At 60.8% G+C, this 102259-nt stretch carries 136 protein-coding genes, 3 tRNA genes and 2 pseudogenes (1 of these 141 only partly in view); 57 read left to right on the top strand and 84 right to left on the bottom strand.

Annotation, left to right across the window (positions count from 1 at the left end; translation table 11 throughout):
* From ACNFCH_RS06895 to ACNFCH_RS06910, 4 genes are all read right to left on the bottom strand, one after another.
* Nucleotides 1-682 carry the 5' portion of an OprD family porin gene (locus ACNFCH_RS06895; protein ID WP_416742496.1) on the bottom strand. It extends 572 nt beyond the left edge of the window, so only the first 682 of its 1254 coding nucleotides appear in the window; the start codon lies at nucleotides 680-682; its stop codon lies beyond the left edge, outside the window.
* 61 nt (nucleotides 683-743) lie between these two features.
* Complete coding sequence (locus ACNFCH_RS06900) at nucleotides 744-2048, bottom strand: CitMHS family transporter (RefSeq protein WP_416742497.1); 1305 nt, start codon at nucleotides 2046-2048, stop codon at nucleotides 744-746.
* A 123-nt stretch (nucleotides 2049-2171) separates the two neighbouring features.
* On the bottom strand, nucleotides 2172-3485 hold the full coding sequence (dctA, locus tag ACNFCH_RS06905) for a C4-dicarboxylate transporter DctA (protein WP_416742498.1): 1314 nt from the start codon (nucleotides 3483-3485) through the stop codon (nucleotides 2172-2174).
* A gap of 63 nt (nucleotides 3486-3548) precedes the next feature.
* A complete protein-coding gene (locus tag ACNFCH_RS06910; RefSeq protein WP_337158629.1) occupies nucleotides 3549-4628 on the bottom strand; it encodes a 4-oxalomesaconate tautomerase in 1080 nt (359 codons plus the stop codon).
* A 147-nt stretch (nucleotides 4629-4775) separates the two neighbouring features.
* On the opposite strand from ACNFCH_RS06910, the gene ACNFCH_RS06915 reads away from it, so the two are divergent.
* Nucleotides 4776-5669, top strand: a complete 894-nt coding sequence (locus tag ACNFCH_RS06915; RefSeq protein ID WP_043215830.1) for a LysR family transcriptional regulator — start codon at nucleotides 4776-4778, stop codon at nucleotides 5667-5669.
* A 48-nt stretch (nucleotides 5670-5717) separates the two neighbouring features.
* Here the strand turns inward: ACNFCH_RS06915 and tcuB are convergent, their stop codons facing one another.
* From tcuB to ACNFCH_RS06935, 4 genes are all read right to left on the bottom strand, one after another.
* Nucleotides 5718-6899, bottom strand: coding sequence for a tricarballylate utilization 4Fe-4S protein TcuB (gene tcuB / locus ACNFCH_RS06920; RefSeq protein WP_416742499.1), 1182 nt, complete (start codon nucleotides 6897-6899; stop codon nucleotides 5718-5720).
* A complete protein-coding gene (tcuA, locus tag ACNFCH_RS06925; RefSeq protein ID WP_337158627.1) occupies nucleotides 6880-8334 on the bottom strand; it encodes an FAD-dependent tricarballylate dehydrogenase TcuA in 1455 nt (484 codons plus the stop codon). Before tcuA ends, tcuB begins: the two co-directional genes overlap by 20 nt.
* A 148-nt stretch (nucleotides 8335-8482) precedes the next feature.
* Nucleotides 8483-9403: a LysR family transcriptional regulator gene (locus ACNFCH_RS06930; RefSeq protein ID WP_416742500.1), complete on the bottom strand. Its 921-nt coding sequence runs from the start codon at nucleotides 9401-9403 to the stop codon at nucleotides 8483-8485.
* A 133-nt stretch (nucleotides 9404-9536) separates the two neighbouring features.
* Nucleotides 9537-10433: a LysR family transcriptional regulator gene (locus tag ACNFCH_RS06935; RefSeq protein ID WP_337158625.1), complete on the bottom strand. Its 897-nt coding sequence runs from the start codon at nucleotides 10431-10433 to the stop codon at nucleotides 9537-9539.
* 192 nt (nucleotides 10434-10625) lie between these two features.
* Between ACNFCH_RS06935 and ACNFCH_RS06940 the strand changes: the two genes are divergently transcribed.
* Together ACNFCH_RS06940 and ACNFCH_RS06945 are read left to right on the top strand one after the other, a co-directional pair.
* On the top strand, nucleotides 10626-11168 hold the full coding sequence (locus ACNFCH_RS06940) for a hypothetical protein (RefSeq protein ID WP_337158624.1): 543 nt from the start codon (nucleotides 10626-10628) through the stop codon (nucleotides 11166-11168).
* Entirely contained in the window at nucleotides 11165-12583 is a 1419-nt protein-coding gene (locus tag ACNFCH_RS06945; RefSeq protein WP_337158623.1) for an MFS transporter, read from the top strand. Before ACNFCH_RS06940 ends, ACNFCH_RS06945 begins: the two co-directional genes overlap by 4 nt.
* A 210-nt stretch (nucleotides 12584-12793) precedes the next feature.
* Here ACNFCH_RS06945 and ACNFCH_RS06950 read toward each other — a convergent pair whose 3' ends face one another.
* Nucleotides 12794-13513 carry a TorF family putative porin gene (locus tag ACNFCH_RS06950; protein ID WP_337158622.1) on the bottom strand — a complete coding sequence of 240 codons (720 nt, stop codon included), beginning with the start codon at nucleotides 13511-13513 and terminating at the stop codon, nucleotides 12794-12796.
* 185 nt (nucleotides 13514-13698) lie between these two features.
* Here ACNFCH_RS06950 and ACNFCH_RS06955 point away from each other — a divergent pair.
* Nucleotides 13699-15153: pseudogene (locus ACNFCH_RS06955) on the top strand (TrkH family potassium uptake protein).
* A gap of 333 nt (nucleotides 15154-15486) precedes the next feature.
* Here the strand turns inward: ACNFCH_RS06955 and ACNFCH_RS06960 are convergent.
* Nucleotides 15487-15563 (bottom strand) — tRNA-Val (locus ACNFCH_RS06960).
* Nucleotides 15564-15764: 201 nt separating this feature from the next.
* Here ACNFCH_RS06960 and ACNFCH_RS06965 point away from each other — a divergent pair.
* Complete coding sequence (locus tag ACNFCH_RS06965) at nucleotides 15765-17048, top strand: NAD(P)/FAD-dependent oxidoreductase (protein ID WP_099593145.1); 1284 nt, start codon at nucleotides 15765-15767, stop codon at nucleotides 17046-17048.
* A gap of 100 nt (nucleotides 17049-17148) precedes the next feature.
* Here ACNFCH_RS06965 and ACNFCH_RS06970 read toward each other — a convergent pair whose 3' ends face one another.
* On the bottom strand, nucleotides 17149-17880 hold the full coding sequence (locus tag ACNFCH_RS06970) for a peptidase C39 family protein (protein WP_337158621.1): 732 nt from the start codon (nucleotides 17878-17880) through the stop codon (nucleotides 17149-17151).
* 157 nt (nucleotides 17881-18037) lie between these two features.
* On the opposite strand from ACNFCH_RS06970, the gene ACNFCH_RS06975 reads away from it, so the two are divergent.
* Nucleotides 18038-18214, top strand: a complete 177-nt coding sequence (locus tag ACNFCH_RS06975) for a hypothetical protein (protein WP_337158620.1) — start codon at nucleotides 18038-18040, stop codon at nucleotides 18212-18214.
* Between the two features lie 126 nt (nucleotides 18215-18340).
* Here the strand turns inward: ACNFCH_RS06975 and ACNFCH_RS06980 are convergent, their stop codons facing one another.
* Nucleotides 18341-19093, bottom strand: a complete 753-nt coding sequence (locus ACNFCH_RS06980; protein WP_196164115.1) for a TerC family protein — start codon at nucleotides 19091-19093, stop codon at nucleotides 18341-18343.
* A 25-nt stretch (nucleotides 19094-19118) separates the two neighbouring features.
* Complete coding sequence (locus tag ACNFCH_RS06985; protein ID WP_196164114.1) at nucleotides 19119-19358, bottom strand: hypothetical protein; 240 nt, start codon at nucleotides 19356-19358, stop codon at nucleotides 19119-19121.
* A gap of 136 nt (nucleotides 19359-19494) precedes the next feature.
* Here ACNFCH_RS06985 and nhaR point away from each other — a divergent pair, with 136 nt between their 5' ends.
* From nhaR to ACNFCH_RS07000, 3 genes are all read left to right on the top strand, one after another.
* Nucleotides 19495-20388, top strand: coding sequence for a transcriptional activator NhaR (gene nhaR, locus ACNFCH_RS06990; RefSeq protein WP_337158619.1), 894 nt, complete (start codon nucleotides 19495-19497; stop codon nucleotides 20386-20388).
* Nucleotides 20389-20516: 128 nt separating this feature from the next.
* Nucleotides 20517-21728 carry a serine/threonine transporter SstT gene (gene sstT / locus ACNFCH_RS06995; RefSeq protein WP_337158618.1) on the top strand — a complete coding sequence of 404 codons (1212 nt, stop codon included), beginning with the start codon at nucleotides 20517-20519 and terminating at the stop codon, nucleotides 21726-21728.
* Between the two features lie 145 nt (nucleotides 21729-21873).
* Nucleotides 21874-22521, top strand: coding sequence for a YceH family protein (locus tag ACNFCH_RS07000; RefSeq protein WP_337158617.1), 648 nt, complete (start codon nucleotides 21874-21876; stop codon nucleotides 22519-22521).
* A gap of 1 nt (nucleotide 22522) precedes the next feature.
* Here the strand turns inward: ACNFCH_RS07000 and ACNFCH_RS07005 are convergent, their stop codons facing one another.
* The 12 genes from ACNFCH_RS07005 to ACNFCH_RS07060 form a co-directional block, all read right to left on the bottom strand.
* The gene (locus ACNFCH_RS07005) at nucleotides 22523-22714 is read right to left on the bottom strand and encodes a hypothetical protein (protein WP_196164110.1); all 192 of its coding nucleotides are present in this window, start codon (nucleotides 22712-22714) and stop codon (nucleotides 22523-22525) included.
* 193 nt (nucleotides 22715-22907) lie between these two features.
* Nucleotides 22908-24470 carry an alkyl hydroperoxide reductase subunit F gene (ahpF, locus tag ACNFCH_RS07010; RefSeq protein ID WP_337158616.1) on the bottom strand — a complete coding sequence of 521 codons (1563 nt, stop codon included), beginning with the start codon at nucleotides 24468-24470 and terminating at the stop codon, nucleotides 22908-22910.
* 179 nt (nucleotides 24471-24649) lie between these two features.
* Nucleotides 24650-25213, bottom strand: a complete 564-nt coding sequence (gene ahpC / locus ACNFCH_RS07015) for an alkyl hydroperoxide reductase subunit C (protein ID WP_070091596.1) — start codon at nucleotides 25211-25213, stop codon at nucleotides 24650-24652.
* Nucleotides 25214-25351: 138 nt separating this feature from the next.
* Nucleotides 25352-27796, bottom strand: coding sequence for a fimbria/pilus outer membrane usher protein (locus tag ACNFCH_RS07020; RefSeq protein WP_416742501.1), 2445 nt, complete (start codon nucleotides 27794-27796; stop codon nucleotides 25352-25354).
* Between the two features lie 9 nt (nucleotides 27797-27805).
* The gene (locus tag ACNFCH_RS07025) at nucleotides 27806-28540 is read right to left on the bottom strand and encodes a molecular chaperone (protein WP_416742502.1); all 735 of its coding nucleotides are present in this window, start codon (nucleotides 28538-28540) and stop codon (nucleotides 27806-27808) included.
* A gap of 59 nt (nucleotides 28541-28599) precedes the next feature.
* The gene (locus ACNFCH_RS07030; protein ID WP_416742503.1) at nucleotides 28600-29130 is read right to left on the bottom strand and encodes a fimbrial protein; all 531 of its coding nucleotides are present in this window, start codon (nucleotides 29128-29130) and stop codon (nucleotides 28600-28602) included.
* Between the two features lie 199 nt (nucleotides 29131-29329).
* A complete protein-coding gene (gene gorA, locus ACNFCH_RS07035) occupies nucleotides 29330-30685 on the bottom strand; it encodes a glutathione-disulfide reductase (protein WP_416742504.1) in 1356 nt (451 codons plus the stop codon).
* A gap of 98 nt (nucleotides 30686-30783) precedes the next feature.
* Complete coding sequence (galU, locus tag ACNFCH_RS07040) at nucleotides 30784-31623, bottom strand: UTP--glucose-1-phosphate uridylyltransferase GalU (RefSeq protein ID WP_043211760.1); 840 nt, start codon at nucleotides 31621-31623, stop codon at nucleotides 30784-30786.
* A gap of 48 nt (nucleotides 31624-31671) precedes the next feature.
* The gene (locus ACNFCH_RS07045; RefSeq protein WP_337158897.1) at nucleotides 31672-33033 is read right to left on the bottom strand and encodes a UDP-glucose/GDP-mannose dehydrogenase family protein; all 1362 of its coding nucleotides are present in this window, start codon (nucleotides 33031-33033) and stop codon (nucleotides 31672-31674) included.
* A gap of 96 nt (nucleotides 33034-33129) precedes the next feature.
* Entirely contained in the window at nucleotides 33130-34044 is a 915-nt protein-coding gene (locus ACNFCH_RS07050) for a c-type cytochrome (RefSeq protein ID WP_337158898.1), read from the bottom strand.
* Complete coding sequence (locus ACNFCH_RS07055; protein WP_337158899.1) at nucleotides 34041-34694, bottom strand: c-type cytochrome; 654 nt, start codon at nucleotides 34692-34694, stop codon at nucleotides 34041-34043. Before ACNFCH_RS07055 ends, ACNFCH_RS07050 begins: the two co-directional genes overlap by 4 nt.
* 141 nt (nucleotides 34695-34835) lie before the next feature.
* Nucleotides 34836-35195, bottom strand: coding sequence for a hypothetical protein (locus tag ACNFCH_RS07060; protein ID WP_070091604.1), 360 nt, complete (start codon nucleotides 35193-35195; stop codon nucleotides 34836-34838).
* Between the two features lie 163 nt (nucleotides 35196-35358).
* On the opposite strand from ACNFCH_RS07060, the gene ACNFCH_RS07065 reads away from it, so the two are divergent.
* From ACNFCH_RS07065 to csrA, 8 genes are all read left to right on the top strand, one after another.
* A complete protein-coding gene (locus tag ACNFCH_RS07065) occupies nucleotides 35359-35661 on the top strand; it encodes a DUF1883 domain-containing protein (RefSeq protein WP_070091605.1) in 303 nt (100 codons plus the stop codon).
* A gap of 8 nt (nucleotides 35662-35669) precedes the next feature.
* Complete coding sequence (locus tag ACNFCH_RS07070) at nucleotides 35670-35840, top strand: hypothetical protein (protein ID WP_090344575.1); 171 nt, start codon at nucleotides 35670-35672, stop codon at nucleotides 35838-35840.
* A 28-nt stretch (nucleotides 35841-35868) separates the two neighbouring features.
* The gene (locus ACNFCH_RS07075; RefSeq protein ID WP_337158900.1) at nucleotides 35869-36942 is read left to right on the top strand and encodes a nitronate monooxygenase; all 1074 of its coding nucleotides are present in this window, start codon (nucleotides 35869-35871) and stop codon (nucleotides 36940-36942) included.
* Nucleotides 36943-37073: 131 nt separating this feature from the next.
* Nucleotides 37074-37832 carry a molybdate ABC transporter substrate-binding protein gene (modA, locus tag ACNFCH_RS07080; RefSeq protein WP_337158901.1) on the top strand — a complete coding sequence of 253 codons (759 nt, stop codon included), beginning with the start codon at nucleotides 37074-37076 and terminating at the stop codon, nucleotides 37830-37832.
* Nucleotides 37832-38512, top strand: a complete 681-nt coding sequence (modB, locus tag ACNFCH_RS07085; protein WP_416742505.1) for a molybdate ABC transporter permease subunit — start codon at nucleotides 37832-37834, stop codon at nucleotides 38510-38512. Before modA ends, modB begins: the two co-directional genes overlap by 1 nt.
* 2 nt (nucleotides 38513-38514) lie before the next feature.
* Nucleotides 38515-39606 carry a molybdenum ABC transporter ATP-binding protein gene (gene modC / locus ACNFCH_RS07090; protein ID WP_416742506.1) on the top strand — a complete coding sequence of 364 codons (1092 nt, stop codon included), beginning with the start codon at nucleotides 38515-38517 and terminating at the stop codon, nucleotides 39604-39606.
* 57 nt (nucleotides 39607-39663) lie between these two features.
* Nucleotides 39664-40674 (top strand): DNA topoisomerase IB, encoded by a 1011-nt coding sequence (locus ACNFCH_RS07095; protein ID WP_337158904.1) that lies wholly within the window; start codon nucleotides 39664-39666, stop codon nucleotides 40672-40674.
* 262 nt (nucleotides 40675-40936) lie between these two features.
* The gene (gene csrA, locus ACNFCH_RS07100) at nucleotides 40937-41134 is read left to right on the top strand and encodes a carbon storage regulator CsrA (RefSeq protein ID WP_043211735.1); all 198 of its coding nucleotides are present in this window, start codon (nucleotides 40937-40939) and stop codon (nucleotides 41132-41134) included.
* Nucleotides 41135-41200: 66 nt separating this feature from the next.
* Here the strand turns inward: csrA and ACNFCH_RS07105 are convergent, their stop codons facing one another.
* From ACNFCH_RS07105 to ACNFCH_RS07115, 3 genes are read right to left on the bottom strand one after another with little or no spacing between them, the layout of a single operon-like run.
* Complete coding sequence (locus ACNFCH_RS07105) at nucleotides 41201-41560, bottom strand: response regulator (protein WP_043211733.1); 360 nt, start codon at nucleotides 41558-41560, stop codon at nucleotides 41201-41203.
* A gap of 12 nt (nucleotides 41561-41572) precedes the next feature.
* Nucleotides 41573-43018: an ATPase domain-containing protein gene (locus tag ACNFCH_RS07110; protein ID WP_337158905.1), complete on the bottom strand. Its 1446-nt coding sequence runs from the start codon at nucleotides 43016-43018 to the stop codon at nucleotides 41573-41575.
* 9 nt (nucleotides 43019-43027) lie between these two features.
* A complete protein-coding gene (locus ACNFCH_RS07115) occupies nucleotides 43028-44185 on the bottom strand; it encodes a PAS domain S-box protein (RefSeq protein ID WP_337158906.1) in 1158 nt (385 codons plus the stop codon).
* 210 nt (nucleotides 44186-44395) lie between these two features.
* Here ACNFCH_RS07115 and ACNFCH_RS07120 point away from each other — a divergent pair, with 210 nt between their 5' ends.
* The 3 genes from ACNFCH_RS07120 to ACNFCH_RS07130 all read left to right on the top strand — a co-directional run bounded on the left by ACNFCH_RS07120 (nucleotide 44396) and on the right by ACNFCH_RS07130 (nucleotide 45316).
* Nucleotides 44396-44608, top strand: coding sequence for a hypothetical protein (locus ACNFCH_RS07120; RefSeq protein ID WP_416742507.1), 213 nt, complete (start codon nucleotides 44396-44398; stop codon nucleotides 44606-44608).
* A 107-nt stretch (nucleotides 44609-44715) separates the two neighbouring features.
* Nucleotides 44716-44800: transfer RNA gene (locus ACNFCH_RS07125), tRNA-Leu, on the top strand.
* 102 nt (nucleotides 44801-44902) lie between these two features.
* Entirely contained in the window at nucleotides 44903-45316 is a 414-nt protein-coding gene (locus ACNFCH_RS07130) for a DoxX family protein (RefSeq protein ID WP_196164091.1), read from the top strand.
* Nucleotides 45317-45340: 24 nt separating this feature from the next.
* On the opposite strand, the gene ACNFCH_RS07135 is transcribed toward ACNFCH_RS07130, so the two are convergent.
* Nucleotides 45341-45529: a hypothetical protein gene (locus tag ACNFCH_RS07135; RefSeq protein ID WP_337158910.1), complete on the bottom strand. Its 189-nt coding sequence runs from the start codon at nucleotides 45527-45529 to the stop codon at nucleotides 45341-45343.
* A gap of 255 nt (nucleotides 45530-45784) precedes the next feature.
* Between ACNFCH_RS07135 and ACNFCH_RS07140 the strand changes: the two genes are divergently transcribed.
* Entirely contained in the window at nucleotides 45785-46459 is a 675-nt protein-coding gene (locus ACNFCH_RS07140) for a polysaccharide lyase family 7 protein (RefSeq protein ID WP_416742508.1), read from the top strand.
* Nucleotides 46460-46770: 311 nt separating this feature from the next.
* Nucleotides 46771-47361, top strand: coding sequence for a hypothetical protein (locus ACNFCH_RS07145; protein WP_337158912.1), 591 nt, complete (start codon nucleotides 46771-46773; stop codon nucleotides 47359-47361).
* 89 nt (nucleotides 47362-47450) lie between these two features.
* On the opposite strand, the gene ACNFCH_RS07150 is transcribed toward ACNFCH_RS07145, so the two are convergent.
* Nucleotides 47451-48056 carry a hypothetical protein gene (locus ACNFCH_RS07150; protein ID WP_337158913.1) on the bottom strand — a complete coding sequence of 202 codons (606 nt, stop codon included), beginning with the start codon at nucleotides 48054-48056 and terminating at the stop codon, nucleotides 47451-47453.
* Nucleotides 48057-48221: 165 nt separating this feature from the next.
* Between ACNFCH_RS07150 and osmE the strand changes: the two genes are divergently transcribed.
* The gene (gene osmE, locus ACNFCH_RS07155; protein WP_337158914.1) at nucleotides 48222-48578 is read left to right on the top strand and encodes an osmotically-inducible lipoprotein OsmE; all 357 of its coding nucleotides are present in this window, start codon (nucleotides 48222-48224) and stop codon (nucleotides 48576-48578) included.
* A gap of 254 nt (nucleotides 48579-48832) precedes the next feature.
* Here osmE and ACNFCH_RS07160 read toward each other — a convergent pair whose 3' ends face one another.
* Together ACNFCH_RS07160 and ACNFCH_RS07165 are read right to left on the bottom strand one after the other, a co-directional pair.
* On the bottom strand, nucleotides 48833-49162 hold the full coding sequence (locus tag ACNFCH_RS07160; RefSeq protein WP_230392894.1) for a hypothetical protein: 330 nt from the start codon (nucleotides 49160-49162) through the stop codon (nucleotides 48833-48835).
* A 322-nt stretch (nucleotides 49163-49484) separates the two neighbouring features.
* On the bottom strand, nucleotides 49485-49742 hold the full coding sequence (locus ACNFCH_RS07165) for a hypothetical protein (RefSeq protein WP_337158915.1): 258 nt from the start codon (nucleotides 49740-49742) through the stop codon (nucleotides 49485-49487).
* A 561-nt stretch (nucleotides 49743-50303) separates the two neighbouring features.
* Here ACNFCH_RS07165 and ACNFCH_RS07170 point away from each other — a divergent pair.
* Nucleotides 50304-50452: pseudogene (locus ACNFCH_RS07170) on the top strand (IS5/IS1182 family transposase); the annotation flags it as partial.
* A gap of 40 nt (nucleotides 50453-50492) precedes the next feature.
* Nucleotides 50493-51146, top strand: a complete 654-nt coding sequence (locus ACNFCH_RS07175) for a hypothetical protein (RefSeq protein WP_337158916.1) — start codon at nucleotides 50493-50495, stop codon at nucleotides 51144-51146.
* 416 nt (nucleotides 51147-51562) lie between these two features.
* Here ACNFCH_RS07175 and ACNFCH_RS07180 read toward each other — a convergent pair whose 3' ends face one another.
* The 11 genes from ACNFCH_RS07180 to ACNFCH_RS07230 all read right to left on the bottom strand — a co-directional run bounded on the left by ACNFCH_RS07180 (nucleotide 51563) and on the right by ACNFCH_RS07230 (nucleotide 62844).
* Nucleotides 51563-52081 carry a DUF2514 family protein gene (locus ACNFCH_RS07180; RefSeq protein WP_416742509.1) on the bottom strand — a complete coding sequence of 173 codons (519 nt, stop codon included), beginning with the start codon at nucleotides 52079-52081 and terminating at the stop codon, nucleotides 51563-51565.
* Nucleotides 52078-52509, bottom strand: a complete 432-nt coding sequence (locus ACNFCH_RS07185; protein WP_416742510.1) for a lysozyme — start codon at nucleotides 52507-52509, stop codon at nucleotides 52078-52080. The genes ACNFCH_RS07180 and ACNFCH_RS07185 overlap by 4 nt, the downstream gene beginning before the upstream one ends.
* A 69-nt stretch (nucleotides 52510-52578) precedes the next feature.
* Nucleotides 52579-52947 carry a tail fiber assembly protein gene (locus ACNFCH_RS07190; RefSeq protein WP_416742511.1) on the bottom strand — a complete coding sequence of 123 codons (369 nt, stop codon included), beginning with the start codon at nucleotides 52945-52947 and terminating at the stop codon, nucleotides 52579-52581.
* Nucleotides 52944-54002, bottom strand: coding sequence for a hypothetical protein (locus ACNFCH_RS07195; protein WP_416742512.1), 1059 nt, complete (start codon nucleotides 54000-54002; stop codon nucleotides 52944-52946). Before ACNFCH_RS07195 ends, ACNFCH_RS07190 begins: the two co-directional genes overlap by 4 nt.
* A 9-nt stretch (nucleotides 54003-54011) precedes the next feature.
* A complete protein-coding gene (locus tag ACNFCH_RS07200) occupies nucleotides 54012-57245 on the bottom strand; it encodes a host specificity protein J (RefSeq protein ID WP_416742513.1) in 3234 nt (1077 codons plus the stop codon).
* Nucleotides 57245-57799, bottom strand: a complete 555-nt coding sequence (locus tag ACNFCH_RS07205) for a hypothetical protein (RefSeq protein ID WP_416742514.1) — start codon at nucleotides 57797-57799, stop codon at nucleotides 57245-57247. Before ACNFCH_RS07205 ends, ACNFCH_RS07200 begins: the two co-directional genes overlap by 1 nt.
* The gene (locus ACNFCH_RS07210) at nucleotides 57796-58515 is read right to left on the bottom strand and encodes a Mov34/MPN/PAD-1 family protein (RefSeq protein WP_416742515.1); all 720 of its coding nucleotides are present in this window, start codon (nucleotides 58513-58515) and stop codon (nucleotides 57796-57798) included. The genes ACNFCH_RS07205 and ACNFCH_RS07210 overlap by 4 nt, the downstream gene beginning before the upstream one ends.
* Entirely contained in the window at nucleotides 58515-59222 is a 708-nt protein-coding gene (locus ACNFCH_RS07215) for a phage minor tail protein L (protein ID WP_416742516.1), read from the bottom strand. Before ACNFCH_RS07215 ends, ACNFCH_RS07210 begins: the two co-directional genes overlap by 1 nt.
* Entirely contained in the window at nucleotides 59219-59566 is a 348-nt protein-coding gene (locus ACNFCH_RS07220; protein WP_416742517.1) for a phage tail protein, read from the bottom strand. Before ACNFCH_RS07220 ends, ACNFCH_RS07215 begins: the two co-directional genes overlap by 4 nt.
* 8 nt (nucleotides 59567-59574) lie before the next feature.
* Nucleotides 59575-62487, bottom strand: coding sequence for a tape measure protein (locus ACNFCH_RS07225; protein ID WP_416742518.1), 2913 nt, complete (start codon nucleotides 62485-62487; stop codon nucleotides 59575-59577).
* A 60-nt stretch (nucleotides 62488-62547) separates the two neighbouring features.
* A complete protein-coding gene (locus tag ACNFCH_RS07230) occupies nucleotides 62548-62844 on the bottom strand; it encodes a hypothetical protein (protein WP_377734850.1) in 297 nt (98 codons plus the stop codon).
* 86 nt (nucleotides 62845-62930) lie between these two features.
* Between ACNFCH_RS07230 and ACNFCH_RS07235 the strand changes: the two genes are divergently transcribed.
* Both ACNFCH_RS07235 and ACNFCH_RS07240 read left to right on the top strand, forming a co-directional pair.
* Entirely contained in the window at nucleotides 62931-63323 is a 393-nt protein-coding gene (locus tag ACNFCH_RS07235) for a hypothetical protein (protein ID WP_416742519.1), read from the top strand.
* A gap of 161 nt (nucleotides 63324-63484) precedes the next feature.
* The gene (locus tag ACNFCH_RS07240; RefSeq protein ID WP_416742520.1) at nucleotides 63485-64042 is read left to right on the top strand and encodes a hypothetical protein; all 558 of its coding nucleotides are present in this window, start codon (nucleotides 63485-63487) and stop codon (nucleotides 64040-64042) included.
* On the opposite strand, the gene ACNFCH_RS07245 is transcribed toward ACNFCH_RS07240, so the two are convergent.
* The 18 genes from ACNFCH_RS07245 to ACNFCH_RS07330 all read right to left on the bottom strand — a co-directional run bounded on the left by ACNFCH_RS07245 (nucleotide 64030) and on the right by ACNFCH_RS07330 (nucleotide 76310).
* Complete coding sequence (locus tag ACNFCH_RS07245) at nucleotides 64030-64278, bottom strand: hypothetical protein (RefSeq protein ID WP_416742521.1); 249 nt, start codon at nucleotides 64276-64278, stop codon at nucleotides 64030-64032. The two genes, ACNFCH_RS07240 and ACNFCH_RS07245, sit on opposite strands and share 13 nt — an antisense overlap.
* 25 nt (nucleotides 64279-64303) lie before the next feature.
* Entirely contained in the window at nucleotides 64304-64588 is a 285-nt protein-coding gene (locus ACNFCH_RS07250) for a hypothetical protein (protein ID WP_416742522.1), read from the bottom strand.
* Nucleotides 64589-64662: 74 nt separating this feature from the next.
* Nucleotides 64663-65103 carry a hypothetical protein gene (locus tag ACNFCH_RS07255; RefSeq protein ID WP_377734858.1) on the bottom strand — a complete coding sequence of 147 codons (441 nt, stop codon included), beginning with the start codon at nucleotides 65101-65103 and terminating at the stop codon, nucleotides 64663-64665.
* Nucleotides 65104-65160: 57 nt separating this feature from the next.
* Complete coding sequence (locus tag ACNFCH_RS07260; protein ID WP_416742523.1) at nucleotides 65161-66330, bottom strand: phage tail tube protein; 1170 nt, start codon at nucleotides 66328-66330, stop codon at nucleotides 65161-65163.
* Nucleotides 66331-66396: 66 nt separating this feature from the next.
* Nucleotides 66397-66900, bottom strand: a complete 504-nt coding sequence (locus ACNFCH_RS07265) for a KilA-N domain-containing protein (RefSeq protein WP_416742524.1) — start codon at nucleotides 66898-66900, stop codon at nucleotides 66397-66399.
* Nucleotides 66901-67026: 126 nt separating this feature from the next.
* Nucleotides 67027-67431, bottom strand: a complete 405-nt coding sequence (locus tag ACNFCH_RS07270; RefSeq protein WP_416742525.1) for a phage tail terminator-like protein — start codon at nucleotides 67429-67431, stop codon at nucleotides 67027-67029.
* Nucleotides 67428-67820 carry an HK97 gp10 family phage protein gene (locus ACNFCH_RS07275; protein WP_416742526.1) on the bottom strand — a complete coding sequence of 131 codons (393 nt, stop codon included), beginning with the start codon at nucleotides 67818-67820 and terminating at the stop codon, nucleotides 67428-67430. The genes ACNFCH_RS07270 and ACNFCH_RS07275 overlap by 4 nt, the downstream gene beginning before the upstream one ends.
* A gap of 2 nt (nucleotides 67821-67822) precedes the next feature.
* Nucleotides 67823-68203 carry a glutamate 5-kinase gene (locus ACNFCH_RS07280; protein WP_416742527.1) on the bottom strand — a complete coding sequence of 127 codons (381 nt, stop codon included), beginning with the start codon at nucleotides 68201-68203 and terminating at the stop codon, nucleotides 67823-67825.
* 2 nt (nucleotides 68204-68205) lie between these two features.
* A complete protein-coding gene (locus tag ACNFCH_RS07285) occupies nucleotides 68206-68598 on the bottom strand; it encodes a protein singed (RefSeq protein WP_416742528.1) in 393 nt (130 codons plus the stop codon).
* A 39-nt stretch (nucleotides 68599-68637) separates the two neighbouring features.
* Complete coding sequence (locus ACNFCH_RS07290) at nucleotides 68638-69240, bottom strand: hypothetical protein (RefSeq protein ID WP_416742529.1); 603 nt, start codon at nucleotides 69238-69240, stop codon at nucleotides 68638-68640.
* A gap of 49 nt (nucleotides 69241-69289) precedes the next feature.
* Nucleotides 69290-70258, bottom strand: coding sequence for a major capsid protein (locus ACNFCH_RS07295; RefSeq protein ID WP_416742530.1), 969 nt, complete (start codon nucleotides 70256-70258; stop codon nucleotides 69290-69292).
* Nucleotides 70259-70270: 12 nt separating this feature from the next.
* Nucleotides 70271-70981, bottom strand: a complete 711-nt coding sequence (locus ACNFCH_RS07300) for a hypothetical protein (protein WP_197853543.1) — start codon at nucleotides 70979-70981, stop codon at nucleotides 70271-70273.
* Between the two features lie 81 nt (nucleotides 70982-71062).
* Nucleotides 71063-71374, bottom strand: coding sequence for a hypothetical protein (locus ACNFCH_RS07305; protein ID WP_416742531.1), 312 nt, complete (start codon nucleotides 71372-71374; stop codon nucleotides 71063-71065).
* A 77-nt stretch (nucleotides 71375-71451) separates the two neighbouring features.
* Nucleotides 71452-72510 carry a minor capsid protein gene (locus ACNFCH_RS07310; protein WP_416742532.1) on the bottom strand — a complete coding sequence of 353 codons (1059 nt, stop codon included), beginning with the start codon at nucleotides 72508-72510 and terminating at the stop codon, nucleotides 71452-71454.
* A complete protein-coding gene (locus ACNFCH_RS07315; RefSeq protein WP_416742533.1) occupies nucleotides 72500-73924 on the bottom strand; it encodes a DUF4055 domain-containing protein in 1425 nt (474 codons plus the stop codon). The genes ACNFCH_RS07310 and ACNFCH_RS07315 overlap by 11 nt, the downstream gene beginning before the upstream one ends.
* 8 nt (nucleotides 73925-73932) lie before the next feature.
* Complete coding sequence (locus tag ACNFCH_RS07320) at nucleotides 73933-75234, bottom strand: terminase large subunit domain-containing protein (RefSeq protein ID WP_416742534.1); 1302 nt, start codon at nucleotides 75232-75234, stop codon at nucleotides 73933-73935.
* Nucleotides 75221-75682, bottom strand: coding sequence for a DUF2280 domain-containing protein (locus tag ACNFCH_RS07325; RefSeq protein ID WP_416742535.1), 462 nt, complete (start codon nucleotides 75680-75682; stop codon nucleotides 75221-75223). Before ACNFCH_RS07325 ends, ACNFCH_RS07320 begins: the two co-directional genes overlap by 14 nt.
* Nucleotides 75683-75713: 31 nt before the next feature.
* Nucleotides 75714-76310, bottom strand: a complete 597-nt coding sequence (locus ACNFCH_RS07330) for a putative metallopeptidase (RefSeq protein WP_416742536.1) — start codon at nucleotides 76308-76310, stop codon at nucleotides 75714-75716.
* An 87-nt stretch (nucleotides 76311-76397) separates the two neighbouring features.
* On the opposite strand from ACNFCH_RS07330, the gene ACNFCH_RS07335 reads away from it, so the two are divergent.
* Nucleotides 76398-76970 (top strand): hypothetical protein, encoded by a 573-nt coding sequence (locus ACNFCH_RS07335; protein WP_416742537.1) that lies wholly within the window; start codon nucleotides 76398-76400, stop codon nucleotides 76968-76970.
* On the opposite strand, the gene ACNFCH_RS07340 is transcribed toward ACNFCH_RS07335, so the two are convergent.
* The 19 genes from ACNFCH_RS07340 to ACNFCH_RS07430 all read right to left on the bottom strand — a co-directional run bounded on the left by ACNFCH_RS07340 (nucleotide 76967) and on the right by ACNFCH_RS07430 (nucleotide 84804).
* Nucleotides 76967-77155 carry a hypothetical protein gene (locus tag ACNFCH_RS07340; protein WP_416742538.1) on the bottom strand — a complete coding sequence of 63 codons (189 nt, stop codon included), beginning with the start codon at nucleotides 77153-77155 and terminating at the stop codon, nucleotides 76967-76969. The genes ACNFCH_RS07335 and ACNFCH_RS07340 overlap by 4 nt on opposite strands.
* A gap of 47 nt (nucleotides 77156-77202) precedes the next feature.
* A complete protein-coding gene (locus ACNFCH_RS07345) occupies nucleotides 77203-77472 on the bottom strand; it encodes a hypothetical protein (protein ID WP_416742539.1) in 270 nt (89 codons plus the stop codon).
* Nucleotides 77472-77783: a hypothetical protein gene (locus tag ACNFCH_RS07350; RefSeq protein ID WP_016711287.1), complete on the bottom strand. Its 312-nt coding sequence runs from the start codon at nucleotides 77781-77783 to the stop codon at nucleotides 77472-77474. The genes ACNFCH_RS07345 and ACNFCH_RS07350 overlap by 1 nt, the downstream gene beginning before the upstream one ends.
* Before the next feature lie 516 nt (nucleotides 77784-78299).
* Nucleotides 78300-78989: a hypothetical protein gene (locus ACNFCH_RS07355; RefSeq protein ID WP_416742540.1), complete on the bottom strand. Its 690-nt coding sequence runs from the start codon at nucleotides 78987-78989 to the stop codon at nucleotides 78300-78302.
* Nucleotides 78986-79132: a hypothetical protein gene (locus ACNFCH_RS07360; protein WP_416742541.1), complete on the bottom strand. Its 147-nt coding sequence runs from the start codon at nucleotides 79130-79132 to the stop codon at nucleotides 78986-78988. The genes ACNFCH_RS07355 and ACNFCH_RS07360 overlap by 4 nt, the downstream gene beginning before the upstream one ends.
* Entirely contained in the window at nucleotides 79129-79731 is a 603-nt protein-coding gene (locus ACNFCH_RS07365) for a recombination protein NinG (RefSeq protein ID WP_416742542.1), read from the bottom strand. Before ACNFCH_RS07365 ends, ACNFCH_RS07360 begins: the two co-directional genes overlap by 4 nt.
* Nucleotides 79731-79886 (bottom strand): hypothetical protein, encoded by a 156-nt coding sequence (locus ACNFCH_RS07370; RefSeq protein ID WP_232866562.1) that lies wholly within the window; start codon nucleotides 79884-79886, stop codon nucleotides 79731-79733. Before ACNFCH_RS07370 ends, ACNFCH_RS07365 begins: the two co-directional genes overlap by 1 nt.
* On the bottom strand, nucleotides 79883-80353 hold the full coding sequence (locus tag ACNFCH_RS07375; protein WP_416742543.1) for a hypothetical protein: 471 nt from the start codon (nucleotides 80351-80353) through the stop codon (nucleotides 79883-79885). The genes ACNFCH_RS07370 and ACNFCH_RS07375 overlap by 4 nt, the downstream gene beginning before the upstream one ends.
* On the bottom strand, nucleotides 80350-80634 hold the full coding sequence (locus tag ACNFCH_RS07380) for a hypothetical protein (RefSeq protein WP_416742544.1): 285 nt from the start codon (nucleotides 80632-80634) through the stop codon (nucleotides 80350-80352). Before ACNFCH_RS07380 ends, ACNFCH_RS07375 begins: the two co-directional genes overlap by 4 nt.
* Nucleotides 80631-80840 (bottom strand): hypothetical protein, encoded by a 210-nt coding sequence (locus ACNFCH_RS07385; RefSeq protein WP_416742545.1) that lies wholly within the window; start codon nucleotides 80838-80840, stop codon nucleotides 80631-80633. Before ACNFCH_RS07385 ends, ACNFCH_RS07380 begins: the two co-directional genes overlap by 4 nt.
* Nucleotides 80840-81601 carry a replication protein P gene (locus ACNFCH_RS07390; RefSeq protein WP_416742546.1) on the bottom strand — a complete coding sequence of 254 codons (762 nt, stop codon included), beginning with the start codon at nucleotides 81599-81601 and terminating at the stop codon, nucleotides 80840-80842. The genes ACNFCH_RS07385 and ACNFCH_RS07390 overlap by 1 nt, the downstream gene beginning before the upstream one ends.
* The gene (locus ACNFCH_RS07395; RefSeq protein WP_416742547.1) at nucleotides 81598-82341 is read right to left on the bottom strand and encodes a helix-turn-helix domain-containing protein; all 744 of its coding nucleotides are present in this window, start codon (nucleotides 82339-82341) and stop codon (nucleotides 81598-81600) included. Before ACNFCH_RS07395 ends, ACNFCH_RS07390 begins: the two co-directional genes overlap by 4 nt.
* On the bottom strand, nucleotides 82338-82733 hold the full coding sequence (locus ACNFCH_RS07400) for a hypothetical protein (protein WP_416742548.1): 396 nt from the start codon (nucleotides 82731-82733) through the stop codon (nucleotides 82338-82340). The genes ACNFCH_RS07395 and ACNFCH_RS07400 overlap by 4 nt, the downstream gene beginning before the upstream one ends.
* Nucleotides 82730-82903, bottom strand: a complete 174-nt coding sequence (locus ACNFCH_RS07405; protein ID WP_416742549.1) for a hypothetical protein — start codon at nucleotides 82901-82903, stop codon at nucleotides 82730-82732. The genes ACNFCH_RS07400 and ACNFCH_RS07405 overlap by 4 nt, the downstream gene beginning before the upstream one ends.
* Nucleotides 82900-83196: a hypothetical protein gene (locus tag ACNFCH_RS07410; RefSeq protein WP_416742550.1), complete on the bottom strand. Its 297-nt coding sequence runs from the start codon at nucleotides 83194-83196 to the stop codon at nucleotides 82900-82902. Before ACNFCH_RS07410 ends, ACNFCH_RS07405 begins: the two co-directional genes overlap by 4 nt.
* Nucleotides 83193-84041, bottom strand: coding sequence for a transporter (locus tag ACNFCH_RS07415; RefSeq protein ID WP_416742551.1), 849 nt, complete (start codon nucleotides 84039-84041; stop codon nucleotides 83193-83195). Before ACNFCH_RS07415 ends, ACNFCH_RS07410 begins: the two co-directional genes overlap by 4 nt.
* Nucleotides 84042-84132: 91 nt before the next feature.
* On the bottom strand, nucleotides 84133-84312 hold the full coding sequence (locus tag ACNFCH_RS07420) for a hypothetical protein (RefSeq protein ID WP_102084395.1): 180 nt from the start codon (nucleotides 84310-84312) through the stop codon (nucleotides 84133-84135).
* Between the two features lie 19 nt (nucleotides 84313-84331).
* The gene (locus ACNFCH_RS07425) at nucleotides 84332-84526 is read right to left on the bottom strand and encodes a hypothetical protein (protein WP_102084394.1); all 195 of its coding nucleotides are present in this window, start codon (nucleotides 84524-84526) and stop codon (nucleotides 84332-84334) included.
* A 29-nt stretch (nucleotides 84527-84555) separates the two neighbouring features.
* The gene (locus ACNFCH_RS07430; RefSeq protein ID WP_416742552.1) at nucleotides 84556-84804 is read right to left on the bottom strand and encodes a transcriptional regulator; all 249 of its coding nucleotides are present in this window, start codon (nucleotides 84802-84804) and stop codon (nucleotides 84556-84558) included.
* 96 nt (nucleotides 84805-84900) lie between these two features.
* Here ACNFCH_RS07430 and ACNFCH_RS07435 point away from each other — a divergent pair, with 96 nt between their 5' ends.
* The 4 genes from ACNFCH_RS07435 to ACNFCH_RS07450 all read left to right on the top strand — a co-directional run bounded on the left by ACNFCH_RS07435 (nucleotide 84901) and on the right by ACNFCH_RS07450 (nucleotide 87190).
* Nucleotides 84901-85743 (top strand): S24 family peptidase, encoded by an 843-nt coding sequence (locus ACNFCH_RS07435; protein ID WP_416742553.1) that lies wholly within the window; start codon nucleotides 84901-84903, stop codon nucleotides 85741-85743.
* Between the two features lie 149 nt (nucleotides 85744-85892).
* On the top strand, nucleotides 85893-86339 hold the full coding sequence (locus ACNFCH_RS07440; protein ID WP_232881884.1) for a hypothetical protein: 447 nt from the start codon (nucleotides 85893-85895) through the stop codon (nucleotides 86337-86339).
* Complete coding sequence (locus ACNFCH_RS07445) at nucleotides 86269-86748, top strand: helix-turn-helix domain-containing protein (RefSeq protein WP_416742554.1); 480 nt, start codon at nucleotides 86269-86271, stop codon at nucleotides 86746-86748. Before ACNFCH_RS07440 ends, ACNFCH_RS07445 begins: the two co-directional genes overlap by 71 nt.
* A 1-nt stretch (nucleotide 86749) precedes the next feature.
* The gene (locus ACNFCH_RS07450; protein WP_232881886.1) at nucleotides 86750-87190 is read left to right on the top strand and encodes a DUF6941 family protein; all 441 of its coding nucleotides are present in this window, start codon (nucleotides 86750-86752) and stop codon (nucleotides 87188-87190) included.
* A 35-nt stretch (nucleotides 87191-87225) separates the two neighbouring features.
* Here ACNFCH_RS07450 and ACNFCH_RS07455 read toward each other — a convergent pair whose 3' ends face one another.
* Nucleotides 87226-87552: a DUF1654 domain-containing protein gene (locus ACNFCH_RS07455; protein ID WP_416742555.1), complete on the bottom strand. Its 327-nt coding sequence runs from the start codon at nucleotides 87550-87552 to the stop codon at nucleotides 87226-87228.
* Nucleotides 87553-88080: 528 nt separating this feature from the next.
* On the opposite strand from ACNFCH_RS07455, the gene ACNFCH_RS07460 reads away from it, so the two are divergent.
* The 25 genes from ACNFCH_RS07460 (at nucleotide 88081) to ACNFCH_RS07580 (ending at nucleotide 99849) form a co-directional block, all read left to right on the top strand.
* Nucleotides 88081-88440, top strand: coding sequence for a hypothetical protein (locus ACNFCH_RS07460; protein ID WP_416742556.1), 360 nt, complete (start codon nucleotides 88081-88083; stop codon nucleotides 88438-88440).
* Nucleotides 88441-88503: 63 nt separating this feature from the next.
* Nucleotides 88504-88710: a hypothetical protein gene (locus ACNFCH_RS07465; RefSeq protein ID WP_416742557.1), complete on the top strand. Its 207-nt coding sequence runs from the start codon at nucleotides 88504-88506 to the stop codon at nucleotides 88708-88710.
* On the top strand, nucleotides 88707-88922 hold the full coding sequence (locus ACNFCH_RS07470; RefSeq protein ID WP_099774139.1) for a hypothetical protein: 216 nt from the start codon (nucleotides 88707-88709) through the stop codon (nucleotides 88920-88922). Before ACNFCH_RS07465 ends, ACNFCH_RS07470 begins: the two co-directional genes overlap by 4 nt.
* Nucleotides 88919-89203, top strand: coding sequence for a hypothetical protein (locus tag ACNFCH_RS07475; protein WP_416742558.1), 285 nt, complete (start codon nucleotides 88919-88921; stop codon nucleotides 89201-89203). The genes ACNFCH_RS07470 and ACNFCH_RS07475 overlap by 4 nt, the downstream gene beginning before the upstream one ends.
* 289 nt (nucleotides 89204-89492) lie before the next feature.
* The gene (locus tag ACNFCH_RS07480) at nucleotides 89493-89909 is read left to right on the top strand and encodes a hypothetical protein (RefSeq protein ID WP_416742559.1); all 417 of its coding nucleotides are present in this window, start codon (nucleotides 89493-89495) and stop codon (nucleotides 89907-89909) included.
* Entirely contained in the window at nucleotides 89906-90109 is a 204-nt protein-coding gene (locus ACNFCH_RS07485; protein WP_416742560.1) for a hypothetical protein, read from the top strand. The genes ACNFCH_RS07480 and ACNFCH_RS07485 overlap by 4 nt, the downstream gene beginning before the upstream one ends.
* Nucleotides 90106-90321 carry a hypothetical protein gene (locus tag ACNFCH_RS07490; RefSeq protein WP_416742561.1) on the top strand — a complete coding sequence of 72 codons (216 nt, stop codon included), beginning with the start codon at nucleotides 90106-90108 and terminating at the stop codon, nucleotides 90319-90321. The genes ACNFCH_RS07485 and ACNFCH_RS07490 overlap by 4 nt, the downstream gene beginning before the upstream one ends.
* Entirely contained in the window at nucleotides 90318-90773 is a 456-nt protein-coding gene (locus ACNFCH_RS07495; RefSeq protein WP_416742562.1) for a hypothetical protein, read from the top strand. Before ACNFCH_RS07490 ends, ACNFCH_RS07495 begins: the two co-directional genes overlap by 4 nt.
* A 290-nt stretch (nucleotides 90774-91063) precedes the next feature.
* Nucleotides 91064-91498, top strand: coding sequence for a hypothetical protein (locus tag ACNFCH_RS07500; protein ID WP_416742563.1), 435 nt, complete (start codon nucleotides 91064-91066; stop codon nucleotides 91496-91498).
* 10 nt (nucleotides 91499-91508) lie between these two features.
* A complete protein-coding gene (locus ACNFCH_RS07505; RefSeq protein ID WP_416742564.1) occupies nucleotides 91509-92321 on the top strand; it encodes a PD-(D/E)XK nuclease-like domain-containing protein in 813 nt (270 codons plus the stop codon).
* Nucleotides 92318-93145 carry a hypothetical protein gene (locus ACNFCH_RS07510; RefSeq protein WP_060489032.1) on the top strand — a complete coding sequence of 276 codons (828 nt, stop codon included), beginning with the start codon at nucleotides 92318-92320 and terminating at the stop codon, nucleotides 93143-93145. Before ACNFCH_RS07505 ends, ACNFCH_RS07510 begins: the two co-directional genes overlap by 4 nt.
* Nucleotides 93142-93660, top strand: a complete 519-nt coding sequence (locus ACNFCH_RS07515) for a hypothetical protein (RefSeq protein WP_416742565.1) — start codon at nucleotides 93142-93144, stop codon at nucleotides 93658-93660. Before ACNFCH_RS07510 ends, ACNFCH_RS07515 begins: the two co-directional genes overlap by 4 nt.
* A 66-nt stretch (nucleotides 93661-93726) precedes the next feature.
* On the top strand, nucleotides 93727-94092 hold the full coding sequence (locus tag ACNFCH_RS07520; RefSeq protein WP_416742566.1) for a hypothetical protein: 366 nt from the start codon (nucleotides 93727-93729) through the stop codon (nucleotides 94090-94092).
* Complete coding sequence (locus tag ACNFCH_RS07525) at nucleotides 94067-94579, top strand: hypothetical protein (RefSeq protein WP_416742567.1); 513 nt, start codon at nucleotides 94067-94069, stop codon at nucleotides 94577-94579. Before ACNFCH_RS07520 ends, ACNFCH_RS07525 begins: the two co-directional genes overlap by 26 nt.
* 80 nt (nucleotides 94580-94659) lie before the next feature.
* A complete protein-coding gene (locus ACNFCH_RS07530; protein WP_235767871.1) occupies nucleotides 94660-96348 on the top strand; it encodes a DUF4942 domain-containing protein in 1689 nt (562 codons plus the stop codon).
* A gap of 17 nt (nucleotides 96349-96365) precedes the next feature.
* Nucleotides 96366-97226 (top strand): hypothetical protein, encoded by an 861-nt coding sequence (locus ACNFCH_RS07535; protein WP_416742568.1) that lies wholly within the window; start codon nucleotides 96366-96368, stop codon nucleotides 97224-97226.
* A gap of 83 nt (nucleotides 97227-97309) precedes the next feature.
* Nucleotides 97310-97732, top strand: coding sequence for a hypothetical protein (locus ACNFCH_RS07540; RefSeq protein WP_256806932.1), 423 nt, complete (start codon nucleotides 97310-97312; stop codon nucleotides 97730-97732).
* The gene (locus ACNFCH_RS07545) at nucleotides 97732-98001 is read left to right on the top strand and encodes a hypothetical protein (protein WP_416742569.1); all 270 of its coding nucleotides are present in this window, start codon (nucleotides 97732-97734) and stop codon (nucleotides 97999-98001) included. Before ACNFCH_RS07540 ends, ACNFCH_RS07545 begins: the two co-directional genes overlap by 1 nt.
* Nucleotides 97998-98198, top strand: coding sequence for a hypothetical protein (locus ACNFCH_RS07550; protein ID WP_182816126.1), 201 nt, complete (start codon nucleotides 97998-98000; stop codon nucleotides 98196-98198). The genes ACNFCH_RS07545 and ACNFCH_RS07550 overlap by 4 nt, the downstream gene beginning before the upstream one ends.
* Nucleotides 98195-98500: a hypothetical protein gene (locus tag ACNFCH_RS07555; RefSeq protein ID WP_416742570.1), complete on the top strand. Its 306-nt coding sequence runs from the start codon at nucleotides 98195-98197 to the stop codon at nucleotides 98498-98500. The genes ACNFCH_RS07550 and ACNFCH_RS07555 overlap by 4 nt, the downstream gene beginning before the upstream one ends.
* Nucleotides 98501-98546: 46 nt before the next feature.
* On the top strand, nucleotides 98547-98738 hold the full coding sequence (locus ACNFCH_RS07560; RefSeq protein WP_028698342.1) for a hypothetical protein: 192 nt from the start codon (nucleotides 98547-98549) through the stop codon (nucleotides 98736-98738).
* Between the two features lie 54 nt (nucleotides 98739-98792).
* On the top strand, nucleotides 98793-99110 hold the full coding sequence (locus ACNFCH_RS07565) for a hypothetical protein (protein ID WP_416742571.1): 318 nt from the start codon (nucleotides 98793-98795) through the stop codon (nucleotides 99108-99110).
* A gap of 36 nt (nucleotides 99111-99146) precedes the next feature.
* Nucleotides 99147-99323, top strand: a complete 177-nt coding sequence (locus ACNFCH_RS07570; protein ID WP_180962760.1) for a hypothetical protein — start codon at nucleotides 99147-99149, stop codon at nucleotides 99321-99323.
* Between the two features lie 10 nt (nucleotides 99324-99333).
* On the top strand, nucleotides 99334-99576 hold the full coding sequence (locus tag ACNFCH_RS07575; protein WP_063912550.1) for a hypothetical protein: 243 nt from the start codon (nucleotides 99334-99336) through the stop codon (nucleotides 99574-99576).
* A gap of 27 nt (nucleotides 99577-99603) precedes the next feature.
* The gene (locus tag ACNFCH_RS07580; RefSeq protein ID WP_416742572.1) at nucleotides 99604-99849 is read left to right on the top strand and encodes a helix-turn-helix transcriptional regulator; all 246 of its coding nucleotides are present in this window, start codon (nucleotides 99604-99606) and stop codon (nucleotides 99847-99849) included.
* Here ACNFCH_RS07580 and ACNFCH_RS07585 read toward each other — a convergent pair.
* From ACNFCH_RS07585 to sohB, 3 genes are all read right to left on the bottom strand, one after another.
* Complete coding sequence (locus ACNFCH_RS07585; RefSeq protein ID WP_416742573.1) at nucleotides 99846-100823, bottom strand: tyrosine-type recombinase/integrase; 978 nt, start codon at nucleotides 100821-100823, stop codon at nucleotides 99846-99848. The two genes, ACNFCH_RS07580 and ACNFCH_RS07585, sit on opposite strands and share 4 nt — an antisense overlap.
* Nucleotides 100824-100962: 139 nt before the next feature.
* Nucleotides 100963-101036: transfer RNA gene (locus tag ACNFCH_RS07590), tRNA-Cys, on the bottom strand.
* Between the two features lie 158 nt (nucleotides 101037-101194).
* Entirely contained in the window at nucleotides 101195-102214 is a 1020-nt protein-coding gene (gene sohB / locus ACNFCH_RS07595; protein ID WP_416742574.1) for a protease SohB, read from the bottom strand.
* Nucleotides 102215-102259 lie beyond the last annotated feature (45 nt).

The raw sequence follows: 102259 nt of genomic DNA on the forward strand, positions 1-102259 counted from the left end.
CGTGAAAGTAGCTCACCCGCAGTTGCTTGTTGATAGCGTAGTCAGCGCCAGCAAAGCTGAAATCGCCAGACTCGTCGCCACCATAGCCATCCAGGTACAGGCCCGTGCTATCGGAAGAGTCCCGCTGCTTGAAGCGATCCAGATGGCCGGCAGTCAGGGTCAGCCCTTCGACATCGGTACTGGTCAGCTGCGTGCCCTGGTAGGTCTGAGGCAACAACCGCGCATCGTTGTAGACCAGCACCGGCGTCTTGGGCAGCAAGGTGCCATGCTTGACCACGGTCTGCCCCACGCGCGCCTTGGCCGTCACCCCGGCGCTGGCGAATTCGTCTGCGGCACGGCCATCGTCGTGGACCGGCAGCAAGCCGGTACCGCTACGGCCACGTCCCGAATCGAGCCGAACGCCTACGAGCCCCAAGGCATCTAGCCCCAAGCCCAGCGGCCCTTGGGTAAACCCTGATTGGTAATCGAGTAAAAAACCCTGCGCCCATTCCACCCGCTCACTTTTGGCGGTGGCGGCGGCACGTGGGCTCATGCCTTGTTCGTCGCGGAAGTTTTCGTTGAAGTAGACGTTGCGCAGCTGCAATTTGAGCTTGCCATCGTCGATAAATCCGGCAGCGCCGGCCACAGGCAGCCAGCCGCAGAGCAGGCCACAGGTGGCCCCACGGAAAACAGCTCGGGACATGTTCGGTACTCTAGTTGTTGTTCTTGGATAGAGGTGGGCGCCGCAAGCGCCCCGATGCAAGTCAGACGAAGAAGGACAAAGCGCCTGTGACCAAGGCCAGCGCGGTGATGACCAGCGATGTCAGTACCGCCCACTTGACGGTGGCCTTCTGAAAATCGCCGATATCGCGATCGACCATGCCCACCAGCAGCAGCGTCGAGGCCACCAAGGGGCTCATCAGGTGCACCGGCTGCCCCAACACCGAAGCGCGGGCGATTTCAACCGGGTCGATGCCATAGGCGGCAGCCGCGTTGGCCAGGATCGGCACCACGCCGAAGTAATAGGCGTCGTTGGACAGCACGAAGGTCAGCGGCATGCTGGTCAGCGCCACAACCAGCGGGAACCAGTGGCTCCAGGCCTCGGGAATCCAGTCGACCAGGGTCTGCGCCAGGGCATCGACCATCTTGGTGCCGGAGAAGATCCCCGCGAAGATACCCGCGGCGAACACCAGCAACACCACGGTCATGGCATTACCCGAATGGGCGAGGATGCGTTCCTTCTGCAGCTCCAACTGCGGGTAATTGATCATCAGCGCTGCGACGAAACCGATCATGAACAGTAGCGCGGAGTGCATCACGCCCATCACCAAGGCCGTCATGACGGCAATCACCAGCACCAGATTCACGTACGCCAGCCGTGGGCGCTTGTGCGGGTTGTCGCCGAGGATTTCCTTGATGTAGCAATTGCCGCCACCAGACTCCAGGGCGATGTTGCCGATGCGCCGACGCTCGGCGCGGCCCAGCAGGTAGGCGGTGAACACCACCCAGGCCGCTCCGCCGATCACGGTCGGCAACATCGGGATGAAGTATTCGGTTGCGTCCAGCCCGAGCGCGGCGATGGCCCGGGTTGCCGGTCCACCCCAGGGGCTCATGCCACTCATGATGCTCAGCGACAGCATGGACACCGTGGCCAGGATCATCGGGTTCATGCCGATACGCTTGTACAGCGGCAGCATGGCTGCACAGGTGATCATGTAAGTGGTGGTGCCGTCACCGTCGAGGGCTACCAGCAGCGACAACAGTGCCGTACCGATGGCGATCTTGATCGGGTCGCCATTGACACGCTTGAGGATCTTGCGGATCAGCGGATCGAACAGCCCGGCATCGATCATCAGGCCGAAGAACAGGATGGCGAACAGCAACAGTGCCGCCGAGGGCGCCACCATCTTCAAGCCATCGAGCATCATCTTGCCCAGCTCGGGGGCAAAACCACCGATCACCGCGAAGACAATGGGTACCACTGTGAGCGCAACGATCGGAGACAGGCGTTTACTCATGATCAGGTAGGTGAAGGTCACCACCATGATCAGGCCCAGGAGTGCGAGCATGGTCTTTTCTCTTGTTTTTATTGTGTTGCGGCCATCGACAAGGCAGACGGCCCCCTACCCCACTCGGCATCGCTGGGATGTCGAGTGGGATTTTACGTCAACGATGGGAGGTAGAAGAGGCTTTCAGCCGTGATGCCGAGGCTCGGCAGACCAGTCGGCCTGAGCAATCTGCGTCTCGGCCGGTGTAGCCGGGGTGCCGTCCAGGCGACGCAGCAAGGTTTCCCGTTCACAGGCGTTCTCCGACAGCGAGATGACCACGGTGGCCACGGCGTTGCTGGCCAGGCTGGTCAGGGCCCGCGCTTCGGACATGAAGCGATCGATACCGATCAGCAAGGCAAGCCCTGCCAACGGGATGTCATGGATGACAGTCAAGGTCGAGGCCAGCGCCACGAAACCACTGCCGGTCACACCCGCAGCACCTTTGGACGACAACAGCATGATCGCCAGCATCGTCAGCGTCTGGCCGAGGCTCAGATCGATGTTGCAGGCCTGGGCGATGAAAACCGCTGCCAGCGACAGGTAGATGGCGGTACCGTCGAGGTTGAAGGAATAGCCGGTTGGCAGCACCAGCCCCACCACACCTTTCTTGCAACCGAGCTTCTCGAGTTTTTCCAGCATGCGCGGCAACACCGGCTCGGTGGACGATGTGCCAAGCACCACCAGAAACTCCTCGCGGAAGTAACGCAGCAGCTTCCACAGGCTGAAGCCGTGCGCACGGCAGATACCCCCGAGCACCACCAGCACGAAGAACGCGCAGGCGATGTAGAGCGTGCCGACCAGCTTGGCCAATGCACCCAAGGACGTCACGCCGTACTGCCCGACAGTGAAGGCCAGCGCACCGAAAGCGCCGACAGGGGCGAAGCGCATCAGGTAGCCGAAGATGCGAAACACCATGGTTGAGGCCGACTCCAGCACATCGAGTACCGGCTTGCCCTTTTCGCCCATGGACGACAGGGCAAAACCGCTGAGCACTGCGATGAACAGCACCGGCAGCACTTCACCTTTGTTGAACGCCCCGATGAAGGTGTCCGGGATGATGTGCATGAAGAAATCGATCACGCTGAGCTTTGCCGCAGACGCGGCGTATTGGCCAAGGCCCTCGGTGCTGAGAGTGGCCGGGTCGATATTCATGCCCACCCCTGGGCGGAACAGGTAGACCGCTGCCAGGCCGATCACCAGACTGACTACGGTCAGTACCAGGAACAACAGCAAGGTCTTGCTCATCAACCGCCCCAGCGAGCGCTTGTCGGTCATACCGGCGATGCCGGTCACGATGGTGCAGAAGACGACCGGGGCGATCATCATCTTGATCAGTTTGATGAATGCATCACCCAGTGGCTTGAGCGCAACGGCCTGTTGCGCCCAGAAGTGCCCGACCACCACGCCCAGCAGGACGGCGCAGAGGATCTGGAAATACAGTGATTTCGCGAGTTTCATGAGGCATCACCCATTGTTGAAATTGTGCGGATGTGCGGATTGCGATGTGATGCAAGCAGTTGCCTACCCCGCCAGCCTGCGCAAGGTTGGGGCGTAGACGAAGCCAGAAAACAGTCGGCGGGCGGTTCTCACCACAGAGGCCTGGAGCGTTTTGCCATCGGGACCACTGCGCGAAAGCGCGACGTCGATGCCGCCGCTCGGATGCTCCAGTCGGACTTCCTCCAGGTGCTGCGCTTGCTCGCCAAGCATGTCCATGATCACGGTGCCAGGGCTGACGCAGGCAGTCGCCAGGCCGATCGCACCGGTGATGGCCAGGGCACGGTGACAGTTGTGGGGCATGAAGTACCGCACCTGCAGTGTGCCGTCATAGCGCGGCGGGGAAACCAGCACGGGCTTGGGAATCACCATGCCGCTGACGTCACCCAGCCCCATCGCCTTGCCGGCCTTCAGGCGCAAAGCCTCCAGACGTTGCAGCAGGCGGGTGTCGGCATCCAGCTGCGCCGGGGTCTCGGCGCCGGTCACGCCCAACTGGCTGGCCTCGACGATCATCATCGGCATGGCCATGTCGATGCAGGTCACCGGCACACCATCGATCACGTCTTGGGCCTGGCCTGTGGGGAACAACTTGCCAGTCTTGCTGCCTACCGCGTCGAGGAAGGTCAGGTGCACCGGAGCGGCGGTACCGGGTACGCCGTCGATCGCCGTGCGGCCTTCGTAACGCACAATGCCGCCCGGTGTTTCCACCAGCGAATTGACGAAGGTGTTGGTATTCAAATTACGGATGCGCACCAGGGTCTTGCCATCCTGGGCCTTGACCAGCCCCTGCTCGATAGCGAAGGGGCCAACGGCGCACAGCATGTTGCCGCAGTTGGGCGCTGTATCGACCCGGCGCTGGGCGACCATGACTTGGACGAAAAGGTAGTCGACGTCGGCGTCGGCATGCAACGAGGGGCTGACTATCGCCACCTTGCTGGTTTGTGGGCTACCACCACCGATACCGTCGATTTCCAGTTCATGCCCGGAACCCATCAGGTTGATCAGCAATTCGTCGCGTTCGACCACATTGGCAGGCAAATCCCATGCGTGGAAAAAAGGCCCCTTGGAGGTGCCGCCGCGCATGAGTACGCAAGGAATTCGTTGCATGATTTCGCACTCTTGTTGATCAATGGACATCATTGATGTTGTGGACACAAGATTGACAGGGATGGATAAATCAATCCAATGCAAATATCGTAGTTATTATTGCGATTGGTGAATTAATCCAGAGCCAAGGCCAAAGAGCGATCCGAGATGGAATACGAGCTGCAAGACATACGATCTTTCGTGAAAATCGCCGAACTGGGCAGTTTCCATGAAGCGGCTGAAGCGCTGCATCTGTCCCAACCCGCCCTGAGTCGGCGGATAAAAAAGCTCGAGGAAGGATTGGGCACCTCCCTGCTGGAGCGCACGACCCGCCGCGTCAGCCTGACCAGTGTCGGGCGGGACTTTCTGCCCAAAGCCAGGCGCTTGCTGGATGACTTCGAGGATTCGATCCTGAGCATTCGCGAACTCGCCGAACGACAGACCGGCCAGGTCACCCTCGCCTGCATCCCGACCGCGGCGTTTTATTTCCTGCCGTCAGTGATCCGCGACTACAACGAGCAGTACCCGAAGATCCGCATCCGCCTGCTGGACCTCAGCGCCAACGACGGGCTCGAGGCCGTGCTGCGGGGCGAGGCCGACTTCGGCATCAACATGATGAGCGGCCAGCACCCGGACATCGAGTTCGTCTCCCTGGTGCAGGAGCATTTCGTCTTGGCCTGCCGTCGGGACCACAAGCTGGCGAACCGCGACGCGGTGACCTGGACAGAACTGGCCGACTACCGACTGATCGGCGTAGGCCGCCTGAGCGGCAACCGGATGCTGTTGGACCACGCATTGTCCGGGCTCAACCTGCGGCCCAAGTGGTTCTATGAGGTCCAGCACCTGTCCACCTCGCTGGGCATGGTCGAAGCTGGGCTCGGCGTGTCGGCCATGCCCAGCCTGGCCATGCCCAGCGCGGACCATCCGACATTGGTCAGCGTGCCACTGATCGAGCCTCAGGTGACTCGCACCTTGGGGTTGGTCTATCGCCGAGGGGCGTCGCTGTCGCCGGCGGCGGAGAAGTTCGTGTCGATCCTGTTGGACAAATGGCCCAACCGATGAGCGATACGCGCAGAACGGTACAGGGGAGAAATCCGCTGCATTCATGGTTCACTCCCCTCCCAGCCCCAGGTCATTGGGCCGGCGCTTTTCGATCGCGAACTTGAGCAGTGCCGCGCTGCGGAACAGGCCATGGGCGAACTTGCCGTAGGGCAGCGTGATGAACAGCGCCATGACCGTGCCCAAATGGATCGCCAGCAGGATCGCCATCGCAGCGGTGTCGCGCAGACCCAGCAGTGCAAGACCCGTGGCGCTGACCAGCAAGAGCAGCAGGATGAACGCCCGGTCCATGGGCCGCTGGGCAACATCGCCCTGCTCCGGCGCCCTGCGCAAATTCAGCGCCAGCAGCCCAGTTGGCCCGACGATCAAGCCAAGTCCACCCAAGGTACCCAGCAACACCGGTGCGCTGAGCAGTGGGTACGGCGCCGGATACCCCAGCAGGTAGTGGTAGCCGGTGGCGATCACCGTAGCGGCAAAGCACAACATGAAGCCGTAGAAGGTGAAGTGATGGAAGCGCCGGCGCCAGAGGGTGTAGCGATCGTCGCCGTTGTTGCAGCCCTGGCCATGCCCACCGTCCAGGTACTTCAGGGTCAGCGCCGCGCTCGATGCCTCGAGCACCGCCCCCTTGTCCGGTTGCGCCTGCGCTTGAGCAGGCGAGACCGAGCGCCAGAAACGACGTACCGCCACCGCCAGCGCCACACTGGCAGCGGCAAAGACACTGCCGAACATCAGCGCCAAGGTGTTGTGCGGGAAGACCGCATAGAAATTCCCCGCCAACCGGCCGGGCTGCAGCGTGCCGTTGACCCACAATGCCAGCAGCAAAAACAGCGACAAGGCCACAGCCAAGGCACTGGCGACATAGATGCCGTTGTGCCGATACAGCCGCCCGAAGGGGGCCGGCCAGGCGTATTCGGCGTAGGTCTGCCCGCGCACCTTGGCCATGGCCTGGGGCACGTTGACGGCGAATTCGTGGGGTTGGGCATACTGGCAGGCGTGCAGGCAAGCGCCGCAGTTGTGACACAGGTTGGCCAAGTAATGGATATCGGCCTTGCCGAACTCCAGCCTGCGGGTCATGGCCGGGAACACGGCGCAGAAGCCCTCGCAGTATCGACAGGCGTTGCAGATCCGCATCTGCCGGTCCACTTCCTGTTCCTCAAGGTTCAACACGGGGATCAGAGCGAGGGCCGGCTGGGCGGCATCAGGTTGGCGGGGTTCAGGCAGTTGCGCAGTCATGGCGATTCTCTTGTTCTGGATATACATGGCCGGTGGCCGCCGCGGCGCTGGTCCCGGCGATCCGGCCGAAGGCGGTGCCAATGGACATGCCAACACCTGCGGTGTAGCCCTTGCCCAGCACATTGCCCGCCATCATCTCGCCGGCGACGAACAGGTTCGGGCTGGGTCGTCCACCGAAATGGACCGCGGCGGTTTCGTCGGTGCGCAGCCCCAGGTAGGTGAAGGTCACGCCAGGGCGCAGCGGATAGCCGTAGTAAGGCGGTGTATCGATCGGGCGCGCCCAGTGACTTTTCACAGGTTCCAGGCCCAGGGTGTGGCAGTTGTCCAGCCGGGTGTGGTCGAAGGTGCCCGCCTGACAGGCTCGGTTGTAGGCCTGCACAGTGTCGACGAAGGGTTGCACGGGTAAGCCGAGAAGGCCGGCCAGGGCTTCCAGACTATCGGCGGTGGCACCCGGGAAGACCGGTGGCATGAAGCGGCCAAGGGCTTTCTGGTCGATGATCGAGAAGCCCACCTGCCCGGGCTGTTGGGCCACCAGCCGTCCCCAAATGGCGTAACGCTTGGGCCAGAAATCCTCGCCTTCATCGTAGAAGCGCTTAGCGTCGCGGTTGACCACTACGCCCAGCGACACACAATCGATGCGCGTACAGATGCCGCCGTCGTACAGCGGTGCACGGGCATCGATCGCCACCATATGCGCCTGTGTCGGGTCGCCGATCGTGTCGGCGCCCTGTTCGATCATGCGACGCAACAAAACCCCATCATTGAAACGCGTACCGCGAATCAGAAAGTTGTCCGAAGGCCACTCCCCTCGCTCGTTCTGCCCCCAAGCCTCGCGCAACCACTGACGGTTGGACTCGAATCCACCAGCGGCGAGCACACAACTGCGCGCCTCGATGCGCTCGGCGGGCAAGTGCCGCCCTTGCACCTCACGCGCCGGCACGTGCGCGGCAACGAAGCGTCCGTTCTGCAGTTCGATGTCGGCCACGGGGGTGTCGTAGCGTATTTTTACGCCCAGGTTCTCGGCGCTGCGAAAGTAGGCATTGACCAGCGCCTTGCCGCCACCCATGAAGAACGCGTTGGTTCGAGCGGTATGCAGCGCGCCGGATAACGATGGCTGGAAGTGAACGCCATGGCGACGCATCCACCCGCGACAGTTGGAGGACGCGCGAATCACCAGTCGCGCGAGCTTCTCGTCGGTCTGGCCACCGGTGACCTTCAGCAGGTCCTGCCAGAACTCCTCTTCTGGGTACGCCTCGACCAGCACGTCTTGCGGGGCATCATGCATGCACCGCAGGTTACGGGTGTGTTGAGAGTTGCCACCCCGCCAGGCGCGGGGTGCAGCCTCGAGCAGCATCACGCTGGCTCCGGCCTCTCGCGCCATCAGCGCGGCACAGAGGGCGGCATTGCCCCCTCCGATGACTAGCACATCGATCATTTCGCCTCCAGATCACGAGGAGTCGAATGTTCGGGTGCTCCTCGTGACCACGGACTCTAATGAGTGGCTGGAGGGTGCGAAACGCGATCGCCGGGGGGAGGCATTCAGTTTTTCTAAAGGGGCTTGAGGCGAAGGCCCGCTCCCTGGTTCACAGCAACCGAGCGCCAGGCCATCGGCCTTGTTCCACCAATTCCCGAGCGACCTCCTGCAGAACGATGCGTGTTGCCAATGCGGCCGGCGAGAGTTCGTCATCGGCGAGGCTGACGATCACATTGCGACGCTGCGCCTGTGCTTCATCGATGGCAAACACGCGCAAGCCCGCCTGATGCGCTCGGGCCACGGTCGCGCCAGGCTGAATGGTGGCGGCATGAGCTGCACAGACACAATCCATCAACAGCGACAGACCGTCGACTTCCATGACGATGTTGGCCTCCAGCCCGGCCCGTTCGAAAATCGAGCGCAATGTGGTACGTAACCCGTGCTGTGTGCTGGGCATCACCAACGCAAGCGTTGCGATCTGTTGCAGCGTGAGGGAGTCACCCCAATCGGCTTTGACCAGCGGGGCAGGAACCAGGACGAACAGCCGCTCCGTCAAAAGCGGCCGGACATCGAGCCTGGGCCCAGTCTCTGCCTGGAACAGCACCGCCAGGTCAAGGTGCCTGGCATTGAGTTGATTCATCAGGTACCCCGACAGCATTTCCACCAGGTGCAGACGGATATCGGGATAGCGTTCGCGCATCCTGTCGATCAAGGCCAGGCCAAGAATCGATGCAGTAGTCGGCGCCAATCCCACGCTGGCATAACCACTCATACGACCACTTTGCGCCGCAAGGACCGCATGCTCCGCCTGACGAAGCGCCAGGCGTGCGTGGTATTCGAAGGCCAGGCCCGCCGCGGTCGGCGATACGCCGGTACTCGACCGCGTCAGCAACCGCGTGCTCACTTCGCTCTCCAGCTTCGACAGTTGCTGGCTCAATGCAGAAGCGCCGACCCCGAGTTCGAGCGCCGCTCTGCCAAGGCTGCCGTACTCCAATACACTCAGGAAATAGCGAAGCTGACGTAACTCCATACAAGTCTCTTTCAACGATGGGGGACCGGTCCTGCGCCATGTTAAAGGTATTTGCACGACGGGGTCGGTTGCGCTTTATCCGTCAGCGCACCTGACGCTAGCCAAGACACGATGAGATAGAACAGCGCTGCGCTCAACGGTTTTCAGCGCAGATCTCTCGCAACACGTTGCGCAACCACTGGTGGGCAGGGTCCGCTGCGAAGCGCGGATGCCAGAGCAGTGACACGGTAAACGTTGGTGTGGGTACCGGTAGGCCGAAGGTGTGCATGCCCTGACGCAGGTTGGCAGTATGGCGTTCGGGCACGCAGGCGATAAGGTCGGACACCCGGGCCAGCCCCACCGCCGTTGAAAAGCCTCCGACGATTGTCATCACCTTGCGTTCAAACCCAAGCGCGCGCAGCGCGTCGTCGACCTCCCCTCTCTCAGCTCCCGTGCGCGATACCAGAATATGCTGGCCTTGGGCGAAGCGGGCCGCGGTGACCTTGCCCCGAGTCAAGGGGTGCCCTGCGCGCACGACGCCCACATAATTGTCCCTGAACAGTGCCTGAGTGATTAGCTCAGGCGCTGTCGATGGTTCTATCACGCCGGTTTCCAGGTCTACCGCCCCTTCGCGCAGCGCCTTGCTGTCCTTGTCCGGCTTCTGCAGGAAGCACAAGCGCACAGCGGGGGCTTGCTCGCCAATTCGGGCAATGAGCGCAGGTCCGAAACACTCCACGAAGCCCTCGCTGGTCCGCAGGGTGAAGGTTCTAACCAGTCGCTTAAGATCAAGCGTCTGAGACGGGCGCAAGACCGCCTTGGCCTCGTTCACGAGTTGGCCGACCCGAGCACGCAGTTCGATCGCCCGGGGCGTAGGCACAAGCCCTCGCCCCGCCCTGACCAACAGCGGGTCCCCTGTCGTCTCCCTTAGGCGTGCAAGGGCGCGACTCATGGCCGAAGGGCTCAGATGCAGGCGTTTGGCGGCTCCGGCCACACTGCCCTCTGCAAGGACAGCATCGAGGGTAATGAGTAAGTTCAGGTCTGGTGTGGTCATGGATGATGTTAGGGCCCGCATGAATAGTCTTCAGACGAAGGTCAGACAAGGCGAAAACAGCCGAGGACCAATGTTAAGACATGGCGTCTGGTGCATCAATGAAGTGCAAATCGTGCGTCTTCCGCCAGCCCTCGGCACTCCCTAGAGTCGATCCATCGGTACATCCGTAACGAAATCGATCTGGAGAGCCCTATGAACACGTTGGAGAAATTCATTGATGGTGTGCGGTCCGTATGGGGACCGCTGAGTTCAGAGGTGGTTGCCGGCTGCCAGCAGCACCTGGAGACGCTGGTGAATTCACCTGCATCGGAGCAATGGCTGGCAACTTTGCACCTGGAAGCATCCGAACGGCGCGAGCTTCACCGGGACGCGGAGCATGGCTTTGTCCTGCTCGCACACACCGAGTCCACGGGACTGTACCGTCCACCTCATGACCATGGCAGGGCATGGGTCATCTATGCAGTCCAACAAGGTGCCATCGAAGTGACCACCTATGGCCGGATCGAAGACCCGGACGGCAATACGAAACTGGTGAGGCGCGCAGCCACAGTGATCTGGGCCGGACAGAGCCAGTTGTACCTGCCGGGAGATATCCACGACACACGCTGCATCGATGGCCCGGCACTGCTGTTTCGTTTTACCGAACGGGACCTGAAGAAAGAAGAAAAAGAGGCTGGTCGCCTGACCCGCTACGTCGACCAGGCGGGTAGTTGGATCCCCGGGACAGGGCTGTGAACACCCCCTGCGACGGGGACGCCCCCGCATCGGCCACGATGGCACATGGCAAGCATCCTGAGCCTTCCTCCGTCATCGCGATCGGGGCCGTGCTGACGGCCATGGTGCTGGTGGTACTGAACACGACCATGGCAACCGTCGCCTTGCCGACGATGGCCGACGCGCTACAGGTTACCCCGGCTACCGCCACCTGGATACTGACCGCCTACCAGGCAGCGCTGCTGATGGCCCTGCTGCCCTGTGCTGCCCTCGGGGAGCGTCTTGGTTACCGTCGGGTATTCGGTTGGGGCGTGTGGTTGTTCACCGGCGCCAGCGTGCTTTGTGCGCTCTCCCCTTCCCTACCATGCCTCATCGCTGGCCGTTTCTTGCAGGGTCTGGGCGGCGCTGCGGTGATGGCCTTGGGAATGGCGCTAATACGCCGAGTGGTCACGCATCGGCGATTTGGTGTCGCCATCGGCTGGAATGCCCTGGCCGTTGCCCTGTCATCGGCCGCCGGCCCGGTGATCGGAGCGGGACTTCTGACGATTGCGCAGTGGCCCTGGCTTTTTGCGGCGCCCCTTCCACTGGCGGCGGCCGTGTTGTTGGCCTCAAGGGCATTGCCAGACTCGTCCTGCACATCGCACGCGCTGGACTTCATCAGCATGCTGTTGAACGCAGGGGCTTTCGCGACACTGATCGCTGCCGCCGGGGTCGCCACCAGCAGCCCGGCTGCTGCAGGTGCGTTGCTGTCCGGCGTCTTCATTCAACTGTGGCTGTTGGTGCGAAGAGAAAAGACCAAGGCAGCACCACTGCTCCCGCTAGATCTACTGGCCTGCCGATCCTTGCGCCTGTCCGTGATCAGTTCGATCTTGTGCTTCGCGGGCCAAACGGCAGGCATGGTGGCCCTGTCGTTCTTCCTACAGCATACGCTTGGCCTGGGAGCCTGGATGGCGGGGCTACTCTTGGCGCCCTGGCCCCTGATGGTTGCCTTGACGGCGCCGTTCGCGGGTCGCCTTGCGGACCGAGCGCCCACCACAGGGCAGTGTTTGTTGGGCGGCCTATGCCTTGCCATCGGGCTCGGCGCCGCTTCACAGGTTCAGACAACAGGCTCAGCCCTGACGCTGGTACCACTGAGTCTGCTGTGTGGCTTCGGCTTTAGCCTCTTCAACGTGGCCAACAATCGCAACCTGTTTATGACGGCCCCTCTCCAGCGAAGCGGCGCCATGGGTGGCCTGCAAGGCACGGCGCGCTTGATCGGACAATCTATGGGCGGGGTGATCATCAGTGCACTGTTCACACTGTACAGCCATGAGTCAGCGCCTCAGATCGGCCTTGGCATTGGTGCGATGCTGGCCCTGGCCTCGGCGCTCTCGAGTTTGCAGCGAGGTGGGTCGCTCAGCACCGGGAAGCATGACCATCCGCAGAGCAACAGATGACGTGACTCTGAGTACGAGGTTGTTTCCAGGCGAGAGTGAAGAGCCGATTGACGACCGATCACCTCGAAAACAGCCTCGGAATGCTCATTTGCGACCCGTGAAGTCGAGCGCGGCTCCAACCGTTCCTCGGCTGTTTTCGCCTTGCCTGACCTTGGTCTCAAGGTTTTTTGTACTGCCGGCTAAGCGCTCTTTGCCAAGGATGGCTGAAATTCAGAAAAAGCTTCGCTGCGCTTTGAACATCACCATGCTCTCGCAATAACTATTAATTCCTGCATACACATCACAACCCGCGCCCTGCAAGTCGGAACTGCTGTAGACGAGGTTAAGATTGACGCCCGGCCATGGACGAGAGAGCGCCAATGACCAGTCATTGAAATGATCCACCTGGCTACCGTCGCCGATAGTAAAAGGGGTACCTAGGCGATGGTGCGCAACCTTCAACGCGAGGTCGACTTGAAAGAAAGGTAAACGGCCTAAATCGAAAAATAACGTGCCTGTGCGGTTATTTGGGTTGTTTCTCCAAGCACCTCCAAAGCGGCTGTCGAAAGTCGAAAAACCGCCATACAAGGCATAGCTGTCGCTGTTGGCAAGGTTCGGTTGGCTGTAATGGATAAGTCCAACCTCCACGCCCAGGCTTTCATCGAATTGGCGCTTGTAGCCGAAGTAACTATCCAGCTTGAGAGTCGAGTTGGGTGACAGGCCCAAACTCGGTGCGTATTGCCCCAGGTACAAACCGCTGGAATGACTGACATCCACACCACCATGGAAGGCGCCGACCGCACTGGGCGAGATCAACCCATGAGCCATCGAACGAGAGCCGTTGGTACTGAGCTTGAACTCAAGATCGCCCAATTGACGCTGGATCTGCTGGGCGCATAGCGGTGTACAGAACAGCAAGGCCGCCGTCAGCGTTAGCAGGTGTCTAGCCATCTTCACAATCCTGGTAAACCTGCTTTTGAACAAAGAGCATAACGGCATCGATTGCCGTGGAAAACCCTGTGTGATAGGCAACACGCATCCGATAGACAATTCCATCCCACGACTTTACGCCATTTTTACTCGACATTGCCGTATAGCAGGCAATACTGCCGGCAATATCCAAACGAGTTCACTCAATGCCGCTTCCTGCATTGCGTTTCATCGCCTTCATTATTGGTGTATTCCTGATTACTCTGGCCGTCAGCATGGTGATTCCCATGCTGACGCTGCTGTTGTATGACCGCAGCGACGACCTCGGCGCATTCGTCTGGTCGAGCCTCATCGTTCTGTGCGCCGGCCTGGTCATGGTGGCTCGCGGCATCCCGGACACACCGCAACTGCGGGCAAGGGACATGTATTTCCTCACGACGGCGAGCTGGGTCATCGTGTGCGCATTTGCGGCCCTACCGATGGTGTTCATTCGACACATCAGTTACACGGACGCGTTCTTCGAAACCATGTCGGGAATCACCACCACCGGCTCGACGGTGCTGACTGGCCTGGACAGTGCATCGCCGGGGCTACTGATCTGGCGCTCCCTGCTGCACTGGCTGGGAGGCATTGGTTTTATCGGCATGGCTGTAGCGATCCTCCCATTGCTGCGCGTGGGTGGCATGCGCCTGTTCCAGACCGAGTCTTCGGACTGATCCGACAAAGTGACGCCGCGCTCACATGTGGCAGCCAAGATGATCCTGCTGGTCTACCTGGCCCTGACAGCACTGGGGACAGGGGCGTTGTGGGTTGCCGGCATGACCCCGTTCGAAGCCATCAACCATTCGATGTCGCTGATTTCAACCGGCGGTTTCTCTACCTCGGATGCCTCGCTGGGTCATTGGGTGCAGCCTGCGGTGCATTGGGTGGCTGTGGTCATCATGATTCTCGGCAGCCTGCCCTTCACCTTGTATGTTGCCATGCTGCGTGGCCATCGACGCATCCTGTTCAAGGACCATCAAGTTCGCGGTTTCCTGGGTTTTCTTGTTTTCGTTTGGCTCACGGTCGGAACCTGGCTCTGCTGGCACAGCAACCTGTCCTGGTGGGATGCGTTTCGTATCGTTGCGGTCAATGTGACCTCGGTGGTGACCACCACGGGCGTTGCGCTAGGTGATTACACGCTCTGGGGTAGTTTCGCCATCATGCTGTTCTTTTACCTGACGTTCGTCGGTGGGTGCTCGGGCTCTACCGCTGGCGGTCTGAAGATATTTCGTTTCCAGGTGGCTGCAGCCTTACTTGTCAGCAATCTGAAACAATTGATCCACCCACGGGCAACGATTTCGAAGAAATACAATGGGCACCCCATCGATGAAGAGATCGTGCGCTCACTGTTGACGTTCTCGTTCTTCTTCTCAGTCACCATCGCGGTCATCGCCCTTGGCCTCTCTCTGCTAGGTCTCGACTGGACGACGGCGTTGAGCGGGGCCGCTACCGCCGTATGCAACGTTGGACCAGGTCTGGGTACGCTTATCGGTCCAGCAGGTAATTTCGCCTCGTTGTCAGACGCTGCGAAATGGTTGCTGACGGTGGGCATGCTGCTTGGACGGCTCGAAATCCTCACCGTGCTGGTACTTGTCTCTCCAGCTTTCTGGCGATTCTAGATCAGTCGTCATTCCGAGGCGGTTTTCAACGCAGCATTCGAGCATCAAGGCTCTTCGTACAGTGCCTAAAGATCAATATGTGCAAGGCACTGCGCGATACGGTGAACGAGTGCTTGCGATCGCCACTCCTTTCGCTTCTCCTGGTCCAATACTGCCCAAAGGCGCGCCGTCAGGACCAGAGAGAGCTTCAGGAAGGCCAGGACGCTGAGAAGCCCCCCGAAGAGCGCCCGCAAAGGCCACATAGAAGTGGGGGTTTTACTAAATTTTTGCAAACAAAAAGGGCGACCCTTTCGGATCGCCCTTTTCGGTGCCCGGAAACCCGGGGCTTTTGTTTGGTAGGCACAATTGGACTCGAACCAACGACCCCCACCATGTCAAGGTGGTGCTCTAACCAACTGAGCTATGTGCCTGTCGATGAGGGCGCATTCTACGCGCTCCAAAAACGCTGTCAACTGTTTTTTTCGCGCTAACCCACTGAATCTTAAAAATATTTACCCAGCGCAAAGCGACGGGGGGAGTAAAGGATTTTCAACGGACGACTAGCGGGTGTTTATTATTATTGATAGCATCGGTACATTCGTTAAAAATATAAAACACGAGGTTCCCCGAGCATGGCCAATACCCCCTACCCCCAGTCCTACTACGCCGCCTCGGCCAACCCGGTGCCGCCACGTCCGGCGCTGCAGGGTGAGGTGGAGACTGACATCTGCATTATCGGTGCCGGCTACACCGGCCTGTCCAGCGCCCTGTTCCTGCTGGAAAACGGCTTCAAGGTGAGCATCGTCGAGGCAGCCAAGGTCGGCTTCGGCGCATCGGGCCGTAACGGCGGCCAGATCGTCAACAGCTACAGCCGCGACATCGACGTCATCGAGCGCACCGTCGGCCCCAAGCAGGCACAACTGCTGGGTCAGATGGCCTTCGAAGGCGGGCGCATCATCCGTGAGCGCGTGGCCAAGTACAACATCCAGTGCGACCTGAAAGACGGCGGCGTATTCGCTGCGCTGAGCGCCAAGCAGATGGGTCACCTGGAATCGCAAAAACGCCTGTGGGAACGTTTCGGCCACACCCAGCTGGAGCTGATGGACCAGAAGCGCATCCGCGAAGTGGTCGCCTGCGACAACTATGTCGGCGGCATGCTGGACATGAGCGGCGGCCACATCCACCCGCTGAACCTGGCCCTGGGCGAAGCCGCCGCGGTCGAGTCGCTGGGTGGCGTGATCTATGAACAGACCCCGGCCGTGCGCATCGAGCGCGGTGCCAACCCGGTCGTGCACACCCCGCAAGGCAAGGTGCGCGCCAAGTTCATCATCGTTGCCGGTAACGCCTACCTGGGCAACCTGGTACCGGAGCTGGCGGCCAAGTCCATGCCCTGCGGCACCCAGGTGATCACCACCGAGCCGCTGAGCGAAGAACTGGCCCGTACCCTGCTGCCACAAGACTACTGCGTCGAAGACTGCAACTACCTGCTCGACTACTACCGCCTGACCAGCGACAAGCGCCTGATCTTCGGCGGTGGCGTGGTCTACGGTGCTCGCGACCCGGCCAACATCGAGGCCATTATCCGTCCGAAGATGCTCAAGGCCTTCCCGCAGCTCAAGGACGTGAAGATCGACTTCGCCTGGACCGGCAACTTCCTGCTGACCCTGTCGCGTCTGCCGCAGGTGGGTCGTATTGGCGACAACATCTACTACTCCCAGGGCTGCTCCGGTCACGGCGTGACCTATACCCACCTGGCGGGCAAGGTACTGGCCGAGGCTCTGCGTGGCCAGGCCGAGCGCTTCGATGCCTTCGCCGGTCTGCCGCACTACCCGTTCCCGGGTGGTCAACTGCTGCGTGTACCGTTCAGCGCCCTGGGCGCCTGGTACTACAGCCTGCGCGACCGTCTGGGCATCTAAGACGCACCGGGGCGACCAAAGTGTCGCCCCAGGTAATGTCGGCCTTATCGCGGGCCCAGCGCCCTCCCGGCGACCGGGGCGCGCTTGGCCCGCGATTGCCTTACTGGCCCAGGCTGCGGGCCGCCTGTTTCGCCGCGATTTCCTGGCCTGCCCGAGCCAGTTCGTCGGCCGCCTGCAGCCAGCGCTGGCGGTCCACCTGCGCCGGCAATTGCTTCGGTGGCTGCACCAGCACCGCCCAACTTCCCGTCTTCGCCCAGGCGGCCTCGAAATCATCGAACGCCATCAACAGGCGACGCTGCATCCCCGAGCGCAATAGCACTCGCCCTTTATAGCTGTCATAGCCAATCAGCACCGCGTAACGCGGCTCACTCCAAAAGGCCGAACCTTCTTCGTAACGCAACAGCACCGGATTGCCTGCAGCCACCTGAGTCAGCAAGGCGTCCAGACGCTTGTCCAAGGGATAGACGACCATGCCGTATTCACGCGCCACCTTGGGAATGCCAGTGCCCAGCGCATCGGCGCCCTGCGGCAGGTTGAGGGGCTTTTCCAGCAGCCCCGGCGTGATGACCACGCCCTGTTGCGACAGCAGCGCCGCCAGTGCCATGGCCCCACTGTGATTGGCCTTGCCGCGGTAAAACGGCACGCTGCTGATCTCGACCCGCTGCGCCTGCCCTTTGGCGACAGGCGATGGGGCACTGGCGCAACCGGCCAGGCTGGCCGCGACCAGGCACGCCGCCAGCAGCCGGCGCGATGAAATGAAGGTTTCTTGCAACATGGGCACTCGCTTGTTCCGTCGCCAGGCAGGCAGCGCCCGGCCCTGGGCTCCGATCATAGGCTGGGTGCGTGTTCGGGTATAGCCCGTTGCAGGCTTGGAACGAAACGGCCCAAGGGAATAGACCTTCGGTCAATGGAACGCCCTGCCCGTCGAGCTAGACTAAAGCAGTGTCTGGAAGGCGAGCCCAGTGCCCGCCTGAGAGAAGGAGGCACACATGAGCCTGACTATGGCGATTCTGATGCTGGTGGGGATGTGGTTGAGCGTCGCCGCCGCCATGCTGTGGGGGGTGCTGCGCATCGTGCGCAGGCACGCTCATCATCACCTGCCACCGCAACCTATGCCCAAGCCCCAGCCGACGCGTCGTGCGCGGCGGCATCTGGAGGCGCACTGATCGGCCGGCCCAGGTCTGCCGACGCAGCCCAGGCGAGGGCAAAACCGCTCCCCCTCCCTGCCATCCCCTGACCTCTGAATAGCGAAGGGGGCGCATTGCGCCCCCCTCCCTTTACGCTCCGAACGATCAGCCCTCGGCAGCTTCGCGCTTGAGCCGCGCCCGGCGCGCCATGATGTTGAGCACTTCGATCGCGGTAGAGAAAGCCATCGCGGCGTACACGTAACCTTTTGGCACATGGGCACCGAAGCCTTCGGCGATCAGGGTCATGCCGATCATGATCAGGAAGCCCAGCGCCAGCATCACCACGGTCGGGTTGTCGTTGATGAACTTGGCCAACGGGTCGGCAGCTACCAGCATCACGACCACAGCGCTGATCACGGCGATGATCATGATCGGCAGGTGCTCGGTCATGCCCACGGCGGTGATGATGCTGTCGATCGAGAAGACGATGTCGAGCATCAGGATCTGGCCGATCGCAGCGGCAAAGCCCAGGGTCACCTTCGAGCCAGCCTTGGCTTCTTCCTTGGCGCCATGCGGGTCGACGCTCTCGTGGATCTCCTTGGTCGCCTTCCACAGCAGGAACAGGCCACCGGCGATGAGGATCATGTCCTTCCACGAGAAACTGTGGCCGAACACATCGATCACAGGTTCGGTCAACTGGACGATCCAGGCCACGGTCGAGAGCAACGCCAGGCGCATGACCAGCGCCATGCTGATACCGATGCGCCGCGCCTTGGAGCGGTAGGCCTCAGGCAGCTTGTTGGTGAGGATCGAGATGAAGATCAGGTTGTCGATACCCAACACGATCTCCATGGCCACCAGGGTGGCCAGGGCGACCCAGGCAGCGGGGCTTGCAGCGAGTTCCAGCAAATATTCCATGATTTAGTCCTGCATCGGGTCCTGGTCAGATGTCCTGGGTATCGCTTTTGTCTTCGGCGGCCTTGGGCTTGGCGCCCTCTGAGCCGATGGCCTCGCTCAAGGCCTGCTGGGCGGCTTCGTTGGTCTTGTCGATCGCCTGCTTGGCCGACTCGGCGGCCTGGTCGAGCATCTGCTGGGCAGATTTCTCGGCCTGGTCGCAGCCGGCAAGGCTGAACAGGGCCAAGACCAGCACCAACGGAGTGCCGATGGATTTGAGTTGCAACATGGGGTCCTCGCTGTTTCGAATTTCCGACGGCGCATGCAACGCCTGATAGGTGGCGATTCTAGAGAGCGCGATACCTCAGGAAAATTCGTATTTTCACCGGTTATACTTCGGTTTTTTCGAATATCAAGAAACGCCCATGCTCAACTATCGCCAGCTTCACTACTTTTGGGTGGTGGCCAAGACCGGCAGCATTGCCCGGGCCAGCGAACAACTGAACCTGACGCCCCAGACCATCAGCGGGCAGATCAGCTTGCTCGAACAGACCTACGGCCTGGAGCTGTTCCACCGTGTCGGGCGCCAGCTGGAACTGACCGAGACCGGCCGCCAGACCTTGGGCTACGCCGAACAGATGTTCCAGATTGGCAGCGAACTGGAAGCCCTGCTTCGCGCAGGCCCACAGGAGCAGATCCTGTTTCGCGTGGGTGTCGCCGACGTGGTGCCCAAGTCCATCGTCTATCGCCTGCTGGCCCCGACCATGGACCTGGACAACGTGCTGCGCATCAATTGCCGCGAAGACAAGCTCGAACGTCTGCTGGCCGACCTGGCCATCCAGCGCCTGGACCTGGTGATCTCCGACAGCCCGATGCCCAGCCACCTGGACATCAAAGGCTACAGCCAGAAGCTGGGCGAATGTGGCCTGAGTTTTTTCGCCACCCCTGCCCTGGCGCGCCAGCATTCCCAGCCCTTCCCTGCCTGCCTGGACGACGCACCGCTGTTGATCCCAGGCCAGGAGACCGTGGTCCGCAGCCGGTTGTTACGCTGGTTGGCCGAGCAACAAGTGCACCCACGGATCATCGGCGAATTCGATGACAGTGCCTTGATGCAGGCCTTCGGGCAGTCCGGTAGCGGGATTTTCGTGGCGCCCAGCGTGATCGCCGAAGAAGTGTGCCGTCAGTATGGCGTCGAGCTGATCGGGCAGACCGAGGCGGTGAACGAGTCGTTCTATGCCATCTCGGTGGAACGCAAGGTGACCCACCCGGGCATCGTGGCCATTACCGAGGGGGCACGTCGGGAGCTGTTTCATTGGTGACTACAGCGTCCTTACAGGCGCCGCAATTTGCGAAGGTAGCCAAGCAGCCCGGACGTCCGAGCTCAGAACAGGCCTACAAAGCTCTGTGTTAAAGTTGGCGGTTTTACAAAAACGAGATTCTGCTGCACATGACCCCCGTCCTTCGTTTCATCAACCGCACCGGCCTGGTGACGCAGATCTGCATCGGCTTGGTGGCCGGCATTGCCCTGGCCCTGCTCGCCCCAGCGATCGCCCGTGACCTCGCCTTTCTCGGCAAACTCTTCGTCAGCGCACTGAAGGCCGTCGCACCGGTGCTGGTGTTCATCCTGGTCATGGCCTCGATCGCCAACCACCGACACGGCCAGGAAACCCACATCAGGCCGATCCTCTGGCTGTACTTGCTGGGCACCTTCGCCGCCGCGGTAGTGGCCGTGGTCGCCAGCATGGCCTTCCCATCCAACCTGGTGCTCAGCACCGGCGATGCCTCGCTCACTGCGCCTGGCGGCATCGGCGAAGTGCTGCAAGGCCTGCTCCTGAGCGCCGTGGACAACCCGGTCAATGCACTGCTCAACGCCAACTTCATCGGCATTCTGACGTGGGCCATCGGCCTGGGCGTGGCGATCCGTCATGCTGGAGAAACCACCCGTACCGTGGTCGAGGACTTGTCCAACGGCGTCACGTTGATCGTGCGTGTGGTCATCCGCTTCGCGCCCCTGGGCATCTTCGGTCTGGTGGCCTCGACCCTGGCCCAATCCGGCCTGGACGCCCTGCTCGGCTACCTGCACCTGCTGATGGTGCTGATCGGCTGCATGCTGTTCGTGGCATTGGTGGTCAACCCGCTGATCGTGTTCTGGAAGATCCGCCGCAACCCCTATCCGCTGGTCTTCATGTGCCTGCGCGAAAGCGGCATCACGGCGTTCTTCACCCGCAGCTCGGCGGCCAACATTCCGGTCAACCTGGCGCTCTCGGAAAAGCTAGGCCTGCATGAAGACACCTATTCGGTGTCGATCCCACTGGGCGCGACCATCAACATGGCGGGCGCGGCGATCACCATTACCGTGCTGACCCTGGCCGCCGTACACACCCTGGGCATTCCAGTGGATCTGCCGACCGCGGTACTGCTGAGCGTGGTGGCGGCCGTGTGTGCCTGCGGCGCCTCGGGTGTGGCCGGTGGCTCGTTGCTGCTGATTCCGCTGGCCTGCAGCCTGTTCGGGATTCCCAGCGAGATCGCCATGCAGGTGGTGGCGGTCGGCTTCATCATTGGGGTGCTGCAGGATTCGGCCGAGACCGCGCTCAACTCCTCGACCGATGTACTGTTCACCGCGGCGGCGTGTCTGGGACAGGAACGTCGAAGCGCGTGAGTACGCAGGGGCCGCTGTGCGGCCCTTTCGCGACACAAGACCGCTCCTACAGATACGCCGCAGTAGCTTGCAGGAGCGGTCCCAATTGCCTAACGCGGCAGCTTTACCTAGGCTAGTGGCCTTTTCCTCGCAATGAGACAGGGCCATGTCAGAACACGAAACCGCAGGCGAAGGCCGTTTCAGCAGCATCGAGATCCGCGTGCTCGGTTCGCTGATCGAAAAGCAAGCCACCAGCCCGGAAACCTACCCGCTGACCCTTAACGCCCTGGTGCTGGCCTGTAACCAGAAGACCAGCCGTGAACCGGTGATGAACCTCTCCCCCGGCCAGGTCGGCCAAGCCCTGCGCACCCTCGAAGGGCAAGAGATGACCCGCCTGCAGATGGGCAGCCGGGCCGATCGCTGGGAGCAACGGGTGGACAAGGCGCTGGAACTGGTGCCAGCCCAACTGGTGCTGATGGGGCTGATGTTCCTGCGCGGGCCACAGACCCTCAATGAACTGCTGACCCGTAGCAACCGCCTCCATGACTTCGAAGACGTCGACCAGATCCAGCATCAGCTCGAGCGCCTGATTTCACGTGGCCTGGCGCTGCACCTGCCACGCCAGGCTGGCCAACGCGAAGACCGCTACACCCACGCTTTGGGCGACCCGGCGGAAATCGAGGCGATCCTGGCCGCGCGCCAGCAGGGCGGCGGCGAACGCAGCAGTGGCACCCATGTGTCGGATGAGCGGATCGAGGCCCTGGAAGCACGCGTGGCGGCCCTGGAAGCGCGCCTCGCTGCTCTGGAGGGGTGAGTCAGGGTTGATCCGCGTCAGGGAAGTTGCGGCAGCTCTTGCGCTCGGCCAGTTCCTGGTCGCTGGGGCGCTGATCGACGAAGACCGTGCGTCCGTCGGCGTAGATCTCCAGGTAACCCCAGTGCAGGTCCTGCTCCTTCTGCCCGGGCTTGGGTGGCTCTAGCCACCAGGGTTCGCGGCTGATCAGGGTCATGGCTCATGGGTCCGTCAGGTATCTGTCATCCATAATAGACACCTGCATTGCAGCATCCTGCAGGACCGATCGTATCGAGCCGTCTGTACTGGCCTGTCCGCGCGCAAGCCCGTGCCCACAAAGCGCTCTGCCCGACATGAAAACGCCGCCACTCCCAAAGGAGTGGCGGCGTTTTTTCAGGCTACGGTTCGACTCAGGCCGGTGCCGAAGTACGAATCAGGTGGTCGAAGGCGGCCAGCGAAGCCTTGGCTCCTTCGCCCACGGCGATGACGATCTGCTTGTACGGCACCGTGGTCACGTCACCGGCAGCGAACACGCCGGGGATATTGGTCTGACCCTTGGCGTCGACGATGATCTCCCCACGCGGCGACAGCTCGACCGTGCCCTTGAGCCAATCGGTGTTCGGCAGCAGGCCGATCTGCACGAAGATGCCTTCGAGCGCCAGGTCGTGCAGCTCATCGCTGTTGCGGTCCTTGTAGCGCAGGCCCGTCACCTTTTCGCCATTGCCCAGCACTTCGGTAGTCAGGGCGCTGGTGATGACCTTGACGTTCGGCAGGCTGTGCAGCTTGCGTTGCAGCACGGCGTCGGCGCGCAACTGGCTGTCGAACTCGATCAGGGTCACCTGGGCGACAATGCCGGCCAGGTCGATAGCTGCTTCCACGCCGGAGTTGCCCCCGCCGATCACCGCCACACGCTTGCCCTTGAACAGCGGGCCATCACAGTGCGGGCAGTAGGCTACGCCACGAGCGCGGTACTCCTGCTCGCCCGGCACGTTCATTTCGCGCCAGCGGGCACCGGTGGCAAGGATCACAGTCTTGGCCTTGAGCGAGGCGCCGCCGGCCAGACGCACTTCGTGCAGAGCGCCATTGGTGCCCGGGATCAACGCTTCGCCGCGTTGCAGGTTCATGATGTCCACATCGTACTGCTTGACGTGTTCTTCCAGGGCTCTGGCCAGCTTCGGCCCCTCGGTCTCCTGCACGGAGATGAAGTTCTCAATCGCCAGGGTATCGAGCACCTGGCCACCGAAACGCTCGGCGGCAACACCAGTTCGGATGCCTTTTCGCGCCGCGTAGATGGCTGCCGACGCGCCTGCGGGACCACCGCCGACCACCAGGACATCGAAGGCGTCCTTGGCGTTGATCTTCTCGGCCTCACGGGCGCCAGCCTTGGTGTCGATCTTGCCGAGGATTTCCTCCAGGCCCATGCGGCCCTGACCGAAGACTTCGCCGTTGAGGTAGATGCTCGGCACCGCCATGACCTTGCGCGCGTCGACTTCATCCTGGAACAGCGCACCGTCGATAGCCACATGGCGCACGTTGGGGTTGAGCACGGCCATCAGGTTCAGCGCCTGAACCACATCCGGGCAGTTCTGGCACGACAGCGAGAAGTAGGTTTCGAAGGTGAATTCGCCTTCCAGGGCCTGGATCTGCTCGATCACCTCGGCGCTGGCCTTGGAGGGATGGCCGCCGACTTGCAGCAGCGCCAGCACCAGGGAGGTGAATTCGTGGCCCATGGGGATGCCGGCGAAACGCAGGCTGATGTCAGCACCCGGGCGGTTGAGCGAGAACGAGGGCTGACGGGCGTCGGCGCCATCCTCGCGCAGGGTAATGAGGTTCGACAGGCCGGCGATTTCCACCAGCAGGTCGTGCAATTCGCGGGATTTCGCGCCGTCGTCGAGGGAAGCAACGATCTCGATCGGCTGGGTGACCCGCTCCAGGTAGGTTTTCAGTTGCGATTTAAGCGTGGCGTCCAACATACGGGCGATTCCTTTTTCAAAACTCGGATACAAAAACGCCCAGGCGAATTCGCCCGGGCGTTTTTACGGGGCGGTGGCTACTTCAGCTTTGGCGGCTGCCCACCGCCCACGACATGAACATCGGCGGATTTTCGTTCGAGAAGTGCCTGATCGTCGCGCAGGCGCTTATCGGGCGAAAATCAGATCTTGCCGACCAGGTCCAGGGACGGAGCCAGGGTGGCTTCGCCTTCTTTCCACTTGGCCGGGCAGACTTCGCCTGGGTGAGCAGCAACGTACTGGGCAGCCTTGACCTTGCGCAGCAGCTCGCTGGCGTCGCGGCCTACACCGCCGTCGTTGATTTCGACGATCTTGATCTGACCTTCCGGGTTGATCACGAAGGTGCCGCGATCAGCCAGACCGGCTTCTTCGATCAGCACGTCGAAGTTGCGGGCGATGACGTGGGTCGGGTCACCGATCAGCGGGTACTGGATCTTGCCGATGGTGTCCGAGGTGTCGTGCCAGGCTTTGTGGGTGAAGTGGGTGTCGGTGGACACACCGTAGATTTCCACGCCCAGTTTCTGGAACTCGGCGTAGTTATCAGCAAGGTCACCCAGCTCGGTCGGGCAAACGAAAGTGAAGTCAGCTGGGTAGAAGAACACGACAGACCACTTGCCTTTGAGGTCGGCTTCGCTGACCTGGACGAATTCGCCCTTGTGGTAGGCAGTCGCGTTGAACGGTTTGACCTGGCTGTTGATGATAGGCATGGAGACGCTCCTTCATGGGTTGAAATCAGTTGACGGAGAGAATCCTAACCGCAGGCCCCGATAAAGGCTCATTGGCAAACCTCATGCTTGTGATTGGTTTTGGCTATAAGCCCCTCGCCTCAATAGATGCTTTGATTCCTAAGACGGGCCGACCGTTGCGCACGCCGACGCTTCGAGCCTCCCACTGGGACCGGCGCTATAGTCCAGCCAGCACCATTGATCACTCGCCTCCCCCCAGATCACCTTGAGCCGGCCTCGCTGCCCGTCACCCCGCACATGCAAGCGGCTGCCCTGGCCGACCATCCCTCGTTCGCTGCCCGCCTCATCCAGCACCAATGCACCGAAGGGCAGTGCTTGTCCGTCCTCCTTGAGCGCATGCAGCACCAGTGGATGACCGCTGCGGGTCGGATAGTGCAACCAACTCGCCGCACCTGACCGGGGCACCACCGACTGGCCAGTGAGTTGCAGTTCGACATCCGTCGACATGCCCTTCGGGTCGAGTTCCACCGTGTTCAGGCCATATGGCAGCAATGCAGGCACCACCGCGAACCCACGCTCATCGAGGCGTATCTGAGGATGCTGGCGAAGCCGCGCCGCATTCGCGCCCGGCGCATGGACGATGGCAAAGCTTTCACCCAAAGGCGGCGCCAGGGACAAGCCCCCCGGATGGGCAACCAGCGCCCCTTGGGCGCCCAGCGTGGCTTGACGATGAGTGTGCCGATCGGCGACCGAGGCGCTAAGCTCGCCAAACGAGCCACGATGCAGCAGATTGGCATCGAGCCCCACCCCACCCCGCGGCCCTTCCTGACGCACAGCGGCCAGGCCATACCCCCATTGCTCACGCTCCCCAGCCGTTGTACGCCAACGCACATTCGAACGGCCCTGCCCCTGCGAGTCCATCGTCACCCCACTGCTCAACGAAGCACGACGCCGCTCCCCAAGCGGCAGGCTGGCCGTAAACGTGAACGTATCGAGCGCCTGCCCAGAAGGTCGTCGTTCACGGCTGAGCCGCATCCCGTAGTTGAGCTTTCCCAGATGGTTGTTGTAGCCCAGGCTGTAGCTGTTGTGGCGGTCTGCGCCCTGCCCCCAACCAGCCGTCAGCGCCAAACGAGCACCTTGCGAGCCCAGCGGCTGGTTGACGGTAAGCCCGACACGCCGACGCGCAGGGGCGAGCGCCTGACCTTGGGCCACCTGGGCGAAATCATCGAAACGGTAGTAGCCCGCACTTTGCGTCAAGGTCGCGCCAAGGTCTGTCCCCCACGCGGCGAGCCTGTGTCGCCAGCTTATCCGCCAGGCCTGCCCTGCGACGTCCCGGTCCAGCGAAACACGGCTGTGGTAGCCGGTCAGGCCGACAGCGCCAAAGCCACTATTGATCGCGACCCCCATGGCGCTGGCCAGATAATCGGTGGCCAACCAGCCACCGCCGTGCAGACTCAGGTGATTGTTCAGCCCTTGCTGCCAACTCCCTTGCAGGTGGCCTGGCCCCGTCTGCCCCAGCTCGTCGCGCCAGACACCCGCACCGAACTCGAACCGCTTGCTTCCCGGACGCAAGGCAAGCGGCGCGGCCTGGCTCGGCACGAAGAAGGTACGCACATCGCCATCGGCCTCGCGCAGGGTGACCTCAAGATCGTCGTTCAGACCGCTGGCATAGAGGTCGTCGATTTCGAAAGGGCCAGGGGCGACCGTCGACTCGTGCACCAGCACACCGCGCTGGCGGATGCTCAGCAAGGCCGTGCTGTTGGCCACACCGCTGACCACGGGGGAAAAACCGCGCTGGGTATGCGGAAGCATGCGCTCGTCATTGTTCAACAACACGCCCCGCAATGCGCTGGCATCAAAGACGTCGCCACGGCTGTAGCTATCACCGAGTGTCACTTGCGACGACCAGCTTGGAATATCCCGCCTGACCGACAATCCACCCGCCTGGTAGTACGAAGCGCCTGTGTCCCCCCCTTGCCAGCGCCCCTCGTGACGCCAGTACCAATCACCTGTGTTCAGCCCCATGCGCAGGCCCAGGTACTCTTGGCGAGTACGACCGCCCTGCTGCAAGGCGTGCTGCTGATAGAGGTTGAATCGGTAATCGACAAAACCCGCGCTCACCCCGCTGTCCCACTGATCCGCAGGAAAGTGGCCGTCGGATTGACGGCCCAGAACCTGTTGCGCCACCACCAGATCCAACCGCAATGCGCCAAAATCCAGTGTCTCGCTGGCGGGCACGTGTAACTCAGACAGTGCCAGGCACCCGCCATCCTTCTTGAGGCGTTGCAGGGTATCGCTGGCCAAGGATTGCAGATCCAGGCCCAGACGCTCCAACACGCCCGCGCTGTAGCAGGGTGTTGCCTGATCACCAGGTGATTGACTCTTCAACAAGACCGGCAACCGGCCTTTCCATTGCTGGTTGAGTACAACATCCAACGTGAAATGCCCTTGCGGGACGACGGCGCCCCCCTCGAAACGGCGCAAGTCCAGTGACGAGCCTTGCCTGAGCAACCCTGCGTCAAACTCGATCGCCATGGCTGGCCCCATCCCCAGGCTGACAACCAAGCACCCGGGCACGCTGCCGATGAACGTCCCGCGACTCATGGGCCCGCCTCAGTTCATCCGCTCGAGGCTCACGGCCTCTGGCCGATCATGCACCGCACCGTAGTCATCGATGTACGCGTAGCGCACCTCGACGCCACCGCCAACCTTCAAGCCTGGCGCGTCGAACCGGGTACTGGAAAAAGGTGCTATGTGCCCGGGCTCGAGGTCGAGCACCTGGTTCGCTTGGTGCACCTGCACCTTGGCCAGATTGACGAAGTACGGGCTGGGGTTGTCTGCCTGCAATATCCCGTCGGCCCCATGGCGCAGGACACGCCAGCGCAACGTCTGATGCGCCTGGGCGACATTGCCCGGCAACTTCGCAGGGCGATAGAACAGCTTGATACGGCTACGCAGGGAAACCTGAAGACTGTTGCCCGTGCCTTTGGGTGGGACGTCGAGCACATTGAGCCAGTACAGGCTTTCACGGTCCTCGGGCATCGTTTCACCCGTATGGAACAGTCTCAGGCTCTGCCCTTTGCCTGGGTCCAGACGAAACAGCGAGGGCACCAGGCTGAACGGAGCCTGCAACGTCTGGGCATCCACCTGGGCAGGCCCGTCATCGATCCAGGCCTGGACCAAGGACGGGTTGCGCCCTTCATTGCTGAGTTTGACGGTGATTTCGGTCTGGTCGGCCGGATAGACGACACGCGTGCTGGAAATGACCACGCTGGCGCCCGCCTCGCTGCATGACAGCCATACAGCCAGCAGCGCCCAGCGCCTAAGGGCGTTGAGTTGAAAGAACATCGAATGCCTACCTCTGTGAATGGCAGCGAGGGCAGGCGCTCACGCCTGCCCGAGGAAGCTCAGAGGTAATCGAGCGAATACTGGACGCGAGTGGAAACCAGCCCTGGCGTAGCGGCTCCGGTCGCGTAGTAACGCGCGTGATAGTCAAGCGTGGCGTTACCACCGACGACCTGCACGAGCTGGGAGCGCTGGCTGCGTTTTGCGGCCGAGAGGTCCATCGGTGCGAGGCTGCTGTTGAGCAGCTCTATCTGGACATTGCGACTGCCGCCAGCATCCACGATGAGCCTGCCCTCAGGACTGATGCTCGGCCCCGGTTCGAAGTAGGTCGAGACTCGGCTTACGGTTGGGGCGCAGTTGGTCAACCGCAGCTGGAAGGACGTTTGCCCGGCCACCTGCCCAGGCCGAGACAACAAGGTCGCATTGACGTCCGGCAGGCTGACCGGCAAGTTGCCATTGCCGCCATTGACGATGCAGGTCGGCGCAAGTACTTGGCCACTGAAGCTGATTTCGCCGTGATCCGCCTGCGCGATGCCGGCGTAGATAAGCGCGCTGCCACAGGCTACGCACAAGGCTTTGGAGAGTGTGTTCATGGTCACCTTCTGATCGCTGATGTAAAGGCCAGACATGTGTCAGGCTGCAGTCCGGTTGTCGGACGTAGGCGCAGTATCAGCAAGGTTCCAAGAACAAGATGTCGGATGACTTACCAGTCATGTAGGTGAAAGTTTCAACTGGTAAGTAAGAATCATGGCCTCGTTGCGGCGAGGCCATGCAGGAGCTGAAAAGGCGCGATCAACGTGTCGCCGTGCGCATGGTCACGAACTCTTCGGCAGCCGTCGGGTGCACGCCGATGGTTTCGTCGAATTGCTGCTTGGTTGCGCCGGCCTTAAGGGCCACACCCAGGCCTTGGATGATTTCCCCGGCATCCGGCCCGACCATGTGGCAGCCCAGGACCTTGTCGGTCTCGGCATCGACCACCAATTTCATCAGGGTCTTTTCCTGGATGTCCGTCAGGGTCAGCTTCATGGCGCGGAAGCGGCTTTCGAAGATCTGCACCTTGTGCCCGGCCTCAAGCGCCTGCTCCTCGGTCAGGCCCACCGTGCCGATCGGCGGCTGGCTGAACACGGCGGTAGGGATGTTCTGGTAGTCCACCGCTCGGTATTGCTCGGGTTTGAACAGGCGACGCGCCACCGCCATGCCTTCGGCCAAGGCCACTGGGGTGAGCTGGACGCGACCGATCACATCCCCGATGGCGATGATCGAGGGCTCGGTGGTCTGGTACTGCTCGTCCACCCGGATGAAGCCACGGGCATCGAGTTCGACACCGGTGTTTTCCAGCCCCAGGTTGTCCAGCATCGGGCGCCGCCCGGTTGCGTAGAACACGCAATCGGCGATCAGCTCACGACCATCCTTGAGGGTCGCCTTGAGGCTGCCATCGTCCTGCTGGTCGATGCGCTGGATATCGGCGTTGAATTGAAGATCCATACCACGCTTTTGAAGCTCTTCCTTGAGGTGGGTGCGCACCGAGCCATCGAAGCCGCGCAGGAACAGATCACCGCGGTACAACAGCGTGGTATCGGCGCCCAGGCCTTGGAAGATGCCAGCGAACTCCACGGCGATGTAGCCGCCGCCGACCACCAGTACGCGACGCGGCAGTTCCTTCAGGTAGAACGCCTCATTGGAGGTGATCGCCAGCTCCTTGCCTGGAATGTCCGGCACCTGCGGCCAGCCACCGGTGGCGATGAGGATATGTTTGGCGCTGTACCGCTGGCCTTCGACTTCGACCTCATGGGCACCGGTGATACGGGCATGCCCTTGCAACAAGGTCACGCCGCTGTTGACCAGCAGGTTGCGGTAGATACCGTTGAGGCGCTCGATCTCACGGTTCTTGTTGGCGATCAAGGTGCCCCAATCGAAGTGCCCTTCCTCCAGCGTCCAGCCAAAACCGGCGGCCTGCTCCAGCTCATCAGCCACATGGGCGCCGTACACCAGCAGTTTTTTCGGCACGCAACCGACGTTGACACAGGTGCCGCCCAAGTAGCGACTCTCGGCCACGGCCACCTTGGCACCGAAGCCTGCGGCGAAACGCGCCGCGCGTACACCGCCGGAACCGGCGCCAATCACGAACAGATCAAAATCGTAGGCCATGTATTCAGTCTCCTTGGCTGGCGACCAGCATACCGCCGTTGCTCGCCGGGAACAAAAAAGCCACCCCGAGGGGTGGCTTTGGTCCTAGCGCAGACGGATCAGTACGCCTTGCCAGTCTTGTAGTAGTTCTCGAAGCAGAAGTTGGTCGCCTCGATGTAGCCTTCGGCGCCACCGCAGTCGAAACGCTTGCCCTTGAACTTGTAGGCCAGCACGCAGCCGTCCTGGGCCTGTTTCATCAGCGCGTCGGTGATCTGGATCTCGCCACCTTTGCCTGGCTCGGTGTTCTGGATGATGTCGAAGATATCCGGCGTGAGGATGTAGCGACCGATGATCGCCAGGTTGGACGGTGCGTCTTCCGGCTTGGGCTTCTCGACCATGTTGGTGACGCGGTAGATGTCATCGCGAATCATGTCGCCAGCGATCACACCGTACTTGTTGGTTTCCTGCGGGTCGACTTCCTGGATGGCGACGATCGAGCAACGGAACTGGTTGTACAGCTTGACCATCTGGGTGAGGATGCCGTCGCCTTCAGGGTTGACGCACAGGTCGTCCGCCAGCACCACGGCGAACGGCTCGTCACCGATCAGTGGGCGGCCAGTGAGAATGGCGTGGCCCAGGCCCTTCATCTCGGTCTGACGAGTGTAGGAGAAGGAGCACTCGTCCAGCAGGCGGCGGATACCGACCAGGTATTTTTCCTTGTCGGTGCCTTTGATCTGGTTTTCCAGCTCGTAGCTGATGTCGAAGTGGTCTTCCAGCGCGCGCTTGCCGCGGCCGGTGACGATGGAGATCTCGCTCAGACCTGCATCCAGCGCCTCTTCAACGCCATACTGGATCAGTGGCTTGTTGACCACCGGCAGCATTTCCTTGGGCATGGCTTTGGTAGCAGGCAGGAAGCGGGTGCCGTAGCCGGCTGCCGGGAACAAGCATTTTTTGATCATATACATCCTTAAACAAAGGCTGGGCCTGTGGAGTTCGGCGCAGTCTAATCAGGCGGCGGTCACCTTACAATGCCCTGCCCCTGGCCGACCGATGCCATGATAGAGATAACCCAGTGTAGATAGTTCCGATGGATCGTAAATATTGCGGCCGTCGAACAGCACCGGCATGCGCATCAGTCCTCGCACACGCGCAAAATCCGGCTGGCGGAACTGCTTCCATTCCGTCACCAGCACCAACGCGTCCGCGGCTTCGACACAGGCGTAGGGGTCCTGCGTGAGGCGCAGCTGACCGCTGGTCGTCGCGTGTCGGTAGCGCTCGGCAACCCCCGCCGTCGCCGCCGGGTCGCAGGCCTGGACCCGCGCCCCTGCAGCCAGCAAGGCCTCGAGCAGCACCAGGCTGGGCGCCTCGCGTACATCATCGGTACCGGGCTTGAAGGACAACCCCCAGATCGCCACGGTGCGCCCACGCAGAAAACCACCGAAGTGCTGATGCAGCGCTTCGAACAGCACGGTTTTTTGCACCTCGTTGCGCGCCTGCACCGCTTGCAGGATCGCGGGTTGGTATCCTGCCTGCTCGGCGCAGTGGATCAAGGCGCGCACGTCCTTGGGGAAGCACGAGCCGCCATAACCACAACCGGCATAGATGAAGTGACTGCCGATACGCGTATCACTGCCAATGCCGCGGCGCACTTGCTCGATGTCCACATCCAGGTGCGCACAGAGCCCGGCCAGTTCGTTGATGAATGAAATACGCGTGGCAAGGAAGGCATTGGCCGCATATTTGCTGAATTCAGCGGCCCGCGGCGACATCAACAGCACGCGCTCACGGTTGCGCACGAAGGGTCTGTAGAGGCGCTGCAGGCATCGACTGGCCTGCTCGCTGTCGCTGCCGATGATGACGCGGTCCGGACGCATGAAGTCGTCGACAGCGCTGCCCTCCTTGAGAAACTCGGGATTGCTCGCCACCTGTACACCGAATTGCACCCCTCGCGCGCGCAAGCCGCTGGCAATGTGTCGAGCGACCCGCTCGGCCGTGCCCACTGGGACGGTCGATTTGTTCACCACCAGACATGCGCGCGGAAGGTAGCGTGCGAGGCTATCGGCAACCGCCAGTACGTGCCCAAGATCAGCCGAGCCGTCCTCCTGGCTGGGCGTTCCGACTGCGATGAACACCACTTCGGCGCGCGCCAGGGCATAGTCCCAACGATCGCTGAAGCTCAACGAGCCGCTGTCCAGCCCGGCCTGCAGCAGCGCTTGCAGGCCGGGCTCGTAGATCGGGCACTGGCCCTGGCGCAATTGTGCCAGGCGGGCCTGATCACGCTCGAGGCAGACCACGCGGTTGCCCATTTCGGCGAAACAGGCCGCCGTGACCAGCCCCACATACCCCGCTCCGATCACACAGAGTTCCATGGCCGCACTCCCTTGTCGAAGATTGCGGCCATTGCACCCCAGGCACCGTTGCAGGGCAGTGACAGCGCGAGGTCACGCGTGTGACAGGAGCCTGTGTCAGCGTCCAGTGCCCTGCCCGATCAACACGCCGTCAACCTTTTGCCCATACAGGTTGACGCCATCGTTGGCATGGAACTTCACCCGGGTCTTCTCGATCGAGCCGTCCACCAGCCGCGGGTCCTGTGGCCGCTCATGGCGGTTGATCCAGGCCGCCACGTCCCAGGCCTGCTGGTCGCTGAGGCTGCCGGCGCGGCCCAGGGGCATGTTGTGCTTGATGAATGACGCGGCCGTGTTGATCCGATGCATGCCGGCCCCCCAGTTGTAGGAGTCCTTGCCCCACAAGGGTGGCATCACATACTCGCCCGCCACTTTCTGGCCTTGGCCCTGATCGCCATGGCAGATCGCACATTGCTCGCCATAGACCTGCTCGCCGCGCTTGAAGTCATAGCCGCCGGCCGGTAGGGCCACGTCCGGATACCCACGCCCCGGGGTTTCGACACCCGTCGGCGCCTGGGTCGACAGCCAATAGGCATATACGCTGAGGGCGGTCATCTGTGGGCTGTCGGCCGCCGGCGGCTTGCCGTTCATGCTGAACTGGAAACAGCCCTGGATGCGTTCGGCGAAGGTGTTGACCTTGTCGTTCTTCTTGCGATACGCCGGATACATCGGATAGGCGCCCCACAGCGGCGCGGAATGCGCCAGACGCCCTTGGTCCAAGTGGCAGTTGCTGCAGTTCATGCCATTGCCGACCGCTTCGGGCATCAGCCGACGGGTATCGACAAACAATGCATGGCCCTCGCGGACCATCTTGCCGAAAGCGTTGTCAGGGAGGTCACGCTCTGAGGGCGGCGTGAACACCGCAGGTGCCTGACTGCCAGGCACCTTGAGCTGGGATTGGTCTTCCATGGCGATAGGGGCGGCCTGGACGCTGCCCATGGCCAAGACCAACACAGTCGGGATCATCGGCTTCATGGCTTGGCCTCCTGGCGGGCGGGCTGGGCAAAGAATGCGGCAATGGCTTTGACCTCGTCCTCGGTCATGGCCTTGGCCACGCCGACCATCAACTGGTTGGGATCGTTGCTGCGACTGCCGTCGCGCCAGGCATTGAGTTGTGTCGTCAGGTAGGCGGCTGGTTGTCCCGTCAGCGGAGGGAAGTGCTCGCCGACGCCACCCCCACCTGGCCCGTGGCATTGCACGCAACCGGGTATCTGCCGGCTCCAGTCGCCATAGAGGGCCAGGCGGGACACCGGGTCGTTGGCGATCTGCTGGCGCCGCAGCTGCGGGGCGGCGTCGGCCGGCAAGCTGGCCAGGTAAGTGCTGACAGCTTTGATTTCGTCCTCACCCAACGCCTTGGCAAGTGGCTCCATGACCGCCTGCTTACGGCTGCCACTGCGAAAATCCATCAGTTGCTTGCTCAGGTAGCCGGCTGGCAGGCCGGCCAGGCGCGGAAAACCGGCGGCGGCGATGCCTTTGCCATCCGGGCCATGACAGCTCAGGCAAGCCATGGCAGCGGGGTTCTGCCCACCTTGGGTGAAGATCTTCTGGCCATCGACGGCATGCGCCGAAGGCCAGGCCAGGATCAGCAGACTGCCGATCACGACACGACTCAACGGTTTGTTCACGGGACGCTCCATTTCCTTGTTATAAGCTTAGTCTTAAACGATATAAGCCCAGAAAGAGTAGGCCTATCCCCGGAGACCGACAACGTTCACCGGGCAAGAAAATGGCATTGCGCCTGCTAACTGCTCATTTGCTGAGCTGGATCAAGAGCCGGAGATGCACTGGGTCGCGGCGGTGCGCACATCGCCCAGACGCAGCGGAAAGTTGTTCAACCGCTCATGCAATTTGATGCTGCTGCCGCTGCCACGTTTGTCGATGTCCACCAACGCGGCAGGACCGACGCTTGTCGGCACTTTCTGTGGAACGATCAGGCGCAGGCCATCGCCACGTGCCTCTTCGACCAGCGGATCACGGCTATCGGCCAACCTGCTCTTGACGCAATCGGCGTACTGGCGCGGCGTCTTGCCGGAGATCACATCCAGGGTTTCGCGCGATTGCTCCAGCTCCGAAACACTGACACAGCCGCCCAATGCCACCAGCATCGCGGGCACCAACCACTTCATTCGCATTACCCCTTCCTTCATCGAGAAACGCTTCGACCACGGTCAGGCTGATTTGCTCCCTGCTTTGGCAGATTTATCTTGGGCCCGACCATCTCGCGCGCAAGTCTACCCTGACATCGTGGTATCGTTCATGTTTGCAGAACCAATCCTTGCGGAGCACCCCATGAAATTCGTACACCAGCGCGAGCACCTGAACGAGGACGACGTGGTCGTCATCGACTGCTCCCAGCGCTGCAACATCCGCCTGATGAACGACGCCAACTTCCGCAGCTTCAAGAACGGCGGCCGGCACACCTACCACGGTGGCCACTTCATCAAGTTCCCCGCCAAGATCACCGTACCCAGCACCGGTTTCTGGAACATCACCATCGACACTGTGAGCCCGCGCCCGATCTCGGTGACACGCAAGCCGACCTTCACCCACAAGATCAAGATCATCCGCCGCTCGTCGTCCAAACTCGTCTAAGGCCCGTCATGACCCAAACCATCAAATACGTGATCAAGTACAAGCTCGACGGCGAGCGCCGTTGGGACTTCGCCCTGATGCCTGACGCCTCCCATGAGCAGGCGCTCGAAGCGCTGCGCAAGATCCACGGCGACGACGCCGAGAAGATCAGCGACATCCAGGTCAGCAAGGCCCTGTAACCCCGCCCCACCGCCCAAGGAGTAGCGCATGAGCACCTGGCCCGACCGTCGTATCCTCGACCTGCTGGGCATCCAGTTGCCCATCCTCCAAGCGCCCATGGCCGGGGCCACCGGCTCGGCCATGGCCATCGCCGTCGGCAATGCCGGCGGGCTAGGCGCCCTGCCCTGCGCCATGCTCACCGCCGAGCAAGTCCACAGCGAAGTCCAGGCCTTTCGTGCCAGCTGCCAGGGCCCACTGAACCTCAACTTCTTCTGCCATCAGCCGCCAATACCTGACCCGGAGCGCGACGCGCGCTGGAAACAGGCGCTCAAGCCCTATTACGACGAAGTCGGGGCAGACTTCGAGGCACCAACGCCGGTGTCCAACCGGGCGCCTTTCGACGAGCAAAGTTGCCAATGGGTGGAGCAACTGCGTCCCGAGGTGGTGAGTTTTCATTTCGGCTTGCCCCAGGCCGAGGTGCTGCAACGGGTGAAGGCCACCGGTGCAAAGGTGCTGTCCAGCGCCACCACAGTAGAAGAAGCCCTCTGGCTCGAGGCCAACGGCTGCGATGCGATCATCGCCATGGGCTACGAGGCCGGCGGGCATCGGGGCATGTTCCTGAGCGACGACATCACCAGCCAGATCGGTACGCTCGCGCTGGTGCCCCAGGTGGTGGATGCCGTGCGCATCCCTGTGATTGCCGCAGGCGGCATCGGTGATCATCGCGGGCTGGTGGCCGCCCTGGCACTGGGCGCTTCGGCAGTGCAGATCGGCACCGCCTATCTGTTCTGCCCGGAGGCCAAGGTCTCCGCGGCCCATCGCCAGGCGCTGGACCACGCGCCAGCCAGCGATACTGCCCTGACCAACCTGTTCACCGGCCGCCCCGCGCGGGGCATCAACAACCGCATCATGCGCGAACTGGGGCCGATGAGCCCGCTGGCTCCACGCTTTCCGCTCGCCGGCGGTGCCTTGATGCCGCTCAGGGCGATTCGCGATCCACAGGGCAACAGCGACTTCAGCAACCTGTGGGCCGGGCAGGCACTGCGCCTGGGCCGGCACCGCTCGGCAAGCGAGCTGACCCGGGAGATTGCCGACAAGGCACTACAACAGATCGGGCGCTGAGTGCCGCTGCGTTTCCTGTACTGACACCATCGGGAACAAGCCCGCCTCTACATCCTGCCTCTTCCGGTCAGACTACCTATCGCTATATAGTCAGCGCCATAACGATAATCTGCCCCGAGGAGCTCTTTCGCATGCGCATCCGCCCGCCTCACATGGCCGTCAGCGCCCTGGCCAGCTTGATCACGCTCAATAGCGCCTGGGCCGATGAGGTCCAGGTGGCCGTCGCCGCCAACTTCACCGCGCCCATCCAGGCCATCGCCCAGGACTTCGAGAAAGACACCGGTCACACACTGGTCGCCGCCTATGGCGCCACCGGCCAGTTCTACGCGCAGATCAAGAACGGCGCCCCGTTCGAAGTCTTCCTCGCCGCCGACGACAGCACGCCGGCCAAGCTCGAGCAGGAAAAGGCCATCGTCCCCGGCTCGCGCTTCACCTACGCCATCGGCACCCTGGCCCTGTGGTCGGCCAAGCCTGGCTACGTCGACGACAAAGGCGAGATCCTCAAGCAGAACACCTTCCAGCACCTGGCCATCGCCAACCCCAAGACCGCGCCCTATGGCCTGGCCGCCACTCAGGTGCTGGACAAGCTCAAGCTGACCGAGGCCACCCAGGCCAAGTGGGTCGAAGGCCAGAACATCACCCAGGCCTATCAGTTCGTCTCCACCGGCAATGCCGAGCTGGGCTTCGTCGCCCTGTCGCAGATCTACAAAGATGGCAAGGTGCAGAGCGGTTCGGCGTGGATCGTGCCCGCGCAGTTGCACGAACCGATCCGCCAGGACGCGGTGATCCTCGACAAAGGCAAGGACAACCCTGCCGCCAAGGCCCTGGTCGAATACCTCAAGGGCCCGAAAGCGGCTGCGGTGATAAAGTCCTACGGTTATGAAATCTGATGCCGCTGGACACCAGTGACCTGGGTGCGATCTGGCTGACCCTCAAACTGGCCAGCCTGACCACCTTGATCCTGTTGGTGCTTGGCACGCCTATCGCTTGGTGGCTGGCGCGCACACGCTCGTGGCTGCGTGGCCCCATCGGCGCGGTGGTGGCCCTACCGCTGGTGCTGCCACCCACGGTGATCGGCTTCTACCTGCTGATCGTGCTCGGCCCGCACGGCTGGATAGGCCAGGCTACCCAGGCATTGGGGCTGGGCAGCGTGGTGTTCAGCTTCACCGGGCTTGTGATCGGCTCGGTGGTGTATTCCATGCCCTTCGTGGTCCAGCCCCTGCAAAATGCCTTCAGCGCCATCGGGCAACGTCCATTGGAAGTTGCCGCGACCTTGCGCGCCAGCCCCTGGGACACCTTCGTTCACGTGGTATTGCCGCTCGCCCGGCCCGGCTTTGTCACCGCCAGTGTCCTGGGTTTCGCCCATACCGTCGGTGAGTTCGGCGTGGTACTGATGATCGGCGGCAACATTCCCGACAAGACGCGCGTGGTCTCGGTGCAGATCTTCGATCATGTCGAGGCCATGGCCTATCCCCAGGCGCATTGGCTGGCGGGCGTCATGCTGGTGTTCTCCTTCGTGGTGTTGCTGGTGCTCTATGCTGGCCACCGCGGCAAGACAGGCTGGAGCTGAAAATGCCTTCACCGATCCTGGCGCGCCTGAACCTGGCGCGCGGCGAGTTCACTCTGGACGTCGACCTGCACCTGCCAGGTCGCGGCGTCAGTGCCCTGTTCGGCCATTCAGGATCGGGCAAGACATCCTGCCTGCGCTGCCTGGCCGGGCTCGAGCGCGCCAGTCACGCTTACATCGAAGTCAACGGCGAAGTCTGGGAGGACAGCGCCAAAGGCTACTTCCTGGCACCGCATAAGCGACCGGTGGGTTATGTGTTCCAAGAGGCCAGCCTGTTCCCGCACCTGTCGGTACGCGGCAACCTGGAGTTCGGCTGGCGGCGCATACCCAGCACCGAACGCCGGGTCAGCCTGGAGCATGCCTGCGAACTGCTGGGCATCGCACCTCTGCTCGAGCGCCGCCCCGCGACCCTCTCCGGCGGCGAGGCACAACGGGTCGGCATCGCCCGCGCCCTGCTCAGCAGCCCGCGCCTGCTGCTGATGGACGAACCGCTGGCAGCCCTTGATGCCCCACGCAAACGCGAGATCCTGCCGTACCTGGAGCGCTTGCATGATGAACTGGAAATCCCTGTGGTCTACGTCAGCCACGCTCAGGATGAAGTGGCGCGGCTGGCCGACCACCTGGTGCTGCTGGAGCAGGGCCAGGCACTTGCCAGCGGCCCAATCAGCGAAACCCTGACCCGACTCGACCTGCCACTGGCCCAAGGCGAGGATGCCGGCGTGGTGCTCGAAGGGGTTGTCGTCGGTCATGACCCACACTACGAACTGTTCGATCTGCGCCTGAGCGGCAATACCCGCCCCACGTTGCGCATCGCCCATCCCGCCCTGGTGCTCGGCAGCAGCTTGAGGCTCAAGGTACAGGCTCGCGATGTCAGCCTCGCGCTGACCGCCGACAGCACCTCGAGCATCCTCAACCGCCTGCCGGTGCAGGTTCTGCAATGGCGCCCCGCCGACAATCCCGCCCATGTGCTGGTGAGTCTGGATGCGGCGGGCAATGCGCTGCTGGCGCGCATCACCCGCTACTCGGCGGACCAGCTCGACTTGCATCCGGGACAGGCCCTGTGGGCCCAGATCAAGTCGGTGGCGCTACTGGGCTGAGCAATGGTCGGGCGGCCGTTGTCCATTGTGCTGTGACCGGTCGATGGACATTGCCCCATGCTCGATTGCCCACTGCCCCAGGCCCTGCACTATGTCGACGACAGTCAGCCTGGCCTGACCCGGCGCCGCTGGCGCGACCGCTTTCATTATTTCGACGCCGAAGGCAAACGCATACGCGACGCCCAGACGCTGGCACGTATCGCCGCCCTGGTGATCCCACCTGCCTATACCGAGGTCTGGATCTGCCCCGATCCCCAGGGCCACCTACAAGCCACTGGCCGCGATGCCCGGGGGCGAAAGCAATATCGCTATCACACCCAATGGCGCGAACTGCGTGACCAGCACAAGTACGACCGCATGCTGGCCTTCGCCCAGGCGCTGCCCAAGCTGCGCCGGCAACTGGATGGCCATCTGGCGCGTCCAGGGCTTGATCGGGAAAAAGTCATGGCCTTGGTGGTCAGCCTGCTCGACACCACGCTGATCCGTATCGGCAACCGCCAGTATCTGCGGGAAAACAAGTCCTACGGCCTGACCACCTTGCGCAACCGGCATGTACAGGTCGAAGGCAGTACCGTGCGCTTTCAGTTTCGCGGCAAACGGGGCGTCGAACATAACGTCAGCCTGCGCGACCGACGCCTGGCACGACTGATCAAGCGTTGCCTCGAGCTTCCGGGACAAACCCTGTTCCAGTATCTGGACGAGCAGGGCCAGCGACATGCCGTGGGCTCGAGCGAGGTCAACCAGTTCCTGCAGCAGCTCACTGGCGCCGATTTCACCGCCAAGGACTACCGCACCTGGGCCGGCAGCGCCCTGGCGCTGGCGCTGTTGCGGCCCCTGGCCTGGCAACCGGAAAGCGAAGCCCGGCGCCAGGTTGCCGCGATTGTCCGCCAGGTCGCCACGCGCCTGGGCAATACCCCCGCGGTGTGCCGGCGCTGCTACATTCACCCGGCGGTGCTCGAGCATTATCAGCTCGGCCGACTGGCTGCTCTGCCCAAGGCCAGGGCGCGCCAGGGCCTGGAAGCAGAGGAAGCTGCCTTACTTCGCTTTCTGCAAGAAATAGGGAATTAATCAACGATTGCCCGTCTCTATTTACGCTATCAAACAGAGAAATTTCCCATCTGAGCGTAAGCCCCCTATCCTTGCCACCGAGCACCTTCGCTGATTGACCATCTTGGTCGTTTCGGCACCTGCGACTAAAGACAGATAACAGAATTTATCTGCGCGGGAATTACTCTTCGCGGAAAGCGTCTTTAATGAGAAGGAAGAGGGACAAGCTCCCGCCGCTGCGGTAAATGGCCGCGCGGATTTCATCATCACCAAGGAGAACTACATGCTGATACTCACCCGCAAGGTTGGCGAAAGCATCGTCATCGACGATGACATCAAAGTCACCATTCTGGGAGTCAAAGGGATGCAAGTGAGGATCGGCATCGATGCGCCAAAGGATGTACAGGTTCATCGTGAAGAGATCTTCAAGCGTATCCAGGCCGGCAACCCTGCTCCGGAGAAGAACGACGACCAGCACTGAACCGCCTTGCTACAAGTCGCACGGACGCGCTTGACCGTTCAGCCCGCCCACGCGGGCGGCCACGTCTCAGGTGTCTAGCAGTTCCCGCACCTTGGCGATCATCCTGTCCATGTCGAAGGGTTTGTCGAAGACCGCGACGAACAGTTCGGGGCAGATACGTCCCTGGTTGGCCTGTGCGCCGCTCATGAGAATGACCGGCAGGTCCGGCAACTGCAACTCATCGCGAATCGCCTTGACCAGCTCCTCGCCGTTGAGCAGCGGCATCATGTAGTCGGTAATCACCAACTCCACCCGCTTCTCCTTGAGCGCCTCCAGCGCTTTGCGACCGTTGCTCGCCTTCTCTACCAGAAAGCCTTCATCCTCCAGGGCAAATCCGAGGATATCGGCTATCAGGTATTCATCGTCGACGATCAGAATCGTGTTCATCACCCTATTCCATCAGTCGCTCCCCTGGGGCACGGGCGTGCCGCTCAGCACGCCGCAGGCACCTTCGAAGGCCTTGCGCAAGACAATCCCTTGAGGACCGATGCTCAGCTCGTGCAGCGCTGGATCGTGATGGCTATCGCGCACCTTGAGCACCGACACCATGCGCCGCAGCTGCGACTCCAGTTCGACGAAACGCAGCAAGAGCAGGTTGTCGACGATGCTCGAAAGATCCGGTGCGGGCGCGGTGATTTCCGAGCCGAAGATATCGCGCATCTCCCAGGTCAGCAGCACACTGACGTCGCGGGCACGCAACTCGCCGGTCAAGGCACGGAAGAAGGCATTGAGCCGTACCGGGTCGAACGCCAGGCGACTGAATGCGCCCAGGCTGTCGATAACCACCCGCTGCGCACCCAAGGCCTCGACACGCTCGAGCAAGCCGCCACCGAGCTGGTCCAACAGGCCTTCGGTGGTGGTCTGCCAACAAAACACCAGGCTGCCTTCGCGCTCACGCTCGGCGAGGTCATGCCCTAGCGCAGCAGCCTTCAGTCGCAACCGGGCCGGTGTTTCGTAGAAACCGAAGTGCAGGCCCGGCGCCTCGCGGCTGCACGGCCCGAGAAAGGCCAGCCCCAAAGACGTCTTGCCAATCCCCGAAGGCCCCATGACCAGGCTGACCGAGCCCTTGGCCACGCCACCGCCGAGCATCTCGTCCAATGTGGCGATCCCCGTGCCGACCCGCGTCAGCGTATCGCTACCCATCTGGCTGGGGTGGCTGTACAGCGCTTCCAGGCGAGGAAACACCCGCAAACCGGTTTGGTCGATCAGGCATTCGTGCAGTCCGGACATCGCGCCACTGCCACGGGTCTTGCGCAACTGGATTTGCCGCACAGCCCGACTGCCCATCAGTTGCTCACTCAACTCGATCACCCCATCGACCATGGTGTGCTCCGGGCTGCCTTCCTGCAGCCGAGCGCTGGTCAACAGCAGCACGGTGCAGCCCGCAAAGGCGGCGTGCCCTTGCAGTTCGGAGACGAATTTCTTGGTATCGAGGCTGGTTTCCGCTCGGACCCGGGCATTGAGCAGCCCATCGACGATGAGCAGGCTGGCCTGCTGACGGGCAATTTCCTGGCGCAGCAGCCTGACTACCGCATCAAGTCCTTCCTGCTCCAAGGTGTCGAAGGCGCTGACGAACTGGATCGGATCGCCTACCAACGCCGGGTCGAAAAATTCCAGTGTCGATAGGTATTGAAACAGCCTTTCATGCGACTCGCTGAGCAAGGTCGCCACCAGCACGCGACCGCCGCTGCGCACGTGATTGCACGCCAGCTGGTTGGCCAGAATGGTCTTGCCCGCCCCCGGCGGCCCCTGGACGATATAGGACGCCCCGGCGATCAAGCCGCCCTTGAGCAGCACGTCCAGTCCGTCGATGCCTGTCGCCAACCGCTTGAGTGGTTCTGCCATGGTAGTTACTCACTGTGGCCCGGGTTCAGTGACGTCCGGGCATGCGGGCAGGTACAGGCTCATGCAGGTACCCTCGCCTAACCGGCTATCCACGCAGATAGCGCCGTTGCACTGCCTGGCGAAGCCATAGACCTGGCTCAGCCCTAAGCCTGTGCCTCTGCCGAAGGGCTTGGTGGTGAAGAACGGTTCGAAGATCCTCGGCAGCACCTTCGGGTCGATGCCTTGGCCTGTGTCCTGCACATCGAAGCGTACGAAACGCCCTCGCAGCCCTTCCACCTCGCCGGACAGCTCGACGCAGGTGACGGCCAGGCGAATGAGCCCCTCGCCATCGATGGCATCACGAGCGTTGAACAGCAGGTTGAGCAGCACCATCTGCAATTGCCCGGCGTCCACTTCGATCGGCGGAAGATCCGGCTGCAGGTACTCCTCAAGCTCGATGGTATGGGTCAGTCCATGCTGCAGAAGACCACGGGTGGACTCGATCAGTTCAGCGGGCGCGATACGCGTCGCGCTCAATTGACGATGACGGGCGAACGTCAGCAGTTGCCGGGTCAACTGCGTGCCCCGTTCGCCGGCATCGACGATGTGTTCGAGCAGCCGGCGGATACGCTGCAGATCGTCACTGCCCAAGGCGAGCCGGGAGGCGCCTAAAATGATGGTCAACAGGTTATTGAAGTCGTGGGCCAGGCCGCCGGTGAGTTGCCCCAGGGCCTCGAGCTTCTGGGCCTGGAACAGCTGGGCACGGATGGCATCCAGTTGCAGGGCGGACTCGCGTCGGTCGGTGATGTCCCGGGTGACTTTGGCCAACCCAACGATTTGGCCCTTTTCGTCACGGACCACATCCAGCGCTGCCAGGGCCCAGAACTGAGTGCCGTCCTTGCGCACGCGCCAGCCTTCATCTTGTGCCACCCCTTGCTCCAAGGCCTGGTGGAGCAAGCGCTCCGGACGGCCTTCGGCGCGGTCCTGATCGGTGAAGAACAATGAGAAATGCTGGCCGATCACTTCCTCGGCGCGGTAGCCCTTGATCCGTTCCGCCCCAGGGTTCCAAGACACCACGTTGCCTGAAAGGTCGAGCATGTAGATGGCATAGTCCACCACCGATTGAACCAACTGTTCGTAGCGGTTGGGCGGCATTTGCGGTTGATCGGAACGCTCATTGGAAACCATGCAGACTCCGCAGGCACTACCAAGGCCATCCACTGAGCGTAGTCAAGGACCGGCACCCATGTAAGCCACAGACAAGCCCAGACAGATCTTGGTTCCTCTATAGCAAGGCGCTGAAACGCGTTGAATCCCAAACGGCCGTGCAGTGGCTCAAGACAGCCAGGTAGCAATTGCCCTATAGTGCCCGCGTTTTTTTCACGGCCAGGAACGAAGATGCTCGCCAATCTGCGCATGCAGCGCCTGCAGGATGACCTCCAACGCACCGCCACTGAGCTGGAAGACGTCCACCGCGGGCTTTGCGGACATGCGCGTTACCTTCGCCATAGCGTGCATGCGCGCGAGGCCAAGGCGATGGATAGCCATGCCAAGAGCTTGCAATCGTCAGCCTGCACCTTGCGCCAGATCGCCCAGGCGATAACCCCCTGAAAGGACAGGTGCGGTTGACTTATCTATAACGGCGGGTTATAAAGCGCGCTTGATTGTCAGGCCCTTCTGCCGTGAAGCGCGCCGGTCGTGACGACCCTTTCAAGCGTGCGAGTGTGGTGGAATTGGTATACACAGCAGACTTAAAATCTGTCGGCGTGAGCCTTGCGGGTTCGAGTCCCGCCACTCGCACCATCTTCTTCTGATAAGGCGCCCTTGCGGCGCCTTTTTCATGCCCGGCAAAAACTGTACCGGCTGCTACAGTGGAACCATGTCCCCGCTCACTGGAATGCCGCCATGCGCTACTCCCTGTTCGAAGGCCAACGCGACATCATCATCCTGCTCGCCCGTGTACTGCTGATGATCCTGTTCATCCTGTCCGGCTGGAGCAAACTGACCGGCTTCGAGGGTACGGTCAACTACATGAGTTCCCTCGGCGCCCCAGCGCCCATGCTCGCGGCAGCGATCGCGGTGATCATGGAGTTCGCAGTGGGTATCCTCCTGATCCTGGGCTTCTATACACGCCCGCTGGCCTTCCTCTTCGCCCTGTTCGTGCTTGGCACGGCATTGATCGGCCACCCGTTCTGGAACATGGTCGACCCAGAGCGTAGCGCCAACATGACCCAGTTCCTGAAAAACATGAGCATCGTCGGCGGCCTGTTGCTGCTGGCGGTGAGCGGCGCCGGGCGTTTCTCCCTGGACCGTCGCTGACAGCTGCGCTGCTGGCACGGCGACTCAATCGTCGACGTCGTCGTGCCAGGCGGGATGCTCATCGTCGTCGAAGTCATCCAGCAAGGCTTCATCTTCCTCGGCTTCGTCCAACACCCCATGGGCGTCGGCTTCTGGATCGACATCCTCCTCCAGAAACTCGTGGTCGAGCAGATGATCGTGCTCGGGCTCGTGCAGGTCGTCTTCGTCGTGCATGGTTGGGCTCCCAGAGTAAAAGCACGCCTGTATAGGCCGATCATCGGTCGCGGTCAATCGCTGGCCGCTTAACGCTCGCTTAACCGCTCAGCCGCTAGTCTCGAATCTCTCCCTTCAAACGTTCTTGCCCGCCCCTCCCGGCGGGCTTTTTTTGTAATCCCTTCGTCCGTCTCCGACATCTTCGTCGGAACCTTGCCCCCTACTTCGATGCTCGCACAAGTGTGGACCTGTCATTTTTACAAGGAGAGACCCCGCATGGCTGTGAACATCGACAACCTGATCATCACCACCCCTGCCCCCAAGTCAGACACCAACCCGGTGGCCCTGGAAGTCACAGGCGCCGTTGCCCTGGCGACCTTGAGCGACTTTGTCACCCGGCTGCCCGATGGCTCCATCCGCTTGAGCGCCCCCACCAAAGGCGCTGCCAGCAAAAGCACCCACCGCACCCGTTGCGAATGGAAAGAACCCCTCTACTGGGCCTTGGGCAACGCAAGCGCGCACCGCAACTATCAACAGTTCACGTTGCAGAAAGTCAATTCGGCGCTGAAGGTGGTGATTTCCCAATTGCACGTGAAGGACGACGACAGCCCACCGATCAAAGTGTTCTGGAACAAGGGCAAACTAACCTACGGCTTTCGCCAGGACTTCAACCAGGCGAGCGCACCTACCGCAACGCTTCTGGCTGATGTGCCGCTAGGCTCGCCGTTCGACATCATCATCGACGTCTCATCCAGCGGCGCCATTGTCCTCAGCGCAACCTGCAATGGCCGCACGGGCCGCTCTCCAATACTTCAGCTGGCGAGTTCGTGGAACACACGGACCTTCAATTTTCATGGCGGCGTGTACAACCAACTCGATTTCACCGACTCCACGCCTCCTGAAGACGGTTCGGTTTGCGTGATCAGCCGTCTTGAGCTGACCCATCTTTGAGAACGATCGACACGCTTTGAACAGGCGCTTCACGAATTTCTGACAATCGACTGGGCACACTGAGGCTGCTTCGTACGTTCTTTCAACCCGCCTCCCCCGGCGGGTTTTCTTTTTGGCGCCTACCGCACGCGCCTTGCTAGCCGTAAAAGCGTGACCCCCTTCACGCCTTCAGCCCCTCACAGGAACTTTTCAGAAATTTCCTGTTCCTTTTCGCGGAAGCTGCTTGAGAAGCTAGCCTATTGACAGCATTGAATGTGCTGTGCATGCGAGTACTCTACAACCCTTAAAATCTTCTTCGAAGAATGGACTCCATGAAGCCTCTACCTCTTCTAACCGTTTCGGCAGGCCTGCTCGCCATGCTTCCTCTTTGGGCGGGCGCGCAGCAAAACACCCCAGCATGGGATCTGGAGCCAACCTCTTTTCTGGGGATCAACTTGCAGGGCGACTTCCTCAAACAAGTTGCCCCATGCCCTGCTGATATCGCCAGGCCAGACAAACCTTGCCGGGTAGCCACCACCGACCCGAATCGCTTCGAAGTCCGCGGCCTGCCATATCTACCCATTTCCCCAGGCTACGAACTCGTCGCCACGTTGGCAGACGGGCAGGTGCAGGAATTGGTTTTCAGTGGCAATGCCAACAGCTTGAACCTGGTCACGGACCTGTTGACCGAGCAATTTGGCCAACCCACGAAGCTGGACAGCCATTGGATCAAGATGGCCTCCGGGGCATCCTATTTGGCCGAAGTGCTTTCTTGGCAAGGCGAAAAAGTGTCGATCAACTTCCAGCGCCAGGAAAAAGACCTGGGCAAGTATGCGGTGACCTTCTCCAACCTGCCCGCGCAGGTGATGTCCTCGGATGAAACACCCGCCGAAGCGCTCAAGTCTGAGGTATCCAAGCTCTGAGCCGAAGACGGGGCGGGCACGCACAGTCCACTTGCGTACATGAGCCGTCCAAGCCCCATTTCAATGCCGTCTGGACGAGCGCGGATACACTACCGCCCCTTGTAATAGAAACCTTCCGCAGTCAGCGCCACGGAAACATCGTAGGTCACACCATCGCTTCGTCTCATGGATTTATAGACGTTGCATAGCAGCGGCGCATTGCCTCGAGGAGATATCACCGAGATTGGATTGCTGGCGGCATTCGCCAGATTCCATGGCGCTTTGGCCAACTCGCCTGCCCTGATGCCCACGATCACCCCCTCTGCGGGGCCAACACTTCGAGCCTCACGACTGGCTTGCCATTTCAAGGAAGCCAGGGCCTTGCCAATCTCCATCAGGCAAAGGTCTTCGGTTTCCTTGCTGACATTTTTTCCTGCGTTCTTTCCAACCATCCAGATGTGGTCACTTTTTCGAGAGCGCATCGGGTGTTCGAAAAAGCGCCCACCTGCGAGCGTTGCGACTGCAGGTGCGTAGGCGTACTTGATACTCTTGTGAAACGCATTTCTCGCCAGCGAAGGATGCGTTTCGAAGAGGCGGGTTCTTACATAGTCTTCCGTGTACCAACGCCTATCGACCAGTACGCGGGTCTTGTCGTCGGCGGCCGCTGACTGAAGTGTCCACAGACAAAGACCAGCTGCTATCAGCTTGCTCAGCATTGTTAGAAATTCCCTTTATTCAGCCTACGCAGCGCCATCAATTTACCATCACCCTCGTGGCACACCAACTGGATACAACGCCAGCAGTAGCGCACCCGCTGCCCAAGGACTTTAATTAATGAGTGCTCTGGCGATTTCTATCGATTCGCTATCAGGTGCATCACCATGAAAACATCTCTGTTGGCGCTGACCGTGCTATTGGCCGCAGGCAGCGGCTGTACGACGAACTCATCGCTCTACCGTGATTCGCCGCTGGTATCTCAGATCGAGCCCGGCATGAGCAAAGCGCAAGTTCTGCAAGTCGGTGGGCAGCCACTTTCAACCACTGAACGCCCCAAAGGCGCTGGCACTTGTTTTGATTACATGCTTGCCCATCAGGGCCAACAGCACGCGTACAGCATCAACTTTAATACCGCAGGCACCGTGGAAAACAAAAGTTTCTCCACCTGCGCACAGGCCGGCCCTCAAAATACCCGAAAGGCACTCGATAACATGGGGGGCGCTGGTGGTGCGGGCTATTAGGGTCTGTATGAAATGTGTTCGTGCGCAAACCAGACAAGGCGAAAGGCGGCGAGGAAACCGGATGGCCGAGTGGTAGGTTTGTGCACTGGTCTCACCAGCGACTGCCCCCCTATTAAGAAGAGGCGCTGTCACACAGCTGTCACGCAACTCGATCACTATCGATCAAGCCAAAGGGACTTGGCCCCGTCTACCGAAAACCCGGCCTCGCGCCGGGTTTTCGCATTGATGCACACGTAAAGCTATGGCTTAGCACATCAATCCAAGCACTCTCTTGCCGCCGTGCGCAGCTTGTCAGTCGACAAGAAACTGCCTTTGTAAAACGTTGCACGGCTACCCTCGTGATACTTGACGACCTCAAGCACATCATCGGAGGTCACTGCGCTGGGTGCTGTGATGCGGTATCCATTGGAGATGGATTTCTGTGTGGTAAGCGGCGCCGTGGCCTGCCATTTCGGCAGCACACATGCCGCGTACGCTTCAGGGGTCTTGCTGGTGAGCTTGCTGCCCGTCGGCTGACCTGGCGATGCGCATCCTGCCAGAGTAGCAACCATTGCTGAACAGATGAGAATGGGAAATCTAGGCATTTACAATAGATCCATAGTGGCTAATGGATTCTAGCAATCAACGCAGAAGGGACACCAACCCACCAACGTAGAACAGCGCGATTGGCAGGTTCTTGGGGGGAAAGTTTGACCGGCTGCTTTCACGACTTCTTCACAAAGCTGACTGTAAAGTCAGCTTTGTTCATGTTGGGACGTTCAGCCCGCTCCGGCGGGCTTTTTTGTATCTGGCAATCCGCCGCCAACTTGCCCTACAATCCGACCAGGCTGAAGGATCAGCACCCGTCGCAGAGAGCCCGCCATCAAGCGGGCTTTTTGTTGCCTAGCGATCAGCCGAAAGGCCGCGTTATCCTCGGATCACCTCAAGGCGATCCCGGCCTGCCTCTGTGATCGCATTCTCCCCTTCATCACTGATGCGATAACGGCCAGACACCATCTTCGTAATGGAGAACCGGACCAGTCCGCTCCGGGATAGAGCGTCGCCTGCTTCAAAGCTCATCGCCTGCTCCAAGTCGAAGATCTTGATCTCTCCGATTTTGTAGCGCGCAAATGCCACCAAGGCTGCATCCAATTCTTCTTGTTTGATCTCTCGAACGACTTCCATTCGACCCTCCCAGGTCATGAGAGCCCCGGTCCGTGGGCATAAGGCAACGAACCGGGTGGTTTGTTGAAGGCGGACCGTACTACGCCCCAACGGAGGTCGCTACTGGCTTTCCATCCATGCTGGATGGGTGGGCACCCCTGGCGCTGGTCTGGCACTGGTCGATGCCCTCACGCTGGCGATAATCGCGCAATATGTGAGGTCTAATCGGCCAGGCAAATAGGAAATCACCCTGCTCTCTCACATTTTCTATATGACAAAGGAGGGGGACTCACTAGCCGAATTAAAGAGCGAATCATCGAGCGCGTTTACCGTCGCGCTGGATTCGAGTGTCCCAGGATTGTCCCAGGACCGGGGCAGCCAAATCCGCGGCCAGAAAGAGGGTCGCGATGAACACGACGACGCCCGCGATGCGCCGCTGAACAAAACCTGGCCTTGTCGGTTCCGAACCACAGCATGCAGGCCTCCTAAGTAATCCATCCCTCAAGATAACTCGCGCCGTCTTTCAGGCCACGGTGGGGGCGCATGCATGGAGAACGACATGAGCGTCGAGACGGGCCACGATTCCGGGTAATCAAGCGACAGTTTGGCTATACCGAAGTGCGCCATGGCTTGGCCAAGAACGCGGTGCAGTCACTACTTTTGCCCTGCCGAACCTATGGATAGCACGTTGGTATTTGCTGATGGCCACAAAAAAGGGGGCTCTATACTAGAGGGATGGACGCTACAAAGTGCTCGGAATAGCCGAAAAGCATGAAACAGGCGACAGATTTGTCGGGCCGTTTTGGGAATGACTACTTTCGGAGCAACCGAAAAATGTCGGCATCTGCCAGACCACCCTTAAAGGGCGTAAAAATGAAAAATAATCATGAAAACCCAGTGGCCGGGTTGAAACTGAAATTCTTAACTTCATTACTACTCATGGCGATCGCAACGCTAGCGGTTGCCGAGTGCAATATTGATTTTCCGGATAGAAAAAGCATCGATGTATGTGAGTACAAAACGGATATACCGCGACAGACAAGAGCAATCGCAGACGTAACTGGAACGGTAATCTACGTATGCAGTTTCAAAGCGCTACACAACTACAAGACCTCTGAGCTCTTCACCATTTGGAGCACAAAGAGCAAGGGTCGTTATTTGGTTGAGAACAGTGGGAGCGGAGCGAATCCACGGGAAGCATTCCTGGTAAAGGGATTTGGTACTCCGGCGAAGGGAGATTTCTCTATCACTTTCCGAGACGGTGTCCGCGTAACCATCACCTCGAATGGCTGGGGAACAACCAGCCTTGATCACATCGCCAACAAGAATAGTCTCTATGGCGCAACTTCGAGCGAAGCCAGCAAAGCCGGAGGATCATGTGAAAGAGCGGGAAACATTACGGCAAATTTTATTGTGACGGAATAATTGAGCGTGCTGTCCACCGTTCACGGTTACAGACAGCCGCAGGAAATGCTGCAAGACCGAGCGCGTTTACCGTCGCGCTGGAGAGATGGTCAGATTTAACCAAGCAGGAGGTCTGATGCGGAAACGATGAGGTTTTCCAGCGCATAAATAAAAACCCCGCAGACTTTCATCTGCGGGGTTTTCGAATGGTGGAGGCCGAGGTCGGAATCGAACCGGCGTAGACGGATTTGCAATCCGGTCTCAACCTGCTATTTTATTGGAGCAAATCGCTCAACCCCCTGTATCTATTGGGGTTTCCATCATTTTCCTGCATCTTGATTCATCATCATTTGGGACATTCGGTGTCCCAGATTTGTCCCACGCTTCCTGTCACCCTTCTTCGGCGCTCTGCCGACCGATTCCATTCCTTTATATAACTACTCACCGCCACGGCGGATTCCATCCGCCACCGCCTCGCACGCCAGCCCGGCTATTCGACTTCGCTCAAGCGCTTTCGCGAGGTCTCCCGCCATTCGGTCAGACTCTTCAAGCAATCCCCCGAGCACCACGACGGCAGAGGCTCCTGCCTGGCGCTGCTGGGCAGCGATGGTATCGCAGGTTGCTCGATGGCTTGCGCGCAGCCGCTCAATTTCGCCGCGCAGCCCGACAGACCGAGACTCAGCAGCAACAACCCTACCCTCAAGATTTGCATACCGTTCATCTGCTTTCCTATCTGCTTCGTCCGTCACGGCCTGGCGGCGGTGTTCTTCGGTTCTGGCCTGAGCTGCGGCGCGCCGATCACGCTCAGCGACCTGCAGGCTGTAGTCGGCCAGTTCGCCGCGCGCGGTACTGGTTTCGCCCTGGGCAACTACCACCCGGTACTGCTGGCCGCCGGCAACCAGCGCAAGGACTATCAACCACCAGACCCAGGCCGGCACCGCGCCGGGCCAGCTCATGCGGCCTCCAGAAACAAAGCCCGCTCCGCCTCCCGACGCCGCGCCAGCCCCGCCAGAACCTTCCCGCCGGCCTTGTTCCACCGCGGGAACTGATCAGCGGCTGCGGCATAGTCGCCAGAGTTGAGCAGCCGGCGCAGCGTCGACGATTCCAGGTTGGCGGAGCCCAGGTTGTAGGCGAAGCTCACTAAGGCATCCCACTGGTTCTGGCTGAGCGGCACGGTAACCAGGCGCTCGACCTCGGGCTCGAAGCGCTGCACGTCGTTCAGCAGCATGCGTTCGGCCTGCTCCTTACTGATCGACATGCCCGCCTTCACCCCTCGGGTGGCGCCATAGCCGATGGTCCAGACGCCGACGGCATCCTGGTACGCCTGCAAGCGCAGGCCTTCGAACGACTTGATCAGACTCAAGCCGCGTTGCGATGTACGCATGGTTTTCTCCAGGCAAAAAAATACCGCCATCAGGCGGTTGTCTTCGTTGGCAGGCTGTCGTTCAGTTGATCAGGCCGGCGGCACGGGCCAGTCGATCTGGCCGGGGAAGCCCCCCTGCTGATCAATGCGGTTAACCGCAACGCGGTAACGCTTCCAGGCGATTAGCGCCTGTTCTTCTGCTGCGCTGGCTTCACCGAGGTCGACGGCATCTTGCAGCGGTGCGATCCGAATCGCAGCCTGAGCCAGCAGCGCGTCGCGTTCATTGAGCGCGATTTCAGCCAACTGCTCCGGCGAAAGGACAGGTGGCGCAAGGTGCGCTTCCACTTCCGCTTCGGTCAGAGCAATCAACCCGATAGGAATGAAATCATCTTGTGATCCATCTGCTTCAAAGGCGAAAACCTCCCCAGTGGTCGGGTCTTTCAAGTATTTCATGCTCATGCTCGAACCTCGCTCCAACGGATCAGCGATCCGCTCTGAACAGAATACGTATTCCCGGGTAGAACTGGTGCCGAGTGCGTCCCTACGCCGCCACCTGAACCGTTGTTTGCGACCCAGCTGCGCTGCTCGCCTTGAACTGTCAGGGTCGAAGTCATACCGGTGGTCAAGGACATGGCAATCACTACGTAAATTGTTCGCCCCGTAGTATTTGTGTATGTGGTACCGACCAGTCGCGAGGCTGTAAGGTTTACCCAGTCCTGTCCTGCACCAATGCCTCCCTCCACCACGGCATTGCCGTTACCCCGAGCGTAACCGACGCATTTCCAGTTACCGCTACCAAGCGAAACGAATTGTGCGGTGTCGCCAGGGCTGGCTGTAATGTTCGCGCCGCCTGGCAGAATCAGCGAAGCTGAATTGTGGCTGATCACAGGACTTCCCTGGAAGATCAAGCGCCTGACAACACCTTCCGTCGCAGACCCGAGCGAATTTATCGTCGCTCCACCGCTGATGTTGATCGTGTTTGCCCCGGCTGCACCAATATCGACAGTCGAGGACGAGGCCAGTGTCACCAAAGGAGCCTCGTTCAATGCCTTATCTAGAGTGTTCAGTGCCAGCCACTTGCCATTCTGGTAACGCTCATACTCCAAAATGCTGTTGTTGAAACGCAGCATCCCGCCCATCGGTGCTGCCGGTCTTTGCGCGGTGGTGCCGGCCGGCAAGATAGCTGCGCCCGTCGCGGTGGGGGCATCCTTCTGCACCGTGGCGCCCAGCGCATTATCCAGTCCTTCAATTTCCGAAGACGGAATTTTAAAGAGTTTGGATGCGGTCGGATCCAGGCTGCGCAGAACCAGGTCATTCTGTCCGTCGTGCAGGACTACATCCCAGCGCTCAGTCGTGACTTCACGAATCCAGAGCATGCCAGCTCGTACATATGCCGGCCGCGACACCCCTCTGTGCAGCGAGTTCAAGGCGTCACGAAAGTTGTTCAGGTCAAGCGCAAGCTGCGGCCCGCTCTTGGCGTTGGGGTCCATGACACCCCAATCGAATTGGCTCATAGGTGCTCCTTAGATTCGCCGGCCATAGCCCTTGGCGAGATAGTCAAATGTGCGCTCAACCCCGCTGCCGGTGCTGTCGAAGAACCGCACGTTGAAACCGCTGTCGTCGATATCGGTAATCAGTTTGCGATCCCCCACGCTAAGTCCCTGGGCATCGACGGCCAGGGCAGGACGCACCATGAAGGCCGGGTCAAAACTGATCCGCATCCCTCCGGCTGGGCACAGCAAGTCATTGGCGCCTGCCACGCGGTCTGGCATGTCGATGACGATGCGCATCTGGCTGACGCTCGGCGTCACTGCCGGGGCATAGCTGCGCAGATGCAGTCGGAAGCGGAACGCCCGCGCCGTGTGTTCACCGATGGTCAGCGGGGCCCAGGGGGTCCAATCCGTCGGCGCCTCTGGCTGCGGAGTGCTGCTTTGCGAAACCTCCAGCGTGAGACCCCATTGGCCGGGATCGACATCGGCCAGTCGGTCGATCGACGCCAGCGTGACCCAGCTCGCCATGGTGCCGAGAATGTCGAAGCCGAAGGCTAGAACCTCGCTGGTGAGGCGCGCGGTGTAGACGTGGCCCATGTCGACGATTTCATCGGCGTAGTACCAACCTTCTTCCTTGAGGCCCGACGTGCCATACGCCATGGTCACGACCTCGGCCAGCGTGGGCCAGTCTGAAAGCGTGTCTTGGCTATCCAGCTGGAGTTGACCAAGGGCTACGCTGACGTCCACGCGCTCTCCGGCCCAGGCCGGGCCCTCGTCAACCGCCTCCACCGCGTTATAGCTGTCAAGATCGGCGATTTCAGACGTGCCCGATACCGCATTCAGGCTATAGATGCCGCTGGTGTCCACCGCTCGCACCAGGTACGTGCCGCGACGGGCCGGAAGCGTTGCCGTATTGACCCCAGCCGAAACGCGGTCGATCACCACTTGCGCGCTGGCCCACGTTGCCCCAGCCAGTGCAGGGCTGTAGCGAACCTCGTAGTGGTCAAGGTCCAGATCGGGAACCGGTGGCCACCACAGCGTCAACTGCCCGGCATTGACCGTCAGCCGTAGGTCGGCGATGTCGGCCGGCGGGCGCAGCAATCCCTGTAGCGGCACGGTCAGGCTGGACCAGGGCGAGCGAAGTCCAGTAACGGCTATCGACCGGACGCGGATTTTGTACTCGCCTGGGCTGGTGTCCTGCACATCCGCCGTCACGCCGGACTGCATGCTGAGCGGACCATAGTCGCTTTCGCCCGGGCGCCAGACTTGAAACTCGTACAGCGTGACCCGGGGATCACTGGGCGGAGTTACCGAGATTGACGCACCTGATCTAGCCACCACACCAGCACGATACAGGTACTCCTCGACTGTGGGGTTGATCGGCGCCGGCAGCGGGCCGGTGGGAATCAGCGAAGTGTCCCGCTCCGGAAGGTTCAGGTTGAGCTCGACGCGGGCGTATTTGTCAGGGTCGTGCTCAACTGCCGTTATCTGGTACTGCGCGCCCTCCTTCTCCGACACGCTGACGACCCGGAACAGTTCAGGCTCAACGGATAGATTCGACAACACCCACATCGCAGCAACCACGGGAGTCGCACTCAGTGGCTCGGCCAGCGTGACGATGTTTCCAGTGAAGCTCTGCACCTGACGCCGCTCGATCACGCCGACCGGCAGCATGACATCGAGAAACCAGTCAAAGCCTGCGACCTCGTCTGGCACCTTGTCCAGCTCTAGCTCAGCCAGGCCAGGGGCGCGCACGCGACCACTGAGGCGCGCTCCAGCTTGCGATGGATCATGCAGCGCGATGATGTCGCCAGGCCGTAGATCGGCGTGGTCAACACCAGCGGTGTAGCTGATCGTGTCGGTTTCGGCGCGCTCGCTGTACAGCAGCCAACGACCCAAGCGGTGCGCCTGGCCGCGAGACGTGCAGCCGAACGCAGTCACATCGAGCTGGCGCCAACCAAACGACCGGATAGCATCGGCATCCTCCACTACCTCGACTTGCTTCTTGTAGCCGTCCTCAGGATCGTTCCAGGTCACCAGCGCTACCGAATGGCGTTCTCGCAAACCAGTGCCGGAGCGCTCAAACTCCCCATTAATCACGTTGGCAGGAGAAACAAGCTTGACCGGGTCGCTCGGCATGTCGGCTACAGCCACCGCCGAGTTGCTGCCCCAGTAGGTCATGCCGCGGAAGGCGCTGGCCAGCTGATTCAGCGCCTTGATCGCCTCTACCTGCTCAGCCAGCACGGTATTGACGGTAAAGCGCGGCTCCATCTTGCCGTAGCCGTTTGGCACCAGTTCATCGCAGTACTGAGCAATCTGGTAGAGCGACCACTTGTCTACGTTATCGAGACCGGCGCCGTAACGCGGATGGGTGGCCAAATCTAGGTAGACCCAGGCCGGGTTGTCAGTCCAGGCCAGTTTGAACGCTCCGTCCCAAAGACCTGCATAGGCCCGCGTGGCTGGGTCGTAGTTCGACGGGACACGAATGATGCGTCCCTTCACATCGTAGGAACGGGACGGGATCTCAGAGCCGAACTGGCGAGCGTCAACCTGCAGCCCAATGACGGCGCTGTCGGGGTATGTCAGGCGCGCGTCGACTATCTCGGTGTAGCTCGCCCAATGCGTATCTCTCTGAATGGTAGACGTGCTGTCTGGCGTCTGGCGGATTAAACGAATCGACCAGGGACCAACCCCATGCAGTTCGACCCGTTGCTGCTTCTCATAGGCTGAGGTCGTCTTTCCGCTAAATACGATTTTGGCCGAATCAACCCAAGGCCCATTGCTTGGCCGAACCTGGACATCCACTTGTGCGAAAGCGCCGTTGATGTCGCCCGTTTTCGTGTCTTGGCTAGTCAGCGATGGCACGCGCACCTTGATGCGAACCGCATCTACCTCAAGGTTGGTTACAGAACGAACAATTGGCGCGAGCTCTTCCAACTGTGTCGAGACATCGACTTCATTTTCTACAGCTGGAAACCCAGAAATTGGCGCTTGACTGGCCTCGCCGGTCCGCACAGCGACAGTCATTCCGGAGAAGTTGTAACTACCGTCGGCGGCCTGCAGCGGTGTGTCGTCAAGAAATACCGACTTCAGCCCATTGACCAGGCCAACTATCGGGCCTTCGCCCAGCAAATCGATGATCCTGGCTGTTGCAACTGATCGGAGCGTGTTCGGGGCTTCGACCGGCGTTCTCGACGACCCGCCACTACCCGACCCGCCACCACCTCCTTTACCGCCACCTTTGGCGCCAAGAATGATATCGCTCATCACGCCTCCTCGGCGGTCAATCCTGCACTGACGACAATGGAGCCGGTCCTGACTCGACCATAAATGACGGGAACTGGCAGGCCCTGCGTGCTGGTGTTGGTGGGCCCGTCGAACAAAAACGACGGACGCTCATCCGCCTGTTCACGCCCGGAGTAGTCGCTACTCTTTGGCGTCTGGCTGAACAGGCTGGTGATGCCGCCTGTGGTCTTGTTGAACCCCTTCTTGACCATGCCGTAGTTGCCGGTCATCACGCCCCAGACGACCATCGAGATGCCGGAAACGATGTTCATCACGCCGCCGGCGCCTTCAATGGCTGGCAGGATGTGCATTTCCTCGGCAGCGCCCAGGGCGACCACCAGGCCTTCCTCGGCCAGGGATTCGCCTTGCTCGAGCGGACCACGCAGCACATGCCAGTGGCCAGCCTCAAGCGCCTCGCGGAACCCCGGCAGTTGCACCAGCAGCGCCCGCACCGCCTCAGCTGGATCGCGCACGTCCAAACGAAAAGGGCCCCCGAATTGGGAGCCCAGCGCACCGTGCAAGTGGATGGTCTTCATCGTGATTCATGTCTCAACCAAAGGGTGATGTGCGGCAGCCAGCGGCCGATCGGCTCGCGCCGAGACAACTGTGTGCCGTCTACGGGATCGCTTCCGCTCGGGTGGTGCAGCGCCAGACCGTGCTCTAGCAGTACCCCACCGTGGTTCGGTACCGGCGAACGCAGCTGGGCAATCCACATGTCACCGGGCATGGCCTCGGCCTGTTCGATCCGGCGAAAGCCCGCCGGGGCGATGCCGTCGCGGTACAGGTCGCCGCCGTTCAGCCACCATTCCCAATCGCGGGGGAACTCGATCAGGTCAATGCCCAGCTCCAGGCGGTAGTAGTCGCGGATCAGCGCGTAGCAGTCGGTGATACCGTGACGGAAGCCGCGACCCACCAACGGGGCACGCTCGACCTGATAGCCGAACCAGACAGGCTCGGTGGCCCGCTCGCCATCCGTGGCCACGATCCCCCACGGCGCGCCAGTGGTGGCCTGTCCACGCATGTCGGCGGCGCTCGGGCAGGCCGGATAGTCGGGGTGGCTGTGCACCACCGCCAGCAGGCCACGCGCCACGGCAGCCGCCATCGTGCGTTTGTCGACCTGGAACGTCTTGGTGGGCTCGGCGGCGATGTTCTTCACCCGCCGGCACTCGCCCGGCGTGATCAGCCAGACCGCCTCCTGTGGATAGGCGGCAATGGCCTCGCGCTGTAACTGCTCCGTGTGCTGCTCAAACATCACCGATACCTCGCCACGCCAGGGAATCCGTAGAACGGAAGGTTGCCGTACACACCAAAACGCAGCTTGCAGTCGGACAACCGCTTACCGCACCGGTCAGCCCCGCGATCCGCGCTTGCGCCGCTCTCGGCCCATTCGCCGGTACCGGCATAGGGGCAGGTTGCACCTTCGTAGCGGTACTGGGTGCCATCCCACCAGCGGTACCGATGCGTGCAGGTGTCGCGCAGGACCTGGCGAGCCGGGATCATCCGACCCTCTTGGTCCATCTGCACCGACAGCTCGAACTGGATCTGCGTGCGGTTCTGCCGGGCCTTGCGCTCGATCACGTAGTAGTCGACCGGGAACAGGGCGTCTGGGTCAGGATCACTGCCATCGTCCAGGTGCTTGCGGTAGGTGCGCTTGCGCCGTACCGGGGCGCCCACCAAGTCGTTGGCCGACATGACCAGCGACAGGAAGGCCAGATCCTGGGCCGCCAACAGCAACGTCGGGCGCGGCAAGGTGCCCTGCCCGTTCCAGGTGAAGCCCTCGGCCTGGATCGGGAACGGCAGGTACTGCACGCCGTTGAAACTGATGGCATGGCCGTCCACCGTCGCCGTGGCGAAGTACATGACCTCACCTCCGTACTGGGTCGCGTCGATCTCGAACATCTGCACGATCGCATCCTGCTCCAGGCGCTGCATGTCCGTCGCGATGAGCTCGGGCGTCATGGGTTCAGGTCCTCGGTGAAGGTGGCGGTCATGGTGAATCGACCATAGGTGTCGTGAGTGGATGAAGGAGGGTCCTGGCATATGACCCGCAGGGACCCTTCGCCAGGCATGGTGCACTGGAAGGCTTCCACGCCGCGCCTCGCATTCAGAAAATCGCGCAGAGTGTCTCGTTGCCCCTCATTCAGCAAAGACCATCGCACGCCCCACTCCCTGCGGAATGGCTGGAGCCCGGACGAGCGACGGAGCTCGTACCCGTCACCAAATTTCGTTACATCCCGCGAAAATGTGCCGCCGGCTATCAGGCCGTAATCTGGACTGCGGCCAACATCAGGTAGCGTTTCCATGGTGTTTCCTATGAGAGCATTCCGCCTGGGCGTTGCTCGTCCTGTATGACTTGGCGAACGATGTCTCGGACGCCTTCACCGGCAAGTTGACCTTGGCGCCGCGCCTCCGCGTCGCTCATGCCTGGCTGAGCTTGGACGTAGACCTGAATCGGAACGTTGACTTCGCCACCTGCTGGCTTGTCTCGCTCCCCCCCACGACCATTGCCAGACTGGATAATGGTTCGCCCTCCTCCCCCACTCACCGATACCCGCTCGTTGGAGTTGATGGCTTCGAGGAGTGAACGGTTGCGCCTGGTAGCCTCGGCGTTCACCACGAATTCGCCGTTACTGAGGCGCGCAGGGATACTGTCCGAGGTTCCTGAGCCAGGGCCTGACACATACCCGCCAGTCTTGAACCCCTTGAACAGCGCAAATGCGGCGAGCAATGCAGTGCCGCCAACTATCGCAGCGGCGCCGAAGGAGCCTACCGACGCCACCAAGGCAGCCGGCAACCAGGCGCTCGCCGTCGTAGCTGCCGCTGCGGTCTGTGCGGATGTAGTTGTAGCGGTAGCAGCCAGGCTGGATGCGGTCATCGCGCCATCGGCTGTAATCTTGGCGGTGGTGACAGCAGCGATGCTCGTGGTCTTGGCTGTCGTTTCAGCTGCAATCCTGGCCATTTCTGCTGCCGAAAGTGCATCTTGTGTCTTACCGAACGCCAACTGCAGCGCCTGGTTCACCGCCCACTGAGCAGCCATCTCGCCCAGAGCACCCACCACACCGCGGAGCATGTTCTCTGTGATCATGCTCATGGCATCACTGAACGTCATGCCATCGAAGACCATGCCTTCGAACGCCCGCCCGGCATCTGCACTGATTCCGTAGAAGGCGTTGGAAAACAACGACTGCGTCTGACCAGCGACATCGTTCGCGCTGTTTTGGAAGTTCTGGAGCGCAGCAGTCCAGCCGTTAGTTGCATTGAGCAGCTGCTGATCCATCTGCCCCCAGCCCACTTGCATGGCCTGGAGCTGCTTTGGCAGATACTCGGCAGTCAGGTCGATCTGAGCTTGCAGATCTTGGCGCTGCTTTTCAGTGGTAGCGTTGGCCAGTTCCGTACGCAACTGCAGGATTCTATCATTCGTCTCTTGCTCCAGTCGGATGCGCTGCTGCATGCGATCAGCCTGAAGGCTACCCATGCCCACCGCTGCCGCCTCAGCGTCGTACTGTGCACGCTGGGTGGCGAGCTGGCGGTCCAGCTGGGCCCGATACTGCTCAGCCTGGGTCAGGCCACGGGCGCCCTTGATGGCCGCGGCGTAGTTGATCGAGGCTTGCGCCAGCGCCTTGCCATATTCGTCCTGGCTGATCTTGCCCTTGCTCAAAGCAAGGTCGAGTTGGCTCTGTTCCTTGGCGAGTGCTCTGGCAGCTTCTGCCGCAGGGTCGTACTGACCGTAGAGCCGGGAGAAGGTGTTCAGGGCCTCTGGCACACCTTTGAGGGCTGCGGCATTGGCCTTGCTTGAAGCTGCGGCAGCTGCCTTTGATGCCTTTTCAGCGGCGACTTTGGCGTCCTTTTCTTCTGCGTACTTCAGGAGCAGCTTTTCTTGCTCCGGTAGAAGCTTACCAAGTTCACCTGCCTCTATGGCGTAGCGAACTTTTGCGACTTCGCTGTTTTGGCCTTGTAACGCAGCCTGCTTCTTCAGATTCGCCAACAGCTTCTCGAATTCAGCGTTCACAGGTGTCGAGGCATTTTCACCCTGCGGCTTCTGAGACCCAGTACTGGCTGCTTTTGCCTGCATGCGCGAGACGATTGCGCGAATGCTACCGGCCTTTCCTTCGAGGTCGGCGATCTCGGCATCGATCTCCTTCCGGTCATAAAATTTGAAGTTGAATAGAACGGTATCGCTGGAGTCGGCTTTTGAAAGCCGAGATCTCGCATTCTGAAGATCGCGAATACTGGCTAACGTTACGCTAAGCTCATTGTTGAGGCCGGCGACCGTCTTCTTGTCGGTACGGAAAAAGTCGAGGAACTCGCCCGAGTTGAATCCATCCATTGCGCGGGCAAGCGATGCAATGCCCTTGGCAAGCGCCTGACTTGATCCCGTGGCCTCATCCAGTCGACCAATAGTGGCTACCAGCGCATTATTGAACGCTGTCATTGCCTGGCTAACGGTCATATTCAGGCTGGAGCTAAGCTGGTCAACCTTGTCCTTTTGGTCCTGAAGCGCCCTCACGATTGCCTCAGCAGTAAGTTTGCCCTCTGATCCCATTGTTCGTAGTTGGCCGATGGTAACCCCAAGCCCTCTGGCAATGGCCTGCGCAAGCGCCGGCGTCTGCTCTAGGATGGAGTTCAGCTCATCCCCACGCAACGTCCCAGAAGCCAGCGCCTGCCCGAACTGGACCATAGCTGCATCTGCAGCCTGGGCGCTGGCTCCGCTGAGAGCCACAGTTTTCGCCACGGTCTCAGTCACTCTAGCAACATCAAAAAAACTCAAGCCGAGTTGCCTGCCGTTCTGGGCGATCCGCTGATACACCTGAGCAGTCGTCTCAAGCGACTGTCGCGAATTTTGAGCAATGTCATAAACGGACTGCTGAGCGAAAGCCAGCTGCTCAGCCCCATTCGTCACAAGCCGTAGTCGGTTGGTAAGGTTGGTGTATTGCTCCGCTGCTGCGGCGATCTTTGCTGCGCTGAATGCCGCAGCCAATGGGGCAGCCAGACCTGATACTGCGGAAACGAGGCTGCCTGTTTGGCCTTCTAGAGTTCTGATCTTCGAACCTGTGGAAGATGCCTTCTTGCCCACGTCATCCATCGACGCACCAGCTTTGCGCATCGCCGGATCAATTCTATTTCCTGCAGACTCCAGGGCATTGAGGTCCTTGGTCATTGATTTGGCGTCGCGCTGCGCATCTCGCGAGTCAATGGTTACCGCCAGCCGCGATTCTTGGGCCATCGTTAAACTCCAGGCACAAAAAAGCCCGCTCAAAGGCGGGCTTCACTAGTGGTGTTGTAGTCAGTCTTGGACAGGCTCCAAGTCGGACTTGCAGTGCTTACATTTTATGGCCTCGCGCTGCACAACCTCGGCACAGAATGGGCACTTTCTGTATAAGGACGAGGACCCAAACTTTTTGGCAATCTCAATGCTCTTCTGCTGGTCTACGCCTAACGGATTCACGATCCAAACAGCAATAAGTCCAATCACCGGGAAGATCAGGCCCAAAAGGAACCAGGCAGCTGGACTTCTTCCTTTCTGCTTCGCGAAATAGGCAGTTACCCCGGCCAACGCCAGGCAAATGATCAGCAGCTCCATGACGCCCTCCTTGTCGATGCGAGCAATCTACCATTTCACGGGCAGCATGGGTTAGCCTGCGCCACCAAACCCAAAGGAGCGAAGCCATGGAATGGAGTCTTGAGGCTGAGGATGTCCTTCGCCAATCTAGAGCTCTCGCAGAGGTTGACGGCAGGCCGACAAGCTCCTTCGTGGAGCGGAAGGATGACTTGGAGGCGATGCTGAGTTGCTGCGACGCAGAGGAAGCCACCTATTGGCGCCAGGCGCCAGGTTCGAGAATCAGCGCCGCACCATTTTTCTTCGAGCGCGCCGCCATAATCCTCAGCAAGCGCAAGCAGTACACAGACGTTGTAACGATATGCGATCGCTGGTTGGCTATTGCCGATGACTACCGAAGCCAGCCGATGGTCTTGAATGGCTCCGCTACACAATGTCATTTAGGGCCCAGGGCTCAGGCAATCGAAAAGCAAAGGGCTCGCGCCATTTCAAAGCTCGGTTAGGGCTCGCTCACCGACAAACGCCACCCTGTCCACCCATCCACCCTGGACGGAAAGCCAGTACGCGGATTGGATGGTGGCGTAGTAGCGTTTCGTTCGACAGCCGATCCGGCGGAACAAGCCGGACAGACAAGACACCTGTAAGCCCACAAAGGAATGCAGCCATGCCAGCGAGATCACCCCGTCCGCAGATGATCAAGGCGGACCCGGCAGATGGATATCAGGTTTGGCCTTATCGCGCAGAAGCGGTAAGTCCAGACGGCGATAGGAACAACGGCGGGATCGATCTGCTCGCAGAGCCCCATCGCATTGATGAGATTCACGAGGCAACCAAAGAGAACGGCCTTCGCTATGTTCTGGAAGCGCTCAACAGCCAAGACAGCCCATTCATGTCTCTTGGCTGTCTATCTGGGGAAGATGGGCACTATTTCTCATATGTCGAGTTTACCCTCCGAGATCACGCGCAGGCAGCAAACGAAAAGACTGTCATGGCTGTCCATGATCGCTGGCAATCGTGGATCGAAGAGAAAGACGCAGAGTTTCCAGGCTTGGCCCAAGCACTGAATGAGCGCTCGGCATGGGAGTATCGGGAGTTTTCATTACGCGGAAGCGATCCACAATATCTGATAGCCGCCTTCCATCGCGAGCAGGATCAAGAGTCTCACGGCAAGGTTGTTGAGTGGTTTGAGCGATTTGTTCTTGAGGCTGATCACTCGTCCTGAGCATCGCTTTGCACCCCCATATGAATCACGCCAGGGCCGGAGACGAGCCTTGCCTTCAGCCCCGGTTTTCCGGTGTACCGACGTTGGTAGCCATCGGGGCCGACCTTCCCCTCAAAACACAGCCGGTCAATTTCTTCACCATCATCCATGATCGACACAACAGCCTTCCCGCCGCACTGGACGCCATCATGCACAGTGAACAGGTCGCGGATGGTAAGCACATAGCTCTGCTGCATGTTCTTCTCCTGCGGCCTGGCCGCGTCATTTAGGCTTGCGCTTGTTCGGCGCTGCCTTGGTCTGCTCGTTTTCCTGCTGCTCATCCCAGTGGCGCCGGAACTCGTCGTCCATGGCGAAGATTGCAGCGTCGAATTCTTCGCGGCATATCGCCGAAGGGTAGCGGGTCAGGTGATCAGTGATGGCCACTGGCGAGATCGGCGCCGGAGCACCGGCCATTCCCACGTACTGCCTTGACCTGCTGATCTGGCCGTAGGCCTCAAGGATCTCGGCAGTTACACCGTCGATCTCTGGTGGATCAGGGACAGGCACCCCAAGCCGCTCATGCTTCCAGCGCTTCTTCTCATTGCCCTGCCCGGCCCACTCGCGCCCCCAGACGTATGCCGCTACTGCTTTTCCGCGGTAGCCGCTGCCTTCTCCTCGGCGCGCGTCAGAATGTCTAGAGCAGTGCGTACCGCGACCCAGTACACGTCCGGCATCATGCGGATGAGCTGAATGCCCAACTCCGGGGTATAAGCAGCTGGAGTTCCTGGGCTTTCCGCCACGTCGACACCCTGCCAGTCCTTGATCAGATAGCGTGCCGCCAGCTCATAGAAAAGGTCGTCACCAGATTCGAACTCGACGCCGGCTACAGCCTCCAGACTGAAATCTTTGGTTCCCGCCCGGGTCTGAGCGTCGATCGCGTCCAGGTGACGTTGCACCAGCGCTTTATGCGATTTGAACAGTGGGTTACCGAAGGACGCGACAAGGATCTTCGCGCCATCGGCGAACTCAACCCAGCGCGTTCCGTCGATGTCGATTTCTGGCTTCTTGATGGTGATGCCCATGGGCTTCCTCAATGACAAGATGCTCGGCGCGCTCTGGAAGGCGCGCCGCGCAAAGGGTTAAGCGGTGACGGTGACAGCGCAGGTGTCGGTCTTGGTGCCGTCTGCGGCGCTGGTCGCGGTGATGGTCGCCGTACCAGCGGCCATGGCGGTTACCAGGCCGGTAGCACTGACGGTGGCGATGGCTTGATCCGAAGACGTCCAGTTGACCAGCTGGCTCGCGCCAACAGGAGTCACCACGGCCTCAAGGTCGGCAGTTTCGCCAACGGCCAGGCTGATGGTGGCCGGCGTCACCGTGACCGCTGCTATGGCGATCGGCGCCGGCAGACGGGTGATGGTCGGCGGCACGCGGCGACCGGTGTAGCTGAGCTCAACCTGGATGATGTCGGTGGCACCGCCATCGGGCCAATCACCGGTCACTTCCATCTCGGGCAACAGGAAGGTGTAGCCGCCGTCGGCGTTGTTCAGCGTGAACTCGAAGCTGAGCGCGTCGCCGTTCTGCTGTGCCTTCCAGTACTGGTAGGCAGTCTTGGACCAGCTCAGCGTGATGCTGCCCGACGGGGTGAAGGTGGTCGGGATGATGTTGCCTGGGAACGGGTTGCCGTTACCAATGCAGCGCTGGGTTTGAACGGCGTTATCGAACTGCAGGTTGAAACTGTCGACGCAGGCATTGTCCTCGCCCAGTTGCACACCGTTGATCTTCAGCCCGGTGACATCCTTGAAGCCGTAGCGACGCTGGTTCGCCTCTGCGACAGGGCTGACGATGAACGACGTGTTGTCGGCCTTATCATCCCAGGCAATGGCCGCGAAGGTTGTGGTGACACTGATCTCGTTGTCGTTCGGCACCTCGATGTTCATCGTGGCCACTTGAGCGCCGCGGGCGATTGCCGCGATACCAACATCGGCGTCGTAGGCCCCGATGGAGAACGAGATACGGTCATTGCCCATGGTCAGGACGTTACCGACCCAGTCCTTGCCGAAGCAGGAAGCCAGGAATTCGTCCAGGGCGCCGAAGCGGAACTTCGTTTCGATATCGCCGCCCACATCCACAGTGGTCATGGCGGTACCTTGAGACATGCGGTCTTCGCCGATCTCGTTGTTCTCTTCCGAGTTGTAGGTCGGGCCCAGGCCGAAGCTGACGCGAGTCAGCACGTTCCAGTTGCCCGGCGGGGTGATCCCCGGGGTGACTTCGCGAATCCACGCGGTCGAGCGCTTTGCACCGCTACTCATGGGGTATTTCTCCTATCGATAGGCGTAAAAAAACCGCCATGTGGCGGTGCATTGGTCAGGATCGGGTTAGGCCGCGTCGAGGCCGAGGGTCATCTGCAGCTGATCGCGCCAGTACTCGACCTGGTGCTCCAGCCCTGGCTTCTTGTTCCGCCAGCGGGCCAGCTCTCGGCCACTCAGACTGGCGACCTCCTTGGCATCGTCCAACGCCCGGCAAGCGAGGTCGAACTGCTGCTTCTCGTTGAGCTCACCGCGCAGGAGCGCATCGATGTGGAGGTCGCACCAGACGGCAAAATCCACGTCCAGCCAACGGGCGAACGAAACGGCCAGCTTTGGGTGAAGCCAGGTCCCGCCACTCCGGCCCTTTGCGCTTCGAACTAAAAGGTGGGATTCCCCCACATTTAAGTGGCGGGCCAGCGCATCCATATACTTGACCGACTCTGGCAGGCGCAGCCACTCAGCAGGTTTCTTGCCGTAGCGCTTGGATACGTCGGTCGCATTGATCCAGCCATCGCTGTTGAAACGCACGGCCTGGCCTTGGTAGTGAAACGGAATGACGTTGCTCTCGATCATCTGTGACACCTCGTTCATCAGGCGAATAGATACGCAGCCGGGGCGGACGGATGAACGAACATCCACCGTTCGGCTGTACGGGCCTAGGCTGCGTGTTTGGTTGCCTTGCGGCAGATTTTGGCGGGCTCAGTAGGCCCGATATGGCACGCTTACGTTGACCTGGTACCAGCCGTGTCCGTCGTCGCCGACGACCCGAGGGGACGCCTCGTAGAAGTCGAACGGCCCTTCTGGAGCGCTGTAGTACTGAAACTGGGTGACCAGTGTGTCTACGGCTCGGGTGATGGATAGGGTGCCGCTGTAGCTAGGGACGAACAGCTGAATGACTACGATGCCGGTCTGCCGCACGCACGGGCCGATTCCGACCTCTGGCGTGCTGCTCAGACCTGGCACGTTCGCCAATCGGGCCCAGATATTGCGACCAGCAGGATCAAATGGCTTCGGCGGGTTCGGGTAATCCACTGCGTCAGCAGGGATGCCGGTCAATTGCGCCATGCGCCCAATGACGATGGCCCGGATCTGTTCGAAGGTCATGAGCTGTAGGCCTGCGATACGCCGTATAAGCTGACTTCGTAGATTCCTCTCGGAGGGGCCTGCTTCGAATGCCCATCTTCAAGGGCCTGGGCGTATGGAAGATTGTTTTGGATGAAGACCTGGGTGTATGGCTCAAGTCCTGTAACCGCCCTCACCCCCGCTTGGATGGTCTCAGCGCCCGCGGGGTCGACATTGTCGGTGCTGGTATAGACCGGCGCGCCCACACTGACGATGTTGTTGCCGCGGAAGCGCCCGGTATCAACCGGAGACCGCAGAACGATCTCGTTGAGCATGGCGATAGCGATAACCCTAACGCGCTGGCTCAGTTGCTCCTCAACCACCCCGGCGAACATGCTGGGAGGTGTGCTCCAGCCTCTGTTCTTGGCCATGGTCACTTCCTCAGCTGGATTTCGTAGTGCGCCTTGGCTGGATCGATACCTGGGCTGACGACGCGGTATGTCACCGGCAGGCCGGTGATAAGGTCGGCGGCGGTGATCAGGTGCCCTACGGCCGGCCTATCCGTGACCTCATTGGCCAGGCAGATCAGCAGAACGTCGCCCACCAAGATGCTCAGTCCGTCGATGCGGCGGCTGTCGTAGCTGTCGAGCACCCCGCGCCCGGTGTAGGTCACTGGCTGCGCCGTGGTGGTCTCGTTTACTGGGTCCCAGGCGCCGGACCCCATGTAGGTACCGGTGAACGTCGATACAGCATCAGCCAGATCATCGTCGAAGGCCTCAGCCACGTCTGCCTGGATTTCGTCGCGAAGACCCATGACTACCCCCTTTTCACAGCAAAGGCGAACGGATTGCTGCGCCAGGGTGTCAGCAGGGCCAGTGCCAGCTGCACACAGGCTGGCTGGGCGACAGTGCTGGTCTTGTCGATCGAGCCGAAGGTCTTGCTGGTCGATACCGATCCAGCCTTGACCGTCTTCGCCTCGAGCGAGCCCTCGGTCTGCTGCTGGTAAAGCTTGCCCTGCGAGGCGCATTTGGCCAGTCGTGCGCCGGCCTGCTTCACATCGTCAGGGATGTTGTCCATGTCGATGCCAACCAGGTTGAGCGCGGTCAGATAGGCATTCGCCTCGAAGACCGCCTCGTCCTTCAGTTCTGGAGCTGCCCAGTCAGGCCTGAGGATGGCGTCTACTTCGGCCACGGTGATGTAGGTAGCCATCAGGCCTCCGCTTGAATGATTGGGGACGCAGCCCCGGTGTTACTGCTGGATGAGCTCGGCGACCTGCTTCTGCAGGGCTTCTTTCGATGCATTGGAACGGTAGGAGACGTTCGCGGCGTCGAGCTTGGCCTTGAGCGCTTCGACCTCTGGGTCAGCGTTTGCTGGCTTGAGGGATTCGATTTGCTTGAGCAGTTCGGCATTCTGCTTCAGCAGGTCTGCCTTCTCTTGCTCCAGGCCTACGACCTTCTCCACTTCGCCGTCGCGCTCACGCTGCAGGCTGGAAATGCCGGCATTCACTGCTTCCAGCACTTCGAACAGGCGCGACGCTGTTTCGCCCAGGTCACCCGAAGGGCGCTCCAGGCTCTGAACGGCGAACGATTCGACGATTACCCCGATGGAAGCCAGCTCAGCAGTCAAGCGATCGACAACGTCCTGGCTCAAACCGCAGGACTCGACGACTACCGCCAGGGCCTGCAGTTCTGGGCGAATGGTTACCTCGGGAACGTCCTTGGCAGCGCCTTTGCGCCCCTCCGCCACATTGGCGTCGACAATGACCAGCCCATGTTCTCGGGCGAGCTCCTTGACGTTCTCCTGATACTGGTGGAACGGACCAGACAGGTACCAGATGTTGTTTTTGCTCATGCGCATATCCTCAGCAGGCCAGGCCATAGGCCCAGCCCGCCATCAGGGTTTACTTGGAAGCGTCACCGATCAGAGCAACACCGGCGGTGTGCTTGATGCTGGTCGCGGTCTTGTCCCAGTTGGTGCCGGTGGCGATCTCGGCATCGGTCGGGGATTTGCCGCCGTTGGTTTGATCCCAGGTGTAGCCCTTGAGCCCCAGGCCGAAGTCGTAGTCCACCTGCAGGGTGGTCTCGATGCGCTCCTTGCCGTTGGTGGTCGACACGTTGCTGACCATGTTGCGGCCGTCGTGCACCAGTGCAGCGCCCTGGACCAGGGACAGGATGATTTCCTTGTTCGGGGTGCCGGCCTGCATCAGCGCCGGGGCATCGGTGACCACCGAGACCTTGCCGAGGATGTCGACAACACGGACGTTGCCGGCCTGGAACAGCTGCTCGGAGTTGGTCAGGGCCTGGCCGATCAGCTTGTGGTAGGTGGTGCCCTGCATCACCTGGGTTACCAGGTTCTGGCTGGCGTCACCGAACTTGGCGTGGGCGTTGTTCAGACCGACCTGAGTGATGCCGGCAGTTGCCGAAACATCGTTGACGGCGGCGGCCTGGGCAGTGATCGCTGCAACCAACGCGGCAATTGCGGTGTTCAGCTGGTCCTTCAGCAGGATCTCAGCGAACGCACGGGATGCCACCTCGACGCCTTGGGCGGTTGGGCGCTCAAGCCAGGCCATCTGCGATGGCTCGTAGCGAACGGGGCCGAAGCCGCCGGCCACCTTCACCGAGGTGTTTTTCAGCTCGGTCAGGTCGGTGATCGGCGCCGCGCCGTTGGCTGCGTAACGATCCACGCGGCGCTGGGCTGCAGCCAGGGTCTGGAAGAACGACTCTTGGAGGAAGTCGCCGGTGAAGCCGTCCGGGGACAGTACGATGGCGCCGCGGCTGGCGGCGTTGAACGCAACGAGCATCTGATCCAGCGTCTCGATGGTCGCTGGCATGATGTACTCGTTGAAGACCTGCATTTGGGTCAGGGACATGGATGTTTTTCCTTATTTCAGTGGGAGGTCTGGGAACCGGCCAGCGATCGCCGCCGTACGTTCCTCTTTGGTGCCGCCGATGTTTCCTTTTGCGGCCCCGCCGCCCTTTCCAGCACCCCCGGCCCCGCCGCCAGATGCCTTGCTACCAGCGATCAGCGGGCCGAAGGCCGGATCGTTGGTGAATTCTGCTTTCAGCTCGTCCAGCGTTGCCGCCGAGAGCTTGCCGGCGGCGTCCAACACAACAACGGTTGGTTTACCGTCGCGCTGCTCGACGCTCAGCCGGCGTTCGATGTGGGGAAGCAATGCCTTGGCGCTGCCAGGCACAGCCAGAGCAGTCGCGATCTCGGTGGCGGTGCGGCCCACGGTCAGATCCCGGATCTGAGCTTGAAGGGTGGCGCGTTCGCTTTCGAGAGTGCCGGTCAGTTCAGCTTCGCGGCGGTTGTACTTCTCGGACCAGGACTTTTCGAGCTCCTCGACGTTGCCCGACTTGCGGGCAGCCTCTTCGGCCTCGGCACGCGCCTTTTCTTCGGCCTCACGGCGGGCTTTCTCGGCAGCCTTCTTCTCGCCCAAGAGCTCCTCCACCTTGGCCTTCAGGCCGGTGACATCCTCTTGCTGCGGCAGCCCCTCGATGCCCAGGACGAACTTGCCGTCCTTCTCGACGTACAGGCCCTGGATGGATTCTTCGACGCCTTCGAGGCTGTCCAGTTGAAATTTCAAGGTCATTGCTGTCTCCCAGAGACGTTGAGCAGGCCCTGCCTGCGCGCATAAAAAAACCCGCCGAAGCGGGTTTTGTAGTTTGGTTCATCAGCCTGGCGTGAACCGGTATGTGTAGGGAGCCAGACGCTCCATCTTGATAGCCGATCCGACTACCAGGTCGTGATCATCCAGAAACTTGGTGACGACATAGGCGCTGCGCTTTCGAAATATTTTTTTGTCGCCCACAACGTCGTCCTCGATTGGATCTTGGTTGCCATAAAAGACAGTTGCCCGCTGCTTGGCGAGAAGCTTGTTATTTTTACCCCCAATGATCTCCGGCTCTAACCAATCGAAAACCTCGGTCAACCTAATATAGGTTCGCTCTGCGTTCGTTCTTAGCGGAAACGTTCTGAATGCCATGAAGCAGCTCTCCTGAATGAAGACGCTATGGTTTCAAGCCAAGATAGGCAATACAAGAAAAAATAAATCAAGCAATATCAGTTACTTAAATAAGAATGATCTGCTTTTTTGAATGCCATCGGCTCACGTTCACGCAATTCTTTGAGGGTAAGCGTTCTGCCATCGTCATCAACGAACCTGTCGATCGTGAGCTCGCCCTTGCTGAAGAGCTTGTAGCGCTCGGGCCCAAGCACGTCCTTCTGGAACGCCGCAGGCTGGCGTGCGAGCCATGCGCCGTAGGTGGTCTTGCTGCTGACCTGCTCGGCGCCGTCAGGGCCTACCGCAGGCCGAGTCGAGCCGGGGATATCCCGGGCAAACTCGTCCTTGAGCACCGGTATCTCGGTGGTCCGGCAGTTCCAGTGAAATGGCGGCGACGGCGCGGTCATGGGCACCACCGTTCCATCCAGCGCACGACAGAGCGGCGTGGTCCTGCCGTCCAGGGTGGCGACCCGGCGCTTACCCTTCAGGATGTCGTCGTTGTCAGCCATGAACTGCGACCTCGCCGAACTGGCGATATGGTTGGTCATGGTCCGCACCAGCGCCCCGGCCTGGTCGCGCTGCTGCATACCCAGCGATGTGAGCCGGCGGGTGATCTGGCCAGTTGTCTCGCCCAGCGCCGAGCCCATGCGAATCTCGCTGATGATCTCGGCGCTCTTCTTGGTGCCGTACTGGTCGAGCGCGCCGGCGATGCTGATGCGCTGCCTGCCCTTGCCGACCTCTAGGTCGAGAGGATCGGCTAGCGCTGCGGCGGCGACCTGCTCAATGCTCGACGTGTTCAGCTGCACGACTGTCTTCACGACCTTGCCCAGCAGGGTCATGTTGAACTCGGCCTCATACCCGGCGAACTCCGTCAGGTCGATCACGGCCTGCTGCTTCATCTCGCCGTATACGCCCGCCAGCTCGCCCTGTAGCTCCTGAATCTGCTTCTCGTACCGTTGGGTGCCGTAACGGCTCAATCCCTCTGATAGGCGCGATTTGGCGGTGCTGATGGCCTTCGTGATGAACTTGGCCAGGCGCTTGAGGCTTCCCCCGGCGTAGCGCTGCACGTGCACCTGGTGGCGAGTCGCTGCGTCGGACAGGTAGCCGTCACTGCTCATGCTCGCCGCCTCCAGTGTCGTTGCCGGTCACCGGCGGCTGCTCGGCCAGTTCATCGTCGATCAGCTCGTCGGTGCGATCAGCCTCGATCACGCCGCCCTGGCGCAGGTTGGTGCGCAGGTCGGACTTCGCGATGATGCCCTGCTGCCAGAGCTGGACTTGGGCCAGGATGTCCTGGGCAGTCATCGTCTCGTCGAAGAACGACTGGTTGAGCCAGAAGACCGTCCCATCCTCGTCCGGCTCGCCCATCATGAAGCGCTCGGCGTCGAGGATGGCCCGCTTCAGGGCCTCAGACACGTTGCCAGCGATGGTGCCCAGCACACTGTTGTCCGAGCTGTAGCGGATGCGCACGGCCTCAGCTGTCTCGGCGCCGCCCGCCTTCTGGACGATGCGTGCACCGATCATGAGCATCTGCTCTTCCTTGTCCTTGAGCAGCGTGCGGGCCAGCTGGCTCTCGTTCGCCTGGACAAGCTTTGCGTCACCGGATTTCCCGAGGTTGAAGCCGCGGGTAGAGCCGATGTGGATGCCGTTGGGATTCAGTTTGGCGAAGTCGTCCGCGTTGATGTCGGTGGTGATGAACAGCGTGGGCTGGCTGCTGATGAAACCGCTCTCCTCCACTGTGGCGCTGTTGCCGTAGTGCAGGATGTTCACGTCGGCCAAGTCTTCGAGAGGCGATTTGTCGACGCTCGCGTCGTTGTCCTCGGCCCCGTAGAAGCTGAACAGGATGTGATCGAACGGCTGGCCATTCTTATCGAGTGGCTGCGTCTCGGTGTAGGTCTTGCCGTCCTTGGCGTAGAGGCGCTGGACGTACTTCCCGTCGATCAGAAGCAGCACGCGGTATTGGTCTTCCTTGGTGCGGTCGAGGTTTTCCGAGCTGAACTCAGATACGCACTCGAGGAGGCAGACGTAGACCAGGCGCAGCACGCCATCGATGACCTGCTCTTCCCAGTCGATGATCGAGGTCGCGCCGTAGTGGTGGATCAGTGCGCGCCGGCCCTGCATGTCGGCCATGGAGGACACGCCTTCAACTGGCGGGAAGTCCACCAGGAAGCCGCCCCGCCCTGTGTCCAGGCACTCGCCCACGGAGCGCTTGGAAAGCTGCTCCAGGCTCGTACCGTCGCCGCTGGCGTTCTCCTTCAGGTACTCCACGCCGGCGGGGAGTTTCAGTTCGGCTGTCTTGCGGAACACCGCACCCAGCAGGCCGGTACGCGTGCGCCCGGTGATGTTCAGGAACATCGCCCGCTTCTTGTACTGCTTGTACCGCGCCAGGTTCTCCGGGGACCTGTTTTCCGGGTCCGGCATCGGCAGGTATTCGTCGTGCTTGCGCACCTCGCGGGCACCAGCCACGCAGCGTTTGACCAGCTGCCAGCCGGGCAAGGCCTCCGAGTACTCTGCCCGGGGAATAAAGTTCGGCATGGGTGGCCTCAGAAAGTGAACGTGATGGGTACGTGGGTAACCGGCCTGCTGATCGGGTAGTCGTGGTGGATGAAGTAGCCGCCCGCGTCGTTCGCGTGATCCACGCCGGATTTCTTGTCAGGTTCGCCGTTGGTGGCCCACACCTGCTGTTCCAGGCCGTCCGCGTAGGTCGGGCAGCGCAGCGGGTTGATCAGGTAGCGGCGCTCACCATTCGCGTTGCAGAACATCGCGTTCATGGCGTTGATCCGGTCCTTTACCGGCGGGTTGGCGTCGGGCGCGATCACGCTGAAGCCGGCCTGGCGCAGGATGGCGATGTCCGTCTCACTGGCGTTCACCGACTTGCGGGACCCGCCCGAGGCGTCGGGATATATCCTGATCTCACAGGTCTTCTCGTAGTCCCGACCGTTGTGCCGCCAGTAACGCTCCTTGATGCGGCGGATCATGTCCGGGGTATCGAATCCGTCGATCAGCTCATCCACGGCCCTGGGCTTTCCGTCAGGCCGTTTGACATGGACGATCGCCGCCATCTTGCCGACGTTGAAGTCCATGCCGATGAACAGGGGCTCTCCAGGCTCTACGGTGTCGAAGCAGGAATTCAGCTTCCGGTCGTAGGCGTGGTAGATCGACCCGGAGTTCAGGTTGACGAACTGGCCGTTCAGATAGGCCAGGATCAGCTGGGCTGGGTAGGACTCCATCAGCGACGGGATGTAGTCTGGCGGCAGGTTCAGCTCGTTGTCGAACGTGCTGGCTTGCACCAGGCCGTACATGCCCTGCAGGGCCGGTTTCTCGCGCAACTGCTTCACGAACTGTTGGTAGACGAACTTGAACCCCTCAGGGGTCGTGGTCACATCCACGCCGTTCTTCAGTCCAGGCACGTTGTAACGCATCCGTGCAATGATCTTGCGCCAGGCGTGCTCGGCCTTCAGCGCTGGCAGGACATCGAGTTCGTCGACCAGGGCATGCCCGATTTTGAAGCCGACGATGGTCTGCGGCTTCTCCATCGAGCGGCAGATGGTCGTGCTGCGGTACTGGCCGCCGCTGTAGAACTCGACCTCCTTGTCGCTCTCCTTCGTCTTGACCTTAAGGCCCCAGTCGAAGGCGACCTCCTCGATGGTCGGGAAGAAGATGTCGCGGATCTGCGGATAGGTCGGGGCGAAGTAACCGGAGTCGATCCGGGGCCACTCCCACACGTGTTTGCACAGCGCCGCGCAGCCTACCCAGGTCTTTCCTGAGCCAAACCCAGCCACGAATCCGCGGAACTTGTTCTCCATACGGAGGAAGCTGGCCTGGGGCACGTTAAGTGACGGCATCAGGCTTCCTCGCATCCACCACATCGACCTGCACCCGGGTGGGCGGCACGTTGTCGTGGGGATTCTCGTTCTTGGTCTGGCGGTTCACGTAGACATCGCCGACCTCTTTGGCCGCCTGCTCGAGTAGCTGGGCAGTCAGGGCCATGTTCTTCATGTTCTCGGCCTTCTCGGCCATCCGCCCAAGCACGCGCAGCCGGAATGCCCGGTTGGCAATGGGGATCTCGGATGTCTCCTCGCGGAAACGCTTGCGGGTGTCCTCGAACAAGGTTCGCCAGCGCTTGGCCAGATCTCGGCCTGCGCTCTTGGTCGGGTCATGCGATTCGCACTGTTGGCGACTCACCTCGATGCCAAATTCGTCTCGGACAGAGGCCGCCACCTGTGCGGGGGTATCGAAACAGGCCAGGGCCTGAACGATGAAGGCTTTCACCTCGTTGCTCAGGGCTGCCATAGGTTCAATTCCGTCTTAGGTCTGTCAAAGGTCAGGCAGACTTGAGCAGACAGGTTCCGCAGGCCCTCGAAATGTTGATCTTGGCCACCTCAGGCGGCCGGCTTGCAGCGTCGATCAGCTGCTGTGCGTCATGCCCGGCACCGTAACGGCGAACCACACCGACGAACTCCTCGACGTCATGGCCGCGCAGGCAGAGCTTTGGCATGCCCTCCTGGGTGAACTTGGGTGCACCGTACTCATCAGTCGCCTGGGCGATGTGGTACAGCTCGTGCTCGACCAGGGCACAGAACTCGGCGTCGGAACACTGGGAGCAGTAGTCGGCAGCCAGGGTGATGACGAAGCCCGGCACCTCGCCGAACCAGTCGATCATCTGCTGCTCTTGCCGAGCCTTCTGCCATCCACCAGCTCGGAACATCAGCTGCTCGGCCTGGCCAAGGACCACCCGCCCCTGCTTCGCGAACCCGCTGGACGCCCACAGCACGCCAATGTTGGCGTCCATCAGGTGGGCGTGCTCGGGGTTATGGATGCTGCCGGTTTCGGCTAGGATCTCGCTCTGAACCCAATCCCACACACCCGCAGCCGGGCGCAGCGTGAGCCACAGGGATTCAAGCAGGTCAGCTGGAGGCATTGGCCTGCTCATGGGTCACCTGTTACTTGAAATAGTGGCGGGTTGACTGTATTGGTTGGCTAATTCAAGGACGGAGCCATACGCAAAATGTTGAAGAGGATCCTTTCCAAGCTTTTCAGAACCGCCCCAACGCCCGTTTCGGTCATTTCAGAGCCAGGCAAGCCGGCAACCCTGCATAAGTCAGAACCCGATATCGTGATGTACTACCAAGCAGAGATTTCCAACTCTCCGTTCATTAAAGAGTCAGGCCGTGATGCGGTTCTCAGAGATTTCCTGCACGAGGTAAAACTCAAAGACGGAGCGCTGCTGTCGATCGAGGAAAAGCGCTCACTGGGTATAAACACTCGGCTAAAGGTTACTCGAGAGCTGTGCGACGTACTCACTCCCGCGGGCCTAGCGTTCGGCCCCACAAATGTGCTGCAGTCGCTTTATCTCAAGGCAACCTTCGATCACAACCGGCACAGAGACATTGCCCGCATGAAAAGCCTGGGCATAAAAGAGTTTTCACCCATGTCCTGCGGTGATAACCGCGACTGCGATTGGTGCGCGTCGATGAACGGAAAGCTGATCTCGGTTGAGGTTGATTTCGTTCAATTGATCAAGGAGAACTGCACCTGTGACTACTGTCGCTGCGTACTCAAGGCAAAGATCGACTTCTAACTCACCATCCCGTGGGTCTGTGCGTGAGCATGCCCGTGCAGGATGGCGACGAGCAGGCCCTGAGGCAGCCCAGATTCCTTGGCCGCATCGATCGCTTTGATCAATGCAGCATCCAGGGCATTGGTTGCGGCTACAACGTCCGCTGGGAGCGGCAAGACGTGGCGCAGTCGGTTGACATTCGACATGGAAGGCTCCGCGCCACGAAATGGCACTTCAGGATTTTGTGGCGCGCTTAACCCGCCTGGAAGACATGGCCACGCCGAGCAACCGCATACAGGACGATGCCAAGTTTCATGACCACGCCATACAGGGTTGGTACATGGCCGTTCATGGCCAGGACGAACGCGCCGAAAGCACCGATGGCCACCAGGTAGAACGCAACGGCCAGCAGCGGCGCATCCATTGGCCTGATCCGGCGTAGGTAGTCGCACGCGGCGATCACCACCAGCACGCTCAGGAAGGCATTTCCGCCTATCAGGACTGAAATCAGGGTCGAGCTCATCAGGTAGCTCCCTTGGCTCCGAACTGACCCACGAGCGACTTCAGCACCGGGATGATGTTCATTGCCAGAAGGCCTATCAGAAAGGCCACGCCGTATTGGGTTTCTCCGCTTGTGCCAAGGCTGAAGTAGCTGATGGCGAGCGGGGTGCAGAACACTGCAGAAGCGAAGCCTGTGAAGAAGGCGGCGACCGCCTGGCCGCGGGTGAGCCCCCGCAGGAAGGTCAGCGAGAGGATCGCTCCTGCGAAGCCGCCAATGATCACGCCGTACTTCACCAGCAGGACGCCGGCAGTCGTGCTTGCTGGTTCGGCCATGAGTGGTTCCTAGAAGAAAAGGCCCGGATGGGAGGCCCTATTGAGGGACCGGGCAAACGTGCGGAGCAGCACATAACGAATCGAATTGGGGCGGGCACAGGGAATCGAACCCTGATTGTCAGCATGTGACTGAGCGTCCTGCGCTACCCGCGTTGTGTGGGTCTCTCCCCACCTGTCCGCCGAAGACCTTTGCAGCGCTGGCACCCCAATGCACCAGTCTCGCCGATCCGGTCACGCGCCATCCTGAAAGCATGTGAGGTCAGGGTGCGCGGGCTGCCGGTGTTTTTCCGTGTCACCACACTACCGGCTAGCAGTGTCCAGGCTGTCCCGTTAGGGCCTGCCCTGGCTGCAGTTGCGTTTCTTGCTGGAACAAAAATCCCGGCGCTTGGCCGGGACTCTTGAGGCCCTCTTCGGGCAATAAAAAACCCGGCTCAGTGGCCGGGTTCTGGTGTGTCACTCCTCAACACGCGCAGGAATGACAGGATGCAAGAATTTTGTTGCACCGTTGCACGGATGTCAAGCGGCATCTGCCATCAAAACGCCTTCCTGCTGAAGTATCTTGCCAGACGCGACCAGCGCCTCTGCCACCATCTCGTCCAGCACCTTCTCGATGGCCTTCTTCCAGCGCCAGTACGTGGTCCGGTTCAGGCCCTGGCCGTCCCAGGTGTTGATGTCGTAGAACTCGGCCGGCAGCACGATCATGTCGGTCGAGCGCTTCACGTACTGCTCGCGGCGTGCCTGGCCGGCGTCCTCGGGCATCTCGCCACCCGCCAGGCGCTGGACTACACCTGCGTGGAGCGAATCGAACTCAGCACGCTCCCGCGCCGCCCGGCTGGCCACCTCATGCCCCGACTGCGCCTGAACGCCTTTCACCGGGGGGATGGCCCAAGCAGTGACCGCCTTGTACCGGAACAGGTTCGGCGCCTGCGTGGCAATCAGCGGCACCAGCTTGCCGATCGCTTCCACCTTTTTGGCCTTGTGGGTCGAGAACCTGGCTGTCAGGGCATTCCAGTGCCGAGGGATCAGCTTGCTGTGCAGGCGGGCGTGCACCCAGCAGTCCACCAGCATCGCCGCATCCTTCCCGGTGATCTCCCCCTTCAGCTTCGAGGCCTGGACCTTTGGCTCGAAGTCGCCGCCGCCAACCCCGCTCATGGTATCTGCCGCAAGGGCGCGAACCACTGCCGCCAACACGCTCTGGTACCTCATGGTTTACCCCCTGCCCGCTTGGGCTTGCTCAAGATGAATTCTTCGTAACTGCGCTTGCGGCGGACCGCGCCAGCCCAGGACAGCGATACGCCGCCCACCACCATGAGGGTGGCCAAAATCAGAAATGCCCATGCTGGTGTCATGCTGCCGCCCTCCTCAGGTCTCTGAGCTTCTGCCTGTACAGGGCCTTGATGGCCTGCAGGTCTTCGATGGTCAGGCGCTGGGGCTTATGAGGCCCTTCGAGCCATTCAACCTGGTCGGCGCCGATGCGCTTCACCAGCCGGATGCGGTACTCGACCGCGTTGCCCGACAGGCTCCGGTTGCACTTCACGCACTGCCGATGGACGTTCAGCGGCTCGAAGCGCAGCTCCGGGCAAGCACCCACCGACCGGTAATGGCCGGCATCCCAGCGACTGCCGGTAATGAGGTCGTGGTCGCTCGGTAGCGAGTCGCAGCTGATGCACGGCAGGCCGGCGTCGCGCTCACGGATATAGGCGTTGAACGCGGTCTGCGCCTCAGCCGTATGCTCGCGGCGGGTCTTCAGCTTCTCCCGGCGCGCCTGCAGGTCCTGGCGGGCCTGCTTGGTGATGGCCTTGGCCGCGATCTTCTGCAGCTTCGGGTCCTTGGCCATGGCCTTGGCGCAGGCAATGCTGCACACCTTCTGCGTGGTCATGGTCGGCTTGAAGAGCTTGCCGCATCCCGGCGCCTTGCACTTCTTCGGCTTGATCTCTTTGGCAAGCATCAGTACTCATCCCCCGCGAAGTGGCCGACCAAGAAGGTGGCAAAGGCCAGCAGGAAGACCACGGCGCCATGAGGCACTGAGGTCTGGGTATAGGCTGTCAATGCGACCACCAGGACGAGCCCGGCAATGAGCTTGAATACCTTGGCAGTGCTCATGCCGCCTCCTCGCTCAGCAGATCGCTGAACACCACACCCTGCGGCGCGAACTCGGCCACGATGCGGTCGGTGTACTGGCAGCCCTGGGCCCGGTCGAACAGCCGGGTGACGGGGAAGCCGTCCGGCCCGAACATCGCGCACGGCCCCATCAGGCGCAGCTTCACCTCATACGGCAAGTGGACGAACGACTCCGCCCAACCGGTGCGGAACTCAGCGCAGCCGGCGCGCATGATCGGCACGCCGAAGTGGAGCTTGCAGTACCGGCGCACATCCTCGATGTCGCCCATCTCGGTGCTCTTGGCGATTCGGTCGTACATGGCGAACCACAGGGCGTTTTGATCCAGGGTGCGGTCCTTGCCTGGGCGCATGGTGACCACGACGAACTTCTTGTCACGGAACATGCGAGTGAGCATGGTCACGGCCTCGGACAGCTTGGCCTGGCAGTTGACGCTGATCTTCTCGGTCATGGCGCTACCCCCTTCACCAACGTCTCAGCCTTCTGATCGGCGCGCATCACGTGCTTGGCGCGTGAACAGTCCAGGTTTCCGTAGCCGCTGACGCTGTATCCGATCAGTTGCATGAGCTGGGACCTGTCATCCTTTTCGTAATCGCGCGCGGCGATCTCATTCAGGTCGAGACCATGCTTCTGGCAAAGATCGAGCATGTCGCTGACGATCTGATTTGCCTTGAAGCGGATAACGCCGTCGGCCGCCACCACGACAGGCTGCATGGGTTGTCTCTTGCTCATGGCTTCTCCTCGATCTTGTTCAGCAGCCAGGCGGTAGGGATGGCAGCCAGCAGGATCGCCGGGCCTGCCATGAGGACCAGCTTCGCGAGCCACCAAAGATCCAGCTCTACGGCAAACTTGATCCATAGGGTGAAGGCCGCAGATGCCGCGATGATCACGGCCGGAGCCAGGACGATCATCAGCACCGCTTTCAGATAGGTGCGCATCACATCCCCTCCCCGGCCGGCTGCCCGGCGCGCTTGATGTTCAACTTGGCCAGCAGGTGTGCACGGCACGCGGCGGCGCCGGATGGGATCTGCTGGATCTCCAAAAGGCGGGCCTGCTTCTGGCTGGCGTACTCATCGGCCAGCTGTGCGGCGCTCTTCTGGCTGTCGTGGCCGATGCCAGTAGCGATGTCGCCCAGGGGCTCGCCGGCGACCAGCATGCGGATCGTGATGTCGTAAGCCCGGGCGAATACCTTCTCGGCCCGCTCCACCTCCATCGACCCCAGGTTCTGCGCCTCGCATTGCAGGGCCGCGTGGCGCACCGCTGCGTGCGACCAGGTGCGGGAACCTGCCCTGCTGGGGTGGAAGTTCTCCAGCGCCTCTGCCAGGGCCCGCGCAAGCGGCGGAATGCCCATCTCCTCAGGGGTCGGCTGGCACAGCTTGATGAACTTGCCGCTGCTCGGGGCGAAGTCGGTACCCAGCACTCGGCACTTCTGGATGCCGAAGCGGATCTGCTCCAGGGTGTTGATGCCAGCGGCGACGAACGACTTGATCCAGCTGCGCTTGGCAGCCTTCAGGGCCTCGTCATCCGGCCAGGCCTGCTTCCACGCAGGGAAGATGGCCTGCAGCTCCTTGAACAGGGCGTTGACCACTTCGGTCGTGCCAGCGTCCAGCTGCTTGGCCGGGGCCTGCACCTCGGCCGGCAGGTTGCGGGTCGTGGCCATGATCTGCGTCACACTGCGCAGTTTCGGTTGTGCGGTCATAAGCCCCCCAGGTCATCAGCCCAGCTGGTGTCGTTGAAGTCAGGGCCGTTGCGGCGCTGGCCCTGCTGTGCAACCGGCAATACCTTCTCCGGGAACAGGCCGGTCCAGCCGTTGCTGATGGACTGGTTGATCACTGCCTCAGGTGCGTAGTGGCCGGCCAGGGTCTTGGCCTGCTTCGCGCAAGTAGTGGCGGTCAGCGGCTTGCGGATCTCTTTGCGGTGCTGGCACCAGTCGGCCCACACGGCAGTGCTGACGTTTGTCGGGCAGGCGGTCATAGGGTCAAACTTCGAGACCTTGCGCGAAGCGGTCGGGGACGCCTTGGCGGCCGCGCGCTCACCCTCATTTGTACTGTTGCTCTTTGTATTACTCTCCTCCGCCTTTTCCGAATAGGGGTCACCGCCTTTTCCGAATAGGGTCGCCGTGTTTTCCGAATAGGTATTCGACTTTCCGAATAGGTTGGAAAGGCGCACACGGCGCTCTACGACCTGGCGACCGTCGCGGATCAGTTCGACCCGCAAAAGTCCCTTTGCCGACAGAGCACTGATGATCTCGGACACGCGAGAACTGGACAGGCCGAAGAACCTGGCGAAGTGGCTGTTGCTGGCGTAGCAGCCGCGCACAGGGTCTTGTAGGCTGCCGATCTCAACCATCATCACCTTCTCGGTGATCGACAGGGAGTGATCGAGCCAGACCTCGGCAGGTATCCAGACACCCTTGAATTGACGCGGGATGTCAGTCATTGGCCGCGCTCCTTGGTCATGAACTCGTCAACGACTGCGTCCGCCATGCTGCTGAACATGGGCATCTTCCCCTCGCTCCAGATAGCCAGTGGCGACGCGGTTCCGATCGGGCTGCGCACGAAGCGGTATCGCTCGGCATCCTTGCGCAGCGTCTCGCGCTCGGCATTCAGCTGGTCGATCTCCGCGAGCAGGGTCAGTACGGTCTCCGGGCCACAAGCGGCGATAAACTGGGCATTTCTCCAGCGATCAGGACCTTGGCAATCTGCGATGATGTACCCGCTGTTGAGCTGATCACTCTCGGCACTCATCACCTCGTTGAGGTCGTCTGTGGTCCATTTCGATTTTGTGGCTACCAGGGCCAACGCCTTCAGCTTCTCTTTGTCGATAGTCATTGCTTGCCCCTAACGCAGCTGGTGCGCACGATGCTGAAAGTGCCTTCAAGGTCGGCCTTGGCCTGCACAGCCGCCTGCTGACAAGCCTCGGCAGACTCCATCGGCACGGAGGTCATCGCTGAGTCTTTGCCGGCGGAGAACAAAACGATCAGGAAATAAGCAGCGATCATGGCTTCACCTCGCACTTCAGGCCCTGGGCCTCGATGGCTTCGCGGCACTCATCGATAGCCGCGTTGTGGCCGCAGTCCCATGGTTCACCGACGTAGGGATCGTCATTCGGCGCGCGCTCAGGCAGATCGACTACCACGGCTGCACGGGATTCCTGCCAAGCCCACGCGGCGGCCTTGAGCACCGCAGCTGCATCATCGTTGGCCGCGGCCGCCATCTCTCCGAAGCCAAACTCTGCGCGGAACGCCGACAGGAACTCGGATTTCATGCCCTCTGGCATGTCGTGGATGCTCATGCTGCACCCCGCACGGCCTTGTCGTGGGTGTGCAGGCCGTCCCAGTTCTTCTTCATGGGCAGCTCGCCGGCCAGGTACAGTTCGTACAGGCGCACGGCGCCCTTGCGCAGCAGCACTGGCGTGTAGCTGATGAAGGGTTCCCGACCGTGCGGGGTGATCTCCTGCTGGTGCTCGGTCATGTACTTGTCGCGGGCGTAGGCGGCGACGCGGTACCGGGTACCGGACTTGCTCTCGTTGTAGAGCCAGTTGCGGCGTTCGAGGAAGTGGCCCACCTGCATGACGTTGACCCCATTGAGGCCCTTGCAGAACTGGACATGGCTCATGCCTTCCTTGAATAGGTTCTCCAGGTGGTCGATCTTCTTTGCCTGGGCCTCGACTTGGACGGTGAGCAGGACACGAGCCTTCTCCGACTCCAGGGCCATCTGGAGGATTTCCAGCTTGCTGAGGTCGGCGGGCGCGGCCGGCTTGGATTCAAGCGCGGTCATGCGATCGAAAACCTTGGCCTGCAGCTCGTAGCTATACGACATTGCCATCAGGCACGCTTCCCGCTTCGGGAAGGAATATCCGCGACGAGCGCGCCCATAGCCGTCAGGGAGATCGGCTGAAAAATCAGCCGATGTCGCGCCGAGCACTTCCGGCACCTTGGCCAGGAAGTTCTTGTGCATCAGCCTTGGGTAGCCCTCGCAAGGGAATACCATGCCGGCTGCGTAAGCCTTAGCCTTCCTGTCGTCATTGATGAAGTCGACGAGTTCAAGGCTCGTCATCACCGGCGCCACGAACTCATGGTTCGCATTTTGTGGCGCGGGCCGGATGAGGGCCTGTACACTTGGGGTCTGTGGATGCATAATTGGTCTCACTTTTATGCGTTGCAGAGAGCCGGGCCTTCACCCCCGGCTTTTTTGTGCCTGTTTCCAGGGCTTCCCTTTTCAGGGCCTTTTAAGTCCTTGCCAGATGCCGGAGTTTTCCGGCTCCCTTAGGCCTCGTTTTCTCGACTAGGCTGTCCCGAACTATCTGGACGGCGTACTGCTCCGGGGTCATCCCGGCTTCTTTCGCCTTCTCTTCAAGTTTTCGGTAAAAGCGCTCTTCGAGGCCGTGGCAGATCATCGTTTCAGCCATGAGTCCCCCTTATGGGCCTTCAGGCCGTACGCGCGTCTTCGCTATCATCCTGAGCGATCAGTTGGGCCAGCTTCTCCTCCACGCACATGCGGACGAACACCGCCGGCTGGAGTCGATGAAGCTTTGCCACTGCCCGTACTGCTTCGTACGTGTCTTCGTCGTAACGAGACTTGATCTCGCGATCTTTCAGGTGGCGGCTATCGTCGTAGCTCATCTACTGATGGTTCCTTGCTGATTGAATGGTTAGGCGGCAGAGCGCGACTGGCCATGACTGCAGTCGGCCTGGGTCCACGGGAATGACGGGCAAAGATCGGATCGGCTCACAGCGCCATCGGTGAGAGCCTCGATCTGTAGTGCGCGCTTGGGCGGAACTGCGCGCTCTCCTGAACACCATTGGTTGACGGTGGGAGCTGAAACATTCAGCCGGCGCGCCAATTCCGCCTGGCTGCCCAGCAAGCGGGATGCTTCTTTGGCTGCTTCTGCTGATTTCATGAGTTCTCTCCTGGAGATTTATCGATGAATATAAGGCATTACCTTATTTCGCACAAGCCATTGCCTAACCAACGCCATGATAGGCCTAATTAGGCAATGCTTACCGGACCGGAATTAGGCGCAGCCATTGAGGCAGCGCGGATCGCCAAGGGCGTATCGAAGAAACAGCTCGCAGACGACTTCCAGGTGAAGCCTCCGTCGGTACAGGGCTGGGTGAAAAATGGCCGGATCGACAAGTCCAAGCTGATGGACGTCATCGCTTACTTTTCGGACGTCGTTGGGCCTGAGCATTGGGGCCTGCGCCCAGGCTTTACCTACGAGAGCCTACCGGACGTCGCCTCGGTGCTGGCTGAAGACCCGGCGCCCACCTCGGCTGCGGACATGGTTCGCAATATGCTCGCCAAGCAAGGTAAGAACCTGCCAGAAAGTGCTCGCGCGCAGTTGATGGCAGTTGCCGAAGCTTCGGACCAGGGGAACGTGGTTACGGTCGACTTCTCCCGCCCTGGCTTGGTTGGGGATGAGGTATGGATTGCTCACTACGACGTGCGCGCGGCCATGGGCAACGGCCAGGCCGCGCAGGACTTTCCAGAGATGCTCAAGGACATCCGCGTCAGCCCGAGCCATCTCCGGGAACTGGGCGTCGAGTTCGAGGAGCACTACCACCTGAAAATGGTGACCGGCTGGGGCCAGTCGATGGAGCCCACCATCAAGCACCGCGACCCGCTGATTGTGAACATCAACGTCCGCGAATTCGTGGGTGACGGGATCTACCTCTTCGTCTGGGATGACCTGCTCTACATCAAGCGCCTGCAGGTGGCTGATGAGGAGCACTTCGAGATGATTTCGGACAATCCGCGGCACAAGGATCGGCTGATCCGCAGGGACATGACGTACATCCAGGCCCGGGTGCTACTGGTGTGGAATGCGCACTTGGTTTGAACGCTCATGCAAAGGGCCCATCGTCCAGATGCTTGCGGAGATCTGTGTCGGCGTACTGGGAAAGATATTCAGCCCTGCTGTAAGATGGCTATTTGCCACCAGCCGCTGCCCAGCATTGGCCTCCTTGAAAATATACTGAGGAGCATATATTGTACGAGTACGTGGTTCATAACGATGCGACCGCGGATATGAGGGACGCGATCCATAAGGACCGCGCCGTCGGCCTGAAAATCGTGCAGGCCGTCAATGCTCTTCGCGAAAGTCAAGACTCAATGGATCGCCTTACCCAGGCTGACTGGGGCGGCAGTCCAAGCTGGCCCCGGCCGAAGAAGGCATTTTTCAACACTGGTCCATGGGTCGAAGCACAGAATGGCAACATGAATTTGTGGCGTCTGAGATTCTTCGATGAGGACATTTTAGGATACAGATTCATCCACGCCTTTTTCCCTTCTCTCAACCGATACGTGCTTTTGGCGGTGGTCGAGAAGGCCGAATTTGGCGTCATCCATGATGAGAGATTCAACTATGAGCTCGAACACCCTACGTCTCAACGAATCGCCCGCGCTTATCGAGAGCTGGTCGACAAATACTGGTGAGACCCGGCACTCCGAGACCAATACCCCAATTCGGAACGTCCATACTGGCGTTTTCAGCGTCCGAGCATCCGACCTGGCGTCAGCGCACACCGATTTTGACGCTCTCCTTACTGAGCTTGAGAGCAATCCAGAAAACTCTGAGGATCTTGCAAGAGCTGGATCATGGGTAGCGGATGTGTTGCTCCCAGAAGGTGAAACCCTTCGCTCAGCTCGCCGCAGGAAGGGCTTCTCTCAGAAACGACTGGCGGAAATCATCGGCAGTACGCAGCCTCACCTTTCTAACATTGAGTCAGGGAAGGGGGATTTGATGTTTGAGACGGTGGTCAGGCTCTGCAAGGCGCTAGATATCTCCTTAGCGGACTTTCAGCAGATGAAATCGAATCAGATCGCCACCAAGGAAACCGATTGATATGAGCCGAAGCATTTATGCGATTTATTGCGATGACATTCGTCACGAGGTAAATGGCAAGACGACTCTAGTAGGGGTTTACGCTGGTAAACTGCTGGTCGGGTCGTTTCCGGCGTCGCTCTCCAAGCTATGCGTTGTGCTGAACCTCACCACCCCGATAGATGACCCGTTTCAGGAGGTCTCTGTTGTGGGGAAGCTGAGTGGACAAGAAGTCTTCCAGCTCAACGTTGGCAAGGAAGAGATGGCTGAGTACAACAAGAAGATTGACGAGCTGAAGGGCGAGTCAAAATTCATCGACATGCAAATGGCATCGATTATGTCTCCGATACAAATCGACAAGCCCGGCGTCCTGTCGTTGGAGGTCCTGGTAAACGGCGAGCCGGTACCCTGTCGCCCCCTGGATATAGGTCAGGCACAACCTGGCCAGATAGTAAGCCAGTAGACGAAAGCCCGCTTATGCGGGCTTTTTTGTGCCTATCAGAAAGGCGCCTCCTCCTCCAGCTTCTCCTCCTTCCAGTCCCTCTCCACGACCAGGTCGTCTCGATCTTCGGCGTCCTGCGGCTCCCACCGTACCGTCACGCTGGCGTCGTCGTTGAACGTTAGATCCAGCTCCGGAGTCTCGGCCAGCAGGCCCATCACCTCCTCCCACTCCATGTCACCGTCCGTGTCCAGGCGATGGATCGTCACCCAGCGCTGAGCCTGCGCGATCGGGTGATTGATCATCGACGAAACCCGCAGCCCCAGGCGTTCCAGTCCGGTCATCTCCTGGCGCGCCTGCGGCGCCGACTTCTTCTGCTTGGCCATTTTTTCCTCCGTTAACTGTACATCCATCCAGTATTAGGCAGAGCTTACCCGAGCCATCGAATGATGCAAGCCCGTATAGCAGATTAGGCATGCATGAAAAAAGTTAGGCATTACCTATTTACAAGAATTAGGCATTGGCTTATCGTTCATCTCAACAGGCAGTCACTCACGAGGGACTGCCGAGGCCCTCAAGCCTCACCGCTCTTTAACATCGATGGGAACCTCGCGGATCGATCCCGGCAACGGTACAGCGCGAGCAATAAATTCGATCCCCATGCCAGCTCTGGAACTGGCCAGCTCGAAATCAGGCGCTTACGGCGCGGATGGAGGGTTGAGCTGCAACGCTCCCTGCCAGGTAGCCCTAAGAACGGGCTGATGCACTGGTACAGCGGGCCACGCCGGGTAACCGGTGGCGGCTGCAGCAAACAAAAAGCGCCAAGGCCACCGTGGCGTGTAACGGAGCCAGCAGGATTTCCTCGATGCCCTTCTCGCGAGGGGTATCAGGGAAATCAACAGGAGGTACGTGACATGCCGAAGCAGGCCTATGAATGCGGATCCTGCAACGAGGTTCACGAGTTCTATCACGAGGCAGAGCGCTGTTGTCAGCCGGATATCAACGACGTCTGGCTCTGTGATGTGTGCGAGGCCGCGCACGACGAGAAAGAAGATGCTGAGAAGTGCTGCGCCGGGAAGGTAAAGGCTCGCGGGATTGAGACAGTCCGCTGCCCTTCGTGTTTCCGAGACCAGGAGCTGATTCTGCATGCCGTTGAAATTGAGGTCGCCGGGCACTGCTCAGAATGCAACCCGCACTACTCGATTGATGACGCGGTCAAGATTGGCGACCTGGTCGAACAACAGATCGCTGAGAACCTTGAGAAGGCGTGGTGACCGGCGATTCACTGAAGCACCTGGGCGACCGGGTGCTTTGGGAATCCACTGGAGGGAAACGGAATGGCTCAGTTCTACATCGACAATCACCTCAGCAACGGCAAGCGCTTGGAATGGCTTGCTCTTCCCGACCTGGGAGAGCCTGTTGAATCGGTCGTGCAGCAGGTCAAACAGGCCGCGATCAACAAGTTCGGCGGCATCGTTTACTTCAACCGCTGGGAGCACGTCGTGGCCAGCAACGGCTACGTGACGGTGAGGATGTACGCATGATGCGGTTCTTCAAGCCAATGCGCGGCTGCCGCGTCTTCGCAAGCGCAAAGCACATGACCAGACCTGCCGGTGAGTTCATCGGATGGTGCGAGAAGGTCGAGGAGAACATCTGCATTTTCCGCGACGGCGCGGTAGTTGACCGACTCATCTGGAGGTTCAACAACAGCAATGGAACACAGGAGCTGAATAGTTGGTACGAGTATTCGGCATGACAGGCGATTCCCCGGTGCGCCTCAAGCGGGGCGCATCAGGGGGAATTGAACTGAAATCAACCGCCCTGGAGGGCAAGACGATGGCGAAGCGGCCAATCAACCGCATCAAGTACAAGCTCTGGGATCCGAACTCCACCATGGAGTACGACGGCACCATCGACGAAGGCATCTACTACGCAGCATGGAGCCTTTCGCTTGAGGATCGAAAAGTGCTGATAGGCAAACTGGTCGAGCAGCAAGCAAGCGCCACGGCCAAGGCTGAGAGCGCCACGTCCGCCTGACGTTAACTGCCCGATACCCTGCTCCCCATCGCAGGTTGCATCGGAGTGTGATCTGAATGCGCAGGCTGATGCGCGAACCTCACCTCGTTGGCGAGCTACTGAGGCCCCACAGAGTTAGGCCGCCAAGCCGGAGATCAGCCCCGGCCAGATCACACCCCGATGCATCCCGCATCTCCTTCCCTTCACATACGACCGCATTGGCAGGCGCCAGGCCACCTTCCACGGTGGGCTTGGTCACCCGCGCCTGGCTCCTGACCAATGCGGCCGCACAACCAATCTGGAGGACGCTATGGGCGCACTTCGAGCAGCACAATGGCAGTACGACCATGCTGAGCCGGAAGACGACTCGGCGTATCAGGAAGCGGCGCAGAACTGGATCGAGAGCAAGGCCGAGGAGCTGGTCGGCGGCTGCGATGTTCTGATCCCGCAGCGTGTTGGCGGCCCGGTGGGCGTGCGCCAAGAGCAGTTCGTGGCCAAGGTCGCCGAGCACCTTCGGTCGCTGCAGGAAGCCGAGCAGGACGACATCACCGCCCTTGCCCAGCTTCTTCTACAGGCCCTGACCGGCGGCCCGGTGAAAAGCATGGTCGAGGACATCGTCGGCCAGAGCAATCACGTCAACGGCAAGCTGTACGAGATCGCGGAGGCGATGCTTGAGCAATACGTCGACCAGGGCCTGAGCTACGACGCCGACGAGGCAACGCTATGAACCCTCACAGCATCGCTACCAGCGCCATCGAGGCCGCAGTCGAAACGATGCTTCTGCCGGGCTCTGGCCCGGTTGAGGATGCCAAAGCAGAGACGCTGGTCGTCGCCTACTTCTCCATCCTCGTCATCAACTCCGACGAGTTCAAATACTACTGCGAGCGCATCCGGCGAATTGCCGATCGGCGCAAGGAGGCTGCATGACCACTCCTATCTTACCGTCGCTCATCGATGATCAGGTGGCCGAAGTTGCCCGGGTCGTGCCAGACGATCGAATCCTGCTGGTGTTTAAGGGCCTGACCATGGAGGACGCCATGAACCAGGCGCGCCTGGCCCACATCGAGAACCCTGCGGCCTGGTCGGGCCGGGCCTACCTATGCGGCATGTGCACCCTGGCCTACGAGGTGCGGACATGAAGCTGGAGCGCTCGATACTCATCACCTTGGCTGCCCACGAATCAACCTTGCAGCAGATCAAGTCGTTGACGGCTGAGATCGGGCTTCACCTTGGCCGATGCGAGAGCCGATACGAGTTGATTGGTCCGAAGCCTGTCAATGAATCCCCCGAGCTTGGCGATCTGCCTTGGCCGAACGGCAGCGAAGAGCACTGGAACATCCTGTACGACGAGAAAAATCGCCGAAAGACGCATATGTGGGATGCATTCCGAGAGTGGTCTCAAGATGAAGATCGCGGCCTGAATGACGAAGAAGTGATGACCTACCTGCTCAAACAAGGATGCGTCCACTGCACCAGAGCCTTTTACTTCGTCAGGGAGCGCAAGAAAGCGCGCCGCGACCTCGGCAACTTCCGCCGCTCGCTGCGAGCACTTGGCAAATCGGCCATCAAGGCCCTTGAGCCAAAGCCATGACCAGCTACCAGAAAGCCAAGCGCCTCTACATCCTGCGCGGCTCCTTCTCCATGCTCTTCGCCTGCACCTTCTTCATGCTCGCCAGCGCACTGGCCGGCAACATCACTTCCTGATTCATCGCACCCGAGCCCGGCGGGCCCTTAGGGGATAACCGGACCTACCCGGAGCGTAAGCGGCGAGAGCGCGCAACCATCCACCGCAGCCAGGGCCTGGAGCGTACCTCCGTGCCTGGGTGACCTGGCATTTCCCCTTTCAACTGACGGCGCCGGCCTGGCGCGAGGTGTATCCCAATGTCCGAATTAACCATCAACGTCGACGACTACCTGAGCGAGTCGGATAAGCGTCGGATCGTGACCGATGCCTTTAGCGCTGCCGCTGCCTCCCATGCTCAGAAAGACTTCGAGCGAATCATCAGCAACTCCGCCTACTACCTGGTTGGCGATATTGTCGATCAGCACTTCGACGGCAACATGGTAGCCACCCTGAAAGACAAGGCCATCAGCGTCATCAACAACCTGTCATCGACGACGGTGTTCAGCCCGCCGAACGCCTGGGATCGCGCAGCGAGCAAGGGCTTCGAGCATATGCAGTCGGCCCTAGACGAACTCAAGCCGATGATCCACCAGCGCGTGCACGACCTCATCGCTCGGTACAGCAGCGAGGAGCTGCGCAGCCTGATCGAGGAGCAGATCGGCGACGCAATCATCAAGAAGCTGACCGCCTGAGGATAAATCCATGCAGCCCGGCTACTACCGCGAACTCAGCAACGAGGCGTACCACGGCGGCGAAGGTGTCTCCAAGTCGCAGCTTGACCTAATCGCCAAGGCGCCGGCCCTGTTCCAGTGGAGCAAGGCGGCACCGGAAGACCCGGAAAAGAAGAAGGCGCTGGACCTTGGCGATGCAGTGCACGCCCTGCTTCTGGAGCCTGATCGCTACGCCGCCGAATATGCGGTGGGCCCGGCTGACGCCCCGCGCAACACCAAGGCCGGCAAGGAAAAGTGGGAAGAGTTCGAATCCACGCTCACCGGCCAGACCGTCCTGTCGGCAGAGGACGGCAGGAAGATTGGCCTGATCCGCGAAAGCGTAATGGCTCACCCGCATGCACGGTTCCTGCTAGAAACTCAGGGGGATGCCGAGGCAAGCATCTACTGGAACGACGAGCGCGAAGGCGTGCTGTGCCGCTGCCGGCCAGATAAGACAATCGAACGCTTGGGCTGGATTCTTGACCTCAAGACCACGGCCGACATGAGCAAGTTCGCCCGGTCATTCTACGACTACCGCTACCACGTTCAGGACAGCTACTACAGCGACGGCTACGCAGCGCACTTTGGCGAGGCCCCGGCTGCGTTCGTGTTCCTGGTCGTGAGCACCAGCATTGAATGCGGCAAATACCCGGTTCGCCTATTCACTATGGACTTCGAGGCCAAGGCCGCAGGCCGAACCGAGTACCAGAGAAACATCGAAGTCTACGCCGACTGCCTTCGACACAATGAATGGCCGGCCATCGAAACCCTAACGCTGCCCTACTGGGCGAAGGACAAGCTATGACCGAAGTAAACCCTTTCGCCCCGCGCGGCATGGCGGAGCACGTGAACCACGGCACTGTGAACATCGAGCAGAGCCGGGCCGTGACCGAAGCCCAGGGCAAGCTGCTGCTGGCCAAACGATTCCCGCGCGACGAGGCCCTGGCCTATAGCAAGATCATGAACTCGTGCAGCAGGCCAAGCCTTGCGGCCTCTGGCGAATACGCCTATCCGCGTGGCGGGCAGACCGTATCAGGGCCTTCAATTCGTCTGGCGGAAGAGCTGGCCAGGTGCTGGGGCAACATCGAGTACGGCATCCGCGAGCTGAGCCGCCAGCAAGGCAACAGCGAGATGGAGGCCTACGCCTGGGACCTGGAGACGAACACCTACTCGTCTCAGAAGTTCACGGTACGCCACATTCGCGACAAGCGCGGAGGTGGCCAGGCCCTGACCGAAGAACGCGACATCTACGAGATTACCGCGAACATGGGTGGTCGCCGCCTGCGCGCTCGCCTTCTGGCCATCCTTCCGCCTGACCTGGTCGAAGCTGCCGTGTTCCAGTGCCGCAAGACTCTGGCCGGCGACACCAGCCTGCCCCTCGCTGACCGTGTCCGCGCCCTGGTCGACGCATTCGCCCAGCAAGGTGTTACCGAGAAGCACCTGCGCGCCTACCTCAACAAGAGCCTGGACGAGATCCTGCCCGAGGAAATCGCCTCTCTGCGCGGCGTGTTCAACAGCATCAAGAACGGTCAGGCCGCAGTGGGAGATTTCTTCTCCATCAAGCCAGCAGAAAGCCAAACCGCAGACCTCAATGCCGCCCTGACCGAGGCGCAAAGGAGTGAAGGGTGAACCCATCAATCGACCCGGAGGCAGCGAAAGCTGCCTTCTTGGCCTCCGGTGGCAGCATCGTCGTTCTTGACGGTTTCCAGTATGTGCCTTACCCACCGCACCGCGATAACGAGGTGATCAGGGCGGTTCCGCCGAAGCCAACAAACACGAAGGCCATAAAGCGCCAGAAACAGCTGGCCGATCTTCGTGAACTGGCCAAGACGATGACCTATGCCCAAGCCGCTGCACATACAGGACTTTCCAAAATGACGCTGTATCGAGCTTCGCAGGATGGCGGCTTCGCGTTCCAGCCAGATCCGCGTCGCGGCCATGGCGAAAAGAACAGGGCCTATGCCGATCCTTCTGCCGACAAAGCGCTCGCCGCACAGATCGCCGAACTTCGCGATGCCGGCCTGAACCGGCGCGAAGCCAAAACGAAACTTGGCATTTCCGACCGCAAATTCTGCCGCGTCATTCACCTGTTCGGCGTCGACTATCCCAAGGCTGAGGGCAAGCGATGCGACGGACCAATCTGAAGGCCCGCCAGCGCCGGCGGCAAGAACAGTTCCACCTGCCGCCCAGCGGCCTCACGGAGCACAAAAATGCAGAAAGCACCTTCTGGAGTGGTAACCCTGCCGGGCTGGCTGATGTCGCCAGTCAAGAAGCTATACAACACCCGCAGCGGCGGTCAGTACCGGCCTGATGATGTGGCCCTGGCCTTCGCGCTGAGCCTGCGCGTGCACGACAGCGCCGATCACCTGCGCAGGCTTGCCCGGCGCCTGGTCGATAAAGTCTGCCTGGAGCACCAGCCGAATATGAAGCGCCTGGCCCGCGAGCCGGACGACGCCATGGTGTTCGACGCAGCGCTCAAGATCATCAACCGGGTGTGCGACCTGCTCGACATAGGGCCGGGCACCCGCTTTGTGCGTAATGGAGAAGATGATGGCTCTGACGCAGCAGCAGCGTGACGAAAAACGCCGCGCCAAGGCAGAGCGCTTGCAGGAAGAAGACCTGCGCTTGAAGGTTCGACCAGGGACTAAACAGGCCCTGCTGGAGCTGATGGAGTGGGCCGGGATCGAGGAACAGGGCGAGGCGATGACGCTGATGATTCATCACATCGAAGCGCTCGGGCATCACGCGCTGTTCCGGATCACGCGCCACGAAATCGAAGCTCACCGAAATGTGGCGCGGACTGAGCCGCTGCGGCTGTCAGCAAGGAAGCGAACTGGTCAGCACCTGCGGGCGATCTGCGGATGGGCTGACGCTACCCACAGCCAGATGATCGAGGCGCTGATCCACGGCATCCATGCACTCGGACGGCTGCACGCGGCGAAGTTTATCACCCCGCCGCGGCACGAGATCAGCATATCGCCGCGCCTGGCCCTGGCCTTCGACCGGAAGAGCATGCTCATGCTCCAGCAAGACCCAGGCGACGAAATACTCGCGCCAGCCTGACCCGCGCTGCCCGCCAGCGCCTTCCCCTATTCAACGATAACGCCTCCCCGGCGAGGGCGGCGCCTGCCTAGGAGCTACCCATGGGGTCAGTAGAACGAATCAAAGCCGGTGAGCTGGTTGAAGATATCGACGATTTCTTCGCGCCGATGGCGAGCGACCTGGTCGATAGCCTGGTCGGCGAGTACGACGCTACCCGAAAGCGCCTGGAGAACATGGCTTCGTCGGTGTCCTCCGAGGCCTGCCGCGGCGTGCTGCACTACTTCGTCGAGGGGAACGTGCAGGAGCAGCGCCACAGCATGCCGACCACAGTCGAAGCGCTGTTCAACCTGTCCGGCGCTGTCGGTCAGCTCAATGCCGATTTCTGGAACCGAGCGCTGCGTATGACCGACGTCCTCGACTACATGCCGCAGAAGCGCCGCGACGAGTGGTTCGACCAGATCCGCAACCCGCTAGGACGCAAGCCCGGTCGTCACAGCAATGAGACAGAGCTTGCGCCGCTGCCTGAGTTCGAAGAAAACACCGTGCGCTCCACCTTGGCTTCTCTGCTGAATAGCCGCACCAAGTTCTTTGGCGAGCGCGTGGACGGCATCTTCCGATCTCTGAGCCGCGAGCACGTGACCAACTGCCCGCAGGGCTTTAACAAGCGCATGATCCTGCTGCGCGCCATAACCCACTACGACACCATCGACAGCAGCACGGCCGGCGTAATCAACGATTTACGGTGCGTCATCGCCAAGTTCATGGGTCGCGATGAACCGAAGTATGGCGCTACCGATGCGGTGATCCGGGCCGCCCGGAAGCAAAATGGTGTCTGGATGGGCGTGGATGGTAACGCGTTCCGCATCCGCATCTACAACGGCGTGGGTACCGCGCACCTGGAAGTTCACCCCGAAATGGCCTGGCGCCTGAATGCGGTGCTCGCCAGTATGTACCCGGCTGCGATCCCGGCCGAATTCCGGACCAAGCCTAAGCGCACCAAGAAGCTCAAGGAATTCGAGCTGTTCGACCGTCCGCTTCCCTTCGCGGTGGTTGAGCTTCTGGCGGGAATGAAGGCCGGCTGGGAGAAGAAGGAAAACCCTGGCTTCCGGGAGCCACCTTTCCTGAATGTTCCGCGAACACGCCGGTTTGAGTATGGCGGCAGCAATTCCGACAACGCGACCATGGTCGAGGCCGGAAAGGTACTTACCGCCATCGGCGCGGTATGGATCAAGGAGCACAGCTATTGGCGATTCGACTACGAGCCCGCCGACATCCTTGACCAGATCGTATGCTCCGGCTGCATCCCCGACCACAAGTCTCACCAGTTCTACCCGACGCCGGCCTGCGTAGCTGAGAAGGCTATCGAGCTGGCGGACATCCAGCCTGGTCACGCTTGCCTTGAGCCGAGCGCCGGCCAGGGCGGCCTGGCTGACCTGATGCCGAGGGACGCAACCACCTGCATCGAAATCAGCGAGCTGCACTGCAAGATCCTCGAAGCCAAGGGCCACAAAGTGGTAGAGGCCGATTTCCTGAAAGTGGCAGGCCTGGGCAGGTTCGACCGTATCGTGATGAATCCACCCTTCAGTGAGGGTCGCTGGCAAGCACACCTGCAGCATGCGGCAGGTCTCCTCTCAGATGGCGGGCGCCTGGTCGCGATCCTCCCGAGTAGCGCGAAAGGCAAGGATCTATTACCCGGATTCACTCATGAGTGGTCGCTCTCATATGCAAATGAGTTTGCCGGCACATCGGTAAGCGTGGTGATCCTCGCTGCCCAGCGCGAATTGAATTGATGAACTTGGAGTTACCCATGCCCACAGAAAACCGATCCAGCAACACAGAGATGGTCAGCGTGCAAGCAACCATCGAATCGCTTGAAGAGGCTTATGCAGGCGATAGCGCGCTCGACTTCATGAACGATGCAGCTCAGCTGCTGCGACAGTTCAAGGCCATTTCCACCCCGCAGCCCCACCCCGATCCGGTGGCGCTGCCTGAACGGAAAGAAGTTGTCGAAGAATGGGCGACGCCCGGTGGCCCTTACCGCGCTGAAGGCTGGAACGCCTGCCTCGACGAAATCGCCAATTTGGGGCCTCTCTACACCCGCCCAGCGCCAGCAGATCCTGGCGAGGTTGAGCGGCTGCGCGCTGAAATCGAAGAGTGGAACAGAATCTTTGATATGCAAGAAGGAAAGATTGACGCCATACGCGCCCAGCAGGTCGAGCGGGATGCGCTGCTGCGAGAAACTAAGGTCATGCTCTCCAGCGAGTTGAGCTATGAGCTTTTCCACAAAATGGCAGAGCACATCAAGCGTATTGACGCCGCCCTATCCAGCAGCGCAGAGCCAACAGCACGTGAAGTGCGCGCTCTTCAAATCGAGAAGGAGCTAGGTATCGAACGACTACCGGCAGAGCCTAGCGCGACAGTCATTCACCCGATCAGCATGAAGACCATGATGCAAGCCTATGAGCAGGTCGACCACAAGGCGCTATTGCACGGAACGTCGAATTGGTGCGCTGCGATGGTCTGCGCGCTGCGCGGGGTGTTGCATGCAGAGCCGAGCGCGCCGGCAGCCCAACCAGGTAAATGTCTGGACGGCGGTGATTGCGGCATAGGTGGAACTTGTAAGTGGTGCCCCCACACCACCGCATCCCCGGCGCAACAGCCTTCGTGACCGAAGGAGTACAAAAGTACTCCAGCCAGCTGTAATCCCTCTCCCCTCTATTCACTGCCGCGATATGGCAGAAGGACGAAGTCATGTCTGAAAACAAGCAGAAAGCCTGGCCCGACCACTTCCGCTACGTCGATTCCATCGGTCCGGAAGGCGTCACTATCGTATGCCAGCGCTTCGTAGTAATCCGCGAGAGCGAGCATTGCTACTGGCTCATCCCAGAAGCCCATGTAGAAATGGCGCAGCGATCTGAGGCCGCGACCGGTAAATCATGGCGATTTGCGAAGCGAGTTTCGAAAGACTCTTGGCGCCGATTCGCTTACCCCGAAAAGGGAAAGGCTCTGCAAAGCTACAAGGCCCGCAAGCGCCACCAGCTTAGCCATGCCGAGCTGGCCATGGAGCGAGCAAAGGCCGCCTTGGCCGACATTAAGGATCTGGAGGCGATCAACGACGAGCACCTGTGTGCCGGCGGCGATTACATCAAACAGCTCAACTGGGTGGACTGCTGATGACCCGCCTCGCCCTCTGCCTCCTGCTGCTTGCCACCGGCGCCAGCGCAGACCCACGGGAAACCCGGCCACTGCCTTACAGCGCCCAGGTCTACCACGACGATCAGCGCGGCGTGACCTGCTGGCAGTTCTCGAATGGGCTGAGCTGCATCCCCGACAGCCAGCTGCAGGCCGGCAACGAGCGCCAGCTCTCCCCGCACGAAACCCAACCCAAACCTACACCCGCTCTGGCGCCTGGGCGCTGGATTGATGAGAGGCATCAACTATGAGCAAGCCGCATTGGAGCGACGCGCCAGAGTGGGCCGAATGGCTTTCCCAGGACAGCGACGGCGAATGGTTCTGGTGGGAGTCGATGCCGATCCTTATCCCCGGAAAGGCTGGCTGGACTGGCGGCGGTCGCTACAAGTGGGCGCGAAAAACGCCCAACTACCAACCCTTCGGACTGACATTGGAGAGACGCTCATGACCGACCTGATCAAAGTGAGAGACTCAATCTACTTCCTGAAGGCCGCTATCGATGTGCAGGCCGAGCGAGGCAAGCAGTACGACGCGCCGGACGGTACGCGCAGCATGGTGAAGACGGTCAAAGCCTTCAACGCAATCACCGGCCACAACCTGACCGAGGCCGAAGGCTGGCTGCTGATGCAAATCGTCAAGGACGTGCGCCAGTGGCAGAACCCCGACAAGTTCCACGAGGACAGCGCGCTGGATGGCGTGGCGTACTCATCCTTGAAGGCTGAGGCCCTGGCTGCGGGAGGTGCACCATGATCCTGCCCCTGATGTACATGGACCTCCTGATCTACAGGGGGCCGCGATGAGCAAGAACTGCAACACCTGCAAATGGCTGGAGTGGGTTGACGGTGAAAGCGAGTCGGACACCGGCTTCACATGCAACAAGCGCCATCAGCAGATGTGGGCCGACGGCCGCGAGCAAGAGCTGCTCGACAACCTGGAGCGCGACGATTACCGCGCGCGCTACAAACGCTGCTTCGAACCAGAAGCCTAACCACTCCCTTACTACTCAAGCCCGCCGACATGCGCGGGCATGGAGAGCTACGCCATGACGAAACACAAGCCAGGCCCTTGGGTCATCGACGAAAAAGGCCATGAAGCAGACCCCGGGAAACTCAGCATCGTCGTTGGTGACGGCGAGTACTTCATCTGCCAGGTAGATGGGGGAATGCATCAGATGGCAAATGCAAAGCTGATCGCGGCCTCTCCTCTGCTGTTGGATGACCTGATCGACGCTGCTGCACAGCTGCGAGCATACGAGACCCTGCACCGCGCCAAAGGCACCGCCGACAGCCTCGCTAAAGCCGAGGTCAACGCCGAACTGGCCTCGCGCTTCGAGCAGACCATCGCCAAGGCCACGGCCTGACACTTATGCCGCCACCGGCGGCGTGGAGACCATCCCATGAACCAGTCTTCCTGCCTCATCACGAAACTACTGGGCCCTCCATACCGCAAGTTCGGCCACTGGTGGGTCGATGTCGAATACCGGTCGTTTGGCCGGACCAATAAAACACAGCTCATGTTCAGGACCCAGGAAGGCGCTAAGGCGGCCAGGGTCGGGCAGAGCTTTGTGGCCTGAGGAGGCTCACATGACCACCCCATTCAAGGCCTACACCCTGGGCGAGGACTTCGCCGTCAGGGAGGTCACCATCGTGCGCAAAGGCCTGTTCTGCGTGGACAGCAAAGGCGTGAAGCACCCGAGGCCGAAGCTGTTCACCAGCGCCAAGGCCGCGCAAGACAAGGCCAGGAAGTGGCTAGCTGATCGTGAGGCGCAGCTGGCCAGAGAGAACGAGCTGCACGAGCAGCGCAAAAAGATCGTCGCATCCTACTGATGCCGCCGGGTGCGGCAGGAGCCCTACATGGAACCAGAAATCATCCACATCCCCGAACTGGCCAAGCTCCTTGGCCGGTCCGAATCCGCCATCCGCAGCGCGCGGCAGGCCGGTGCATCCTGGCTGCCGCCATTCTTCAAACAAGGCAGCCGGATCTGCTGGCGGGTCAGCACGGTGCGTCAGTTTTTGCAGGAGTGCGAGAGCGGACTGCACACGCCGGCACGGACAGGTCGGAAGCGCCAGGCGCCCCCGACGCTCGCCAGCGTGCGTTAACCGAGCTTGTCAGCCAGTGTATCGGGGCACAGATGCGTATAGCGCTTGAGCATGCTCAAGGACTTGTGCCCCGTGATTGTGCTGACTTCCATCATGGAGAGGCCTTTTTCGAACAGCCTCGACGTACCTTCATGACGGAGGTCGTGGAAATGCAGATCTTCGACGTTGGCCGCCCGGCAGGCCCGGGTGAAGTACTGGCTAACGGAGTGCGGAACCAGTGAAAAGACTTTGCCATCCAGGCGCGCCGGCAGCGACTCGAGCAGGTTGCGCGCACGAACAGACAGCGGGACCAGTCGGCGGGTACCGTTCTTTGTGTCTTCCAGAATCACGTGCTTCGCTTTGACGTTCTCGCGACGGAGCGTCAGCAGTTCGCTACGGCGCATCGCCGTCTCTACCGCAATACCGATGATCGCCGGCATCTCAGCGTGGATATCGCCAGCCGCCTTGATCACATCCTTCAGTTCCTGGGCAGTCGGCCGCCGATCGCGCGACTTCGCGCCCTTCGGCATCCTCAGCCGAGCCACCGGGTTGCTCAGCCCCTCAATCCCCCAGTCCTTGATGGCCACTGTATAAAGGTGGCTGATCACCGCTAGGTCGAGCTTGACCGTCGCGGTGGACTTCCCTTCCTTGAGCTCATCATCCCTGTATGCAGCCATGTCGCTTGACCGGATCGCGGCCATGCCCTTCTTCGCCAGCTTGTGCTTCTTCCACTTGGCGATGCGGGTCATCTCCTGCTTGGCGCCCTTCTTGGCCGAAGTCACCTCGCGGGAGTAGCGGTCAAGGGCCTCTTCCAGGGTCGTGCTCTCCGCCTCGCGCATGTCGACGAATCTGGCGCGCGACATGTCGCCTTCGATTTCGGCAGCCCAGCGCTGGGCCTCGGCCTTGGTGTCGAAGGTCGCGGAGAGGATCGGATATCCTTTTCGGCGGATCTTGGTCCGCCATGCCCCGTTGGGGCGCTGCTCGATAGTGGCCATGCACCGGATTTTGCCGGGGACACGTGGGACATGCAATTTCTTCGAGTGTCCCAGGATTGTCCCAAATGGCCGGGGCCAGCAAAATCCGCAGGCATGAAAAAAGCCCCGCAACCTCAATGGCTGCGGGGCTTTCGAATGGTGGAGGCCGAGGTCGGAATCGAACCGGCGTAGACGGATTTGCAATCCGGAGCATAACCACTTTGCTACTCGGCCTCAAAGTTCGGAGCTAGCAGCTTTCGCTTCGCTTCGCTATCTCCTTGAAACTTCAGCGCTTTTTCAAGCTTGCTGCGTTTCGATGGACGCCATTATGTCTACATTCGTTGATCCTTGCAACCCCCTGATTAGAAAAAATCTTCAAGGGGCTCAAGGTGTTAGCGCAGACGACCCAGTTTGCTCCAGAGGCCGACCACCGTGTTCTCCACGGTACTGCTGGCCGCTACACCGATCCGCTCCTGCAGGCTCTTGCGCTCGGCAAAGCGCAAGTGGAACAGGTTCGCGTCACGGGCGCGCTCGCTCAGGTATTCATCGCTGGTACGCAGTTCATCGACCAGTTTTCGGTTCAGCGCAGCAACGCCCAACCAGACTTCGCCGGTGGCGACCTCATCGATGTGCAACTGGGGGCGGTAGCGGGAGACGAAATCCTTGAACAGCTGGTGAGTGACATCCAGGTCTTCCTGGAACTTCTCCCTGCCCTTTTCTGTGTTCTCGCCGAACACCGTCAAGGTGCGTTTGTATTCGCCAGCGGTGAGCACTTCAAAATCGATATCGTGCTTCTTCAACAGGCGGTTGACGTTGGGCAACTGGGCCACCACACCGATCGAGCCGAGCACGGCAAAGGGGGCACTGACGATCTTTTCGCCGATGCAGGCCATCATGTAGCCGCCGCTGGCGGCAACTTTATCGATGCAGACAGTGAGCGGAATGCCGGCCTGGCGGATGCGCGCCAGCTGCGAGGCGGCCAGACCATAGCTGTGCACCAGGCCACCACCGCTCTCGAGACGCAACACGACCTCGTCACGGGGTGTGGCGAGGCTCAGCAGCGCGGTGATCTCATTGCGCAGGCTTTCGGTAGCCGAGGCTTTGATGTCGCCGTCAAAATCGAGGACGTACACACGGCTTTTCTCGTCTGCCTTATCTTTTTTCTGCTGTTTTTCCGCCTTGGCCTGCTGCTTGCGCAGAGCTTTGAGTTGGGCCTTGTCGAACACCCCTGCCTCCAGGCGTTCGCGCAGCTCTTTGTAGAACTCATTGAGACGGGTGACCTGCAAATGCCCGCCCGACTTGCGCCGCCCCTTGCCCCGCAAGCCAGCGATGGCCGACAGGACCACCAGAATGGCGATCACCAGGGTGGCGGTTTTGGCGAGAAAGCTTGCGTATTCGGCAAGAAACTCCACAGTAGTCCTCAATGCCCGGAATTAAAGGGCTACGCTACCATGGCT

Source organism: Pseudomonas sp. NY15354 (genome assembly GCF_048068075.1).
Taxonomy (GTDB): domain Bacteria; phylum Pseudomonadota; class Gammaproteobacteria; order Pseudomonadales; family Pseudomonadaceae; genus Aquipseudomonas; species Aquipseudomonas guariconensis_C.

Bases quoted from the DNA above. Each gene is read 5' to 3' on its own strand.
- ACNFCH_RS06900 (WP_416742497.1), bottom strand. From the start codon at position 2,048: ATGCTCGCACTCCTGGGCCTGATCATGGTGGTGACCTTCACCTACCTG.
- dctA (WP_416742498.1), bottom strand. From the start codon at position 3,485: ATGAAACTCGCGAAATCACTGTATTTCCAGATCCTCTGCGCCGTCCTG.
- ACNFCH_RS06910 (WP_337158629.1), bottom strand. From the start codon at position 4,628: ATGCAACGAATTCCTTGCGTACTCATGCGCGGCGGCACCTCCAAGGGG.
- ACNFCH_RS06915 (WP_043215830.1), top strand. From the start codon at position 4,776: ATGGAATACGAGCTGCAAGACATACGATCTTTCGTGAAAATCGCCGAA.
- tcuB (WP_416742499.1), bottom strand. From the start codon at position 6,899: ATGACTGCGCAACTGCCTGAACCCCGCCAACCTGATGCCGCCCAGCCG.
- tcuA (WP_337158627.1), bottom strand. From the start codon at position 8,334: ATGATCGATGTGCTAGTCATCGGAGGGGGCAATGCCGCCCTCTGTGCC.
- ACNFCH_RS06930 (WP_416742500.1), bottom strand. From the start codon at position 9,403: ATGGAGTTACGTCAGCTTCGCTATTTCCTGAGTGTATTGGAGTACGGC.
- ACNFCH_RS06935 (WP_337158625.1), bottom strand. From the start codon at position 10,433: ATGACCACACCAGACCTGAACTTACTCATTACCCTCGATGCTGTCCTT.
- ACNFCH_RS06940 (WP_337158624.1), top strand. From the start codon at position 10,626: ATGAACACGTTGGAGAAATTCATTGATGGTGTGCGGTCCGTATGGGGA.
- ACNFCH_RS06950 (WP_337158622.1), bottom strand. From the start codon at position 13,513: ATGGCTAGACACCTGCTAACGCTGACGGCGGCCTTGCTGTTCTGTACA.
- ACNFCH_RS06965 (WP_099593145.1), top strand. From the start codon at position 15,765: ATGGCCAATACCCCCTACCCCCAGTCCTACTACGCCGCCTCGGCCAAC.
- ACNFCH_RS06970 (WP_337158621.1), bottom strand. From the start codon at position 17,880: ATGATCGGAGCCCAGGGCCGGGCGCTGCCTGCCTGGCGACGGAACAAG.
- ACNFCH_RS06975 (WP_337158620.1), top strand. From the start codon at position 18,038: ATGAGCCTGACTATGGCGATTCTGATGCTGGTGGGGATGTGGTTGAGC.
- ACNFCH_RS06980 (WP_196164115.1), bottom strand. From the start codon at position 19,093: ATGGAATATTTGCTGGAACTCGCTGCAAGCCCCGCTGCCTGGGTCGCC.
- ACNFCH_RS06985 (WP_196164114.1), bottom strand. From the start codon at position 19,358: ATGTTGCAACTCAAATCCATCGGCACTCCGTTGGTGCTGGTCTTGGCC.
- nhaR (WP_337158619.1), top strand. From the start codon at position 19,495: ATGCTCAACTATCGCCAGCTTCACTACTTTTGGGTGGTGGCCAAGACC.
- sstT (WP_337158618.1), top strand. From the start codon at position 20,517: ATGACCCCCGTCCTTCGTTTCATCAACCGCACCGGCCTGGTGACGCAG.
- ACNFCH_RS07000 (WP_337158617.1), top strand. From the start codon at position 21,874: ATGTCAGAACACGAAACCGCAGGCGAAGGCCGTTTCAGCAGCATCGAG.
- ACNFCH_RS07005 (WP_196164110.1), bottom strand. From the start codon at position 22,714: ATGACCCTGATCAGCCGCGAACCCTGGTGGCTAGAGCCACCCAAGCCC.
- ahpF (WP_337158616.1), bottom strand. From the start codon at position 24,470: ATGTTGGACGCCACGCTTAAATCGCAACTGAAAACCTACCTGGAGCGG.
- ahpC (WP_070091596.1), bottom strand. From the start codon at position 25,213: ATGCCTATCATCAACAGCCAGGTCAAACCGTTCAACGCGACTGCCTAC.
- ACNFCH_RS07020 (WP_416742501.1), bottom strand. From the start codon at position 27,796: ATGAGTCGCGGGACGTTCATCGGCAGCGTGCCCGGGTGCTTGGTTGTC.
- ACNFCH_RS07025 (WP_416742502.1), bottom strand. From the start codon at position 28,540: ATGTTCTTTCAACTCAACGCCCTTAGGCGCTGGGCGCTGCTGGCTGTA.
- ACNFCH_RS07030 (WP_416742503.1), bottom strand. From the start codon at position 29,130: ATGAACACACTCTCCAAAGCCTTGTGCGTAGCCTGTGGCAGCGCGCTT.
- gorA (WP_416742504.1), bottom strand. From the start codon at position 30,685: ATGGCCTACGATTTTGATCTGTTCGTGATTGGCGCCGGTTCCGGCGGT.
- galU (WP_043211760.1), bottom strand. From the start codon at position 31,623: ATGATCAAAAAATGCTTGTTCCCGGCAGCCGGCTACGGCACCCGCTTC.
- ACNFCH_RS07045 (WP_337158897.1), bottom strand. From the start codon at position 33,033: ATGGAACTCTGTGTGATCGGAGCGGGGTATGTGGGGCTGGTCACGGCG.
- ACNFCH_RS07050 (WP_337158898.1), bottom strand. From the start codon at position 34,044: ATGAAGCCGATGATCCCGACTGTGTTGGTCTTGGCCATGGGCAGCGTC.
- ACNFCH_RS07060 (WP_070091604.1), bottom strand. From the start codon at position 35,195: ATGAAGTGGTTGGTGCCCGCGATGCTGGTGGCATTGGGCGGCTGTGTC.
- ACNFCH_RS07065 (WP_070091605.1), top strand. From the start codon at position 35,359: ATGAAATTCGTACACCAGCGCGAGCACCTGAACGAGGACGACGTGGTC.
- ACNFCH_RS07070 (WP_090344575.1), top strand. From the start codon at position 35,670: ATGACCCAAACCATCAAATACGTGATCAAGTACAAGCTCGACGGCGAG.
- ACNFCH_RS07075 (WP_337158900.1), top strand. From the start codon at position 35,869: ATGAGCACCTGGCCCGACCGTCGTATCCTCGACCTGCTGGGCATCCAG.
- modA (WP_337158901.1), top strand. From the start codon at position 37,074: ATGCGCATCCGCCCGCCTCACATGGCCGTCAGCGCCCTGGCCAGCTTG.
- modB (WP_416742505.1), top strand. From the start codon at position 37,832: ATGCCGCTGGACACCAGTGACCTGGGTGCGATCTGGCTGACCCTCAAA.
- modC (WP_416742506.1), top strand. From the start codon at position 38,515: ATGCCTTCACCGATCCTGGCGCGCCTGAACCTGGCGCGCGGCGAGTTC.
- ACNFCH_RS07095 (WP_337158904.1), top strand. From the start codon at position 39,664: ATGCTCGATTGCCCACTGCCCCAGGCCCTGCACTATGTCGACGACAGT.
- csrA (WP_043211735.1), top strand. From the start codon at position 40,937: ATGCTGATACTCACCCGCAAGGTTGGCGAAAGCATCGTCATCGACGAT.
- ACNFCH_RS07105 (WP_043211733.1), bottom strand. From the start codon at position 41,560: ATGAACACGATTCTGATCGTCGACGATGAATACCTGATAGCCGATATC.
- ACNFCH_RS07110 (WP_337158905.1), bottom strand. From the start codon at position 43,018: ATGGCAGAACCACTCAAGCGGTTGGCGACAGGCATCGACGGACTGGAC.
- ACNFCH_RS07115 (WP_337158906.1), bottom strand. From the start codon at position 44,185: ATGGTTTCCAATGAGCGTTCCGATCAACCGCAAATGCCGCCCAACCGC.
- ACNFCH_RS07120 (WP_416742507.1), top strand. From the start codon at position 44,396: ATGCTCGCCAATCTGCGCATGCAGCGCCTGCAGGATGACCTCCAACGC.
- ACNFCH_RS07130 (WP_196164091.1), top strand. From the start codon at position 44,903: ATGCGCTACTCCCTGTTCGAAGGCCAACGCGACATCATCATCCTGCTC.
- ACNFCH_RS07135 (WP_337158910.1), bottom strand. From the start codon at position 45,529: ATGCACGACGAAGACGACCTGCACGAGCCCGAGCACGATCATCTGCTC.
- ACNFCH_RS07140 (WP_416742508.1), top strand. From the start codon at position 45,785: ATGGCTGTGAACATCGACAACCTGATCATCACCACCCCTGCCCCCAAG.
- ACNFCH_RS07145 (WP_337158912.1), top strand. From the start codon at position 46,771: ATGAAGCCTCTACCTCTTCTAACCGTTTCGGCAGGCCTGCTCGCCATG.
- ACNFCH_RS07150 (WP_337158913.1), bottom strand. From the start codon at position 48,056: ATGCTGAGCAAGCTGATAGCAGCTGGTCTTTGTCTGTGGACACTTCAG.
- osmE (WP_337158914.1), top strand. From the start codon at position 48,222: ATGAAAACATCTCTGTTGGCGCTGACCGTGCTATTGGCCGCAGGCAGC.
- ACNFCH_RS07160 (WP_230392894.1), bottom strand. From the start codon at position 49,162: ATGCCTAGATTTCCCATTCTCATCTGTTCAGCAATGGTTGCTACTCTG.
- ACNFCH_RS07165 (WP_337158915.1), bottom strand. From the start codon at position 49,742: ATGGAAGTCGTTCGAGAGATCAAACAAGAAGAATTGGATGCAGCCTTG.
- ACNFCH_RS07175 (WP_337158916.1), top strand. From the start codon at position 50,493: ATGAAACAGGCGACAGATTTGTCGGGCCGTTTTGGGAATGACTACTTT.
- ACNFCH_RS07180 (WP_416742509.1), bottom strand. From the start codon at position 52,081: ATGAGCTGGCCCGGCGCGGTGCCGGCCTGGGTCTGGTGGTTGATAGTC.
- ACNFCH_RS07185 (WP_416742510.1), bottom strand. From the start codon at position 52,509: ATGCGTACATCGCAACGCGGCTTGAGTCTGATCAAGTCGTTCGAAGGC.
- ACNFCH_RS07190 (WP_416742511.1), bottom strand. From the start codon at position 52,947: ATGAGCATGAAATACTTGAAAGACCCGACCACTGGGGAGGTTTTCGCC.
- ACNFCH_RS07195 (WP_416742512.1), bottom strand. From the start codon at position 54,002: ATGAGCCAATTCGATTGGGGTGTCATGGACCCCAACGCCAAGAGCGGG.
- ACNFCH_RS07200 (WP_416742513.1), bottom strand. From the start codon at position 57,245: ATGAGCGATATCATTCTTGGCGCCAAAGGTGGCGGTAAAGGAGGTGGT.
- ACNFCH_RS07205 (WP_416742514.1), bottom strand. From the start codon at position 57,799: ATGAAGACCATCCACTTGCACGGTGCGCTGGGCTCCCAATTCGGGGGC.
- ACNFCH_RS07210 (WP_416742515.1), bottom strand. From the start codon at position 58,515: ATGTTTGAGCAGCACACGGAGCAGTTACAGCGCGAGGCCATTGCCGCC.
- ACNFCH_RS07215 (WP_416742516.1), bottom strand. From the start codon at position 59,222: ATGACGCCCGAGCTCATCGCGACGGACATGCAGCGCCTGGAGCAGGAT.
- ACNFCH_RS07220 (WP_416742517.1), bottom strand. From the start codon at position 59,566: ATGGAAACGCTACCTGATGTTGGCCGCAGTCCAGATTACGGCCTGATA.
- ACNFCH_RS07225 (WP_416742518.1), bottom strand. From the start codon at position 62,487: ATGGCCCAAGAATCGCGGCTGGCGGTAACCATTGACTCGCGAGATGCG.
- ACNFCH_RS07230 (WP_377734850.1), bottom strand. From the start codon at position 62,844: ATGGAGCTGCTGATCATTTGCCTGGCGTTGGCCGGGGTAACTGCCTAT.
- ACNFCH_RS07235 (WP_416742519.1), top strand. From the start codon at position 62,931: ATGGAATGGAGTCTTGAGGCTGAGGATGTCCTTCGCCAATCTAGAGCT.
- ACNFCH_RS07240 (WP_416742520.1), top strand. From the start codon at position 63,485: ATGCCAGCGAGATCACCCCGTCCGCAGATGATCAAGGCGGACCCGGCA.
- ACNFCH_RS07245 (WP_416742521.1), bottom strand. From the start codon at position 64,278: ATGCAGCAGAGCTATGTGCTTACCATCCGCGACCTGTTCACTGTGCAT.
- ACNFCH_RS07255 (WP_377734858.1), bottom strand. From the start codon at position 65,103: ATGGGCATCACCATCAAGAAGCCAGAAATCGACATCGACGGAACGCGC.
- ACNFCH_RS07260 (WP_416742523.1), bottom strand. From the start codon at position 66,330: ATGAGTAGCGGTGCAAAGCGCTCGACCGCGTGGATTCGCGAAGTCACC.
- ACNFCH_RS07265 (WP_416742524.1), bottom strand. From the start codon at position 66,900: ATGATCGAGAGCAACGTCATTCCGTTTCACTACCAAGGCCAGGCCGTG.
- ACNFCH_RS07270 (WP_416742525.1), bottom strand. From the start codon at position 67,431: ATGACCTTCGAACAGATCCGGGCCATCGTCATTGGGCGCATGGCGCAA.
- ACNFCH_RS07275 (WP_416742526.1), bottom strand. From the start codon at position 67,820: ATGGCCAAGAACAGAGGCTGGAGCACACCTCCCAGCATGTTCGCCGGG.
- ACNFCH_RS07280 (WP_416742527.1), bottom strand. From the start codon at position 68,203: ATGGGTCTTCGCGACGAAATCCAGGCAGACGTGGCTGAGGCCTTCGAC.
- ACNFCH_RS07285 (WP_416742528.1), bottom strand. From the start codon at position 68,598: ATGGCTACCTACATCACCGTGGCCGAAGTAGACGCCATCCTCAGGCCT.
- ACNFCH_RS07290 (WP_416742529.1), bottom strand. From the start codon at position 69,240: ATGAGCAAAAACAACATCTGGTACCTGTCTGGTCCGTTCCACCAGTAT.
- ACNFCH_RS07295 (WP_416742530.1), bottom strand. From the start codon at position 70,258: ATGTCCCTGACCCAAATGCAGGTCTTCAACGAGTACATCATGCCAGCG.
- ACNFCH_RS07300 (WP_197853543.1), bottom strand. From the start codon at position 70,981: ATGACCTTGAAATTTCAACTGGACAGCCTCGAAGGCGTCGAAGAATCC.
- ACNFCH_RS07305 (WP_416742531.1), bottom strand. From the start codon at position 71,374: ATGGCATTCAGAACGTTTCCGCTAAGAACGAACGCAGAGCGAACCTAT.
- ACNFCH_RS07310 (WP_416742532.1), bottom strand. From the start codon at position 72,510: ATGAGCAGTGACGGCTACCTGTCCGACGCAGCGACTCGCCACCAGGTG.
- ACNFCH_RS07315 (WP_416742533.1), bottom strand. From the start codon at position 73,924: ATGCCGAACTTTATTCCCCGGGCAGAGTACTCGGAGGCCTTGCCCGGC.
- ACNFCH_RS07320 (WP_416742534.1), bottom strand. From the start codon at position 75,234: ATGCCGTCACTTAACGTGCCCCAGGCCAGCTTCCTCCGTATGGAGAAC.
- ACNFCH_RS07325 (WP_416742535.1), bottom strand. From the start codon at position 75,682: ATGGCAGCCCTGAGCAACGAGGTGAAAGCCTTCATCGTTCAGGCCCTG.
- ACNFCH_RS07330 (WP_416742536.1), bottom strand. From the start codon at position 76,310: ATGCCTCCAGCTGACCTGCTTGAATCCCTGTGGCTCACGCTGCGCCCG.
- ACNFCH_RS07335 (WP_416742537.1), top strand. From the start codon at position 76,398: ATGTTGAAGAGGATCCTTTCCAAGCTTTTCAGAACCGCCCCAACGCCC.
- ACNFCH_RS07340 (WP_416742538.1), bottom strand. From the start codon at position 77,155: ATGTCGAATGTCAACCGACTGCGCCACGTCTTGCCGCTCCCAGCGGAC.
- ACNFCH_RS07345 (WP_416742539.1), bottom strand. From the start codon at position 77,472: ATGAGCTCGACCCTGATTTCAGTCCTGATAGGCGGAAATGCCTTCCTG.
- ACNFCH_RS07350 (WP_016711287.1), bottom strand. From the start codon at position 77,783: ATGGCCGAACCAGCAAGCACGACTGCCGGCGTCCTGCTGGTGAAGTAC.
- ACNFCH_RS07355 (WP_416742540.1), bottom strand. From the start codon at position 78,989: ATGAGGTACCAGAGCGTGTTGGCGGCAGTGGTTCGCGCCCTTGCGGCA.
- ACNFCH_RS07360 (WP_416742541.1), bottom strand. From the start codon at position 79,132: ATGACACCAGCATGGGCATTTCTGATTTTGGCCACCCTCATGGTGGTG.
- ACNFCH_RS07365 (WP_416742542.1), bottom strand. From the start codon at position 79,731: ATGCTTGCCAAAGAGATCAAGCCGAAGAAGTGCAAGGCGCCGGGATGC.
- ACNFCH_RS07370 (WP_232866562.1), bottom strand. From the start codon at position 79,886: ATGAGCACTGCCAAGGTATTCAAGCTCATTGCCGGGCTCGTCCTGGTG.
- ACNFCH_RS07375 (WP_416742543.1), bottom strand. From the start codon at position 80,353: ATGACCGAGAAGATCAGCGTCAACTGCCAGGCCAAGCTGTCCGAGGCC.
- ACNFCH_RS07380 (WP_416742544.1), bottom strand. From the start codon at position 80,634: ATGAGCAAGAGACAACCCATGCAGCCTGTCGTGGTGGCGGCCGACGGC.
- ACNFCH_RS07385 (WP_416742545.1), bottom strand. From the start codon at position 80,840: ATGCGCACCTATCTGAAAGCGGTGCTGATGATCGTCCTGGCTCCGGCC.
- ACNFCH_RS07390 (WP_416742546.1), bottom strand. From the start codon at position 81,601: ATGACCGCACAACCGAAACTGCGCAGTGTGACGCAGATCATGGCCACG.
- ACNFCH_RS07395 (WP_416742547.1), bottom strand. From the start codon at position 82,341: ATGACTGACATCCCGCGTCAATTCAAGGGTGTCTGGATACCTGCCGAG.
- ACNFCH_RS07400 (WP_416742548.1), bottom strand. From the start codon at position 82,733: ATGACTATCGACAAAGAGAAGCTGAAGGCGTTGGCCCTGGTAGCCACA.
- ACNFCH_RS07405 (WP_416742549.1), bottom strand. From the start codon at position 82,903: ATGATCGCTGCTTATTTCCTGATCGTTTTGTTCTCCGCCGGCAAAGAC.
- ACNFCH_RS07410 (WP_416742550.1), bottom strand. From the start codon at position 83,196: ATGAGCATCCACGACATGCCAGAGGGCATGAAATCCGAGTTCCTGTCG.
- ACNFCH_RS07415 (WP_416742551.1), bottom strand. From the start codon at position 84,041: ATGCATCCACAGACCCCAAGTGTACAGGCCCTCATCCGGCCCGCGCCA.
- ACNFCH_RS07420 (WP_102084395.1), bottom strand. From the start codon at position 84,312: ATGGCTGAAACGATGATCTGCCACGGCCTCGAAGAGCGCTTTTACCGA.
- ACNFCH_RS07425 (WP_102084394.1), bottom strand. From the start codon at position 84,526: ATGAGCTACGACGATAGCCGCCACCTGAAAGATCGCGAGATCAAGTCT.
- ACNFCH_RS07430 (WP_416742552.1), bottom strand. From the start codon at position 84,804: ATGAAATCAGCAGAAGCAGCCAAAGAAGCATCCCGCTTGCTGGGCAGC.
- ACNFCH_RS07435 (WP_416742553.1), top strand. From the start codon at position 84,901: ATGCTTACCGGACCGGAATTAGGCGCAGCCATTGAGGCAGCGCGGATC.
- ACNFCH_RS07445 (WP_416742554.1), top strand. From the start codon at position 86,269: ATGAGCTCGAACACCCTACGTCTCAACGAATCGCCCGCGCTTATCGAG.
- ACNFCH_RS07450 (WP_232881886.1), top strand. From the start codon at position 86,750: ATGAGCCGAAGCATTTATGCGATTTATTGCGATGACATTCGTCACGAG.
- ACNFCH_RS07455 (WP_416742555.1), bottom strand. From the start codon at position 87,552: ATGGCCAAGCAGAAGAAGTCGGCGCCGCAGGCGCGCCAGGAGATGACC.
- ACNFCH_RS07460 (WP_416742556.1), top strand. From the start codon at position 88,081: ATGCCGAAGCAGGCCTATGAATGCGGATCCTGCAACGAGGTTCACGAG.
- ACNFCH_RS07465 (WP_416742557.1), top strand. From the start codon at position 88,504: ATGGCTCAGTTCTACATCGACAATCACCTCAGCAACGGCAAGCGCTTG.
- ACNFCH_RS07470 (WP_099774139.1), top strand. From the start codon at position 88,707: ATGATGCGGTTCTTCAAGCCAATGCGCGGCTGCCGCGTCTTCGCAAGC.
- ACNFCH_RS07475 (WP_416742558.1), top strand. From the start codon at position 88,919: ATGACAGGCGATTCCCCGGTGCGCCTCAAGCGGGGCGCATCAGGGGGA.
- ACNFCH_RS07480 (WP_416742559.1), top strand. From the start codon at position 89,493: ATGGGCGCACTTCGAGCAGCACAATGGCAGTACGACCATGCTGAGCCG.
- ACNFCH_RS07485 (WP_416742560.1), top strand. From the start codon at position 89,906: ATGAACCCTCACAGCATCGCTACCAGCGCCATCGAGGCCGCAGTCGAA.
- ACNFCH_RS07490 (WP_416742561.1), top strand. From the start codon at position 90,106: ATGACCACTCCTATCTTACCGTCGCTCATCGATGATCAGGTGGCCGAA.
- ACNFCH_RS07495 (WP_416742562.1), top strand. From the start codon at position 90,318: ATGAAGCTGGAGCGCTCGATACTCATCACCTTGGCTGCCCACGAATCA.
- ACNFCH_RS07500 (WP_416742563.1), top strand. From the start codon at position 91,064: ATGTCCGAATTAACCATCAACGTCGACGACTACCTGAGCGAGTCGGAT.
- ACNFCH_RS07505 (WP_416742564.1), top strand. From the start codon at position 91,509: ATGCAGCCCGGCTACTACCGCGAACTCAGCAACGAGGCGTACCACGGC.
- ACNFCH_RS07510 (WP_060489032.1), top strand. From the start codon at position 92,318: ATGACCGAAGTAAACCCTTTCGCCCCGCGCGGCATGGCGGAGCACGTG.
- ACNFCH_RS07520 (WP_416742566.1), top strand. From the start codon at position 93,727: ATGCAGAAAGCACCTTCTGGAGTGGTAACCCTGCCGGGCTGGCTGATG.
- ACNFCH_RS07525 (WP_416742567.1), top strand. From the start codon at position 94,067: ATGGCTCTGACGCAGCAGCAGCGTGACGAAAAACGCCGCGCCAAGGCA.
- ACNFCH_RS07530 (WP_235767871.1), top strand. From the start codon at position 94,660: ATGGGGTCAGTAGAACGAATCAAAGCCGGTGAGCTGGTTGAAGATATC.
- ACNFCH_RS07535 (WP_416742568.1), top strand. From the start codon at position 96,366: ATGCCCACAGAAAACCGATCCAGCAACACAGAGATGGTCAGCGTGCAA.
- ACNFCH_RS07540 (WP_256806932.1), top strand. From the start codon at position 97,310: ATGTCTGAAAACAAGCAGAAAGCCTGGCCCGACCACTTCCGCTACGTC.
- ACNFCH_RS07545 (WP_416742569.1), top strand. From the start codon at position 97,732: ATGACCCGCCTCGCCCTCTGCCTCCTGCTGCTTGCCACCGGCGCCAGC.
- ACNFCH_RS07550 (WP_182816126.1), top strand. From the start codon at position 97,998: ATGAGCAAGCCGCATTGGAGCGACGCGCCAGAGTGGGCCGAATGGCTT.
- ACNFCH_RS07555 (WP_416742570.1), top strand. From the start codon at position 98,195: ATGACCGACCTGATCAAAGTGAGAGACTCAATCTACTTCCTGAAGGCC.
- ACNFCH_RS07560 (WP_028698342.1), top strand. From the start codon at position 98,547: ATGAGCAAGAACTGCAACACCTGCAAATGGCTGGAGTGGGTTGACGGT.
- ACNFCH_RS07565 (WP_416742571.1), top strand. From the start codon at position 98,793: ATGACGAAACACAAGCCAGGCCCTTGGGTCATCGACGAAAAAGGCCAT.
- ACNFCH_RS07570 (WP_180962760.1), top strand. From the start codon at position 99,147: ATGAACCAGTCTTCCTGCCTCATCACGAAACTACTGGGCCCTCCATAC.
- ACNFCH_RS07575 (WP_063912550.1), top strand. From the start codon at position 99,334: ATGACCACCCCATTCAAGGCCTACACCCTGGGCGAGGACTTCGCCGTC.
- ACNFCH_RS07580 (WP_416742572.1), top strand. From the start codon at position 99,604: ATGGAACCAGAAATCATCCACATCCCCGAACTGGCCAAGCTCCTTGGC.
- ACNFCH_RS07585 (WP_416742573.1), bottom strand. From the start codon at position 100,823: ATGGCCACTATCGAGCAGCGCCCCAACGGGGCATGGCGGACCAAGATC.